Annotated in this window: 78 protein-coding genes (1 of these 78 running past the window's edge); 38 read left to right on the plus strand and 40 right to left on the minus strand. The window is 49.9% G+C overall.

The genetic code is table 11. The annotated features are described in order from the left end of the window. Window positions 1–55: 55 nt before the first annotated feature. Window positions 56–6,214, plus strand: a complete 6,159-nt coding sequence (locus F0L74_RS07525) for a T9SS type B sorting domain-containing protein (RefSeq protein ID WP_213086920.1) — start codon at window positions 56–58, stop codon at window positions 6,212–6,214. A gap of 350 nt (window positions 6,215–6,564) precedes the next feature. Then, the gene (locus F0L74_RS07530) at window positions 6,565–10,863 is read left to right on the plus strand and encodes a T9SS type B sorting domain-containing protein (RefSeq protein ID WP_149837262.1); all 4,299 of its coding nucleotides are present in this window, start codon (window positions 6,565–6,567) and stop codon (window positions 10,861–10,863) included. A 130-nt stretch (window positions 10,864–10,993) separates the two neighbouring features. Here F0L74_RS07530 and serA read toward each other — a convergent pair whose 3' ends face one another. Then, entirely contained in the window at window positions 10,994–12,229 is a 1,236-nt protein-coding gene (gene serA / locus F0L74_RS07535; protein WP_149837263.1) for a phosphoglycerate dehydrogenase, read from the minus strand. A gap of 315 nt (window positions 12,230–12,544) precedes the next feature. Here serA and F0L74_RS07540 point away from each other — a divergent pair, with 315 nt between their 5' ends. Next, complete coding sequence (locus F0L74_RS07540) at window positions 12,545–13,753, plus strand: serine hydrolase domain-containing protein (protein WP_246197650.1); 1,209 nt, start codon at window positions 12,545–12,547, stop codon at window positions 13,751–13,753. Between the two features lie 4 nt (window positions 13,754–13,757). Here the strand turns inward: F0L74_RS07540 and F0L74_RS07545 are convergent, their stop codons facing one another. Together F0L74_RS07545 and F0L74_RS07550 are read right to left on the minus strand one after the other, a co-directional pair. After that, on the minus strand, window positions 13,758–14,738 hold the full coding sequence (locus tag F0L74_RS07545; protein WP_149837264.1) for a cation diffusion facilitator family transporter: 981 nt from the start codon (window positions 14,736–14,738) through the stop codon (window positions 13,758–13,760). A 67-nt stretch (window positions 14,739–14,805) separates the two neighbouring features. Beyond that, window positions 14,806–15,090, minus strand: a complete 285-nt coding sequence (locus F0L74_RS07550) for a DUF2905 domain-containing protein (RefSeq protein WP_213086921.1) — start codon at window positions 15,088–15,090, stop codon at window positions 14,806–14,808. Between the two features lie 190 nt (window positions 15,091–15,280). Here F0L74_RS07550 and F0L74_RS07555 point away from each other — a divergent pair, with 190 nt between their 5' ends. Beyond that, window positions 15,281–16,201: a S1C family serine protease gene (locus F0L74_RS07555; protein ID WP_149837265.1), complete on the plus strand. Its 921-nt coding sequence runs from the start codon at window positions 15,281–15,283 to the stop codon at window positions 16,199–16,201. A 109-nt stretch (window positions 16,202–16,310) separates the two neighbouring features. On the opposite strand, the gene F0L74_RS07560 is transcribed toward F0L74_RS07555, so the two are convergent. Next, window positions 16,311–16,895: a hypothetical protein gene (locus tag F0L74_RS07560; protein ID WP_149837266.1), complete on the minus strand. Its 585-nt coding sequence runs from the start codon at window positions 16,893–16,895 to the stop codon at window positions 16,311–16,313. A gap of 190 nt (window positions 16,896–17,085) precedes the next feature. Here F0L74_RS07560 and F0L74_RS07565 point away from each other — a divergent pair, with 190 nt between their 5' ends. Continuing rightward, the gene (locus tag F0L74_RS07565) at window positions 17,086–17,610 is read left to right on the plus strand and encodes a HEAT-like fold family protein (protein WP_149837267.1); all 525 of its coding nucleotides are present in this window, start codon (window positions 17,086–17,088) and stop codon (window positions 17,608–17,610) included. Between the two features lie 5 nt (window positions 17,611–17,615). On the opposite strand, the gene F0L74_RS07570 is transcribed toward F0L74_RS07565, so the two are convergent. Then, a complete protein-coding gene (locus tag F0L74_RS07570) occupies window positions 17,616–18,635 on the minus strand; it encodes a fatty acid desaturase (RefSeq protein WP_149837268.1) in 1,020 nt (339 codons plus the stop codon). Between the two features lie 343 nt (window positions 18,636–18,978). On the opposite strand from F0L74_RS07570, the gene F0L74_RS33220 reads away from it, so the two are divergent. The 3 genes from F0L74_RS33220 to F0L74_RS07580 all read left to right on the plus strand — a co-directional run bounded on the left by F0L74_RS33220 (window position 18,979) and on the right by F0L74_RS07580 (window position 19,863). After that, entirely contained in the window at window positions 18,979–19,143 is a 165-nt protein-coding gene (locus F0L74_RS33220) for a hypothetical protein (RefSeq protein ID WP_188315905.1), read from the plus strand. Between the two features lie 60 nt (window positions 19,144–19,203). Further along, window positions 19,204–19,383 (plus strand): hypothetical protein, encoded by a 180-nt coding sequence (locus tag F0L74_RS07575; protein ID WP_149837269.1) that lies wholly within the window; start codon window positions 19,204–19,206, stop codon window positions 19,381–19,383. Window positions 19,384–19,458: 75 nt separating this feature from the next. Further along, window positions 19,459–19,863: a GreA/GreB family elongation factor gene (locus F0L74_RS07580; RefSeq protein WP_149837270.1), complete on the plus strand. Its 405-nt coding sequence runs from the start codon at window positions 19,459–19,461 to the stop codon at window positions 19,861–19,863. Window positions 19,864–20,157: 294 nt separating this feature from the next. Here F0L74_RS07580 and F0L74_RS07585 read toward each other — a convergent pair whose 3' ends face one another. The 4 genes from F0L74_RS07585 to F0L74_RS07600 all read right to left on the minus strand — a co-directional run bounded on the left by F0L74_RS07585 (window position 20,158) and on the right by F0L74_RS07600 (window position 26,717). Next, window positions 20,158–20,652 (minus strand): hypothetical protein, encoded by a 495-nt coding sequence (locus F0L74_RS07585; protein ID WP_149837271.1) that lies wholly within the window; start codon window positions 20,650–20,652, stop codon window positions 20,158–20,160. A gap of 505 nt (window positions 20,653–21,157) precedes the next feature. Then, window positions 21,158–22,003 (minus strand): translation initiation factor IF-3, encoded by an 846-nt coding sequence (gene infC / locus F0L74_RS33870; protein WP_262714230.1) that lies wholly within the window; start codon window positions 22,001–22,003, stop codon window positions 21,158–21,160. 128 nt (window positions 22,004–22,131) lie between these two features. Further along, window positions 22,132–24,072 (minus strand): threonine--tRNA ligase, encoded by a 1,941-nt coding sequence (gene thrS, locus F0L74_RS07595; RefSeq protein ID WP_149837272.1) that lies wholly within the window; start codon window positions 24,070–24,072, stop codon window positions 22,132–22,134. A 263-nt stretch (window positions 24,073–24,335) separates the two neighbouring features. Beyond that, a complete protein-coding gene (locus F0L74_RS07600) occupies window positions 24,336–26,717 on the minus strand; it encodes a TonB-dependent receptor (RefSeq protein WP_149837273.1) in 2,382 nt (793 codons plus the stop codon). Window positions 26,718–27,290: 573 nt separating this feature from the next. Here F0L74_RS07600 and F0L74_RS07605 point away from each other — a divergent pair. The 7 genes from F0L74_RS07605 to F0L74_RS07635 all read left to right on the plus strand — a co-directional run bounded on the left by F0L74_RS07605 (window position 27,291) and on the right by F0L74_RS07635 (window position 37,728). Then, the gene (locus tag F0L74_RS07605; protein ID WP_149837274.1) at window positions 27,291–29,279 is read left to right on the plus strand and encodes an ABC-F family ATP-binding cassette domain-containing protein; all 1,989 of its coding nucleotides are present in this window, start codon (window positions 27,291–27,293) and stop codon (window positions 29,277–29,279) included. 131 nt (window positions 29,280–29,410) lie between these two features. Beyond that, complete coding sequence (locus F0L74_RS07610; RefSeq protein WP_149837275.1) at window positions 29,411–30,097, plus strand: response regulator transcription factor; 687 nt, start codon at window positions 29,411–29,413, stop codon at window positions 30,095–30,097. Window positions 30,098–30,114: 17 nt separating this feature from the next. Then, a complete protein-coding gene (locus tag F0L74_RS07615; protein WP_149837276.1) occupies window positions 30,115–31,485 on the plus strand; it encodes a sensor histidine kinase in 1,371 nt (456 codons plus the stop codon). A 27-nt stretch (window positions 31,486–31,512) separates the two neighbouring features. Further along, window positions 31,513–31,974: a hypothetical protein gene (locus F0L74_RS07620; protein WP_149837277.1), complete on the plus strand. Its 462-nt coding sequence runs from the start codon at window positions 31,513–31,515 to the stop codon at window positions 31,972–31,974. 174 nt (window positions 31,975–32,148) lie between these two features. Next, the gene (locus tag F0L74_RS07625) at window positions 32,149–33,417 is read left to right on the plus strand and encodes a TolC family protein (protein WP_149837278.1); all 1,269 of its coding nucleotides are present in this window, start codon (window positions 32,149–32,151) and stop codon (window positions 33,415–33,417) included. 35 nt (window positions 33,418–33,452) lie between these two features. Then, complete coding sequence (locus F0L74_RS07630) at window positions 33,453–34,541, plus strand: efflux RND transporter periplasmic adaptor subunit (protein WP_149837279.1); 1,089 nt, start codon at window positions 33,453–33,455, stop codon at window positions 34,539–34,541. An 88-nt stretch (window positions 34,542–34,629) separates the two neighbouring features. Then, entirely contained in the window at window positions 34,630–37,728 is a 3,099-nt protein-coding gene (locus F0L74_RS07635; protein WP_149837280.1) for an efflux RND transporter permease subunit, read from the plus strand. A gap of 627 nt (window positions 37,729–38,355) precedes the next feature. Here F0L74_RS07635 and F0L74_RS07640 read toward each other — a convergent pair. Both F0L74_RS07640 and F0L74_RS07645 read right to left on the minus strand, forming a co-directional pair. Then, on the minus strand, window positions 38,356–39,036 hold the full coding sequence (locus F0L74_RS07640; RefSeq protein WP_149837281.1) for a hypothetical protein: 681 nt from the start codon (window positions 39,034–39,036) through the stop codon (window positions 38,356–38,358). Window positions 39,037–39,039: 3 nt separating this feature from the next. Next, window positions 39,040–41,610, minus strand: coding sequence for a T9SS type A sorting domain-containing protein (locus tag F0L74_RS07645; protein WP_188315906.1), 2,571 nt, complete (start codon window positions 41,608–41,610; stop codon window positions 39,040–39,042). A gap of 345 nt (window positions 41,611–41,955) precedes the next feature. Here F0L74_RS07645 and F0L74_RS07650 point away from each other — a divergent pair, with 345 nt between their 5' ends. The 4 genes from F0L74_RS07650 to F0L74_RS07665 all read left to right on the plus strand — a co-directional run bounded on the left by F0L74_RS07650 (window position 41,956) and on the right by F0L74_RS07665 (window position 44,895). Next, window positions 41,956–42,987, plus strand: coding sequence for a sensor histidine kinase (locus tag F0L74_RS07650; protein ID WP_188315907.1), 1,032 nt, complete (start codon window positions 41,956–41,958; stop codon window positions 42,985–42,987). Beyond that, a complete protein-coding gene (locus F0L74_RS07655) occupies window positions 42,984–43,697 on the plus strand; it encodes a LytR/AlgR family response regulator transcription factor (RefSeq protein WP_149837284.1) in 714 nt (237 codons plus the stop codon). The genes F0L74_RS07650 and F0L74_RS07655 overlap by 4 nt, the downstream gene beginning before the upstream one ends. A 108-nt stretch (window positions 43,698–43,805) precedes the next feature. Beyond that, entirely contained in the window at window positions 43,806–44,291 is a 486-nt protein-coding gene (locus F0L74_RS07660) for a hypothetical protein (RefSeq protein ID WP_149837285.1), read from the plus strand. 37 nt (window positions 44,292–44,328) lie between these two features. After that, window positions 44,329–44,895 carry a hypothetical protein gene (locus tag F0L74_RS07665; protein WP_149837286.1) on the plus strand — a complete coding sequence of 189 codons (567 nt, stop codon included), beginning with the start codon at window positions 44,329–44,331 and terminating at the stop codon, window positions 44,893–44,895. 411 nt (window positions 44,896–45,306) lie between these two features. Here the strand turns inward: F0L74_RS07665 and trhO are convergent, their stop codons facing one another. The 7 genes from trhO to F0L74_RS07700 all read right to left on the minus strand — a co-directional run bounded on the left by trhO (window position 45,307) and on the right by F0L74_RS07700 (window position 52,810). After that, the gene (gene trhO, locus F0L74_RS07670) at window positions 45,307–46,350 is read right to left on the minus strand and encodes an oxygen-dependent tRNA uridine(34) hydroxylase TrhO (RefSeq protein ID WP_149837287.1); all 1,044 of its coding nucleotides are present in this window, start codon (window positions 46,348–46,350) and stop codon (window positions 45,307–45,309) included. 122 nt (window positions 46,351–46,472) lie between these two features. Continuing rightward, window positions 46,473–46,694, minus strand: a complete 222-nt coding sequence (locus F0L74_RS07675; protein WP_149837288.1) for a hypothetical protein — start codon at window positions 46,692–46,694, stop codon at window positions 46,473–46,475. Window positions 46,695–47,330: 636 nt separating this feature from the next. Then, window positions 47,331–49,853 (minus strand): DUF5686 and carboxypeptidase regulatory-like domain-containing protein, encoded by a 2,523-nt coding sequence (locus F0L74_RS07680; RefSeq protein WP_149837289.1) that lies wholly within the window; start codon window positions 49,851–49,853, stop codon window positions 47,331–47,333. A gap of 29 nt (window positions 49,854–49,882) precedes the next feature. Beyond that, window positions 49,883–50,305 carry a hypothetical protein gene (locus tag F0L74_RS07685; RefSeq protein ID WP_149837290.1) on the minus strand — a complete coding sequence of 141 codons (423 nt, stop codon included), beginning with the start codon at window positions 50,303–50,305 and terminating at the stop codon, window positions 49,883–49,885. 51 nt (window positions 50,306–50,356) lie between these two features. Beyond that, the gene (locus F0L74_RS07690; RefSeq protein ID WP_149837291.1) at window positions 50,357–50,977 is read right to left on the minus strand and encodes a hypothetical protein; all 621 of its coding nucleotides are present in this window, start codon (window positions 50,975–50,977) and stop codon (window positions 50,357–50,359) included. A 105-nt stretch (window positions 50,978–51,082) separates the two neighbouring features. Further along, window positions 51,083–52,273, minus strand: coding sequence for a trans-sulfuration enzyme family protein (locus F0L74_RS07695; protein WP_149837292.1), 1,191 nt, complete (start codon window positions 52,271–52,273; stop codon window positions 51,083–51,085). Window positions 52,274–52,378: 105 nt separating this feature from the next. Continuing rightward, window positions 52,379–52,810, minus strand: a complete 432-nt coding sequence (locus F0L74_RS07700; protein WP_149837293.1) for an OsmC family protein — start codon at window positions 52,808–52,810, stop codon at window positions 52,379–52,381. 163 nt (window positions 52,811–52,973) lie between these two features. Here F0L74_RS07700 and metX point away from each other — a divergent pair, with 163 nt between their 5' ends. After that, the gene (gene metX / locus F0L74_RS07705) at window positions 52,974–54,002 is read left to right on the plus strand and encodes a homoserine O-acetyltransferase MetX (protein WP_149837294.1); all 1,029 of its coding nucleotides are present in this window, start codon (window positions 52,974–52,976) and stop codon (window positions 54,000–54,002) included. Between the two features lie 63 nt (window positions 54,003–54,065). Here the strand turns inward: metX and F0L74_RS07710 are convergent, their stop codons facing one another. The 5 genes from F0L74_RS07710 to F0L74_RS07730 form a co-directional block, all read right to left on the minus strand. Next, on the minus strand, window positions 54,066–55,358 hold the full coding sequence (locus tag F0L74_RS07710; protein WP_149837295.1) for a hypothetical protein: 1,293 nt from the start codon (window positions 55,356–55,358) through the stop codon (window positions 54,066–54,068). A 25-nt stretch (window positions 55,359–55,383) separates the two neighbouring features. Next, window positions 55,384–56,850: an LXG domain-containing protein gene (locus F0L74_RS07715; protein ID WP_246197652.1), complete on the minus strand. Its 1,467-nt coding sequence runs from the start codon at window positions 56,848–56,850 to the stop codon at window positions 55,384–55,386. A 181-nt stretch (window positions 56,851–57,031) separates the two neighbouring features. Further along, window positions 57,032–60,454: a hypothetical protein gene (locus F0L74_RS07720; RefSeq protein ID WP_188315908.1), complete on the minus strand. Its 3,423-nt coding sequence runs from the start codon at window positions 60,452–60,454 to the stop codon at window positions 57,032–57,034. Between the two features lie 478 nt (window positions 60,455–60,932). Further along, window positions 60,933–61,793, minus strand: coding sequence for a hypothetical protein (locus F0L74_RS07725; RefSeq protein WP_149837297.1), 861 nt, complete (start codon window positions 61,791–61,793; stop codon window positions 60,933–60,935). A 212-nt stretch (window positions 61,794–62,005) separates the two neighbouring features. Continuing rightward, the gene (locus F0L74_RS07730) at window positions 62,006–62,506 is read right to left on the minus strand and encodes a hypothetical protein (protein ID WP_149837298.1); all 501 of its coding nucleotides are present in this window, start codon (window positions 62,504–62,506) and stop codon (window positions 62,006–62,008) included. 302 nt (window positions 62,507–62,808) lie between these two features. On the opposite strand from F0L74_RS07730, the gene F0L74_RS07735 reads away from it, so the two are divergent. Next, window positions 62,809–65,694, plus strand: coding sequence for a TonB-dependent receptor (locus tag F0L74_RS07735; protein WP_149837299.1), 2,886 nt, complete (start codon window positions 62,809–62,811; stop codon window positions 65,692–65,694). 106 nt (window positions 65,695–65,800) lie between these two features. Here F0L74_RS07735 and ychF read toward each other — a convergent pair whose 3' ends face one another. Then, window positions 65,801–66,904 (minus strand): redox-regulated ATPase YchF, encoded by a 1,104-nt coding sequence (gene ychF, locus F0L74_RS07740; protein WP_149837300.1) that lies wholly within the window; start codon window positions 66,902–66,904, stop codon window positions 65,801–65,803. 213 nt (window positions 66,905–67,117) lie between these two features. On the opposite strand from ychF, the gene F0L74_RS07745 reads away from it, so the two are divergent. Both F0L74_RS07745 and F0L74_RS07750 read left to right on the plus strand, forming a co-directional pair. Continuing rightward, window positions 67,118–68,350, plus strand: a complete 1,233-nt coding sequence (locus F0L74_RS07745) for a nucleoside recognition domain-containing protein (protein ID WP_149837301.1) — start codon at window positions 67,118–67,120, stop codon at window positions 68,348–68,350. Window positions 68,351–68,442: 92 nt separating this feature from the next. Beyond that, window positions 68,443–69,696 carry a YeiH family protein gene (locus F0L74_RS07750; protein ID WP_149837302.1) on the plus strand — a complete coding sequence of 418 codons (1,254 nt, stop codon included), beginning with the start codon at window positions 68,443–68,445 and terminating at the stop codon, window positions 69,694–69,696. Between the two features lie 76 nt (window positions 69,697–69,772). On the opposite strand, the gene F0L74_RS07755 is transcribed toward F0L74_RS07750, so the two are convergent. From F0L74_RS07755 to F0L74_RS07765, 3 genes are all read right to left on the minus strand, one after another. Continuing rightward, window positions 69,773–70,354 (minus strand): YdeI/OmpD-associated family protein, encoded by a 582-nt coding sequence (locus F0L74_RS07755; protein WP_149837303.1) that lies wholly within the window; start codon window positions 70,352–70,354, stop codon window positions 69,773–69,775. A 78-nt stretch (window positions 70,355–70,432) separates the two neighbouring features. Beyond that, window positions 70,433–70,897: an SRPBCC domain-containing protein gene (locus F0L74_RS07760; RefSeq protein ID WP_149837304.1), complete on the minus strand. Its 465-nt coding sequence runs from the start codon at window positions 70,895–70,897 to the stop codon at window positions 70,433–70,435. A 6-nt stretch (window positions 70,898–70,903) separates the two neighbouring features. Then, a complete protein-coding gene (locus tag F0L74_RS07765) occupies window positions 70,904–71,227 on the minus strand; it encodes an ArsR/SmtB family transcription factor (protein WP_149837305.1) in 324 nt (107 codons plus the stop codon). A gap of 169 nt (window positions 71,228–71,396) precedes the next feature. On the opposite strand from F0L74_RS07765, the gene F0L74_RS07770 reads away from it, so the two are divergent. Beyond that, window positions 71,397–72,002, plus strand: coding sequence for a class I SAM-dependent methyltransferase (locus F0L74_RS07770; RefSeq protein WP_149837306.1), 606 nt, complete (start codon window positions 71,397–71,399; stop codon window positions 72,000–72,002). Between the two features lie 58 nt (window positions 72,003–72,060). Here the strand turns inward: F0L74_RS07770 and F0L74_RS07775 are convergent, their stop codons facing one another. The 4 genes from F0L74_RS07775 to F0L74_RS07790 form a co-directional block, all read right to left on the minus strand. Then, window positions 72,061–73,467 carry a SusD/RagB family nutrient-binding outer membrane lipoprotein gene (locus F0L74_RS07775; protein WP_149837307.1) on the minus strand — a complete coding sequence of 469 codons (1,407 nt, stop codon included), beginning with the start codon at window positions 73,465–73,467 and terminating at the stop codon, window positions 72,061–72,063. A gap of 11 nt (window positions 73,468–73,478) precedes the next feature. Continuing rightward, window positions 73,479–76,613 (minus strand): SusC/RagA family TonB-linked outer membrane protein, encoded by a 3,135-nt coding sequence (locus F0L74_RS07780; protein WP_149837308.1) that lies wholly within the window; start codon window positions 76,611–76,613, stop codon window positions 73,479–73,481. A 167-nt stretch (window positions 76,614–76,780) separates the two neighbouring features. Further along, entirely contained in the window at window positions 76,781–77,098 is a 318-nt protein-coding gene (locus F0L74_RS07785) for a thiamine-binding protein (RefSeq protein WP_246197653.1), read from the minus strand. 117 nt (window positions 77,099–77,215) lie between these two features. Then, window positions 77,216–78,733: a bifunctional GNAT family N-acetyltransferase/carbon-nitrogen hydrolase family protein gene (locus F0L74_RS07790; protein ID WP_246197654.1), complete on the minus strand. Its 1,518-nt coding sequence runs from the start codon at window positions 78,731–78,733 to the stop codon at window positions 77,216–77,218. A 123-nt stretch (window positions 78,734–78,856) separates the two neighbouring features. Between F0L74_RS07790 and F0L74_RS07795 the strand changes: the two genes are divergently transcribed. The 3 genes from F0L74_RS07795 (at window position 78,857) to F0L74_RS07805 (ending at window position 82,563) form a co-directional block, all read left to right on the plus strand. Beyond that, a complete protein-coding gene (locus F0L74_RS07795) occupies window positions 78,857–80,485 on the plus strand; it encodes an Ig-like domain-containing protein (protein ID WP_149837310.1) in 1,629 nt (542 codons plus the stop codon). 253 nt (window positions 80,486–80,738) lie between these two features. Then, a complete protein-coding gene (locus tag F0L74_RS07800; RefSeq protein ID WP_149837311.1) occupies window positions 80,739–81,317 on the plus strand; it encodes a uracil-DNA glycosylase family protein in 579 nt (192 codons plus the stop codon). A 55-nt stretch (window positions 81,318–81,372) separates the two neighbouring features. Further along, window positions 81,373–82,563 carry a glycosyltransferase gene (locus tag F0L74_RS07805; protein WP_149837312.1) on the plus strand — a complete coding sequence of 397 codons (1,191 nt, stop codon included), beginning with the start codon at window positions 81,373–81,375 and terminating at the stop codon, window positions 82,561–82,563. 78 nt (window positions 82,564–82,641) lie between these two features. Here the strand turns inward: F0L74_RS07805 and F0L74_RS07810 are convergent, their stop codons facing one another. Beyond that, window positions 82,642–88,857 (minus strand): PKD domain-containing protein, encoded by a 6,216-nt coding sequence (locus F0L74_RS07810; protein WP_149837313.1) that lies wholly within the window; start codon window positions 88,855–88,857, stop codon window positions 82,642–82,644. A 580-nt stretch (window positions 88,858–89,437) separates the two neighbouring features. Between F0L74_RS07810 and F0L74_RS07815 the strand changes: the two genes are divergently transcribed. After that, window positions 89,438–90,781, plus strand: a complete 1,344-nt coding sequence (locus tag F0L74_RS07815; protein WP_149837314.1) for a lipopolysaccharide biosynthesis protein — start codon at window positions 89,438–89,440, stop codon at window positions 90,779–90,781. A 222-nt stretch (window positions 90,782–91,003) separates the two neighbouring features. Here the strand turns inward: F0L74_RS07815 and F0L74_RS07820 are convergent, their stop codons facing one another. Genes F0L74_RS07820 through F0L74_RS07855 form a run of 8 tightly spaced genes read right to left on the minus strand, consistent with a single transcriptional unit; the run spans window position 91,004 to window position 99,497 of the window. Next, complete coding sequence (locus tag F0L74_RS07820; RefSeq protein WP_149837315.1) at window positions 91,004–91,879, minus strand: beta-1,6-N-acetylglucosaminyltransferase; 876 nt, start codon at window positions 91,877–91,879, stop codon at window positions 91,004–91,006. Next, complete coding sequence (locus F0L74_RS07825) at window positions 91,876–92,634, minus strand: class I SAM-dependent methyltransferase (RefSeq protein WP_149837316.1); 759 nt, start codon at window positions 92,632–92,634, stop codon at window positions 91,876–91,878. The genes F0L74_RS07820 and F0L74_RS07825 overlap by 4 nt, the downstream gene beginning before the upstream one ends. 21 nt (window positions 92,635–92,655) lie before the next feature. After that, complete coding sequence (locus tag F0L74_RS07830) at window positions 92,656–93,849, minus strand: glycosyltransferase (protein WP_246197655.1); 1,194 nt, start codon at window positions 93,847–93,849, stop codon at window positions 92,656–92,658. Further along, window positions 93,850–95,748, minus strand: coding sequence for an asparagine synthase (glutamine-hydrolyzing) (gene asnB, locus F0L74_RS07835; protein WP_149837317.1), 1,899 nt, complete (start codon window positions 95,746–95,748; stop codon window positions 93,850–93,852). A gap of 35 nt (window positions 95,749–95,783) precedes the next feature. Further along, the gene (locus tag F0L74_RS07840; protein ID WP_149837318.1) at window positions 95,784–96,710 is read right to left on the minus strand and encodes a glycosyltransferase family 2 protein; all 927 of its coding nucleotides are present in this window, start codon (window positions 96,708–96,710) and stop codon (window positions 95,784–95,786) included. Continuing rightward, the gene (locus F0L74_RS07845) at window positions 96,694–97,902 is read right to left on the minus strand and encodes a glycosyltransferase family 2 protein (RefSeq protein WP_149837319.1); all 1,209 of its coding nucleotides are present in this window, start codon (window positions 97,900–97,902) and stop codon (window positions 96,694–96,696) included. Before F0L74_RS07845 ends, F0L74_RS07840 begins: the two co-directional genes overlap by 17 nt. Further along, complete coding sequence (locus tag F0L74_RS33625) at window positions 97,902–99,065, minus strand: sugar transferase (protein ID WP_213086922.1); 1,164 nt, start codon at window positions 99,063–99,065, stop codon at window positions 97,902–97,904. Before F0L74_RS33625 ends, F0L74_RS07845 begins: the two co-directional genes overlap by 1 nt. 33 nt (window positions 99,066–99,098) lie before the next feature. Beyond that, the gene (locus F0L74_RS07855) at window positions 99,099–99,497 is read right to left on the minus strand and encodes a response regulator (RefSeq protein ID WP_149837320.1); all 399 of its coding nucleotides are present in this window, start codon (window positions 99,495–99,497) and stop codon (window positions 99,099–99,101) included. 436 nt (window positions 99,498–99,933) lie between these two features. On the opposite strand from F0L74_RS07855, the gene F0L74_RS07860 reads away from it, so the two are divergent. From F0L74_RS07860 to F0L74_RS07905, 10 genes are all read left to right on the plus strand, one after another. Further along, window positions 99,934–101,196, plus strand: a complete 1,263-nt coding sequence (locus F0L74_RS07860) for a phospholipid carrier-dependent glycosyltransferase (RefSeq protein WP_149837321.1) — start codon at window positions 99,934–99,936, stop codon at window positions 101,194–101,196. A 409-nt stretch (window positions 101,197–101,605) separates the two neighbouring features. Then, a complete protein-coding gene (locus tag F0L74_RS07865; protein ID WP_149837322.1) occupies window positions 101,606–103,801 on the plus strand; it encodes an exopolysaccharide transport family protein in 2,196 nt (731 codons plus the stop codon). 22 nt (window positions 103,802–103,823) lie between these two features. Then, window positions 103,824–104,900, plus strand: coding sequence for an acyltransferase family protein (locus F0L74_RS07870; RefSeq protein WP_188315909.1), 1,077 nt, complete (start codon window positions 103,824–103,826; stop codon window positions 104,898–104,900). 141 nt (window positions 104,901–105,041) lie between these two features. Next, complete coding sequence (locus tag F0L74_RS07875) at window positions 105,042–106,475, plus strand: O-antigen ligase family protein (RefSeq protein WP_149837324.1); 1,434 nt, start codon at window positions 105,042–105,044, stop codon at window positions 106,473–106,475. A gap of 118 nt (window positions 106,476–106,593) precedes the next feature. Further along, window positions 106,594–107,319: a TolC family protein gene (locus tag F0L74_RS07880; protein WP_149837325.1), complete on the plus strand. Its 726-nt coding sequence runs from the start codon at window positions 106,594–106,596 to the stop codon at window positions 107,317–107,319. A gap of 28 nt (window positions 107,320–107,347) precedes the next feature. Further along, window positions 107,348–108,127: a carboxylesterase family protein gene (locus F0L74_RS07885; protein ID WP_149837326.1), complete on the plus strand. Its 780-nt coding sequence runs from the start codon at window positions 107,348–107,350 to the stop codon at window positions 108,125–108,127. Between the two features lie 17 nt (window positions 108,128–108,144). Next, window positions 108,145–108,717, plus strand: a complete 573-nt coding sequence (locus tag F0L74_RS07890) for a gluconate 2-dehydrogenase subunit 3 family protein (RefSeq protein ID WP_149837327.1) — start codon at window positions 108,145–108,147, stop codon at window positions 108,715–108,717. 22 nt (window positions 108,718–108,739) lie between these two features. Continuing rightward, window positions 108,740–109,912: a glycosyltransferase family 2 protein gene (locus F0L74_RS07895; RefSeq protein ID WP_149837328.1), complete on the plus strand. Its 1,173-nt coding sequence runs from the start codon at window positions 108,740–108,742 to the stop codon at window positions 109,910–109,912. 6 nt (window positions 109,913–109,918) lie between these two features. Further along, a complete protein-coding gene (locus F0L74_RS07900; RefSeq protein WP_149837329.1) occupies window positions 109,919–111,013 on the plus strand; it encodes an acyltransferase family protein in 1,095 nt (364 codons plus the stop codon). A gap of 237 nt (window positions 111,014–111,250) precedes the next feature. Then, window positions 111,251–115,343, plus strand: partial view of a fibronectin type III domain-containing protein gene (locus F0L74_RS07905; RefSeq protein ID WP_149837330.1) — the 5' portion only. The gene runs 2,264 nt beyond the window's last position; 4,093 of the gene's 6,357 nt are visible here — the first part of the coding sequence; the start codon lies at window positions 111,251–111,253; its stop codon lies beyond the right edge, outside the window.

The following is a 115,343-nucleotide window of genomic DNA, read 5'->3' on the forward strand; positions in this document are numbered from 1 at the left end:
TACCACTGCAGCTGCAGGTGGAGACCAGAATCACTGTAACATCAGCAGCTTCACCATGGCCGCCAATGCTCCTGCAGTAGGCGCCGGTACAGGAAAGTGGACCATCGTATCTGGTGCAGCCACCATCGCTGACGCTACGGCTCCCAACACTACTGTAACAGTAGCGGCGGGTAATGTAGTTGTATTGCGCTGGACCATCAGCAATGGCAACTGTCCCTCCAGCACTGATGATGTAACACTTATAAATTATCAGGCGCCCAGTCAGGCTGCAGCAGGCAACGACCTGTTTGGTTGTGAACTGCCATCCTTTACCCTGGGCGCCACGGACCCTGCAGTGGGTACCGGCGTTTGGACCATCGTATCCGGTACGGCTACGATCGCCAACACTGCCCTCTATAACTCTGCGGTAACAGTACCTGCTGGTACCACCGCCGTATTACGCTGGACAGTTAGCAATGGCAGCCCAACCTGTACCTCCACTACAGATGACGTATCAATTACAAATTATCAGAAGCCCTCTCCTGCAAATGCAGGCGCTGATCAGAGCGGTTGTAATGTGACCTTCTTTGATATGGCCGCCACTGCGCCTACAGTAGGTACTGGCACGTGGACTGTGGTATCTGGTACAGCTACCATCCTTACGCCCAACAGCCCAACTACCAGGGTGAATATTGTCCCCGGCAACACAGCGGTATTACGCTGGGCGGTTTCCAATGGCAGCCCAACCTGTCCGCCCAACACCGATGGCGTACAGCTGACAAGCTATAAATTGCCTACCACTGCGGATGCAGGCGCAGACCAATCACATTGTAACATCAGCACCTTCACCATGGCCGCCAATGCTCCTGCAGCAGGCGCCGGTACAGGTAGCTGGAGCATCGTGTCCGGTACCGCCACCATCGCTGATCCTGCAGCTCCCAACACTACCGTAACAGTAGCAGCGGGCAATACAGCAGTATTACGCTGGACCATCAGCAACGGTGGTACTGTTTGTACGCCGTCTTCTGATGATGTAACATTAATAAATTATGAATTGCCTTCTGCGGCAGTTGCAGGCGCTGATCAGAGCGATTGTGATGTGACCTTCTTTAACATGACCGCTACCGCGCCCACTGTGGGTACAGGTGTGTGGACCATTGTATCCGGCACAGCCACCATCGTTGCGCCCACCAGCCCAACCACCCGGGTGAACTTAACGCCCGGCAGCGCGGTAGTATTACGCTGGACTGTCTCCAATGGCAGCCCAACCTGTACTCCCCGCACAGATGATGTAACGCTGATAAGCTATAAAGCGCCTACCACTGCAGCTGCAGGGGTAGACCAAAACCACTGTAACGTCAGCGCCTTTACCATGGCGGCCAATGCTCCTGTAGCGGGCGCCGGCACTGGAAAGTGGACCATCGTATCCGGTTCAGCCATCATTACTAACCCTGCAGTCCCCAACACTACCGTAACGGTAGCGGCGGGTAATGTAGCTGTATTGCGCTGGACTATCACCAACGGTAACTGTCCTCCCAGCTCCGATGACGTAACACTTATAAATTATCAGGCGCCCAGCCAGGCAGCAGCCGGCGCTGATCAGAAAGGTTGCGAACAGACTTCCTTTACATTGAACGCAGTTGCACCTGCAATAGGTACCGGCCGTTGGACAGTAATATCTGGCACAGCTACTATCACTGACCCGACCCTCCGTAATTCTACGGTAACAGTGCCTGTAGGTACCACCGCGGTATTACGCTGGACAGTTAGCAATGGCAGCCCAACCTGTGCTTCTACCTCCGACGACGTATCAATCACAAATTATAGAATGCCGTCTGCTTCCAACGCAGGCCCGGATAACAGCGGTTGTAACGTGACCTTCTTCAATATGACCGCGACTGCGCCTACAGTAGGTACCGGTGTATGGACCATTGTATCCGGCACAGCTACCATCGTTACGCCCACCAGCCCAACCACCAGGGTGAACTTAACTCCTGGCAGCACGGTTGTATTACGCTGGACGGTTTCCAATGGCAGCCCAACCTGTCCGCCAAGTGCCGATGACGTAACGCTGACAAGCTATAAAATGCCTACCACTGCGGTTGCAGGTCCAGACCAGTCACATTGTAACAACAGCACCTTTACCATGGCGGCCAATACTCCTGCAGCGGGCGCAGGCACTGGACGCTGGAGCATAGTATCCGGTACAGCCACCATCGCTAACCCGGCGGCTCCCAACACCACAGTAACCGTAGCTGCGGGTAATACGGTAGTATTACGCTGGACCATCACCAATGGTCTCGCCTGTACGCCAAGCGCCGATGACGTGACACTGGTGAACTACGCTATGCCAACCATAGCAAATGCAGGCCCCGATCAAAAGGCTTGTAACGTAACCACATTCACCCTCGCGGCTAACCAGCCAACAATAGGTACCGGCAGATGGACAGTTGTCCTGGGCTCCGCTACGCTCAGCATTGCCAACCCGGCCCTCTTCAATACCACAGTGACCCTGGCAGCAGGCGACTCTGTGATCCTGCGCTGGACTGTCACTAATGGTACTTGTGCGCCTAGCACAGACGATGTTACATTAGTAAGCTACCGCGCGCCGGCTACAGCCGCTGCCGGTGCAGACCAGCAGCAATGTAACAACACTGCCGGCTTTACCATGAATGCAAACGCACCTGGCGCAACCGCTACAGGCACATGGAGCATCGTAAGCGGCACGGCTACCATCACAAATATCAATGATCCTAAAACGATCGTAAAAATAGCGCCTGGCGTAACCGCCACCCTGCGCTGGACCATTTCCAACGGCGTGTGTATGGCTACTACAGATGATGTGACCATCACCAACGTAGCCCTGGTAATGGGTAACACCATCAGCGCAGATCAGACCGTATGTCTGAACGAGATACCGGCCGCTTTAACCGGCGGCACGCTCTCCGGCGGTACCGGTACGTATACCTACCAATGGCAGAGCAGCACGGTAAGCGCCAGCACCGGCTTTGTCAACATCGCCACCGCTACCAATGCTACTTACACCCCGGGTGTACTGGCTCAGGATACCTGGTTCAGAAGGATCGTAACTTCCGGCCCTTGCGCCAACAATATCAGCAACGCTGTGAAGATCACCGTTGTGAACAAACCGCCGGTAGTAGTATTTGTACCCGGCCCGCTGACGGTAGATTGTGAAATGGGTAAGGACTACACTACCCTCTTCGGTACACCGCAATTCAGCCATACACCGTATACCAACATGCCGCTGACTGTGACCTTCACCGATGCGCATACCATTAACGGTTGTACACAAACATTCACCCGCACCTGGACGGCAACTGACAAGTGTGGTATGAGCACCACCGCCTCCCAGACCATTACCGTGGTAGATACGTCAGCGCCGGTATTCACCTCCACAAAACCTGCTGATGTAACAGTAGATTGTGACAAGATACCCGCAGCCGTAACGCTCACCGCGATGGATAACTGTATGGGCGCCCTCACCGTATCACCTGTAGAAACCAGGCAGAACATCCCCGGCGAGTGTGCTAATAATTATAAACTGATCCGTACCTGGACAGCAACAGACGGCTGTAGCAACAGCCTCACCCTTACACAGGTGATCACAGTGAAAGATATGACCGCTCCGGTGTTCACCATGACGCCTCCCAGGGATACGCTCGTAAACTGTGATGCTGTACCCGCCGCCATCACCCTCACCGCTACAGATAATTGTACGCCGGGTGTGATAAATGTAACGGCTACAGACGTACGCCAGAGCATACCGGGCAGCCAGTGTGCAGATAACTACCAGATCATCCGTACCTGGATAGCGATGGATGTCTGTGGCAATAAGGCTACTGTAAAACAGACCATTACCGTACAGGACACTACCCGTCCTACCTTCTCTATACCGCAGCCGGCAAATGTGACCGTGGATTGTGATAAAGTACCTGCCTGGCCGGTAATAACAGCAAACGATAATTGCTCCGGTAACGTGAAAGTGGTAGTAGGCGAACAGAAACTGCCCACGCAGCCTGCTTGCCCCAACAACTACCGCCTGGTACGCACCTGGACAGCTACCGATAATTGCGGCAACATGGCCAGCATGCAACAGATCATCACCGTACAGGATACTACCCGCCCTGTATTCACGGTAAGGCCTCCGGCTGATACCACCGTGGATTGTGACAAGGTGCCGCCGATTGCTACCAATGTGGTAGCTACGGATGCCTGCTCCGGTAATGTGAAGCTGAGCCGTACACAGGTACGTGAAGCGATACCTGGCGCTACCTGCCAGAGCAACTACCGCCTGATCCGTACCTGGATAGCAACTGACGAATGTGGTAACCAGGCTATCTGGCGCCAGGTAGTAACCGTACAGGACACCACACGCCCTGTAATAGCGCCTGCTCCGGCAGATATCACGCTCACCTGTGGTCAGCCTATCCCTGCTGCTGCTACCTTAACTGCTACCGACAATTGCGATGGCAGCTTCCCGAAGCCGGCAGCTATGAGAGAGGATCCTTATGTGAAAGATGTATGCGCTGGTTATACTATTATCAGAAGATGGAATACCAAAGATGGTTGTGGCAACCAGGCTATCGAAGTAGTACAGCGCATCACCGTGATGCCTTGTCCGAAACCGGAACTGGACCCGTCATTACCAATGAACTGTTCCGACAACCCGAACTTCACGCTTAAGCTGAAGACGATCGTAAACAATCCTACCTACACCCTGATAAGTGTAGTGCCGGCCAACGCTGTAAGGGTGCCTTTAACACAGTCAACTCCTGTGTTTAACCTTAACAACGCTACACAGGCCAGCTTTATAGTAACAGACGGTGTAACAGGTTGCGTATCCGATACCGTAACGTATAGCCTCCAGTACAACAACAAACCAATGGTGAACCTGGGCAACGATACTACGATATGCGGCGGCAACAGCCTGATACTGGATGCAGGCGCAGCTAATTTCGCCTACACCATCCGCTGGTCTACCGGCGAAACCACCCAACGTATCAATGTATCCACAGAAGGTACTTACTGGGTATCTGTGACCAATGGCATCTGTACCACAATAGACACCATCCATGTAGTGGTAGTGCCCATGCCGCTGGTGAATATTCCGGACGCCTCCATATGCCGCGGCCAGAGCGTGAAACTGGATGCCTTTGTAGATGGCGGCAACTATCTCTGGAGCACCGGCGAAACCGCCTCTTCTATCCTCGTAAGCACACAGGAACAATTCTGGGTGAAAGTGGTGAAGAGCGGCTGTATCACCATCGATACCGTGAACGTGACCGTGAATCCTCCGCCGGATTTCAGCCTGAACCGCGATACCACGATCTGTCCTGACCAGTCTATCATGCTGACAGTGAACGTAACAAACGGCGGTTCCATCCGCTGGGCTACAGGCGCCACTACTTCCTCTATCGTAGTGAACGAACCTGGCCAGTACTGGGTAACTATCAGCAGGGATAATTGTATGGTAAGGGATACGGTGAATGTACGCCTGCAACCTTCCATCACAGTAGACCTGGGACCAGACAGGCAGATCTGCCCCGGCAGCCAGATCTCTATAGACGGTACTACCAAAGACGCACTCTCCTACCTGTGGAGCGATGGCGATCCTAACCCGGTGAAAGTGATCACCGCTGTTGGCGAATACAGGCTCGATGTAATGGACCGCTTCTGTCAGCGTATCTTCTCAGACAGTGTAAGGGTGATGCTGGCAGGTATGCCGGAAGTGAACCTGGGCAGAGACACCGTAATGTGTATCGGCGAAACACTGAGATTACGCGCAGATGGCAAAGACTTTAACCGCGTGTTATGGTCTGATGGTACAACCGGGCCATTCATAAACGTAACCAAACCCGGCACCTACTCCGTAACCGTGTTCAATGATTGCGGAAGCAGTACAGACCAGATCACGGTTGACTACACACAATGTGATCCTGAACCGCACTTCCCGAACGCCTTCACGCCTAACGGCGACGGCCGGAACGACGTCTTCAGACCAGTTGTACGTGGACCGATGTACGAGTATGAGCTCCGCATCTTCAACCGCTGGGGTGAGCTGATCTACCTGGGCCGCGATCAGAAGAAAGGCTGGGACGGCAGGTACCAGGGACAACCGGTAAGCATTGGCACGTATGTATGGTGGCTCACCTACAAGAAAATGCCAGGCGGTAACCCCAACGTGATCAAGGGCGAAATCACCGTCGTGAAATAATACAAGACACAAAAAAATAAAGAGGGATTCCTACTTCAGCGAATCCCTCTTTTTTGAGCAAATACATGAGAGTTTTTATTTATTTAAACATTTGTTAAGATGATACACATCTATACGCTATTATAGATCACAAGGGGAAACTATGCCAGCTACATGATTACAGAGGTAGTGAACCGCTCTCTGATTGGAATAAAATTGTTTAGTAATACTTCAGACCAGTGATTAGATTATCAGCCTTCCTATGCCTGATCTTGGCTTTTGTGAGTGATGAAACCGTATTGGGACAAGCTTACATTAACGCGCCTAAAAATGTATGCGTGTCTAGTGCCAGCAGCCAACTGTTTTCCACCATGAGTGCGAACGTGACCGGGGAAACCGTAACGGATATCAGTTGGACCATTACGCCCGGCTCAGTTGGGACAAATTATAAGATATTATATGGCAAGGTGAACGCCCCCCTTCCAGGTGCTCAGCCCCTGGTCGTCACGTTCCTCAAAGGCGATATAACCTACACTGTAACCGCAACGATGAATACGCCCAGCGGGCCTTACACAGCATCCACTACCCTCAGGGCCGATAGCTGCCGCCTGCCGGATTGTAAAGGGCCCGATGTAAGCGCCTCCAAAGCTGGTTTCCTCGATAACTTTGGTACCGCGTCCATTCGTGACGATCTGGATCCCGCCAAAGTAAGCACACAGTATACGGCCAATCTCACCGGACCCCTCCAGCCTGGTGAATATTGCATTTTCAGCGCTACCAACGATCCCGGTACACCGGCAGAACCTACCCGCGTATTAAATCCTGATTGGGCAGATACCAGGGACCATACCCGCCAGACAGATGGCGCTATGCTGATAGTGAATGCAGACGCCGCCCAGAATATCTTCTATAGCAGAAGGGTGAATGGCCTTTGTAAAGGCGCCCAGTATAACGTAAGCGCCAGCTTAAAGAACATCGATAGCCGGGCTTTCTTTGAATCCGGCTGCGGCGCCAGCTATACCAACCCAAGCGTAACATTTGAAATACTGGACGCTGCCACTAATGCAGTGTTATCCACTTTCAGCTCCAAAGAAATTTCACCGCAGATGTCCACCGCTTTAGATAGCGGTTGGCAAACCGTGTCTTTCAACTTCAAAACGGTACCAGGCGTATCTGATGTAATTGTGCGCCTCCGTAATGGCAGCACAGGTACCTGTGGTAATAATATAGCGATAGACGATATCTCATTCTCCTATTGTACGCCTTTTATCTACTCCTTCTTTGATGGTCAGACAGACCAGCTGGGGGGTGAATATATTATGTGTGCCGGCTCTCCTACTAACCTTACTTCTGCCTATACACCCAAAAACTATTTTGATAAGCCTAATTATTTCTGGCAGTACAGTAAAGACAGTATCAGCTGGACAACCATCAATGGTGATGGCGATGGCGTAAGCGGTACAGATACCGATGTGCTGCACTTTGCAGAAGGCTCCGTGTTACTGGAAGGTGATACCGTAAAGATCGATACCATCTATTTCCGTCTCCATATCTTCGAAGATGGCAATGACGAGAGCTGCGCCGCACCGTCCGTACCCATTACGGTAACGCTGCTGCCCAACCCGAAAGTAAAAGTGGCCGATAACCAGATCTGTTTGGGCGATACCGCCACCCTGGTAGCCACCGGTGGGTTTGACCGCTATGAATGGGATTCCCCCATCAGCCTCGAAGACTCCATTGTGCAGGTATGGCCAACCGAGACCTCTATATATACGGTAACCGGTTACAAGACCTACGGCTTCCAGGGCACAAGGACCTGTAGCCGCACAGGCCAGGCAATTGTGATCGTGGATGATAAACCAATAGTGGAGATCACTACCGCCACGCCGGATTCCATCTGTCTGGGCACCCAGGTAGATCTGAAAGTGGATGATGGCCTTGCCATGTACGATGTACTCTGGAGCCCCACCGGCGCCACTACTACAGAAATACAGGATCTTCCGGCCACACCGGGCGCTATTGACTACACCGTGACCGTGACAAGTGGCGTCTGCGTGGTAAAAGACACGGCGCATATTACCGTGCTGGATATCCCAACCGCCAACGCCGGCGTGGACACTGTCCGCCAGTGTAACGACGGGAACTTTACGATGAGCGCAACGCTGGGTGCGGATGAAACCGGGAAGTGGACCATTGCAGGCCCTGACAACGGCGCAATCATCACTAACGACGCCGATCCTATGACTCCTATAACCGGCCTGGGTGGTGGGCAGACTGTGACATTGGTATGGTCAGTGCACAAAACGCTGATCACCACTTGCGTAAGTACCGATACAGTGGTGCTTATGAATGTAACGGCGCCCATCTCCAGCGTGGCCGGACCAGACCAGCAACAGTGCGGCATTGCCGACATATTTACCATGGCCGCCAATACGCCGCCCGCCGGCGCCGTTGGTACCTGGGATGTGAAACAAGGCACTGTTACAGACATCAATGACGTTAACACGCCTACCACCACCGTTACCGTAAGTGGTATACAGGATGTGATGCTCACCTGGACGGTTTCCAACGCAGTATGCGCCGGCAAACCAGACACCGTGATCCTGCATAAGACCAACCCGCCTTCCATGACATTGGGTATTATCCCCGATGCCTGCAGCAAGGCGGCCACCTTCGCTATTCCTTATACCGCCGTTAGCGATAACCCGCTTAAATACGATGTAAGAGTGGCGGCTGCCAATGCGATGCCCGGTTTTGTTACCGTAACAGACCTGGACATCACCAAGGACACCCTGCGGGTCCCCTGCCCGCTTGGCATTCCGGAAGGAACCTACGACTTTATCCTGACCGTTAAGAATGACGGTGCGGGTTGTAGCACAGATATACCGTTCTCCGTACCGGTAGCCTCCATAACAGTATTGCCCGCCAGCATTGCCATAGATAAACCGGAAACCTGCGCCGGCAGCACCGTTATGCTAACAGTACAGGGCGGTACCCTGGGTACCGGCGCAAACTGGGTATGGTACCAGGATGCATGCGGTGGCGCCTCCATTGGCTCCGGCCCAGGCATCAGCGTTACTATTAACAAAACCACCTCTTTCTTTGTAAGGGCAGAAACCGCCGGCGCCTGTGGCAATACGGAATGCGTTTCCGCCACCGTAACACTGGTAGACAAACCGCCGGTGACCACTTTTGTACCAGGCGCCCTCACGGTGGATTGTGAGGCCGGTAAGGACTATACCACCCTTTTTGGTACGCCCATATTTGATCACACACCTTTTAATGTAATACCGGTAACGGTAACATCTGCGGATGTAAGCACCGTTGTAGGCTGCACCCAGCAAATTACCCGCACCTGGACCGCTACTGATGACTGCGGATTTACGGCTACCGCCTCCCAGACCATCACCGTGGTAGACAAAAAAGCACCCGTATTTACTACGCCTAAACCTGCAGATATTACCGTAAACTGTGACGCCTTACCCGCAGCGGCTAACATGGAAGCTATGGATAACTGCGCCGGCCTTATTACCGTAACGCCCGTAGAGACCAGGGAAGCCATCACCGGCGAGTGTAACCTGAACTACAAGTTAACGCGCACCTGGACCGCTACTGACCCCTGCGGCAACAGTACCTCCATGGTACAGGTGATCCTCGTGAAGGAGATCACACCGCCTGCCTTTACCACGCCCGTTCCCGCAGATGTTACCGTAGATTGCGGTAACCTGCCAACACCCGTGACCATGGTTGCCGCAGAAAGCTGCACCGGCAGTCTGATCGCCGCTAACTATACGGATACGCGCAAAGACCTGGGCGGTAGCGGCTGCACTTACCAGGTGCTGCGTACCTGGAGCGCTACAGACCCTTGCGGCAATACCGCTACTGTAACGCAGACCATTACCGTACAGGATACCACCCGCCCGGTATTTACCGTACTGCCGCCGGCAGACGATATCGTGAACTGCGATGCTATCCCCGCGCCCGCAAGCGATGTTGCCGCTACGGATAACTGCAGCGCCCATGTAAAGATCAGCCGTACGCAAACGCAAGCGCCCGTGAATATCCCTGGTACCTGCGGCAGCTACCGCATTACCCGCACCTGGACGGCCACCGATGATTGCGGTAATACCAATACCGCCCAGCAGGTGCTCACCGTTTATTGCGACGGCACGCCTAAGATCGATCTTGGCCCGGATACCTCGCTTTGTAACGGCGAAGCCGTACGCCTCCGCGCAGATGGTAACGGCATCACCAGCATCCGCTGGTCTGATGGCTCCACCGGACCGGTACTTACCGTAACCCAGGCCGGTACTTATGGCGTAACGGTTACCAACGAATGCGGTCAGGCTACTGATGAGATCTCTATCAAATTCACAGAATGTGATCCTAAACCCACTTTTGCCAACGCCTTCTCTCCTAACGGCGACGGTCTTAACGACTACTTCCGCCCCGTGTTACAACGTGGCCAGATGAATGGTTACCAGTTAAAGATCTATAACCGCTGGGGCCAGCTGGTATATGCAGATAGCGATCCGCGCAGAGGGTGGGACGGTTCTATGGCCGATGGCCACCAGGCTAATGTAGGTACCTACATCTGGTGGGTGACCTATAAGAACGATCACGATAAACAGCCCGTTGTAGTAAATGGTATCGTAAACGTGGTCAAGTAAAAGAAAAAGACCCTTGCCAATAAAAACAAAAAGCCGTCTCCATGTAACAGGAGACGGCTTTTTTAATATTTGCCCAATAAAAAAGGGCCAACCATTGCTGGTTAGCCCCTATGAATAAGCTATGCGCTGATCAATAAAGCATCCTTGTCTTGATCGTGTGTTTCACATCCTTTAATGCCGCAAAGGCCTCCTGCGATAACGCCGTATCTACATCCAGCACCACATAACCGATCTTATCGTTTGTTTTCAGATACTGCCCCAGGATATTGATCTTCTTTGCAGACAGCGCCGTATTGATCTCTGACAATACCCCCGGTACGTTCTGGTGGATATGCAGGATGCGGTGCGTATGCTCGATCGCAGGAACGCTGATCGCCGGCACGGTATGGGAGCCAAAGCTGGCGCCTTTTTCCAGGTAATTCAGCATTTTGCTGCTAACGTCCAGGCCGATGTTATGCTGCGCCTCTTCCGTACTGCCGCCAATATGCGGCGTTAAGATCACATTGGAAAGGTTTTGCAGCGGCGTTGAGAATGCTGCGCCATTCTTTTCCGGCTCTACCGGGAATACATCTATCGCTGCGCCGGACAGTTGTCCTTTTTCCAAAGCATCTTTCAGCGCATCCAGGTCTACCACTTCGCCGCGGGCGTAGTTAATAAAGATGGCGCCCGGTTTTACATGCTGCAGGGTTTGCTGATTGATCATATTGGTCGTAACCGGCGTAGATGGCACGTGCAGGGAAATGATATCAGACTCCGCAAAAAGGTCTTCCAGCTTTTTGATCTGTACGGCGTTACCCAGCGGCAATTTGGTCTCTACATCATAGTAGCGTACGTTCATGCCCATGGCCTCTGCCAATACGCTAACCTGGCTGCCTATGTTCCCATAGCCAACGATGCCGATGGTTTTACCCCTCAGTTCATAACTGCCGGTAGCTTCTTTTTTCCAGCTGCCTTCATGGGCTGCTTTATTCTTGTCAGGAATACGGCGGATGAGCATGATCGACAGACCGATCACCAGCTCAGCCACAGAGCGGGTATTGGAATACGGCGCATTAAATACTGCCACGCCGTTCGTGCAGGCGGTTTTCAGATCTACCTGGTTGGTGCCGATACAGAAACAACCGATGGCCTGCAGCTTTTTCGCCGCCGCCAGCACATTGGCCGTGACCTGTGTTTTGGACCGGATGCCCAGTAAATGCACGTCCTTGATCTCATTGATCAGCTGCTCCTCGCCAAGCGCCCCAGACAGACGGCGCGTATTGATATAGCCGGCCTGCTTGAACTCTTCCACCGCAGCGTCACTAATGTTCTCCAGTAAAAGGACATTGATCTTTTCTTTCGGATAACTTGTCAGCTTCTGCTCCATATATTACAAATCTTGTTATGCGTATCTAGCGTAATCACAATTGGCTTAATAATTGTGGTTTGGTTGAATCAAGGCACAAACCTAACAGAACTCAGGCAATAATCAAACACTAGGCCCGGCAAATTTGATATTGTCAAAAAATATGCAGTAGTTTGCTACGTTTTTAAAAAAAAGGTAAAAAAAGGGGTCAGTTGTTGGGCTGCGGTCACCACATTCACCGGGAATGGAGCAGATACAAGATAAAGATACAGAGATAACAGCGCTAACAACTCAATCCTGCAATAAATGACTATAGACTATTGACTACCAGTTGACATGAAGCGATTGAAAGCATTTTTCTACATTTTAACCATATCCGGCATAACGGCGTACTCCGTAACAGGTTGCCAGAGCAATTCCGCCCGCGACCGTTCTTCATCCGTACCCAAAAAAGGAGACCCGGCCTACGTGCTGCCGGAGAGCGAAAAGGAAAAGGAAGCAATACTGAATGCTCCCCGTACCAAACAACAGCAGGCCGAACTGGCCGATTTCTTTAGCCACAAGCTATTAAGGACCGGCTTTAACGGCGCGGTACTGGTAGCAAAAAAAGGCGTGGTGATCTTTGAACAGTATCATGGCGTGGAAGACTTCCGCAGCAAGATGCTCATCAACGAGAACTCCTCCTTCCAGCTGGCATCTGTATCCAAGACCTTTACCGCCATGGGCATCCTGCGCCTGATGGAACGCGGACAAATAAACCTGGAAGATACCCTGCAGAAATTTTACCCGGACTTTCCATATATGGGCATCACCGTAAAAATGCTGCTTAACCACCGCAGCGGCCTGCCCAACTATCTGTACTTCTGCGATAGCCTCTGGCGGGATCATGAGACCTTCATGACCAACGAAGAGCTCATACGCCTCATGATCCAGCACAAGCCGCCCATGCAGCACCAGCCGGATACGCATTTCCAATACTGCAATACCAACTACATGCTGCTGGGAGCCCTGATAGAAAAGATCAGCGGCGAAAAGTATGCGGACTTCATGAAACACACCTTCTTTGAGCCCCTGGGCATGACCAATACTTTTGTATTTGATCCAACGGGCACTCCCCGCCCCCATCAGACCGTCAGCCATAAATTCAATGGCAAGGCGGAACCGGATACCTATTTCGATGGCGTGATCGGCGACAAAGGCATTTACAGCACCGCCCAGGATATGTTGAAATGGGACCAGGCCCTGTATAGCGGTATCCTGAAGCCAGAAACCCTGCAGGCGGCCTACACGCCCTACAGCAATGAGAAACCCGGCATCCGCAACTATGGGCTGGGCTGGCGTTTAATGATCTACCCGGACAGCACCAAGATCGTTTATCACAACGGCTGGTGGCATGGCAATAATACCGTCTTCTACCGTTTTGTACAGGATACCAGCACGCTTATTATCTTAGGTAATAAATATGACCGCGCTATTTATCAAGCCATACAGCCTATCCGCGCTATTTTGGGGCATGGGGATGGTGAAGATGAGTACGAGGAATAACACATCATTCCCCGTGTTTCCTGTTTGGCAGTACATTCTCCCTGGTCCAGCTGATCTTTCCCGTAAACGCATCTTTTCGCACGGGGCAGTTCAATAACTGGCAATAATGGCAACAGCTGGGAATACAGGGATCCGCATGGATAAAGAACTCTACCTCGCTGCCGGGAAACCCGTTATCTACCAGCACTTCCACTGCTTTCAGCTGTTCATGCGCCTGGCTCAATTCCATATAATAGGGCAATGTTATATGGCAGTCGATATGGTAATTATTACCGTATTGCTGCACGCGCATATTGTGTACATCGATCCAGGTCTCATGACGGTGGGCGCTCAGTATACTGATCACCTTATCCACCACCTGCATATCTGTCTCGTCCATCAATCCGGAGATGGAACGGCGCAACATCTGGTAGCCTTTCCGCAAGATCAGCGCGCCCATTATCACAGATACCAATGGGTCCATCCAGGTCCAGCCGGTAAAATGGATGATCACCAGTGCAGCTATCAGCCCCAGGCTGCTATATACATCCGTCATAATATGCTGGCCATTGCCGGTGATCGTGATAGAAGAGAGGGAACGGCCTACACGCACCAGGTACACGCCCAGCGCCAGGTTCACCAGCATGGTGGCGCCTATCAGCCACACGCCCTGCATCACATCTTCCAGCGGGTGCGCGCCGGTAAAATACTGGCCTGCTTTTACCAGGATAAGACAGCCCGCAATAAAGATCATAGCGCCCTCAAACCCAATAGAGAAGAACTCCACCTTGCCATGCCCATAAGGATGGTTCTCATCACGCGGCTTTCCCGCCAGGTAAATACTGTAACAGGCAAAAGCGCCCGCTACCACGTTAATGATAGACTCCAGCGCATCTGACAGGATAGCCACAGAATGCGTTAAAAAATACGCAGTGAACTTGGCGGCCGTTAACAGAAAGCTGACCAGTAATGAAAGCAGGATAATACGGAATTCTTTTCTCAGCAATGGTTTGGTTTTGGCGTTTGTATTGATGGTGCAAGAAAAACAAAAAAGCGGAAAAACGGGAGATGGATTATTTAAAGAATTTCCCTATGATAAAGAGTAACAAGCTGATAACCAGGCTTAACAACAACATGGTGGTTATAGGCGCATAGAACCGGAAATTATCCCGCTGGATCCGGATATCGCCCGGGAGGCGTCCCAGCCATTTAAACTTATCACCGGATACCCAGAGCAACAACCCCAGGGCAATGGCGATAATGCCTATAATGATCAGTATTTTACCGGTATCTTTCATTAGCAGACTGTCCTGATACCCGTCCGCAAAACAGGTATCTGCGCTAACGAATGTATGCATATTTCACCCACCCGCCAATATTCCGCCCATCCAGCCACAACTGCACATCCTGACACCCAAACATCCGCACATCTGCAAATTTGCACATCCGCACATCAGCACATCAGCACATCCCCCCTGCCCTTTTGGCACTCCCCAACCCTGGCCTGCTTTATGCGTTGCAACTCTCAATCAAAAAAAGGAGGGTAATATGGATGCCTACTCAAACATCATCCATAATGCGGTGGAAGCCGCAGGAAGATCAGTTGTAAAAATAGAACGCCTCGATGCCGGCAGGAAAGTGACCGGCACTGGCTCAGGCTTCTTCTTCTCATCAGACGGTTACCTGTTCACCAACTCCCATGTAGTGCACAAAGGCAGCTATTTTAATGTGATGCTGCACGATGGCAGCGTATACGCTGCCGTACTGGCCGGGGAAGACCCGGACGCAGATATCGCGATCCTCAAAACATCCGCCTTCGACTTCCAGGTAGCGCAGCTGGGCAACGCCAGCGACCTGCAGATAGGCCAGCTGGTCATCGCCATTGGCAATCCGCTGGGCTTTCAGCATACCGTTACAGCTGGCGTGGTAAGCGCACTGGGGCGCTCCCTGCGCAGCGGCAACGGCGCACAAATGGACGACATGATCCAGACGGATGCCGCACTGAACCCCGGTAACTCCGGCGGGCCGCTCATCAACTACAAGGGCGAGGTAGTAGGCGTAAACACCGCCACCATACAGGGCGCACAGGGTATTTGTTTTGCCATCAGCATCAACTCCGCCAAGATCATCGCGGCAGAGCTGATGCAATACGGAAAGGTGAAAAAAGGTTACCTGGGCGTACTGTTACAACAGGTCACACTGGTGTCTAAACTGCGTACCGGCTTACAGCTCAGGAACAAAACAGCGCTGTTCGTGACCAGCGTAGAGGGGCAAAGCCCGGCCGCCAAAGCCGGCCTGCAAAGCGGAGATCTCATCGTCACCTTCAACGGTGGTATGATCGAAACGGCAGACGCCCTGTTCCGCCAGCTGGGCCGCGATAAGATCGGGCAATTCCAGCACATGGAGGTGATACGCCAGAACAGGATCGTAGAATTACGGGTAACACCCATTGAGAAGAAAGCAGCGTAATTCTAATGCTGCGTGCTGTTTGTAAACTGCGGCTGCATAGATGAAGTATTCATTTATACAGCCGCAGTTTTACATTAGCATATCAGCACATTAACCCCTGACCGCCCGCTCACCTGAAATTAAATATACAGCCTATTCCAAAGACTTGTGCCTTGCTGCCACTGATCCCTTGCATAAAGGACAATTTGTATTCAAAAATACAACCTGGCTGTGCATAACGGATACCTGCATTAACGCCCGGGCCCCAGGTGGTCTTCTTTAATTCCGTAACGCCGCCTGATGGTTCATCAGGAGGCACATGATCAAATACTCCCTGGTAGTGAAACCCCAAACCACCGCCGGCAAAGAAACCAAAGCGGCTCCGATTACTCCCGGAAGAACCGCAGCCCATATTAAAGTTTAACATCACTGGAATGTCCACCATCACGCTCGGCGCAGGATCACCTTTATAATCATCCCGGTAATAGTTGCCGCCAAAGCCCACCGTTAGTGGAATACCTACAGATAGCGACCTTTTATCGTTTTCCCTGAAACAGAAATAGGGCGCATAGGTGATGCCCCCGCCTACTGTATTATCACGAAAACCTTTGGGCTTGAAGGAAATAAAGTTGATACCAAGACCATGGTGCAAGCGCTGAGCGAAGGAGCTAATGCTGGCAAGGCATATGATAGCCAGCAACATTGTTTTTTTCATTGAGTTGTAAGTTTGTTTTAACTGCCTCATGAAACCTGGCACAATTTGGTAAAGGGGCCGCACGAGGTGGCAGTAAGGGTTTAGGGATTTTAAATGATTGCGCTCACTCAGATAAACTCAATGCACCATAAATATATCTAATTAACTCAACATACAAACATCCTGTAAAGAATTATTAAATTCAGGGCGAATGCATCTATTGAACGAAATATTACAGGAACATTCCCGCGAACAGGCCATAAAGATAACGGCCTGGATTGGCGCTGATAAAGCCCGGATGGCCCGGTTAATGGAGCTGTTCCTCCACGGCCAATACCGGGTGGTGCAGCGCGCTGCCTGGATCATGAGCATGGTGGCCCACAAACACCCGGAGCTGATAACGCCGCATTTACCCGTCATGATCCAGCGGATGGAGGCCCCCGGTATCCCCGTAGCCGTAAAACGGAATGTGACCCGGGTACTGCAGTTCCTGCCTATCCCTCCTGATCTGCATGGCGTCGTCATGCAACAATGTTTCGCCTTGCTCGAAGATCCAAAGGAAACCATCGCCGTACGTGCCTTTTCCATGACGGTACTGGCTAAAATGGCGAAGGATTATCCGGATATCAAAAATGAGATCCGGATAATCCTTGAGGACCAGTTGGCCCATAACCCCAGCCCGGGAATCCGGTCAAGGGCAAAAAAAGTATTGATCGAAATAAGCAGATCAAAATAGATCGCCTATCTGGCTTCTACAGTAAATTTCTCCTTTACCAGTTCCTGGTCAGGTTTAGACTCATCTGTAAGTTTCACCTTACCGCGGTCGTTCCTTACAATGCGGGAGAACAGGGAGATCTCCTTATCAAACAGGAAACGGAAGAACAGTTTGGTCCAGGAAGTATGGTAATGCAGCGTATTATAATAACCGGATGCATTCTTCCTGATCTGCGGCAGCTTGTTCCACGGAATGGAAGGAAAATCGTGGTGCTCATTATGGTAACCCACGTTAAAGGCCACGGTATTCAGCACGCCATAGTAGCTGTACGTTTCCTGCTCGCCATGGGTCAGATAGTGCTCCTGGATCCAGCGGGCGCCCAGTGGGTGCAGCCCTACAGAGAAGAAGAAGCTGGCCGCCAGGAAACCAATAGCTTTAGGCCCCATAAACACGGCGATAGCCGCCACAAACACGATCTGCACACCCCAGTTCAGCGCCACCCATTTGTCAAACGGCTTGATCTCCTTTAAACGGGAGATCCTGAACACCTGGAACACCGGGTAGAACAGCAACCATAAAGCCTTACCAATGAAGTAGTTATTGATGAGTTTTGCTTCCCAGCGGTTAGGCAGGTCAGCATCCAGCTCATGGATACCCTGGAAGGAATGGTGTTTGATATGATACCGCTCAAAAGACACAGAGCTAGGCATCAGCTGCGGCACATTGGCCAGGATGCCTGCCAGGCGGTTGGCGTTCGGATTCTTAAACAGCAGCTTATGCGCGCACTCGTGGATCATCACGAATAACGCATGGTCCGCAAAAGCGCCCAGCAGGTAAGCCGCGCCCAGTACAATCCACCACGACTGGTCACGCACCAGCCATGCCATCACGATCTGGAAAGAGACCAAACCGATGATAGCGAAAATAGTCAACGGGTTCTTACCGATCAGCTGCCTGATATCGGGATGCTCCTTCAAAATCTCTTTAGTCCGGATACGATGCGGCTCCGGGTTAGCCGAGTGCACAAAGTCTGTTCTTGTTCGCATAAATGGCAAGGTACTTAATAATAACCCCAAATATACAATTAAGGAATTATTATTATTTGTTAAAGTTATGGACCCCTGAAGGGCAGCTTATCAGGTCAGGATCCGTTGCTATTTGCCCCGGCCTGTCTTTCCATTTTACTGCCTGTTATCATGGCGTCCTCCAATCATCTAATCGTAGCTAATTTTCCCTTAATTTGATGTAAATAGCTATTGGTGCAAATTAACAATAATCCGCATATTTTCAACGGTTCATCTCTCAATACCAGTATTTTACCGCCGCCTCCGCCCGCCGCCACCCGAAAGATGGGACCGTTCATTGAAAATAATTTCGTATATTTAGCCCATGAGGGGACAAGACAAACATCCTGCCACTACCACATTTACGAAGCATTTCATTGCTGACGTAGAGAATGGCTGTATCTCCTCCTTTACGGAGTTCTACCCTTTCTGTCTTGAGCTCTATTACTACTCCACATTTAAGGATTTCAATACCGCCCATCTGGCCTGAGCATACACCTCAGGGATTGTTTGCATGTATTAATTGCTTCATCCGGTAAATTATTTCCTTATGTTCCGAAATCATTCCAGGGTTTCTGTAGCAAGGCCTGTTACGGTTTTGCTGGTATTCCTCAACGCTATCGTGTTAAAGTACGGCCTCATCTTAGGGGACGATTGGTACCTGCTGCTGCCGGTCACCATTCCTATGCTCATTACTTCGCTGGTGATCTCACCCGGTAAAAAGCCATAGGCCATACTGCACATATCATTTACCCACGCTGCCAATGGCAGCGTGTCTCCATCACATAAATAAAACCTAAGCCATATGAAAAGATCAAATGAGCCAAACCCGGTCATCATGACCGAGGAAGATTACAACCTGCTAAAGCCCCTGGCCCGCCAGGCGCCCATTATCCGTGAAGAAATGTCCCTGCTGCATGAGCTGGAGCGCGCCATTATTGTAAAACAGGACGCATTGCCCCCGCATACCGTCCGCCTGAATTCTAAGGTTACCGTGGTGAATATAGAAACGCAGCGGCTACTTGACTTTACCATCGTATTACCCGAGCATGCAGATATGGACCGCAATAAGGTCTCCGTGATCAGCCCTTTGGGCACTGCGCTGATTGGCTTCCGGAAAGGAGAAGAGATCACCTGGGAAGTACCCGGTGGGTTAAAACGCTTCCGGATACTGGATGTAACGGCCCCGGTGAATGTTAGCCGGGGTTAAATGGATATAGTAGAAAGCCGCTAACGCTGTAGCAGTATTGGCGGCTTTCCTATATGGACTTCATGACAATATACTGCGCTTGCAAACCTGGCCAATACAGGTAAATTCAATGGCGTTCATGCCAATGCTCATGGATATCCTGTATAAAGGCCCGTTCGCAGATAAAATAAGGCTGTCCCCATTATTCAGGTGTTTGAAGCATATACCATAAGACGGCTAAGAAATTAGTGAACAAAAAAGCCGCTCTCCACCATTCCGGAGAAGCGGCCTTTGTAATATACGATGGAAAATATCTTAATTCTTTCCCACAAACAAAGACCAGTGGTCGCTGAACGGGGTATATGAAAAATCATCACCGGTTTTGGCTTCTGTGCGGTTATCGCACAGGTCATGATAGTAGTAATAGTGATGAAAATCCTCCTTCTCTGCGCTGAGCTTATAGATATAGAGGCTGTATTTATCCGTGGCGTCGCAGGGCCCTTTCTCCAGGTTCACAGAAGCCACCTTCAGCTCACGCATCATATTGGCTACCGTAGGGTTGCATACTTTATTATTGCTGATCTTGGGATCCTTCTCACAATCTACAATAACATACCGGGTATATTCAGTATGGTCCAGCTGCGGCACGATCAGGGAATCGATCATATGATTTAACTGTTTCAGCTTTTCCTCATTCTGGTAAAAACTGGTCTTAAAATACTCTTCGTTGGTTTGACGTTTACAGGCGGAGAACAGTGTGACAATAATACAGCAAAACAAAAGTGCATGACACTTTGATAGTAAATTCATACGGGAACAGGATTTTAAGGATTAGTAAAAACTAACTGCTAAATAGGGGTCTATGTGATGGCTAGCGCGTCTCTATACCTGATTTTGGTTCTTTTAGTCGTCTCGTAACAGTCTTAGTGGGTCATTCAGGTCAAAAGACAAACCCGCATTACATGACTGTCACAAATATATAAACAAATTCTAATAGTAAACAAAATTAATTTATTTGTATTGTATATATGAAGGAGGAATGGTGATGCTTAAAGGCACTCAAAAATCAGGTTCCCCTGCCCTAATCCGTTTACGCCGCCCTTTTTTTCGCCAGGCCGGCAACTTCCCGCTCTTCATACACTCACACCACGCCCACCATGGTAAGATCTCCCGCTGCTCCCCAAATCACTCATACCAAGCCCCTTCCCACCAACTTCCCCAAATAAAAAACCGTCCTGATACACCTATCAGGACGGTCCTATAATTATTAACCATAGTTCAATTTAAAACCCCAATTATCCGGGCAGATCCAGCATTATTTATTCTCCTGCTGTTTGATCTCTACGATCGGACGGGAGGTTGATGCCGGCTGCTGCTGAGGCGCTGCCTGCGGCCCCTGCTCCCTGTTACCAGCTTCACGGGGGGCGCCAGCTTCCCTGGGTGCGCCAGCTTCACGCTGCTCACGGGGTGCACCGCCTTCACGTGGTTCACGTGGTTCCCTGGGTGCGCCGCCTTCCCGAGGCTCACGCGGCTCTCTGGGAGCTCCACCACCTTCCTTTTCCTTGCCTTCCTTAGCGCTGCCTGGTTTCTTCTTGGCAGTCTTAGGCGCAAATATGGCGATCATACGTTTGCCCTCCATCGTAGGCATGCCTTCCAGGCCTCCTACTTCTGCCAGGCGCTCTGCAAACTTCAGCAGTATCAGCTCTCCACGCTCCTTAAACATGATAGCGCGGCCCTTAAACTGCACATAAGTCTTCACTTTGTTGCCATCCCTGAGGAATTTCTCCGCATGTTTGGCCTTGAAGTCGAAGTCATGATCGTCCGTATTAGGCGTAAAGCGGATCTCTTTGACCTCGCTTTTATGCGCATTGGCCTTCATTTCCTTCTCCTTCTTCTTCTTCTCGTAAAGGAATTTATTATAGTCAATGATGCGGCATACTGGGGGGGTAGCATTTGGGGATATCTCTACCAGGTCCAGCCCTTGCTGTTCAGCCATATGCAGGGCCTCATCAGTCCTGTAAACGCCTACTTCCACATTATCTCCTACTAACCTCACTTCCGGCACACGTATCATCCTGTTGGTACGATGTTCTTGCTGTTGTTCCCTGCGAAAGTTCGGGTTTCTCCCGCGGTTAAAATTTGGTCTGGGTGAATTTTGCATTAAAAAGTAAAAAGTTAATTAATAATTGTCCATTGTTCCTGGCCCCTGGAGTTTTAAGCCGGACCATTTTACAATTCTTACAAATTTAAAGTTAAAATACGTAGCAATTATTATACCTGGAATGAAAATTATTCAAAAGGCCTCCGGTTCACCACTTCGTCGTTCACCAAACCGATGAACTGCTCCAGTGGCATCGTACCCAGATCGCCCTTTGCCTGCCGTCTTACAGCTACTACTCCATCTGTGGCTTCTTTCTCACCCAGTACGAGCATATAGGGGATTTTGGCGAGTTCCGCTTCCCGGATCTTCTTGCCTATTTTTTCGTTACGATCATCTATCTCTGCACGAATTTCAGCTTTTTTTAATAATTCTGCCACTTTTTCTGCATAGATCAGGCTTTTATCACTAATTGGCAGCACTTTTACCTGGGTAGGCGTTAACCACAGGGGGAATTTGCCGGCGCAGTGCTCTATCAGCACCGCCACAAACCGCTCCAGAGAGCCAAATGGCGCACGGTGTATCATCACCGGCCTATGCTTCTGGTTATCCGCGCCTATATACTCCAGCTCAAAACGCTCCGGCAGATTGTAGTCCACCTGGATGGTGCCCAGCTGCCATTTACGGCCCAGCGCGTCCTTCACCATAAAGTCCAGCTTGGGGCCATAGAATGCTGCCTCGCCATATTCTACTACGGTATTCAGCCCTTTTTCTGCGGCAGATTCAATGATCGCCTGCTCCGCCAGCTGCCAGTTCTCATCAGAGCCAATATACTTGCTCCGGTCTTCCTTATCACGCAGCGAGATCTGGGCGGTATAGTCCGTAAAATCTAAGCTGCGGAATACATACAGCACCAGGTCAATTACCTTAATGAACTCTTCTTTCACCTGGTCCGGACGGCAGAACAGGTGCGCATCGTCCTGGGTAAAGCCACGTACACGGGTCAGCCCGTGCAGCTCGCCATGCTGCTCATAGCGGTATACGGTGCCAAACTCCGCCAGGCGTACCGGCAGGTCTTTGTATGATTTGGGCGATGATTTATAGATCTCGCAGTGGTGCGGGCAGTTCATGGGTTTCAGCAGGAACTCCTCGCCTTCTTCCGGCGTGCTAATGGGCTGAAAGCTATCCTTGCCATATTTCTCATAGTGACCGGATGTTACATATAGCTGCTTGCTGCCGATATGGGGCGTTACCACGGGCAGATAGCCGCTTTCCAGCTGCGCCTTCTGCATAAAGCTCTGCAGGCGCTCCCGCAGCATGGCGCCTTTAGGCAGCCATAACGGCAGGCCCAGGCCTACCTTCTCAGAGAAGGTGAACAGCTCCAGTTCCTTGCCCAGCTTGCGGTGATCGCGTTTTTTGGCCTCCTCTATCAGGGTCACATATTCATCCAGCTCTTTCTGGCTGGGGAAAGTAACCCCGTAAATGCGGGTCAGCATCTTATTCTTCTCATTACCACGCCAGTAAGCGCCGGCAATGTTCGTGAGCTTGATAGCTTTAATAAAGCTGGTATTGGGAATGTGCGGGCCACGGCACAGGTCCGTAAAACCGCCCTGGGTATAAAATGTGATCGCCCCATCCTGGAGCTCGTTGATGGTCTCTACCTTGTACTCGTCTCCCTTGGTCGAAAAGTACTGCAGGGCGTCTGCCTTGCTTACTTCCTTCCGCTGATAGGCGCTGTTTTGTTTGGCCAGTTCTACCATCTTGGCTTCCAGCTTCTTCAGGTCCTCGTCAGAGATGGTCCGGTCGCCCAGGTCTATATCATAATAGAAACCAGTCTCGATAGAAGGGCCATATCCAAACTTTACGCCGGGGTACAGCGCTTCCAGGGCCTCTGCCATCAGGTGGGCAGAAGAGTGCCACATGGTTGCCTTGCCGTCCGTATCTGTCCAGGTGAGCAGTTGTAATGTGCTGTCTTCTTTAATGGGACGGGTGGCATCCACTACCTGCCCGTTCACTTTTGCAGCCAATACTTTGCGCGCCAGCCCTTCGCTGATGGACTTGGCGATGTCTAATGCAGTTACACCTGATTCATACTGACGTACTGCGCCATCCGGTAAAGTAATATTGATCATAGTTATTAAGCGCTTAGCTCCTCGCTGTTAGCCTTTAGCTTGAAATAAAAATAAATGCTTGCGAAGATAAGAAATTTTTTAGCTGGGAGGTAGTAGCTAGCTTTTAGCCGTTTGCTTTTAGCCCTGTTACCGCAGGCACAGGCTCCAAAATAATCAGCACAGGGCGGCCAGCTGGCTTTTAACCAATTACCGCAAACACAGGCTCCTAAAATAACCACAGGCAGTGCAGCCCAATAGCAGCCGCCCCGCTAATGGCTAAAAGCTTAAAACTTAAAATTCCAGGTAACAGACGGCAACACAGGGAACAGCGATACCTGCCGGGCCCTGATGGTCAGGTTATTGCCCAGTACCCCGCCGGTCTGGTCAAAATACAGGAAGTACGGGTTCATACGGCTGTACACGTTATACACAGAAAACGCCCAGCTGCTCTGGAACCGCCGGGGCCGCGGCTTTGGGGTATAAACGGCGGAAAGGTCCAGCCGGTGATAGGGCGCCATCCGGTACCCGTTAATATTGCCATATTCCTGCACCAGCGAGCCCTCCACCATATAGAACTGTTCCGGCAGCGTGGTGGTATTGCCGGAGCCATAGATAAAGACAGACGAGATTGTCCAGCGTTTTGTCAGCTGATAATTGCCCACCAGCACCAGGTCATGCCGCCGGTCATACTTGGCAGGGAACTTACGCCCCTGGTTCAGCGCCGGGAACTTACGCCAGGTCCAGGCCAGGGTATACCCTATCCAGCCGGTGAACCGGCCTTTGGTCTTATTAATAAAGAATTCCGCCCCATAGGCCCAGCCCTTGCCAAACACAAAATCATCCTCCGGATCGCTGATCGAAGGGGTATACCCCTGCCGGTACTCGATCTGGTGCTGCATATCTTTATAGTAGGTCTCTACAGAGGTTTCCCACATATTGTCCTTAAAATTGTGATAATAACCCAGCGAGTACTGCCAGGAGATCTGTGGCCTTACCTTATAGGTGCTGGGCACCCAAAGATCCGTAGGCAGCGTGGTACCCGCATTGGATACCAGGTGAATGAACTGGTAATTGCGGGTCACAGACGCCTTGATGGATTGCCGCTGGTTCCATCCATACCGCAGGATGGCCCGGGGCTCAAACCCGCCATAGGAACGTACGGGCTGTCCGCCGCTATATACGGCGCTGTCTATCTTTATCCCGTTATTACCGCGCTGGTACCGCGTATAAGGCCCGATCTGCTGAAAACCGCTGTAACGTACGCCGGCATTCAGTTTCAGTTTGGGTGATATCTCCCAGTCATCAGAGATATACAACGCCGCCTCATGGGCGTATTTCCGGAAAGCATTGTCCGGGCTAAAACCGGTGCTATCCTGCTTACCCGATACCGAGAAGGGCGTGAACCGGTGATAGATATAATTACCGCCAAACTTGATATGATGGCGCAGGCTCGCAAAATAGTCGAAGTCCAGCTTACCATTTACATCACTGATACCGGACGACAGGCGGATATCAAAATTATTCTGCACGCCCCAGAAACTGAACCGGTAGTCGTTATAGATGACAGACGTATTGGCAAACAATTTATTACTGAACACATGGTTCCAGCGCAAAGTAGCCGTAGTATTGCCCCAGGGGATGCTTGCGTCGAATGTACGGGAACCGCTTTTGAAAGTGAATACATCCCGGCCAAAATAACCGCTCAGGTATACCCGGTCCTTATCGGAAAAGGTATAGTTCATCTTCATATTCAGATCATAGAAATAATACCCGGATCCGGCATAGGTGCTGGTTTTGCTGATGAATGGCTTAGTGACTAGGTCAATATACGTACGGCGGCCGGATACAATAAAGGATGCCTTATTCTTCTTCAAAGGCCCCTGTAACGAAAGCCGCGAAGCGATCAGCCCAATCCCCCCTTCGCCCTGCAGATGCTGGTTATTGCCTTCCTTCATGCTCACATCCACCACGGATGACAAACGGCCACCGTAATTAGCCGGCATGCCCCCTTTGATAAGCGAGATATTCCGGATAGCGTCCGCGTTAAAGATCGAAAAGAACCCAAAAAGATGCCCCGTGTTATATACCGGCGCTTCGTCCAGCAGGATCAGGTTCTGATCAGGGCCGCCGCCCCGTACATAAAAGCCGGCATTGCCTTCGCCCGCCGCCTGAACGCCCGGCATTAATTGCAGGGTCTTCAGCATATCCACTTCGCCCAGGAAGGAGGGCAGTTTTTTAGCGTCCGATGCGGACATTTCCACCCGGCCCATTTCCGTGCTTTCTACATGTTTGTTCTTACGTTTGTCCGTGATCACCACTTCTTGCGCCTGGTAGGCCCTGGGGGCCAGCGCTATATTCAATGATTGATCCCTGGACAGCATCACTTCCTGCTCCTGCTCCACAAATCCCAGGTAAGAGCATACCAGCGTGTACTTACCTGCCGGCAGGCTCAGTGCATAAAAGCCATAATTATTGGCTTGTACGCCCCGTTGACTGCCCTTTACGTAGATGGTAGCGCCGGTAAGCGATTCCCCGTTGGAGCTGTCGCGCACATAACCGCTAACGGTGTATTTCTGTTGTGAAAAAGTCAATAAGCTGGCACACACGAAGAGTACTGACAGTACAAAACGCAGCAGCAGGTTGAGATATGGTGAAAACGTGCTCATAAAGGCCCACTGTTCTTGATGGATTAGGTTTTTCCTTTCCTGGTTCGTTCGTTGGTAATGCCTGCTATCGTTTACGCCTTACTGTTATAGCACTCTCCCGGAGACGGGAAAATGGTAGATCGCTGATTCCGCGCAGGTTTTCATAGGTATCCGGGTATCACATGCTCTCACACTCCGGGAGCAAAGATAGACAAAAAGTTGAGAGCTGGTAATGATGAGAATGGTGCTTAACTTAATAATAAGACAGTGAGTAAGTTAAAGGCTGCTAAATCCATAATTTATTTTAGCAGGACGATGTTTTTCCGTAAATTCCATGTTCATTATTAAAGGGATATTACCCCCTTACCCGCTCCCCCTTCTCCGCTCCTCAACACCCCATTAATCCCAAGTCCACCTTTTTTCCACGCTAAGCCCATTATTCCCAGTACTATAAGAGGCCTTTACCCCATCAATGCATCGCCCATTCTCCAGGTAACACTCCCCGCCCCCTCCCCAACCTTCTTTCCCCCGCCCACCGGACTATGAATTACAATTATTACCTTTGCATGCTTTAATTAACATTTATCTACAAACATGCTGATTGCGCTACAGGATATAACCTTCGAATTCGGAGCAAGGATCATCGTTGAAGACGCCTCCTGGCACATCGTTCCAGGCGACCGCGTTGGGCTGATAGGACTAAACGGTACCGGTAAATCCACCCTTTTAAGGATCATCAACGGAGAATACTCCATTTCCAAAGGCAGTGTGAACAAGATCAGGAACCTGAGCATCGGGTTCTTTAACCAGGACCTTCTAAGCTTTGAGACCGACGAATCCATCCTCTCCGTGGGTATGACCGCCTTTGCCGAAGCCCTCGAGCTCGAAAAAGACATCGAGCGCATCACCCAGGAACTGGAACATAACCAGACAGAAGCCCTCCTGCACGAATTCAGCGATAAACTCCACGCCTTCGAAGCCCTGGACGGCTACAATATGCGCCACCGCACCGCCCAGGTACTGGAAGGCCTTGGCTTTAGCACCGCCGACCTGGACCGCCCCTATAGCGAGTTCTCCGGTGGATGGCGGATGCGCGTGCTCCTCGCCAAACTGATCCTCCAGCAGCCGGACGTACTTATGCTGGATGAACCCACGAACCACCTGGACCTTCCCTCCATCGAATGGCTGGAAAGGTACCTCCAGAACTATAATGGCGCCGTGATCATCGTTTCCCACGACCGCTACTTCCTTGACCGGATGGTAAATAAGATCGTAGAGCTCTACCAGCAGCAACTGCATCACTATACCGGCAACTACGAAGATTACGAACGGGAAAAGGACCTGCGCCGTGATCTGCAACAACGCGCTTACGAAAACCAGCAGGAATATATCCGCCAGCAGGAGCGCTTTATCGAGCGCTTTAAAGCAAAGGCCTCCAAAGCCGCCCAGGCCCAGAGTGCCATGAAACGGCTGGACAGGCTGGATCGTGTAGAGCAGGTAGACAGCGCCCCCTCCAAGATCCGCATCAACTTTAGCGTAGATAAGATGCCCGGTAAGATCTTATGCACCCTCTCCGGTATCTCCAAGAAATTTGGCGATATCAGTATCCTGGACAATGCCAGCGCAGAGATCAACCGTGGTGACAAGATAGCCCTGATAGGCGCCAACGGTAAAGGTAAATCCACCCTGCTGCGCATTATTGCCGGTACAGAGCCTATGGAGGGCGAACGTACCCCCGGCCATAACGTAGTTACCTCTTTTTATGCCCAGCACCAGCTGGAAAGCCTGCACCTCGACAGCGCCATCCTCGATGAGCTGAAGAACACCAGCAGCGGCCGTAACGAGCTTGAGCTCCGCTCCCTCCTGGGCTGTTTCCTGTTCACCGGGGATGATGTATTCAAAAAGATCCGCATCCTTTCCGGTGGAGAGAAAGCCCGCGTGGCCCTGGCCAAATCCATCATCAGCCAGGCGAACTTTATGCTGCTGGATGAGCCCACCAACCACCTGGATATGAACTCCGTGCAGATGCTGATTGACGCGTTGGGTAAATATGAAGGCAGCCTGGTGATCGTATCCCACGACCGCTACTTCGTAAGCCAGACCGCCAACAAGATCTGGGAGATCATTGACGGCCAGATCAAGGAATTCAAAGGCACCTACGCAGAATACGAAGACTGGAAGAAACGGCAGGCCGCTGCCCTGGCGCCCCCTAAAGGCGGCAAAGGAGGCAAAAAAGGCAATGCGGGAAATAATACGGCAGACAACGCCCCCGAACCGGCGCCCGTAAACAATGTAAAGGAAGCGCCCGTGGCCGCCCCGGCAAAGAACGCCCCTATCGATAAAGACGCCCAGAAAGAGCTGCAGAAACAACAAAAGCAGTTCCAGCAGCTGGAAAAAGAGCTGGCTAAGCTGAACGAGCAAAAGCAACAGCTGGAAGCCAAACTGGGTGATCCGGAAATATACAGCGACAAAAACAAGTTCCAGCAGGCAGAAACCGCCTATAAACAGGCCGTAAAAGACCTGGAAAAGGTAACTAAACAATATGAAGAGGTATTCGAGAAGCTGATGGAAATGGATAACTAGCCTTTAGCTGTGGGCGGCTTAGCTGGCTGTAATAACAATTCAGCCAGCGCCGGAATTACCTGAAAGCCAGTCACTGACAGCTAAAAGCCACGCGCTAACAGCTAAAAGCTAACCGCTAAAGCTAAATCAACATGCAAAGGATCCTGGTAGTAGAGGATGAAGTCAAAGTAGCCAATGCCGTAAAAAAAGGCCTGGAAGAGAATGGCTTTGAAGTAGACGTTGCCTACGACGGCCGTATGGGCAAAAGCCTGGCCGCCAGCAGCAACTACGACCTGGTGATACTCGACCTGAACCTGCCCCATAGCAATGGCTACGAGGTATGCGAGGTGATACGGCACAAGAACAACCGCGTGCCCATCATCATGCTCACCGCCCTGGGCGGCATGGACGATAAAATGCAGGCCTTTGAGCTGGGCGCCGATGACTACCTGGTAAAACCCTTCGACTTCCGGGAGCTGCTGGCCCGTATCCGCGTATTCCTCAAACGCGCCGGCTCCGATGTACAGGAAAACACCCTCTACAAGATCGTGATCGCAGACCTGGAAATAGACCGGGAAAAGAAAGAGGTCACCCGCAGCGGCAAACGCATTAACCTTACCGCCAAAGAATACCAGCTGCTGGAATTCCTGGCCCTCCATAAGGGTAAGGTCATCTCCAAACTCACCATCGCGGAAAAGGTCTGGGATATCGACTTTGATACCGGCACCAACGTGATAGAGGTCTACATGAACTTCCTCCGCAAGAAGATAGACAAGGACTTTGAACAAAAGCTGCTGCACACAAAAACCGGCATGGGATATTATCTGGCAGAGGAATAACCCGCCGGCACACTACCATGAAGATCAAATATAAAATAGCGCTCTACTACACGCTTTCCGCCACCATCCTGCTGGCCTTCTTCGCTACCCTGGCTTATTACTTCTCTGCCCAGTCCAGGAAAGCAGAATACCTGGAGCGCCTGGAGTACCGCGCCCGCTCCATTGCCAATGTGATCATCGAGGACGATACCGTAAAAGTAGACCTGCTCCGCAAACTGGATAAGACCACTTTCCAGGACCTCTACCAGGAAACCATCCTCGTATACACCCCCACCCCCAGCTACGATCTTTTATACTCCAACTTAAAGGATACCACCGTTAGCACCCTCCGCAGCCATCTGGATTATATCAGCCGTAACGGCAGCTATGCCTACGAAAAGGATAGCGACGAAGTGGTAGGCGTTTATTATACAGAAGGCCATATTTCCGTGATCGTGATCGTATCCTCCCTGGATAAATACGGTTTCCAGAACCTCCAGAACCTGAAGCGCATCCTGGTCATAGAGCTCATTGTAGCCGTAGTGCTGCTGGTGGTGATCGGTTATTTTTTCTCCCGGAAGATGGTGGAGCCTATTGACAAACTGGTACAGCAGATGGATACCATCAATGCCAACAACCTCCAGGATACAAAGGTCGATATCCGCGGCCGGGACGAGATCGCAAAGCTGGGCTCCAATTTTAACACCATGCTCCAGCGCCTCAGCACCTCCTTCGACCTGCAGAAAAGTTTTGTGAGCAATGCCTCCCATGAGCTGCGCACGCCCCTGGCCTCCATCATCAGCCAGCTGCAGGTAACCCTTTCCAAGGACCGGGTAAAGGAAGATTATGCCAATGTGCTCAACTCGGTGCTGGAAGACGCCCAGAACCTCTCTGACCTTACCAATGGCCTGCTGCAGCTGGCCCAGTCTGAGCTCAACGAACAACGTTTCACCTTCTACGAAGTACGTATTGACGAGCTCCTGCTGGAGATGGGCAACCTGATCAAACTAAAGCAGAACGGTAAAGTAGACATCCAGTTTGAGAAACTGCCGGAGCTGGATACCCAGGTCACCTGCCAGGGCAACGAGACCTTGCTAAAGATCCTTTTCCTGAACCTGGTGGATAACGCCTGCAAATTTTCTAAAGACAATACCGCCCGCGTAAGCATCGATTTCCATACGCACTACATACAGATCCAGATACGGGACAACGGTATGGGCATTCCACAGGATGAGCAGGAAATGATCTTTGAGCCTTTTTACCGGGGACAGAATGCCCTGCAGACCCGTGGCCACGGCCTGGGCCTGTCCATCTGTAAAAAGATAGTACAGCTGCATAAAGGATATATAACGGTAAGCTCCGTACTAAATGAAGGCACAGTATTTACCGTTTTATTGCCGCATATGTAGTATTTTTAAGACATGCCCCCGAAAACCATGCGTACATATCAGCCCCTTTTTGTATTGCTGCTGACAGCAGTTACATTCAGCGCGTTCACCTTCCCCATGCAAAGCAGAAAGGAAAAACGCATCGCCACCGTATACCTCTTCCTCCGCAACCTTAAAAGCAAAAAAACGCACGAAGTGCGCAACATGCTTGGCTTCCCCCTCACAGACCTCCACCTGGACGAACAAACCCTGGAAGCAGATATAACCAGAGCCGCCGCCCTCCTCAAGGAATACGGCATCCCGGCCCCTGTACGCCTCACCCTGCAAAAAGACACTACCGGCCCTAGAAAATACACCTATATCTCAGCCCCCCTTCCCGTAACCCCGGACGCGGACAAACGCCTCCTGAAAGCCACGATCCGCATCGGTTTCCTCGACGAACTGGATGATAGCAAAGTAGCCCGCTATGAGATCCTCACCGATTACCGCATGTCCGTCATCGAGCCATAACCCACACCCTCCGCAATCCCCTCCTATATTTCCATCAAACACCAACCATCCCTCCATTAACACATTAGCATATTTGCACATCTGCACATCTTTTAAGTTCTTTTTAATCTCCCTTAAAGCCCCCTTTAATTCCCCTTTCAGAGCTTTGTACCCGAATTGAGATGAAACTTTTTTATGAAGCAAAGACTCCGGATGATAACCATCGTCTTATTAGTTTTTACACTAAAAAGCACGGCGCAGGTTATACAGCCAATCACTTTACGGGAAGCTGAGGATACCTTTCTCAATAAAAATTACCAGTTGCTGGCGCAACGTTACCGGATAGACGCGGACAAAGCCCTGATCCAACAGGCTCGTTTATGGAGCAATCCATCCTTTAGCGCAGTACTTGGATTTGGCACTACAGACAGGATCCAGCCTTTTTACGGCGGCAATGGCGGCGAGACCCAATATACAGTAGACCAGCTCATCACCCTGGCAGGCAAACGGAACAAAGAAGTGAAACTGGCTACCCTCAACGCCGCTACCACACAGGCAGAATTTTATGAATTGATGCGCACCCTGCGCCTCCAGTTAAGAAGCAATTACTACCAGCTATACTTCCTCCAGGAAACAGAAAAAGTGTTGCAGGACCAGCTATCAAACCTGCAGAAGATCGTAGACGCATATACGGAAGCAGATAAAAAGGGCAGCGTGGCCCATGCAGACCTGATACGGCTGCGCGCCCTGCTGGTAGGAATGACCAATGATTACAGCGACCTGAAGCAACAGGAACTAGCCTCCCAGACAGGATTTCAGCAACTATTAGGCGGCACCGCGCAATATGCGCCCGAAGTAGATACAGACGCCCTGGCCAGTTACCAGATCGCCAGCTACTCCCTGCCCGCCCTTATAGACACGGCCATGCTAAACCGCCCGGACCTGAAGATAGCGCAGCAACAGCTGCAACAGGCCCAGATGAACTACAGCCTGCAGAAAGCCCTGGCCGTGCCGGACCTGCATGTAGGCGCTACCTACGATAAGAACGGCAGCTACGCCCCCAATTTCGTAGGCCTCACCATGGGTATAGACCTTCCTTTCTGGAACCGCAACCAGGGCAATATCCGCTCTGCCGGTAATCAGATAAAAGTACAGGAGCAAACTTTGGCACAAGGGAATAATGTTATCGCTACGGAAGTCCAGCAGGCATTACGAAAGATCAGCATTATGGATAAACAGTACCAGGCGCTGGATTTCCGCAGCTTTAACCAGGAGTATAACAAGCTGATAGATGAGGTAGCCCTCAACTTCCGCAAAGGCAACATCTCCCTATTACAGTTTATTGATTACTACAACAGCTACAGTGATAATATAAAGAATACGAACAAGCTCCTGATGGACCGTATCACCGCCTATGAAGAATTGAATTTTGTGACGGGCACAGAGCTGTTCAAGGCGCAATAGAAGATATTAATACAATGAAGCTAAAGACAAATATCATGAATCGTTTTTTTGGTCTGATCCTGCTGGTAGCAGGAGCTGCCTGGTGGAGCGGATGTAAGCATACCCAGGCGGAAGACACCGAAAAGGAAACTTTTGTATTAAGCGACACCATGCTGCAAAGCATCCATATAGATACAGCTGCCATCAAACCGGTACAGAACGATCTGCGCCTCTCCGGTAAAGTAACCCCGGATGTGGGTAAGGTACTGAAAGTATACCCCCTCGTAAGCGGATACGTAAAGGATATAAAAGTACAGCTGGGTGATTATGTGCAGAAAGGACAGATCCTGGCAGAGATCCAGAGCGGCGAGATAGCCGATTACGAAAAACAGATGGCCGAAGCCCAGTCAGACCTGGCCGTAGCGGAAAAAGGCCTTAAAGTAGCCCAGGACCTCTACACCAGCCAGCTGAGCACAGAAAAAGACGTCGTGAATGCCCAGGGGGATGTAGACAAAGCCAAAGCAGAAGTGAACCGCCTCAACGATCTCTTCAAGATCTACCGCCGTGGCAAAGGCTCTACCTACCTGGTCACCTCTCCCATCTCCGGCTACATCATCGAAAAGAACATCAACAACAACATGGAGATCCGTACGGATAACAGCCAGAACATCTTTACCGTATCTGAGCTGAATGATATCTGGGTGCTGGCCAACGTGTTCGAAACAGATATTGCCCGCGTAAAAGAAGGCTACGAAGCAGATATCGTCACTATCAGCTACCCGGATACCGTGTACCATGGCCGGGTGGATAAGATCTACAATTTCCTGGATCCCGTGACCAAGACCATGCAGATCAGGATAAAGCTGGATAACAAGGACATGCACCTCAAACCGGAGATGTTTGCCACCGTTACCCTCCATTATGAAGAAGGCAATCAGATGATAGCGGTACCGGAATCGGCCCTCATCTTTGACCGCAGCAAGAATTATGTACTCGTGTTTAAGGATAAATATAATATCCAGGTAAGGGAAGTGGAACCGTATAAGACAGCGGCTGGCATGGCTTACCTGAGCAAAGGACTGAATCCGGGCGAAAAAGTGATCTCCAGGAATCAGTTACTGATCTATAACGCGCTCAATGACTAGACAATTAGCAGTTAGCTGCCAGCGCTTAGCTTTTAGCTATAGTCCGCTCAGATCAAACTAACTGCTAACAGCTAAAGGCTAAAAGCTCATGAACAAATTCATCAGGAACATAGTCGGTTTTTCACTTAAGAATAAACTGTTCGTTTTTATAGCAACGGCGACGCTGATCATATCGGGTATAGTGGCTTTTGTACATACGCCTATAGAAGCGTTTCCGGATGTCACCAATACACAGATCATCATCGTTACCAAATGGAATGGCCGCAGTGCGCAGGAAGTAGAGCGTTTTGTAACGCTACCGGTAGAAGTGGCCATGAATGCCGTACAGAAGAAGACCAGCGTACGTTCCGTGACCATGTTCGGCCTCTCTGTAGTAAAGATCATTTTTGACGATGATGTGGAGGACTTTTTTGCCCGTCAGCAGGTGAACAACATGTTGCAGAGTATTTCTCTGCCGGAAGGCGCAGACCCGGAGATCCAGCCCCCCTACGGCCCTACCGGCGAAATATTCCGCTACTACCTTAAAAGCGACCGCCGCAACTCCCGGGACCTGCTCACCTACCAGAACTGGGTGATAGACCGCCAGCTGCGCAGCGTACCCGGGGTAGCAGATATTGTGGCCTTTGGCGGCCAGGACAAGATCTACGAGATCACCGCAGACCCGGTACGCCTGGCTAAATACGATATTACGCCCCTGGAGCTGTACCAGGCCGTGACCAAAAGCAACATCAACGTAGGCGGAGATGTGATCGAGAAGAACGGACAGGCATATGTAGTACGCGGCATAGGCCTCCTGAACAGCATACCGGACATTGAGAATATAATAGTGGACAATATCAACGGTACGCCCTTGCTGGTGAAGAACGTAGCCACGGTAAGAGAGTCTTCCCTGCCCCGTGTAGGACAGGTAGGACTGGACAAGAATGACGACCTGGTGGAAGGCATTGTGGTGATGCGCAAGGGCGAAAACCCAACGGAAGTACTGGCCCGGCTGAAGGATAAGATCAGGGAGCTCAATGAGACCATCCTTCCATCCGACGTGAAAATGGAAACCTTTTACGACCGGGATACCCTCATGGAGTTCTGCACGCATACCGTCATGCACAACCTCGTTGAAGGTATCCTGTTCGTAACGGTGATCGTGTTCGTATTCATGGCAGACTGGCGCACCACCGTCACGGTATCTATCATTATCCCGCTGGCGCTGCTGTTCGCCTTCCTCTGCCTTCGTATCAAGGGTATGACGGCCAACCTGATCTCCATGGGCGCCATTGACTTTGGTATCATCATAGACGGGGCCGTAGTAATGGTGGAAGGCATCTTCGTGATGCTCGATCACAAAGCACGCCGCTACGGTATGGAGCGTTTTAACAAACTGGCCAAAATGGGCTGGATCAAACAGACCGGCGGAGAGTTGGCCAAAGCCATCTTCTTCTCCAAACTGATCATCATCATTTCCCTCATCCCCATATTCTCCTTCCAGAAAGTGGAAGGAAAGATGTTCTCACCACTTGCATGGACCCTGGGTTTTGCCCTGTTAGGCGCCCTGTTGTTCACGCTCACGTTGGTGCCCGTACTCACCTCGCTGCTGTTAAGGAAGAATGTGAGAGAAAGACACAATCCCGTAGTGATCTTCTTTAACCGCATCGTGATGAAGGGCTTCAACTGGACGTATGGCCATAAACGCCTCAGTATGGTACTGGCCTTTGGGTTCATGCTGGTGACCTTCTTCAGCGCCCGCTGGATGGGCACAGAGTTTTTACCGCAGCTCAATGAGGGCTCCCTTTGGGTGACGACTGAGCTGCCCATGAGTATGTCGCTCACAGAAAGCGTAAAGATGGCCCATGCCATCCGCCAGGACCTGGGCGGTTTCCCGGAAGTGAAACGCGTGCTCTCCCAGGTAGGCCGCTCCAACGACGGTACAGACCCTAACGGCTTCTACTTTGTACAGTACCAGGTAGACCTGGCCGACAAAAAGGATTGGAAACGCAAGATCACCCAGGATGACCTGATCAGCCAGATGGAACAACGGCTTAAGAAGTACCCGGGCATTATCCTGAACTTCTCCCAGCCCATCAGCGACAACGTGTCCGAAGCAGTGGCCGGTTTTAAGGCCGCCAACGGGGTAAAGATCTATGGGGATGACCTTACCAAGCTGGAAAGCCTGTCCCAGCAGGTAATAGACCGGCTCAAGACCGTGCGCGGCATCCGCGACCTGGGCGTGATCCGGAATATCGGTCAGCCGGAAATGAGCATTAACCTGGCAGACAACATGATGGCCCTGTACGGCGTAAACACCGCCGATGCACAGGCCGTAATAGAAATGGCCATAGGCGGCAAAACCGCTACCCAGCTCTATGAGGGCGAGAAGAAATTCGATATCCGGATCCGGTACGACGCCAATTACCGTAAAACGGAAGAAGACCTGCGCAACCTGCTGGTGCCCACCCAAAGCGGTAACAAAGTACCGCTGAAGGAGATCGCCACCATCACCACCATCACCGGGCCGGCCTTCATATACCGCGATGGCAACAAACGCTTCATTGGCGTTAAGTTCTCCGTCCGCGACCGCGACCTGGGCAGCACCATCGCGGAAGCGCAATCCAAAGTGAACGCCACCGTAAAACTGCCCAAAGGCTACAGCGTTGGCTGGACCGGCGAATTCGAGAACCAGGTACGCGCCACCGGGCGGCTGGCGCAGGTAGTACCGGTAAGTATAGTGGCCATCTTTATTGTGCTGTTCATTATGCTGGGCAACGTAAAAGACGCCGGCCTGGTATTGCTGAACGTGCCTTTTGCCCTTATAGGCGGTATACTGGCCATCCATGTCACTGGTATCAATTTCGGTATCTCTGCCGGTGTAGGCTTTATCGCACTGTTCGGCATCTGTATCCAGAACGGCGTGATCCTGATCTCCGTGTTCCATAAGAACCTGCAATCAGGCCTGAAGCTGAACGAGGCCATCCGCCATGGCGTAGAGTCCCGGGTAAGGCCCGTAGTGATGACCGCCATGATGGCCGCCATCGGCCTCATACCGGCCGCTATATCGCATGGCGTAGGCTCTGAGACGCAGAAACCACTGGCCATCATCGTGATCGGCGGGTTAATTACAGCAACGGTACTAACGCTGCTAGTATTCCCGATCATTTTTTATGGCGCGTATAAAAGCAAGAAAGAAGCAATGTAAAACATATTGACTGGTTTTAGTTCGCATATAGGTTGATAGAATGGACATGCAAATGCAGCTCTCGAAGAGATGGATCTTCCTGAACTGGTTTCATGCTCAATTACTCCGCCCCGCCACAGAGGAAAGAACGCGGGGCGGATTCTTTCCCTTTTCGGTAAAGATCGTTAAGGGCTCAGTATTAAAGTATTTACTGGTTTTAGTTCGCATATAGGTTGATAGAATGGACCATGCTAATACAGTTCTGGAAGAGATGGATCTTCTTAAACTGGTTTCATGCTCAATTACTCCGCCCCGCCGCAGAGGATACAACGCGGGGCGGATTCTTTCCTTCAACGGGATGAATGATCAGTGCAGCTGGGAAATGATATTACAGGCTCATTATAAACAGGTTTAACGTTTTTAGTTCGCATATAGGTTGATAGAATGGAACATGTTAATGCAGTGCCGGAAGAGATTAATTTTCCTAAACTGGTTTCATGCTCAATTACTCCGCCCCGCCGCAGAGGATACAACGCGGGGCGGATTCCTTTTTTTCCGTCACCATTCCATTAAACCAGGCATAAGACGGCCACTAACCGTAAGGGCCCTAGCCCGGCGGCGGTGGAAACAACGCGGGAGAGATCCCTTTTAATTTACATGGAACTGGAAAACGCCGGAATCAGCGGTATTCCCTTTTGCATCATGCGTGACGATGCGCCAGTAATAGTTCGTATTGACGTTAACGGCAACATCGTTCAGGAACATATCAGTGATATCACTTTTAAAAAGCGGCGGGGTTGCCGTGTTACCCAGGTACACATCATATCCTGCAATATCATTGTCCACATCGCTCCCTTCCCACTCCAGCTTTATTTTCCCGCCTGTCGCAGTAACGGCGGCTCCAAAGGCCGGAGCCCGAAGGGTAGCCGGAAATGGGGAATAAGCCGTACTACCAGGGCCGGCGTTATAGAATTTCCAGGTATCGCTTACCGTAACCACCGTGGAGCTTGTGGATATAGAGCGGATAAACCAGGAATACGGCGTACCGCGCAATAGGTTAACAACCGCCTGGTTAGTGGCTACAGCTTTCGTAACGCTTGCCTGGGTTAAAAGGTTCTTAATAACCAGCTCATAACTATCCGTGTTGTCTGATCCGTTCCAGCTGAACTGTATAGTGCTCAGCGAGTCAGCTACCACTGTACCGCTGGTGCATGCCGCATTCTGGGCAGGGAAAACAAGGGTGGCTTTGCCCGGCGCAACCACCTCTTCGTCCTTCCCTCCACAACCAGCTGCCATCAATACAAGTATCAGAAAAAAGTACTTATTCATGTTTTACAATTTCATTATTTTGAAAACACTCACTTCATTATCCGCAGTTAACTTTAGTATATAGGAAGCCGTATGCAGCGTTGATACATTCAGGGAAATGAGACCTGACTGATTAGCAAATTCGCGCGAATACACCAATTTCCCTTCCAGGTCATAGATCGTTATAATACCCTTCTTTATATTATCCGCACCCAGGTTAAGCCGGATCGTATTATGAAAGGGGTTAGGATAAACCATATTCCCCGCGTCTAAAGTCACGCGTTTGCTTACCGTTCCCTGGCATGCTTTATCAGTAGTCACCATTATTTCATTCACTCCGCTGTTGAGCGCCAGGGTTAGCTGGCTGTTGCTGGTGGTAATGGTGGCGTCATTCAACGTAACATTATACAGATCCGCGCCGCTCATTGATAAGGTTAGTTCCCTGGCCCTTTCATTCACCGCCATATAAACAGAAAGATCCTTGGGTTGGCCAATAACGGATGTAAAACATTGCTCGTAAGTGGGCTGGCCGGCTACCGTTAAACATACTTTGTACGTACCGGCCGCCAGGTCCTTGATCCTGATTGAGGTAGTGAAATGATAGGCGGTATCTACCCCATTGCCGGTAACCGTTGCCGTATAGTTACTGTTCTGCACTGACGTGATAAGAATGGAACCGTTGGCCGCCCCAACACAGCTGGCACTGGTATTGGATAACTTAAAATTATTTTCCGGCAGGGAATAGAGGTATGTAAACCCGGCCAGGGTATCCGCTCCCCCCGCTGCAGCAACTATTACGCTGCCGCTTGCTCCCGCGCCAACAGTGGCCATTATAACTGAATAGCCAACAACAGAGAACGAATCGGCGGGCACACCGCCCAGGGAAACTGCGCTTACATCAATGAAATTCTTTCCTTTAATAGATACAGTAGCCCCGGCTATTGCCGTATCCGGAGCAATGGAGATAATATGAGGCATTAAACTGCCCGATGGAATATTGTACTTATAAAGTGTTCCTCCCAATGCCAGGTAAAACCCATCGTTAACATAGTAGGTTTCTCCCTGTATCCCAGAAACACGGGTAAAAGAGGTTGAGCTATCTGTATAATATCTGCCGGACGCATAATGCATGAACATAGCTTTTCCGTCAGCGCCGAGCAAATCCACACTACTAACCGTCGAAAAAAAGCTCAATTGTTTTACTGTTTTATCCGGCGACCATAACCATACCTGGCTGCCCTTATTAAACAGTGCGTAGCCATCGTTCAGGGCATATGAACGCGTTGTAGTAAAATCCGGATGGCCCAAATTATAATCCACCGTTCCAACGCGGAGATGTACTGAATCATTTTTACCCCCATATTGCACCTTCGAATAAATAATATTATTCCCCTCCACTATCGCAGAACCATTGAAATAATCGTTGTCATTCGTTATTTGTGTGGTAGTTTGGGCGCTGATTGAATATTTAAACAAATTGGAAGCGTTCACAGAACTGCTTACACTATAAGCAACATCCCCTTCCGGGCTTAGATAACCTCCGTTAGTGGACAGGTTAGGCCCGATAAAGATTGTATGCAGTGTTGTCAGATCTGTTATGGCTATATTACTTCTGTCGTTTGGCCACATTAAATAATTACCGGCGCTTTTCACATCAAAGCGACTGGTGGTACCTAAAGGCTCTGAAATATTTAGCAGGGCCCCGTTTCTCCATAGGTAGGCATGGTATCTGCTACCTGGTCCTGTTGCACCTAACGCAGTTTTATATTTGATAATAAAAGCCGCTCCACCCTGGCATAACGTTCCTCTCATATCTGAAGCGCTGTCTTGCATAGGTCCCAGGTCAACAGCCTCGATGCTTGAGTCCAGCGTATTTACGATGTTATAATGCTTAAAATTATTGCGATCAATTACCATCATCAACACCCGGTGATCTTTAAAGTCCATGATCTGACCAATACTGGTAAGACAAGGCGACAGAAAGCTGCTATTATCCCGGTAAACAGGTACCCGCATGGTTGTTTCCTGGTTACTACTGTCGATAGCTGAAAAAACGATATCAAATTTGGTTGCGTTAATATTGGGAATCACGTCCACCAGGGTATCTATGCTGTTTACAAACTCAAGCTTGAACGAGCCTTGACTGCTTTCTATCTTGCCTTTGCAATGGGCGCTTCCAACATCGCTTACATTTGCCTTAATATGGAGCTTATGCTGGTAAGAGGTATAGTCTACCGGTGATACTACAGCTAAAACCGGATAGCTGTCAAAAATAAAATCTTTCGTAGCCGTCTGCGAGTTCCCGAATACATCCTTTGCAAATACTACCAGGTGCTGTACACCCTGGGGAAGCCCTGTCAGGGACAAAGCGCCCAAATACGCCCTACGGTCCTGATCATATACCAGCGGAGTACTTCTGTCTTCCACCGCGGCCCAGATAGTATCCAGTTCATAGGTTGACGAGACGCCAACCACAATGTCCAGGTGATCATCGTTTCTTGCCGCCGAGCCAACAGGAGAACCAATAGAGATGCCGATGGCGGCCTTTCCGGCAATGGGGACAATAAGGAGTAGCCCTAATAGCCATGTTTTCATTAGATATAAGTCAGGGATTTTCATACTACTGAAAGTATTTATGCCGTTAAAAATACTGATTTGTCCGGAGATGACAAAACAGCAGATCTATTTAGTAACATGATAATCACTATATTGCCCTTAACATTTTCCATTGTATTATAAAACTTTGACACTAAACCGGCGTAGTGATCAAGTCGCTGGTATTTAACTGCAATGATCAATTTTTATGGCCTGGAATGGTCATTATTCCGCTAAAATAATTTTAATTTTACCCTGCAACCTATTCCATTCGTCAGGCAAAAGATGCATCATATGTAAGAACGCCCCAACAATCAGTGCGAACCATTAAATTGCCACATGACTATGCATCACATATTCTCCCTGCCTAAACTGCTCCATGCCTTTTTCTGGATGGCTTTTTTTGCTGTGTGGGTACTGCTGCGCATAGATGATTACCCCGCCTTGGAGGCCACCCTCTGGGCCGGCCTGCTCAAGGTGGTCACACTGGCCGGCGCTGTATATTTTACCAATTATGTGCTGATCCCCCACCTGTTATACCGGCAGCGGTATGCCGCCTTTTTTATCGCCTTTGCCGCCCTCATTGGCGGTACAGGCTGGCTGGTGATACAGTTGCTGAACCTGGTGCTGGCGCCCTATGCGGCGCAGATCTCCCAAATGCCCAATACCACCTGGAACAGCCAGCTGTATGATGTATACATTCCCCTGTTCTTTATGGTAGGCGCCATTACCGGCATACAATTCTACATAGACCGCCTTAAAACGCAGCATCGCCTCCAGAGCGCGCTACGGGCAGGCGCAGAGCAGGAGCTGCAATACCTCAAGGCACAGATCAACCCGCATGCATTATTCAACTCCCTTAATGCCGTATACTTCCTCATAGATAAAGAGAACAAACAGGCCCGCGATATGCTGATGCAATTCGCCAACCTACTGCGCTACCAACTGTACGATTCCAATACCGACGCCATCCCCATAGAAAAAGAAACACAGTACGTAGCCAATTACATCGCCATTCAGCAGCTGCGGCATAATGAGCACTGCGAGGTATCTTTTTATTGCGATCCTGCCATCCATCATTTCACCATAGCGCCCCTGCTGCTCATCCCCTTTGTAGAGAATGCTTTTAAACATGTCTCCGCCCATGTGCATGCCCCTAACCAGGTATCCATCGCCCTCAAACGGATAGGGCATTACCTGCGCCTCCAAACCTATAATACCCGTGATCAGCGCCCGCCCCTTGATCCTAAACACAGCGGCATAGGACTGGCCAATGTAAGGCGACGCCTGGAATTACTGTACCCGGAACGGCATAGCCTGCAGATCCAGGAAACAGAACAGGACTTTCACGTAACTTTAGACATCCGCGTTATATGAAACTACAATGCATGATAGTAGACGATGAGCCGCTGGCCCGCAAAGGCCTGCAGGAATACTGCGCGGATATCGACTTCCTGGAAGTAACCGCCGTATGCGATAACCCCGTACAAGCCGTTACCCTGCTGCAACAGCAACCCGTACACCTCCTGCTCCTGGATATCCAGATGCCCCGCATCAATGGCCTGGACCTGCTCCGCTCCCTGCCCCAGCCGCCGCTGGTGATCTTTACCACCGCCCACCCGGAATATGCCCTCCAGGGCTTTGAGCTGGATGTGATCGACTACCTCCTTAAACCCATTGCCTTTGAGCGTTTCCTCAAAGCGGCCGTAAAAGCCCGCTCCTATTTTGAGCTACAGCAAAGACCCGCTACCACCAACGCCAACGCCTATTTCTTTATCAAATGCGATAATGGCCTGGAACGTATTTATTTTGACGATATCCTGTTTGCAGAAGCCCTCCAGAATTATGTAGTGCTGCATACCCCGCAGCGCAAATACATCACCTACCTTACCTTCAAAGCAGTGGAAGATTATCTGCCCGGCGAGCAATTCCTGCGGGTGCATAAATCCTATATTGTAGCGCTGTCTAAAATAGAGCGTATAGCCGGCAATGACCTGATCATGGGGCCGCATTTTATCCCGGTTAGCCGGCATTTAAAGGATAATGTGATGGAAAAAATATTGAAGGATAAATTTCTGAAACGTTAATACATTATATTGCGGATCAAACAGTTAACCAAACCAACCAGATTGACAAAAATGTAAATTTATTTACGTTTTTGTCAATTATTCCATATCTTTGTAAAAGTATAATGAATGTTTCTCCACGAGTATGTAACTGGCAAATGCCACCCAGCAATTATTGAGCTGATGACCAAAAAAGATTTCGATGTAGTAAAACGTGATAAGGGCCGATTTAAGTTCGATTGGCATAAATACAAACTTCAAATCTGCGAGGTTTATAAGCTGCAATTAAAAAGAACAAATATCATTTTAGGCCTTATTTGTTTAACAGAACATTGTAAAGAAACTGCAGATGCCATAGAGATCAGTTTAATAGAAGTAAGTGCAGAAAATAGAGGGAAGGGTAAGCAATATGGTAACATCGCCGGCTGCCTCATTGCATTTGCCTGTCAACAGTCCATTGAAAAGGATCATGGCGGATATGTGTTGCTGGCGCCTAAAACGCGTTTGTTAAAACATTATCAAACAGCATATGGCCCGCTATATACCTATCAAAACCGCAGAAAGGCCACAAGGTACCATGTTCCTGGATGGCGAAGGGGCCGCCCATCTGATTAACAAGTATTTAGAATAAAATCATTAAACCAGTATCTATATGAAAAAGGGGAAATCGAAATCATATGATGAGATCTTCGAAGCGTTACAACAAGAATATACACTGGAAGAAATCGCTGAATCATTTGTTTTTCCAGGCCCGCAGGGGCCTGAACGGGAGGCTATGCTTGCAGAGTTTACTGCGTTCAGAAAACATGCCAGAGCAACAGAAACCCCAGAGGAAAAACTAATAGTCCGTATGCTGGAGTTAAGGTTTCAGGTACAACACTACCTGAAAACAGATGCTGTAGATGAGCACCTGCATTTTGCCCACTTCCTCAAAGAATACATTACCCGCTTAGCAAAAACCAACAAAGATTTTGCCGCAGATATCGATATAGATCCCGCAGAGCTCAGCCTGGTCCTTAACCGCCGGCGCCAGCCTACGGATAAGCTCATCTACCGGCTGCAAATTCATTCCAACGAAAACTTCCCGGCAGTATTATGGTTCAAGTTATTAGAGAAAGAAAGGGCCTATGAGTTATCCCGCAACAAAGAGCTTATAGATAAAGAGCGTAAACACGTAAAAAAGGGGCTTACCTTTTCGTTTAAAAAGTTATCTAAATAGGTTATTGGTCCCACTCTTCATGTGTCTTTTTGCAATCCTTTTTAGATACAATGATAATTACTGAGGAGCGGGTGAACCTATATTCTGCAGCCCTAAGTATATAATACGCAGTATCATTTTCAGACACCGTTATATCATACGCCGTAGTATCCCTGGGACGATGGTGGGTATCGAAATACGCAGCAGCCTCCGCCTTTAAAGAATCTATCTGGCAAACCTTTGGCTCAAACCCCTTATATTGCGTTTTTATCAGCACACCACAGGAGCTGCTTATCAGCATTAAACATAGATACAGGAAAAATCGGCGCATATAGGAATAAATGATCGATTCCAATATAGATAAACATTCCAGTATAAACAAAATAGGCCTGCAGTAAACCTGCGGGCCTATTTCACGTTATAAAAACAATACTATTGATCCTCCTTTTCATTCAACCTGGGCCGCAACCGCTGCTTTGACTTATTAAAGATCATCTGCCCCTTGTCAATGCCCTTCCGCAGTTGCTCCTGTTCTTCTTCCGGCAGCTGTACCACCGCATAACATTCCTCACTGCAGCAACCATCATATTGGGCCGCACAGGCATCACACTGGATAAACAGCAAATGACACCCGTCATTCTTACAATTGGTATGCGTATCACAGGGCTGGCCGCATTGGTGACATTTGCTGATGATATCTTCGCTGATACGCTCCCCCAGCCGCTCATCAAACACAAAGTTCTTGCCTTTGAATTTATTAGGCAGCCCCAGTTCCTTTGCTTTATTGGTATATTCAATAATCCCCCCTTCCAGGTGGTATACATTTGTAAAACCGTTATGCAGCAGGTAGGCAGATGCCTTCTCGCAACGGATGCCTCCTGTACAATACATCACAATATTCTTATCCTTCTGGTCTTTGAGCATATCCACCGCCATAGGCAGCTGCTCCCGGAAAGTATCCGAAGGCACCTCTATCGCCGTATCAAAATGCCCTACCTCATACTCATAATGGTTACGCATATCTACAATGATGGTATCCGGGTCATTGGTCAGCGTATTGAACGAAGGCGCATCCAGGTATTTTCCCTTATTGGCCATATCAAACAACGGATCGCTGATCCCATCCGCCACGATCTTTTCCCGCACTTTAATGCGTAATACCCAGAATGATTTGCCATGATCATCCACGGCAATATTCAAACGGATGCCATTAAGGAAAGGAATGGAATAAAGATGATTCCGGAACGCCTCAAAATGATGCGCGGGCACGCTGATCTGTGCGTTCACGCCCTCATGCGCTACATAAATACGTCCAAATACATCCAGCTGGGAAAGGGCCAGGTAAAGCTCATCGCGGAAGGCCTGTGGATCATCGATCTTTGCGTACTGGTAAAAAGAGACCGTTGTACGTTTAAATGTTTCTGCTGCCAGACGTTTCTTGAGCTCGTCTGCAGATACCCTGTTGTGTAATGCCATAGTTTAATAGAAATTTTAAGGACACACCTCTGGTGAACAAAATTTCATCGGGAAAACAGCCGTCGCCAGTAACGCGGCGCCGTATTCCGGGGCAGCAAAGGTAGGAAGGATTTTTTAATTCACTATGCCTGCCAGCTCTCCTTGTCTGCAGACCATACCCGCAGCATATTCAACAGCAAACTGGCAGCCGCACTGATCATCAGGATATAGCCGGCAAAACCCAGCGTCATTATTTCCTGCGTATATGACCAGTCCTGCAGCTTAACCAAATAATCTGCGCCAGCCAGCACCACACCGCCTGCAAAAACTATCAGTGCGATGTTCCGGTTGCGTAAGTGCTTCATTTTCTGAGCGTTTGGGAGGCGTTGGACACTTTGCCGGTATCCATGTTTGGGTGTAATAATGTGTAATAAATTCATTTTCATAAGGGGCGTTTTGGGTTAATCCTAGCTTCATTCACATTGACGTGCAAAATTAACACTTAGATGTTAGCTTAACAAATCCACACCCCTCCCAAATTAGGGTATTTTTTTTCCCTGTTGACTGACAGTAAAGCAGGGGCACATGATATAATAATTTTTCATTAACTAATTGACAGTAAGCCCCTTGAAAAACCACCTCTGCTTTGGCATTCTTTTTGACTTTCTGGTATTACAAGCGAAAAAAGTTATAACCCAAAAATGTTAGTTTATGAGTACAATTATTCTTTCTCTCTTTTACTTTATTATAGCCTTTCTGGCCTACCGGATACTGGCGTATTTTTATGACGACAGTAAAGATTACAGCAAAGGGAAGAAAATAAGATAATGTAAGGATGTGCAAATGTGCAATTTGGTGCGGTAAGACAATGTGGAAATGAATTTATGCAGAGATGCAATGTGCAGATGAACGGATGCGGAAGATAATGTGCAGATGATTCATCTGCACATTTGCATTTTAAATATCCCTGCTCAACGTTTTTTAAGATCAGTATAGCGCGTTTACTGCCGCCTGAACACCGCCCCGCCCAGCAATCCGCCAAATCCTACCCGCACCCCTATCCGTGTTTCATCCTGGCTCTGGTAACCTGCTATCACATCCACCCTTAACAGTTTAAAGATGTTCTCCAGCCCCGCAAATACTTCCACATAGTTATTATCCCGGTTCACATAAAACGCATTGGTACCTGCCACCAGGTTCCACTTCAGACGGTTAAACAGGGGGATCTTATTCGTGAGCAACCCGTTAAAATGGTGCTCCAGGTTCAGCGTACTGTAAAAAGATGCAATGGTGCTGTACTTATAATACGGCGCCAGCTGGAAGCTGTTGAGGTACTGTATATTATAGAACGTCTGGTTGCCATTAAAATGCTGGTAATCCGGCAGGCCCACACTATTAGCGTTCAGGAAACCGCCGGCCCCCAGGCGGTACCGCAATTCGCCTAACAGCTTAAAATTCATATTATCGGAGACCTGCGCCCGCCATTTATCAAAATCTACATCGCTACCGGCCCAGTTGTGGATGCCTTTGCTATACCCCACCTCAAACCGTGGATATTTACCGCCAACGGCCAAACGCCGGTCCGGGAACTCTATATACCGCTGGCCGGGCTGAAAACTGAAATCCAGATCCACTACCAACGCCTGCTGCCGGGTAAAAGGCACATTCGCCAGCTCATAGGGATGATTAGGCAGGAATTGTTTATGACTATCCTTAAACATCACAAAATCAGTGGTATTTTCCAGCGGTATACGATCCTCATAGGTAGCCCCCAGGCTAAGCACCGCCGCATTCTCAAACCGCCGCGCAAAAGAGAGGCTGCCAAACCAGTTTTCGTACAGCTTCATATAATTCTCCTTGAACAGCAGGGTGTATACCTCATTGGTAAGCGGGTCTATGGGGTTATCATGGTTGAACTGGGAAACGCGCTTACCGCCGGATGCCTTGATGGTATTGGCGCCATAACGCCCGTTTAGTTTAGATTCCTGGTTCCAGATCAGGTCCGTATACGCATTCAGGTGCGTATTGCTGAAACCATAACGTACGGACGGCGCTATCGTTAGCCGCTGGTCTTGGGGCAGGTCCAGGTTCAGTCGTGGTTCCACACTGAGCACCAGTCCTTCCACGGTATTGTATTCCAATTGCCTCAACAATGGTTTTACCGACAGATTGTGATGCGGGAGCGAAGAATCCCTCCGGAAATAATAGTTATGACTTACCCCGCCCCACAGGATGTCCCAGGTTTTAACTGGTTTCTGGCTTTTACGCAGGGAGTCCAGATGGTGGGAGGACCGGGCACTATCCCGCCGTGCTTGCGCAATACTATCCTTTTCCCGGAAATCCCTTACTTCTTCTTTTTCCAATGGCACCGGGCGAATGCTGTCCCAATACGGAAGATCCTTATCATTAAACGCGGTGTCATATTTCATGAGCACCTTATCAAAATATTTAGGAGGGAAATTGGGATGCAGGTCGTAGTCCGAATATACATTCACAGAATTGCCCACCATATCAAATCCAAACTTTTTTAGGGAAATGCTGATCACCTGGTCCTTGGTACGCCATACGGCGGAATCCACCGGTACATGTATTTGCCTGATCTGCAGGGTGTCCATGAGCTCCAGCTGGTAATCCCGTGTAAGCAGCAGGTTGGTGCTGTGAATGCGCCAGTCGCCATCTGTGATAAAAATATCCCCGGAAAACAGCGGCTCAAACTTACGGCGGGGTATCACCTGTATTTTGTTCACGGCTTTACCGTCTTCATAGAACACGCCTTCCAGGTGATATTTATAATAAGCCAGCGCATTATCCGCAATGGGTGATATATAGCCGCGGGGGCTCATTTGGGTAATAACGGCGGATACGTTGTTATCATAGAAATTTATATACGCCGGAAAGCTGAAGCCAAAGCCGCCGCCGCTCTGGCGGGATGACAGCACCTGCAGCTTGATCTTATCCGGACGGCGGGCAGAGATCTTCGTGAGCGACTCCGACAGGAATACGATCCCCTTGCCGGTAGAATCCACGCCTATATCCTGCTTATCTATCTTCTTACCAAAGAACTTGTCCGGTACGTTGCGTAGCTTAAACATGCCTTTGATATAGGCGTTACAGGTAAACTCTTTTACCTGCTCCTGGTAAAAAGGGCGCTTTTTGATAGCCTGACGGATGATCGCGTAGGCCGGGTCTTCTCCCCCGCCCTTTACGATCACTTCCTGGATCTGCAGGCTCAGTGGCTGCAGCCGGAAGTTGAGCTCCTGCGCGGCCGCGCTTACCGTAACGGTCTGCTCCGCCTTGCGGTACCCCATATATTGGCATACGATGGTATAACCGCCTTCCGGCAGCTCCAGGTGATATACGCCATCCGCATTAGTGGTAGTGCCCTGTGTGGTGCCTTTAATAAGCACGGTGGCATAAGGCAGGGCTTCGCCCTTTTCATTGGTTACACGGCCCTGTATAGTGCCCGCTTGTACATGACAGACAAATAACAGCAATCCGATAAAAGTTAGCAAAGCACGGTTCATAACAAAGCAATAAGGGAAAGAGGAAGTACTCAGCTGGCAGCGCTTTTAGTCTGCGCAGAGGAGCCTTCAGCGGGTGTAGTGTTTTCAGCAGGTACAGCCGTTCTGCCACGCAGCGCGCGGCGCAGCAAACCGCCGCTTAAACCGCCCATACCGCCCACCAGCCCGCCTATAAAAGCACTCACAATACCGATCAGGATAGGGCTGCGCATTTGCAGAAAGATCTCGCTTACCCGGTTGGCGAGGATGTGATCATTGCGGACATCCTGGAAAAAAGCCAGCGCCAGCCAGAAAAGGAACACAGCGATGAAACCGTGTATAAACCCTTTGCCCGGAGACAAAGCCAGGAGTAAAGATGCCAGGAAAGCGGCCAACGCAACGGACCACCAGTCCAGGAATAAACCGCCTAAATAACTTAAGGCAACAATGAGGATGAGTGAGGCCAGGAATTTCATCTGATAATATTAAGGCATATTTTTTAATTGGCCAACCTGGGTTATCCTCTCTTACAGGTGATAAGGCATTTTTTTAAGCAGGCGCTTATACAACCGGTTATCCCCGGTTTTCTGAGACATCAGCAGCGAGGTATACACCGTATCATCAAACTGCCAGATCTCCTCCCCCGTTTCACCATCGTAAAGGTTCACGAATAATGCCGTGTGTTTATCCTGATAAGTAACCGGTAAGGAAGAATTTCCTACAGTAGACGGTGCACTCTTATAGGTCGACACCCTGTTCAGCGACCCGCTCACAACAGCATCCACTTTCAGTAGCACTGCAATCACACGCTGGTCCATAAAATTTACCTTACGTAAGTTAACGCCAGCCATACGCAGCAGCGAATCCGTTACCCGCCAGTCCTGAACCGTCACGACCAGGTTGGCCGAATCCTGCACAAAAGCATTATACATGGCCTCCTGCACCTGGAGGGCAAATTTGATGTCCCGCTCCATCGTCTGATCCACGGAAGTATCCTTGCGGGCGGCCTTTTTCCCATTCGCATTGGTTGCAAATGGCAGAATGGCAATAACCTTGTGATTGTATTGTTTATAACCTGACTGCGCTTTAAGGCTGCCAGTTATACAAAGAACAAAAACGAGCGGCAACAGGTATAATCGTCTATTCATAGCTATAGGTACTAAAGTTAGCAGGTTCGTATTATAAAACTGGCTGAAAAGCAAGGCGTCTTACGCCTGTTTTCAGCCAGTACAGTTGTTGTATTATCAAATTCCTCAGGCCTTCGAAGCTTCTAACGCCTGTTCAATATCCTGCAGGATATCCTGTACATTTTCCAATCCCACGGATATACGTATAAAACCGGGGGTAATGCCTGATTTCAGGCGTTCTTCTTCTGTCAGTTTTGCATGGGTAGTGCTGGACGGATGGGAAGCAATACTACGGCTGTCACCCAGGTTAGCTGTCAGCGTCAGCATCTTCAGCGCATCCAGGAAACGTTTGCCCTGTTCCAGGCCGCCTTTCAGCTCAAAACAAAAGATACCGCCGCCGCCAGTCATCTGCTTTTTAGCGATGGCATACTGCGGATGGCTTTCCAGGAAGGGATAGCGCACCCAGTTCAGCTGCGAATGGCTTTCCAGGGCTTTTGCCAGGGCAAATGCGCTGGCAGAGTGCCGCTCCATACGTACATACAGCGTTTCCAGGCTTTTGCTAAGCACCCAGCCATTAAACGGCGACATAGACGGTCCGGTGCTGCGGCAGAACGTATAGATCTCCTTGATCAGCTCTTTTTTGCCTACCACTATTCCGCCCAGTACACGGCCCTGCCCGTCCATCCATTTGGTGGCGGAATGGGTGACCAGGTGCGCGCCGGCCAGTATGGGCTTTTGCAGCACGGGGGTAGCAAAACAGTTATCTACGTTTACGATGATATTATGTTTGTTGGCCACTTCTACCAGCCAGGCAATATCCACCATCTCCAGCCCGGGATTGGCGGGTGTTTCCACAAAGATCATCCTGGTGTTGGGCTTAATAAGCGCCAGCAGGCTTTCCGGGTTATTTACATCAAAATAATCGTAGCTGATGCCCCATTTAGGCAGGAACTTGGAGATAACCGTATGGGTAGAGCCAAAGATGGAACGGGCAGAGATCAGGTGGTCGCCCGCTTTCATCAGGGCCATAAAGCTGGCAAAGATGGCGCTCATGCCGGATGCGGTGGCATAACCGGCTTCCGCCTGTTCCAGCGCTACCACCTTCTTCACAAACTCATCCACATTGGGATTGCTGAAACGGCTATATATATTGAAATCCGTTTCATCTGCAAATGTGGCCCGCATTTCCTCCACATTATCAAAACAAAAGCTGGAAGTCAGGAACATAGGCGTGGAATGCTCCATTTGCCAGGTCCGGTCAGTCTGGATCCTTACCGCTTCCGTATCCGGCTGGTAGGGTTGCTCATTCTCGTTCATCTTTAGGTGTTTTATGGGCTTTATTAAACGGAAACTAAAAGCTTGGCCAATAGACCTGCGGTCAGTGCCGGTATACACCGGCATGCAACCCGCCTGCCAATATCCTTAACCGGCAACCGGTGCATTCACTTTGGTTTCCCAGGTTAGCTCAGTACCTGATTTACGCAGGGTCTCCGCTACGGAACAGTATTTATTCATAGACAGTTCCACGGCGCGTGCCGCCTTGTCAACATCCACATTACCGCTCAGGTGAAACACCATATGTGCTTTTTCCCACAGGCTGGGCTCTTTACCCGCCTCGCGGCTGGCTTCTATTTCAATATGGAAATCGGTGATCTCCTGGCGTTGTTTCTTCAGGATCATTACCACATCAATAGCAGAACAACCACCCAGGCCCATGATCAGCATTTGCATGGGGCGTACACCATTATTGTTGCCGCCGTTCTCCACAGAGGAGTCCATGAGCACTTTGTGGCCGGTTTCATCCGATGCTTCCATATTAAACCCGTCGTCTATCCTTTTTAATGAGATCTTCATGATACTTTTAAATTTAGGTGCAAAATTACGCTAAAGGACAGAGAAAGTGAAACGCTTACCGGGGATGGTAAGCCTCAGCGAATTAGGCGGTTAAGACAGGCCCCTCTCCTTTATGCTTTAACCTTTCTGCTTTTTTCTGTAGCTTCGCGCAAATTTTTTGGGGTTGAGTGTTCAGCAACTACATATTACAGAACCTTTTACATTAGAATCCGGACAGGTATTACCGGAACTGCACATTGCCTACCATACCTATGGCGCCCTCAACCAGGACGCCAGCAACGTGGTATGGATCTGCCACGCCCTCACTGCCAACTCAGATGTGGCGGACTGGTGGGCCGGTTTGATAGGCGAAGGCAGGGCCATAGACCCCGCCCGGCATTTTATCGTCTGCGCCAATATCCTGGGCTCCTGTTACGGTACCTCCGGGCCGCTTACCATCAATCCCCAAACGGGGCAACCCTGGTTCCAGACCTTTCCGCACGTAACCATCCGCGACATGGTACAAGCCCATATCCTGTTACGCCGCCACCTGGGCATTGAAAAGATCCATCTGCTCATAGGCGGGTCCATGGGCGGTTACCAGGTGCTGGAATGGGCATTGGCAGAACCGGCGCTGATAGAACGGCTTTTCCTGCTATGTACCGGCGCCTCCGAAAGCGCCTGGGGCATCGCCATCCACACCGCCCAGCGCCTGGCCATTGAGGCAGACAGCTCCTGGCAGGATCCCAGCGCCCAGGCCGGCCAGCGCGGTCTCAAAGCCGCCCGCGCCATTGGTATGCTTACCTACCGTAACTACCAGACCTTTGTACACACACAATCAGACCCGGATAAAGACAAAAAAGACGATTTCCGGGCCGCCTCCTATATTAACTACCAGGGCGATAAGCTGGTAAGCCGCTTTAACGCGCAAACCTACTGGCTGCTCACCAAAGCCATGGACAGCCACAATATTGCCCGTGGCCGCAACGCAGATATGGCTACCCTGTTGGCGGAGATCTCCCATCCCACCCTGCTGATGGGCATCACCAGCGATATCCTTTGTCCGCCGGAAGAACAGCTGTTCATGGAACGGCATCTTCCCCATGCTACCTACCACGAGATCGACTCTTCGTATGGGCATGACGGTTTCCTGATCGAATATGAGCAGATCGGGAAGATCCTGGAAGGCTGGCTGGAGAAAGTGGCGTTATAAAATATTAAAAAGGCCTTAACAGATGATCGTTAAGGCCTTTTTATTGGTATAAATATGTTAGGATCAGTGTTGCTCCAGCTTTTCTATACGCTTTAACAGCTCATTGAGCTGATCTTCATTTTGCTTTTTCAGTGTTTCGTTCTCTTTTTTAAGATCGATGATATACAGTGTCAGCTCTTCCACCTTCTGCAGCAATTTTTTATCCATCTCTCCAAGATCCAGTTTGTCATCTTCTACATCTTTAGCAGAAGGTACGTCCGGCAGGTGTTTATTGGTTTTGATAAACGCCTCCAGGTCATGTAAGGCAGGCAACTGATAACCAGGCTCAAACACAAAATCAGGCCAGCCCGGACCTGCTGTTACTTTAATTTTGCGGGCGCCAATAGTACCCTCTACCGCCAGCTTATAGCTACCCGGCGTGGCGGTGCCAATACCAACGTTACCATCAGAGCGGCGGATATAGAGCGCAGAGCCAATGGCGCTACCATCATCTCCCCTGCGTAGAATATCAAGGTCATATCCACCGTTGCCAGTCCCGGTTTCCGTATTCAAACCACGGATGATCCAGCGGAGCGTTTTGGAAGTGTTGGCCAGCTGAAAACCGCCGGTTCCCATGTCTGAATTGGATACCACACCATTTTCACCGGCAATTGGACCTGCCACATAGAGTTTTGTGGTAGCGGTAGTAGTACCGATGGCCACATTACCATTGGAGAGGATCCGCATCCGTTCGCTATACCCGGCAAGCGCTGTACGCTGGCCTATCACAAAATCAGGCGAAAACCCCGAAGTCGTGGATACGCTCCCCCAGTAAGTGGTTTGGTTAACGCCACCGCTGCTAATGGTATTGCTGGACATAAACGCTCCCTTCAGATCACCGATGCCTGTGTTACTTAGCTGACTAAGAATACCAGCTGGCAATACCAACGTAGTAGAAGACGGATCGTAGCTATTTGGCGAAGTCTCCAGTACGTGCAGCTTATAGTTGGGAGCGTTAGTACCAATCCCCACATTGCCCGTTGCTGTTATACGCATTGCCTCATTAAGGCTGGCAGGGCCTCTGACAAAAAACTTCAATGCGGTCTGCCGGCCTGTAGCAATGGTTCTTTCCAGCTCTATTAAGCCCACATCTGTGCCGGACATATTGAATTTTATGCCGCCAACAGGCGTTAACAGATCAGCAGTATTAGTGATCTGCATATAGGGCGGAATGTTGTCGTATAACTCAAGCTTTTGAGCGGGATTTGTAGTGCCTACTCCAGCACTGCCTGTAGCTTCTAATTTGTTCACGTTAGTTTGTGCTTTTGCATAAACAAGAGACAATGATGACATGATCACCAGAACATACTTTTTCATGGTATCGGGTTTAAAAATGCTTCTTCTAAAAATTATACCCCAGCCGTAATTTTATAGGGTCCGTCCGCGGTACATGCTGGTTATACAAAAAATCATACAGCAGGATAATATTCCCTTTCAGCTTACTGTTGATCTTATACTTCTTACTAATACCCAGCAACGCGCTGCCCTGCCAGTTACTGATATTACCCAGCTGGCCTACGTTCTGGAAATTGGTATTATAATTCTCTTCAAAACCGCCGTTCGCAAAAAAGGTGCCTTTCAGCTTCCAGTCCAGGAAAGAGCGTAACCCCATACCCTGGCTGGAGAACCTGATATCATTAAACCCGGTACCCATACCCAGTTTGTAAGCCGCGCCCAGGCCGGCGCTGCCATTCTTATGGAACTTATAGGCCACCTGCCCGGCAATATCACTGGTAGTAGGAAAGTATTGGGAAGAGCGCTGGAACTGCATATTACCGCCAAACTCCAGGCGTTGCAGAAAGCTTTTGGTCTTCATCTCATTCGGTTTGAAATCCGGCATATCAGCCGCATTGTCCACATCCGGGAACTTGCTTTTCAGCTGGTCAAACTGTTCCCTGGCCTGCGACATCTGCTGGCTTACCGCCGCGCGGGCATCCGGTCCGCCCCCACCCAACCGCTGCTGTATAAGCTGTTCTACCTGGTTACGGGTTTGCAATCCTTCCAGGCTTTGGGCCACATCTGCACCCGCGCCGCCGGAGAGGTTAAACAGGCTGGCCAGCTGGGAATGCTTTTGCAGGAAATCGTTATAGGCCGGCAGTTTCTTTAAAGTTTCCAGGACTTTCTGTTCCGCTTTTTTCTTGTCTTTCAGCAGGTCTTTGTACTCCTTTAACTGCTGGCTATAGTAATAAGCCTCTTTGTTGATGTTCTGCAGGTCTTTGCCAAAGCCGGCATACTGGGCCAGCTGTTCTTTCAGCTGCTCCCGCCGCTCGCGGATATAGGCTTTGATCTCCTCTGCCTGTTGCAACCGGGATTGCAGGTCCTGTACGCTTTGAAGGGAACTGTTCAGCTTACCTTCCGCGCCGCCGGTAAGACCTTTGGCGCCTTTGAGAAATGATAAGGAGTTCTGCAGGGTATCCAGGTAACCGTTATAGTTAGCTCCCAGCGCAGCCGGGTTGTATTTACCAGCTTTACCTTGCAGGCGGGCTTTAAGGCTGCCTAAAGAGTCAATGGACTTACTGAAGATGTTTTTAGCCGCAGCGGAATCGATCTTCGCCATTTTGGCCTGCATCTTTTTCTCCTGGCGGGATAGTTGGTCTAAAGCTTTCTGGGAGCGTTTGTCAACCTGCTGCTCCATTTTGCGGGATTTGGCAGTTACCTGTGACAGGTATTTATCCGGCACCTGGGCTACCGCACGGGCGGTGCTGTCTGCCTGTTGGAGGGGGCATTGAGTGGTGCTGTCAGCGGTTTGGGCATTTACCGTACCCATCTTAAAGAACAATACCAGGATAAATAAACAGATGTAACGCATAGGGATCGGGTTAAACACGTTTGTGGGCGTAAGATACTGAATCTTAGCATTTTTTAGGCATAAGTTGATCAGATATCATTCGAAGTGATGCGGAGAATTAATGGCGATTAGTACTGGACCATTGATTCCCCGCAATATTAATAATTTGTTTTTTTATTAGTCTTCTCACATGCAGCACAACCTACTGTGTTATCGGTTTCTGGTATTGATAGTCATACTGTTTAAGTATACTCCCATTTTGATCCCTTTCTGTCTGCAGGCGGCCATAAGCATCATAATCATAGGAATACTTCTGATTACGGTTATCCCGCATGCTGATTACCCCTACCAGCGGATCAAATACATAGGTGGCAATAGCGGCATCCTTAAGCCGGGCATCTGACCGCAACGCGACAACAAAAGCCTCTGCTTCTGCCGGTGTGGGATTCTTTACTGCAAAATCCGTTATGGCAGTCGCCCCAAGAACGGCTTGCACAGTAGCGTAATCTGCATTCCGGATCTCCGCCACCGGGAACTGGTTGGCATAACTCCATATGTATATGGTATTGATGCTGTTTTCTACTTTGATCTGTTGCACGGTTTTACCGTTTATATTGTAAAAAACAGACTCTTTTCTTTCGTATAATGGTGGAACGGTAGCCGCCGCAGTATAAGCTACGGGCGTTACAGGCGCCGGGGTGGACAGCTGGTACCGCTCGGTTATCCCTCCAAAATCATTATATTTTAAAATACTGCCGGCAATAGATTTGCCGCTTATATGCGTTTCCTGTTGCACCGGCAGGGATAACATATTCTGGCTTATCAGTGATGTATAGTCCAGGTCCCCGGTATACTTGTAAATGGTCTCTGTAGCTTCAGACTTGCTGTTGGTGGACGATTCCTTACTCAGATCGTTATTCTCGTTGTACTGATAATCAATTTTTGTCACCAAAGAATCTGCGCCATCTGTATAGTCACCGGTTATTTCACTGGTTTTTACATACTTCCCACAAGAAACATAATAATTGTAATAAAGAAAGCGGTGAGGATTCTTATCTAAATAAAACCATATGTTGGAGGTGGTAGAAATCAGAGAACCATGGTGGATATCAGGCTCGTAGTCCCATATTTTCAAGGTCTTGATCTTTTTCACCGGTAGTTCTTTATAATCGTACCGCACGTCCTTAACAGGTTTATAAACGCCGTTTTCGTACTTATACTGGATGGTCTGTAATAGCAAAGGCTGTTGTTTCCACTCCGGATAATAGACGGTATTGTAGGGATACTTAAAACCGGATTTAGGCTCAAAATCTCCGGTGCTCCTGCTAAAGAAATAGTCAGTACGTCCGTTGGACTCCCCCGTCTGATAAGATGTCCGCTTTTCTATCACGCGGAAATAATTCACCGGGCAGCCTGCGTTAGCCCCCAATTCCACCTGACTGTCTGATGTGAACCAAAGCAGATTTTTAAGAGATTTTATCGATATTTCCCGGTACAGTAGCGGGTAATTGTAGTAATTTTTTCCGGGCTCAGTGATAAGGGTACCAATGCCTACATTATACCTGGTATCTCCGTATTCATATTTCCGCTGGGAAACAGGAGCTCCGTTCATATCAAAATTAGTGATGGTCTTCACGCGCAAACCACCTGCCGGCTCCGGGTTAATCTGCTGGATAGGCGCTGTTACCCAATAATTGTACGTGATGCCCATTTCGATATATGGGGTATTACAAGGACTTGTGTTGCAACCTGTTACACCATTTGTATTGGCCTCCAGTTTAAACCGGTCTCCTTCGCTGATGGTGATAGATTGGTTCACTGTCTTCCGCTGGTCTTTTTCACTGGGTGTTTGCGTAAAGGTGAAATCAACACCGGTGGTTGAACTGGTTATCCTTGCCGTCATAGATTGTCCCATGGGCGTTATCTTGTAATCGCTGAATGCAACATATACATTAGCGGCGGATATATTAGAAGCCCCCAGGTCTTCCGAGATCTGGACATCCAATGAGTTATTCTGCGGCACCCCGTCCAGGAACCCAATAGCATCACATTCTGAAGATGCCGTACGGGCAAATACCTTAAATGTCTGGGATTGCTGTACTTTATTACCTGCCTGGTCGGCTGTCAAATAGTAGTTAGGTTCAAACTCATAAGTAGTATACCCCCCGGTGGGATAAGTGATCTTATTCAGCACGGCCGCTTTCATATAATTAAAATCAGAGCGCCTGTTATCACCCACATATTGTGGTAACCCATTAAAGTCATCCGTAAAAAAAATCTGAGGGATCAAAGTCGAATTAGCCTTACCGTTAGGATACCCCCAGAAATCCTGTGCTGTCGTGTTTCTGGGAGGCAACGCAGCAGCATCATACTCAAATTTATAATCATTTACGAATGCATTGTTCCGGTCATAGAACGCTACTCCATTTAATTTAAGGCTTTTTTTGCGGTAATCGAGTATTGGCCGGTTATTCAGCGCCACACCCGCCGCTGTCCTGCTAAAGTAATCTCCGTTTTGAAATACCACTTTCCTTATAACGTTGCGTTTGGCATCATACACAATAAAGCCTGTGATCCGGGTCAAACTTAATGAACTACTTTCCGCCGGTTCTACATCAGTACGGTCATTGGCGCTGGTAAACTCAACAGAGCCATTCTTGAATAAGATCTTATCCGGTATCTGCATGTTTTCAATACTGGTAGTAAGACTGGTGAAACTGGAGCCATCGAAATTTTGTCCATCATCATCTATGGCGCTTGTAAATCCTGCACGTAAAAGATAGCGGGCGCAATTGATCACCTTTTGATACCCATACAAGGCCGTTTTATATTTAAAAGAGATCGTATCCGAATAATCCGCTGAGATAATTTCAGTCAGATGATAGCTGGATGCATAAGTCGGACTAGTGTATGGATTCCCGGTTCCGGAATTACTATCCGTGGTGACGGTACTGGTAGAAGTCCTTTCAAAAGCAGGTGTGCCATCAAGCGCTTTACCAAACCTGTAAAAATTACCTTTTGTATCTTTTACAACGATTGTGCTCGTTAACAGGTTAACATTGTATGAGTTAGCCTCCTGATTCATGCTTACAAATTTGCCCGTGTTATCCAGGCTAAACGCATCGCTAAAACCAGCCGCATTTACGTTAAAGATATCCGGTTCTTTATCAAAGCTATTAAACGATGTCGCCAGGTCATCACTGTTCCCAACAGTACCCGCTCCATCCAGGTGGTCTATTGAGTTATAGTCCGGCAAGATCTTCCCGTTGGACAGGAAACCCCAGGTACCATCATCCGGCTTGTCCCCCAGGATACGTGTAACCAGGCCTCCTGCATTCAGCACCCATCCCAAACCAACAAAGGAAGATTCCTGGTCCACCTTTATACCACTTGCATGGTACGATACAGAAATAGGCAGCTCTAATTTGCTCCCCTTGACCGTATACAAAGGAATATCAATCGCCGGTACACCCGTAGATAGTGATACCGGATATTCGCCATATTGTCCAAGGCCTGTAACATGTGGAGTGTGATAAGTGTAACGGGGCAATTCCAATCCTGGCTTTTGCGAAAAAACACTCTTGCATAAAAGCATACCGGCTATTATGCACCATAATAATCTCATATTCATGGTATTTCTTTAAATATTCGAGTCAATTTAATGTATGTCGCTACCTCGCCCAAAGAATAGCCATTTTGTAGGTATCAGGAATAATTTTTTAAGTGTATTTTTATTTCAAGTATTGTAAAATGATAACACGGGCGCCGGTTAGTCATCTTGTGTTTGAAGAAACCGCTAACACCTCTCCATAAAAATCGTGAGAAGTATCAATCCTATATTTCACACCAGATCTACCTTTATTATCATAATAATAAGTAGTAGACAACCACTGATCTGTACCTAATACCCTGACTTTTACACCAGTTGCAAGGCCTCTTGTCATATTAGTGAAAGAGGTTCCCCTTTCCGCATAAGGCATGCTCCCATTTTGAGCATCATTGATTGCTTGCACCTTGCTGGTATCTGCTGTCCGGGTAGCCAATGCACCACAGGATTTTTCATTATTGATTAAACTGTTCCAGATACTGACCGCTAAACTGTTTCAAAATCCGTCATCCGTTTTCTCCAGCATTTTTACCCGGGCATCCAACTCCCCAATCGTTTTCTGCTGCTGGATAATATACAACGTCAACTCCTCCACCTTCTTTAACAGCTGCTTATTCATCTCCCCCAGGTCTACCCCATCCTTCTCCAGCTCTGCCGCCGTAGGCACCTCCGGCAAATGCCGGTTCGCCTTAACATAATTCTCCAGCTCTCCCAACGCTGGCAATCTATACTCCGGCGCAAACACAAAATCAGGCCAGCCCGGACCAGCTGTTACTTTCACTCTACGGGCGCCAATAGACCCTTCTACCGTCAGCTTATGAGCACCGGTAGTAGTCCCGCCTATGGCCACGCTTCCCTGTATAGTAACAGGATCCAAACTGGTAAAGGTCTGCACATCCGTTACATTCTCATCATGCACCAGCTGCAAGGTTTCTCCCTGCGCATATCCTGTAAACGAAAAATAAAACAGCATAGCGTTATTATTGATAGTAACCGCCAGGTATCTTACCCCGTTGTACGTTAGTGTAACCAGGTAAGCAGGCTCATTATAGCTGATAATACTACCCCGGGTGGTCAGATAGGCACTGGAGGTATTCACTTCTACCGTCCACTTACGATTGGAGCGAGTATCATTGCCCCTTATAGCGCTAATCTTACCCATCACATGATGGTCGTCCAGTGCGGTGGTGGTATAAGCTTCATGCAGTAACAGGTAATTGACGCCCTGGGCGTCCTCCGACTGGCCGGCAATGGCCCTGTTGGTGTAATACGGGTGGGCAATTTGAGCTTTCGTTACAATTATGGCAACAAACTGTAAGCTCAATGTTAACAAAAAGGAAAAATAGACACTCTTCATGTTTATAGGGATTTAAATTCTTTCTCCAATAAGAAAGCAGTCGCTGTCCTTAAATTTATATTCGCATTATATGCCGGAAATTGCGGTATTGTACTCCTCCAGGCACAAACAATAACAAGTATGACAACCAGGGTGCGCTATACTAATTATACATATAGGGAACGGGTCCAAACTTTCGGGCACAAAATAAATTGCATTTCTGAGGTTTAAAACTACATTTTTGTGTTACGCGGAAAATCAGGAATAACCTCCTTCTCATACCAGATCTTATATCGCTTATCCCCTATTACGTTATTGATCACATTAAAAAGCCCCTTCATCTCTTCCAGGTAAACATTAGAGAGCAGGATCGTCTTATCCTTTGTCCCTATCTGCAACCTCACCCCTTTCTGATTACCATCTTCAACAGCGTGATTAATATATTCAGCCCTTAACGTGTCAATATTCATTGAAGAAAGATAATCCTCCATTTCCGCCCGCTCTACAGCCGTCAGGTTACGCCGCAGTAACACGGAATCATGCCCGCCTACCAATCCATCAATAAAACTAACCGATAGGCTGTCATTGCTGATGTGATAATCCATACTATAAGCGCGGGATGAATGGGCATCCCATATATCAACGGTATATGCAACAGGCGGCCGCCTGTCCTTGCAGGCGCCGCATAATACCGCACAAATTATAATGATCCATCCAGCTTTGATACTATTCATATGCTTTTTGCTGCTACCTATATCTCCAAATGGCCTTCCAATATTGGCAATAAAATAAAATAATCACCACCCCACATAACAAGTTCCTTCAAAATTTAACGGCCGAAAATAGCCCTCTTTTGCCTATGCTACCAAAAAAATCCTTAACTTCCTTACTGACAGGTTTTTACCCTTAAGAGCAGCTTTGTAATTGGTCATTTCCTTTATAATAAAAAATTGTTAATTCACAATAGTTCGTTATTTTAGTTCAAACAAAATAAACCACGAATCCCCGGCTCAACCAAAACCAAATTCTACATTGTATGAAGAACTGTTTCACCAGAACATGTTTGTGTTCCATCCTTATTTTACTAAACCTATGGTCCGTAGCACAGGCACAGCAAACTACCATCACCGGCGCTGTTACCAACAGCACCACCAGCCAGAAGATGCCTGGTGTAACCGTGAGCGTTAAGGGCGCCCTCACCGGCGCCATCACAGACGCCAGTGGTAATTTCCGGTTTAACACTACCCGCAGCCTGCCGCTTACACTGGTATTCTCTTACGTAGGGTTTAAAAGCGAGGAAGTAACAGTAAGCAATGCGGGCGAGCCCGTGAATGTGATGCTTTCTTCTACAGAGATCCTGGGCCAGGAAGTAGTAGTGGCCGCCAGCCGTGTAGCCCAAAGCATACTGCAATCCCCCGTATCCATTGAGAAGTTGGATTCCAGGGCCATTAAAGCTTCCCCCGCTCCCACCTTTTATGATGCCCTCGCAAATATGAAAGGCGTGGAGATGAGCACGCAAAGCCTCACCTTTAAATCCGTAAACACCCGCGGGTTTAATGGCAATGGCAACACCCGTGTGCTGCAGCTTATTGATGGTATGGATAACCAGGCCCCCGGCCTTAACTTCTCCGTAGGTAATATCGTGGGCATCACCGAGCTGGATATGGATAATGTGGAATTACTGCCGGGCGCGGCATCCGCCCTCTACGGCCCCAACGCCCTGAACGGCATTGTGCTCATGAACAGTAAAAATCCTTTCGACTACCAGGGCCTCAGCGCCAACGTAAAATCCGGCATCCTGTCAGAAGATGGCCGCAGTAAAGCCACCACCGGTTATTATGATGTAACCGTACGTTATGCGCACGCCTTTAATAATAAATGGGCCTTTAAACTAAACTTCGGTTATATTAAGGCAGATGACTGGCAAGCCTATGATCCCCGCGATCAAAGCACGCTCAACGGTCATGGCCTTGCGGATGGCACCCGCGCCAATAACCCCGCTTATAATGGTATAAATACCTATGGCGACGAGACCAATGTAAACATGAGAACGTCCCTGCAGCCGGCCGCATTAAACCCGGGTAATCCGCTGGGTGATGGGATAGCTGCTCTATCCGCTGCTACCGGCGGCGCCATTACACCGGCCATGATCTTCAACTCCATTATGCCGGCCACCGCCAATTCCTTTGTATCCCGTACCGGGTATGATGAGCGCAACCTGGCAGACTATGATACCAAGAACATGAAGATCAACGGCGCCCTCCACTACCGCATTAAAGATAACCTGGAAGCTTTTGTACAAGGCAGTTACGGTACCGGTACCACCGTATATACCGGCGCAGACCGTTACTCTATCAAGAACTTCCGGATGGGACAGTATAAAGCAGAATTAAAAGGCAGCAATTTCTACGTACGCCTGTACACCACCCAGGAAAGGGCCGGTGACAGCTACGCCATAGGTACCCTGGCGCAGGGTATTAACGAAGCCTGGAAACCAAGCACCACCTGGTTCCCGCAATACTTTGGCGCTTATGCTACTCAAGCTCTCACTACGTTCCGTGACGCATTCGTAGGAGCACTAGGCGGCGGGCAAACACCCGCACAAGCATATGCCGCTGCCACCGCAGCTGCACAAAACGGCAGCACCAATTTCCACAACGGTGCAAGGGCTACCGCTGACCAAGGCCGCCTATTACCAGGCACCTCAGAATTTGACGCCGCCGCTACAAAAGTGAAAGAGAAACCTATCCCCGGCAACGATCAGGGTGTAGGCGCCCGCTTTGCAGATAAGACCAACCTGTACCAGGGAGAGTTCATGTATAACTTCAGCAATCTGATACCCTTTGTAGAAGTATTGGTTGGCGGCAACTACCGCGTATATTCCCTTAACTCCGGGGGCTCCCTGTTTGCCCTGGATGATAATGGTGATGAGTTCAACATCAAAGAATTTGGCGGCTATGTACAGGCAGCTAAAGGCCTGATCGATGAGCATTTGCACCTTACCGGTTCTATCCGTTATGATAAGAACGAGAACTTTAAAGGACAATTTAGCCCACGCCTGTCTGCGGTATATACTTTCCTGAAAACACACAATATCCGCGCATCCTATCAAACAGGTTTCCGCATTCCTACTTGCCAGGATCAGTACATCAACCTTCAAACGCCTCAATATCGCCTGATAGGTGGTATCCCTTATATGATCGACCGCTTTGGTCTGAAGAACGGACCGGTATACACCCTGGAATCCGTACAGGCCGGCACGCCACAGCAATATGTATTCCGCGATTTTGAACCGGAAAGGATCGTGGCATTTGAGGTAGGCTATAAAGGCCTGTTTGCCAATAAGGTGTTGGTGGATGCTTATGTATACAGCAACAACTTTAAAAATTATAACGGCGTACAGGCATTGGTTAAACCAAACGCCACCACCGGCGGCAACGATATCTTCTCCATTCCCGTAAACCTGGACAGGGATATTAAATCCTGGGGCTGGGCATTAGGCCTGGACTACTCCATGCCGCTTAACTTTGCAATAGGCGGTAATATCTCCTATAACGATCTGCGGGATGATGAAGGCCTCACCAGCGCGGGCGTAATGTGGAACACGCCTAAAGTACGTTATAACCTGTACCTTGGTAATCGTAACATTGCCAGCTCTAATTTTGGCTTTAATGTTACCTGGCGCTGGCAGGATAAATTCATCTGGAACTCCACCTTCGTATCCCCTGCAGTAAATACGCTGGGCATCAGCGAGATCCCCGCTTACGGCACGCTGGATGCGCAGGTGAGCAAACTGTTCCCGAAAGCTAAGACCACCGTTAAGATCGGCGGCGCTAACATCCTCCAGAAAAATTACATTCAATCATGGGGCAACCCAACCGTAGGGGCACAGTATTATGTATCCCTGGGGTACAACTTATAATTACTTACCCACCCACTTAAATTGGCGAAGGTCCGGGCGCAAACCCGGACCTTCTGTTTTGTTGTAACCCCCAACCTAAATTGGGTTATTCTTCAGTCATTACTGACTATACGTTAAATCTAAAGTGCATTACGTCGCCATCGCTCACTACATACTCCTTGCCTTCTATCCTTAAGCGGCCATTATCCCTGGCAGCAGTTTCAGAACCATACTTCACATAATCATCATAAGCGATCACTTCCGCCTTGATAAAACCTTTCTCAAAATCTGTATGGATCACGCTGGCAGCCTGCGGCGCTTTCCAGCCCGCATGAATGGTCCAGGCGCGTACTTCCTGCACGCCGGCAGTGAAATAGGTGATCAGGTCCAGCAGTTTGTAGGCAGAACGGATCAGGCGGTTCAGGCCTGGCTCTGTGAGGTTATATTCAGACAGGAATAATTCTTTATCAGCGGGGTCCTCCATTTCAGAGATCTGCGCTTCAATGGAGTTATTCATTATGATCACCTGCGCGTTTTCTGCCTTTACGGCCTCTGTCAGGGCCTGGGAGAATTTGTTGCCGGTATGCAGGGACCCTTCGTCTACGTTGGCCACATATAATACCGGCTTTTCCGTCAGCAGGAAAAGGTCCGCAATGGCGGAACGGTCTTCTTTGCTAAGCCCCAGTTCACGGATATTTTTGCCTTTTTCCAGGTGTTCCTGGCAAAGCTTTAGTGTTTCGAACTCTTTTTTAGCTTTGGGATCGCCACCGGTTTTTACCATTTTCTCTGACCGGGCCACCTTCTTTTCAACGGTTTCCAGGTCCTTCAGCTGTAATTCGGTATCAATGATCTCTTTATCAGCTACAGGATTGATGGGCCCTTCTTCCCTCAGTATATTATCGTCTTCAAAGCAACGGATCACGTGCACGATGGCGTCTACCTCGCGGATATTGGCCAGGAACTTATTGCCCAGGCCTTCGCCCTTGCTGGCGCCTTTTACCAGGCCGGCAATGTCCACAAACTCGATAGTGGTTGGCACCACCCGGTTGGGTTTTACCAGCTCCTCCAGTTTAAACAGGCGGGCATCCGGCACATCTACCAGCCCTACGTTCGGTTCAATAGTGCAGAACCGGTAGTTACTGGCCTGTGCTTTGGCGCTGTTACTTACTGCGTTAAATAAAGTTGATTTTCCTACGTTGGGTAATCCTACTATTCCTGCTTGCAACGCCATTTTTTTAAAAAATTTGCCCGCAAAGATAGGGAAAATTGTGGAATAGTGCATTTTATTGCCCCCCATCACCCCCAGCCAAGTTTACCCCCAATGATTATTTTTAATTTATAACTTTAGCATTTACATTTGACAGATAGCCATGGTGATACCCACCCTGGCCTATAGGTAAGCAAATTATCAGTACGGGCCCTCCCGGTGTACTAATCAGAATCTATGGCATTAAACTACGTTTGGATCGCATTTTTCCTCATTGCTTTCGTGGTAGCCCTTATCCGGCTCATCTTTTTCCATGACACCGCTGTGTTTGCCAACATCATGACAGACATGTTCAGCAGCGCCAAAACCGGGGCAGAGATCTCCCTGGGCCTGGCCGGTATCATGACCTTCTGGATGGGTATCATGCGGGTAGGCGAAAATGCCGGCATGATCAACGTATTTGCCCGGGCGGTAAGCCCTTTCTTTTCCCGCCTGTTTCCCGGCGTGCCTAAACAGCACCCGGCCATGGGCTCTATCGTGACCAATTTCTCCGCCAATATGCTGGGTCTGGATAACGCGGCCACGCCGGTAGGCCTCAAGGCCATGAAGAACCTGCAGGAGCTTAATCCGCAACCAGAGCGGGCCACCAATGCCCAGATCATGTTCCTGGTGCTCAATACTGCCGGTATGACCATCATCCCTACCAGTGTGATTGCCATGCGCCTGGCCATGCATGCCGCTAACCCGGCAGATATCTTCATTCCTACCGTAATAGGCACCTTTATCTCCTTTATGAGCGGGGTGATAGCCGTAGCGCTGTACCAACGCCTTAACCTGTTTAACCTGCCTTCCCTGGTATTCTTTGGCGGATTTGGCCTGGTGATGTGGGGGCTATATGCCTGGATGCATAATATGCCGCCGGCAGATGTGGCCACTTATACCGCGTTGCTGGGCGGGATCGTGATCTTCTCCGTTATTGTGTCTTTTATCGCCCTGGGAATGGTGAAACGCATCAACGTATATGAATCCTTTATAGATGGCGCCAAGGACGGTTTCCAGACCGTGGTAATGATCATCCCCTACCTGGTGGCCATCCTGGTAGGCATCAGCGCATTCCGCGTTACCGGCTGTATGGATTATATCGTAAACGGCATAGGCGCCGTATTTGCCTGGATGGGGCTTAATACTGATTTTGTGCCGGCATTACCCGTAGGCCTCATGAAGACCCTGAGTGGCGGTGCAGCCCGTGGCCTGATGGTAGATGTGATGAAAACCCATGGGCCTGATTCTTTTGTTGGCCGCCTCGCCTGCGTAATGCAAGGCTCTACAGAAACCACGTTTTACATCCTGGCCGTTTACTTTGGCTCCGTAAATATTAAGGATACCCGTTATGCGCTGGTCTGTGGCCTTATTGCAGATTTTATAGGCGTGGTAGCGGCTATTATCCTGGGGTATATTTTCTTTCATTAAAAACCGGTAACAATTGATATTTCGCAATTGATTTGTATCTTACCCGCCCGCACCCACCATGCGCTATCTTGTTCAAAAACGATTGACCAAATATGAAAAAGTCCTCCCTCCACGAAGACTGGATAGCCGTTATTGTTGCCTTTTTAACTATTGTACTGGTATGCAGCGGCTTAAAACCTTCTTTACCTAAATTTTCTGCCTGGGCCGATGGCTCCAGCTTCTGGCAACAGATCAGCAGTCCCTCGTTGTTAAGCCAGATCGCAGTCCTGTTCCTATGGGCATTTGTGAGCCTGTTACTGGCCCGCTACCTGGCCAGGGATGCGCAGCCTGGCAAACTGGCCCTCAGCCTGCTGGGCATTGTGCTTATCTCGCTGGTCGCACAGCTGATCACCAGCAACAAGACCGTAAAAGACCTCGGTATTGAAGTGGTATTATTCAGCCTGTTACTGGGGCTGTTGATCAATAATGTGATGGGCGTGCCGGCCTGGCTTAAACCCGCCATACAAACGGAGCTGTTCATCAAAATAGGCCTGGTGCTCCTGGGCGCCAATGTTATCTTCCAGGATGTGATAAGTGCAGGCGGCCTTGGGATCCTCCAGTCTGTGGTAGTAGTATTTACGGTATGGTATTTCTCTTTCTGGGTCTGTAAACTGCTTAAGCTGGACGATGAGTTCCGGATGATGATCTCCAGCGCAGTATCTATATGCGGGGTATCTGCTGCCATCGCTACCTCCGGCGCTATTGAGGGCGATAACCGCAAGCTATCACATGTGATCTCCCTGGTGCTGATCATCGCCATCCCCATGATGCTCTTTATGCCCTACATCGCCATCTGGGCGCATATGACGCCCGCGGTGGCAGGCGCCTGGCTGGGCGGCACCATCGATACCTCCGGCGCGGTAGTAGCAGCAGGTACTTTATTGGGGGATGAAGCGCTGAAATACGCTACCCTTGTTAAATTCTCGCAGAATGTATTATTAGGCATTGCTGCCTTCCTGATCTCCGTATACTGGACCGTCACAAAAAAAGAAGTAAGCGCGGATAAGAAACCGGGATTAAAAACTATCTGGGAACGCTTTCCCAAGTTTGTACTGGGTTTTGTACTGGCCTCCCTGTTGTTCTCCTTTGTGTTGCCCGCAGGAACCGTAGCTGCCTCCAAAGGCGCGCTGAAGGAATTGCAGACCTACTGGTTTGCCCTGGCTTTTACTTGTATAGGATTAGAAACTAAGTTCACAGATATTTTCAAGATGGAGAATGGCCGGCCGGCCATGGCATTCATTATTGCGCAGGTATTCAATATCTTCTTCACGCTGGCGGTAGCCTATATCGTATTCGGAAGAAGCTGAGGATAACATTTAGCGGTTAGCTATTAGCGCTTAGCTTTATACCGGCTAATAGCTAAAGGCTAGCCGCTAATTTATATCATTCGTCATTCAACCCCTTCCCTTCCAGGATCTGCGGCATACATTTTTCAATTCTCGACTCCCGGGTCTTTGCTTGTTTGGCAGAAGAAAAATGGAGCAGGTAGCCCCGTTGCCGTCCGGGACTTAGCGCGTTAAACGCTTTTTTCAACGCAGGGAGTTTGTCTAATTTCTGCTTAAACTCGTCCACCATGGTGAATGCCTCCGTCTTTTTCATTTTCACCTGTAACCCGGCTTTTTCCACCTCAATGGCTTCGTAAATATTGGCTTTCAGGACAGGCGCTTTTGCCACTACTTCTTTAAGGCTGGTAAAACGCATCTGCCTGGCTGCCTGTACATTCTCTGTTTGCTGGATCAAAAGCCCGTCCGCATCACCTAACAAGGCCCCTTTAAAAAACAGCACTGCACAATATTCCTTGAACGTATGGATCAAAACAATGTTATGCTGCTGATGCGTGTAACAGGGCGTACCCCATTTCAGCTCTTCCATCAGCCCACAGTCAAGAATGATCGTTCTCAATTGTTCAATTTCTTTTTGCCACTTTTCGGCTTTATCGAAATAGAAATCAACTTTAGGATTCATTGTATTCATTTGCTATTAAAATTAAGGGAAAAATGAATTATCTACCGGCTTTGGCAACCATCAGGGAGAAAAGACCTGTTATAAATTGCGGACCACTTCCTGCAGCCGGTCATGCGCCATATTGATACCATACTCAAAAGGCATTTTCAACACCTGGTCCCTGTCTTCACCGGATCTGTACACAACATGCATGGTCAGTTTGCTGGTATCGTCCGTGAGCTTTTCAAACTTCAGGAACTCCAGCTGCGGGCCAAACGGCGCATTCTCCATTTCAAATGTCCGGATGATCTGCTGGTTCGGAATAAATTCATGAAAAACGCCATTGGCTTTGAATACCACATTACCCTGCCCGTCTTTTGTTTCAAATTGCCAGCCACCGTGTTTTTTACCTTCCAGTTTCAATACCTGGGTGCCCATCCATTGCGCTATAATCTCTGGCGTGGCGTGCGCTTTAAAAAGCAGTTCCAATGGCAGGTCAAATTCCCTTGTAATTACCAGGTCTTGTTTGCCGGCTTCTGCATTCACCTTTGTTTTACGTTCCATATGATGCTATTTTTTTGGTTTGTATTGTTTCATGATGTCTTCTAATTTGTTGAACCTGTCATCCCACAGCTGGCGGAAGGGCTCAATAAAGTCTGCTATTTCTTTCATCTTCTGCGGATTTAAGTGATACAATATTTCCCTGCCGTTTTGCTCCTGTTTAAGCAATTCACACTCCGTGAGGATTTGCAGGTGTTTGGATACAGTTGGTCTGGCGGTGTCGAAGTTGGCGGCAATAGCGCCCGCTGTCATGGAATGTGTGGCCACTAATACGAGAATGGCCCTCCTGGTCGGGTCTGCTATTGCCTGAAACACATCACGTCTTAGATTCATCGTGTAGCTATTTGACTACAAATATATGTGTAGTTATTCAACTACGCAAATATTTGAGGACTTTTTTATAATGATCAGGTCTGGCAATTATCCACCGGCGCAAAAACGCGGGCGCTATGCATACCGGGAGTATCAACAACCCTTACATTTGCGCTATACATCCCCCATCATGGAAAACGAAAAAAAGAACGTCTTCGAAGCATATAATATCATCGCTGACTGGTTCTCAGCAGCCCGGCCTCAAATGCTTATGGAGAAAGCCTATCTCGATAGTGTGATGGATCTCATAGGCAAAGGCGCCCATATACTGGACCTTGGATGCGGAACAGGCAAACCCATGATGGAATATCTCTTAAACCAGGGCATGCAGGTAATGGGGGTGGATGCCAGCTACCGCATGCTGGAGATCGCAAGAACCAATTTCCCATCTGTAAATTTTGTACAGGCAGATATGCGTCAGCTCTCCCTTAACCGGAAATTCGACGCCATTATTGCCTGGAATAGCTTTTTCCATCTTCCTCCCGAAGATCAGCCGGCCATGTTCCCTATCTTTAAAGATCACCTGAATAACGGCGGCGTATTATTATTTACTTCGGGAACCGAATACGGGGAAGCCTGGGGATTGAACGGAGGCGTGAACCTCTGCCACGGTTCCCTGGATACGCAGCAATACCGCTCACTGCTGGAAGCCAACAATTTCAAAGTGCTGCAATACAAGGAAAGCGATCCCGAATGCTGGCATGCCACCATCTGGATGGCGCAATTATCTGCATAAAAAAAGGGGAAGGCCAACGCCTCCCCCCTTCAGTATATCATCATCAACAAATACGCTGTTATTGATCCCACCACAACCGCTGCGCCAGCGATGTTACCGCGGGCGTATTAGACCCGTTCCTGGAAGTTTCAGACACAGGGTAAGCTACCCGGCGGATAAACTCCGGCAGTAACGCATTCTCCGGCAGGTTAAAATCCTTGTACTGGTAATTCATACGCCTTACATCTGTCCATGACTCCGGATGCAGGAACATGGCTACATACTTTTCTTTCATGATCAGCGCCAGCGTGATATTAGCCGCGCCTACAGCCACCACCGGGTTGGTCACATAAGCATCACGCGCACCGGCAGCTACGCCTACCTTATCCATATTGGCTTTTATACCATCTATATAGGCGGTGTACGCTGTAGTCTTGTCGCCTGCGCGGAAAGCGGCTTCTGCCTGTATAAACTTACATTCCGCATAAGTGAGGATCAGCAATGGCGCGCCTCCGCGGGAGTAGAACCCGTTTATAGAAAGATAACATTCGTCATCATCAGTACCGGTACCTATCCTTCCGGCGCCATTGATGGTACCCCGGTAGTCGCCGTAACGGGTAGGGCTGGTGATCAGCGGCAGCCGCGGATCAAAAACACCAAAGCTGCTGTCGTTCAGCGCGGCTACAAAATGGGTGCTCAGCCATCCATCCAGCAGGTTCTGCGTGTTGTCATAAGCTGCCTGGTTCCAGGGACTGCGGGACTGGAACTGGGTCAGCTGCGCATCATCCCCGTTATTCTCATAGGCGTGCGATAATGCTTCCAGCACCTGGGCGGGATCATAGTCCGGCATTTTTGTAATACGGTTCAGTAACCGTGCTTTCAGGGCATATCCTGTCTTTTTCCAGGCAGCTGCATCACCATGGTGGATGAGATCCCGTTCTGCCGTCAGCAGGATCTTAGGGTCTGCTTTGTCCAGATCCGCCAGGCCATCATTCACCAGCGCCAGGGTGGAGTTGTAAATATCCTTGTCTGCATCAAAATGCGGCTGTATAACGGCCCCGTTCAGGGCTTCCTTATAAGGCAATGCGCCCCAGAAGGCATTGGCCATGCTAAGGTTCATGGCCATCATGATCTTAGCAGCGCCGGCGTGCTGGTATGCCCCTACGGAGTCTGCCTGGTGTATCAGGTCATACAGGTCAGACATGGTATTATACATGTTCTCCCAGCTGGTGCTGTAGTCCACTATATCATAGGTATCAGAGGAGCTGGCCGTGTTGGGAGAAGCCAGGTACTGTACAAAGTACGAGGTGTTGTCTCCCAGCCGGTATACATTGTAGCCCGTGTTATAAGTGGTGCTGCTCAGCAAGCCGTTCAGGGGCGCCGTTTCCGTTATGTTCGGATTCTTGTTTACATCCAGGTATTTCTTACACCCCGCCAATACCAGCAGGCTGCAGCATAGAGTAGTAATGATCAGATTCTTCTTCATGGTTCAACGCTTTAAAAGGTAACATTGATACTGGCTAAGAAACTCCGCACGGCAGGGTACGTAAACCCGGCAAAACCATCTGTGTTACTGCTGGAGTTATTGGAGCTGGACTCCGGATCAAAGCCGGTATATTTGGTATGCAGCCACAGGTTGTTACCTGTAAGGGTAATATTCACCCCGCTGATAAAATGCGTGCGGGAGAGTAAGCTGCCAGGCAGGCGGTAAGAAAGGCTTACATTACGTAAACGTACCCAGGAAGCATCCTCCACAAAAGCCTCCGTTACGCCGCGGTAGATCCGGCGGTAATAACCATCCCCATAGTTCCGGCCATCGGGGCCTACACCCTGGCCTAAATATACCGGCATGTCATTAGCCTTGCCATCCGCATATACCCCGTTAAAAGTAGTGGTCTGGTCCCTGTTCTCTGTCATCTTAGACGCGCCAAAAGCGGCCATAAAGTTGGCGAACTGGTTGTATTTCATCACGCCCTGCCTTACATCTATCAGGAAAGAGAAGGTAAGTGCCTTATAGCTGAAGGCATTGGTGATAGCGCCTATCCATTTGGGTTGCGTATTGCCCAGATACCTTTGCGTGGTATTGATGGTTGGGAAACCCGCCAGCGAACCGCTGCTTTGGATCAACATAGGTTTGTTCTTATCTATCAGGGTTGAATTAGGATCATCCCCATACCGTGCAAAGCTGGTCCCGAAGATGGCTCCTACCGGGTAACCTACAATATCTTTCTGGGTGGCGGTTGAATTGGCATATCCAAACTGGGTGCCCAGCAGTACTTCCGTTACGTCTGACCTAAGCGCCAGTACCTTATTGCGGTTGGCGGAGAAATTCACCCGTACATCCCAGTTAAAATTCTTGCTTTTCACCGGCGTGCCATTCAGCGAGATCTCTATACCACGGTTACGCATAGAGCCTGCGTTGGTATAGTATACGTCATACCCGGCACTGGGCGCCGTTGGTACGCTCATCAGCAGATCAGTGGTCTTGGAATTATACCAGGTAAAGTCCAGGCCCAGGCGGTTGGAAAAGAACCGCAGCTCAGCACCGGCTTCAAAGGTATTCGTGAACTCCGGCTTCAGCTCAGGGTCCGTTTTAATATCGGCACGGGTCCATCCGATCACGGTATTGTCAATAGGCCCGCCCAGCAGGGGCTCATACCCGGAGAGTATTTTATAGGGCAGCGGGTCTTTGCCCTGTCTGGCCCAGGATGCGCGCACCTTGCCATAACTGAGCACATTACTCTGCATTTTCAGGTGATCCGTGAACACGTACCCCATGCTCACAGAAGGATAAAAGAACGAGTTGCGGCCATGCGGCAAGGTGGAGGTAAGGTCTTCCCGGCCGGTCAGCGTCAGGTACAGGTAGTTATCCCAGTTCAGCGTCCAGTCCCCAAAGAAACCGATAATGCGGTAGTTGGTCGCTTCCTGTGTGCTGACCACCCGCTTGGCATTCTGCATGATCAGCAGATCCGGTATATCCAGGGTATCCCCCTCTGTAGCCAGCCGTTTGAATTTGGTCTCATACAGATCATGTCCCAGTTTCAGGTCTGATGATAAGCGGTCTGTGATCTTGTTCTTGAAATTAGCGATGAAGGTGCTGTTAAGCGTGCGTTTGCTCAGCTGGTACTCATGTACAAAACCTGCGCCGGCATCGCCGCTGGGCAGCTCATCCGCCAGGCCTTTGGGGCCGGGGGCCGTAAACAACCTGTTATCTGTATAATAGTCTGTGCCTGCCCGGTAGATCAGGTCCAGCCATTTAAAGGGAGAATACATAAAATTCGCATTCCCTATCAGGCGGTTCACGTTATCTACAAACCGGTTGTTGTACAAAGTGAACATGGGATTGTCGTTCTCCGGCCCATAGGTCTTTTGCGTACCGTCTGGTTTAATATAGTCCTTCACATCCCATCGTGGCGACCAATAGATCAGCTGCTCGCCGTAACGGTCTGCATTGATACGTCTGCCGCCGGAATTAATATAGTTCAGCGAAGCGCCCATCTTGAACTTTTCGCTGAAATGCAGCTCTCCATTCAAACGGGCGGAGTAGTTCTTATAATCGCTGAAAGGCACTACCCCATCCTGGTTCAGGGAAGAGAATGAGGAGGAGAACACCGCTTTATCCGTGCCGCCGCTCATATTCACCGTATTACGGAACTGGGTGCCAGTGCGGTAAGCGCGCTTATAATTGTTGAACAGCTCCGTGGGATGGGTAGGGTCTAGCTTGCGGCCTTCTTCTACCGTAGGGCCCCAGGAGGGCCAGAAACTGGCAGGGTCATACTCGCCCATATAACCTTGTGTAAAGCGGGTCTGTACATCCGGGATCTTGTTAACGTTATCAATCCCAAAGGTAGAGGTAACGCCTACTACCAGGCGGCCCGCCCTGCCGGATTTAGTGGTGATCACCACTGCGCCATTGGCGGCGCGGAGGCCATACAGGGCCGTAGCAGCGCCACCCCGCAGGATGGAGATATTCTCAATGTCATCAGGGTTAATGTCCGCCGCACGGTTGCTCATCCCACGGGTATCATCCACGCCGGTGGCCGCATAGGTGTCATTGTCAATAGGTACGCCATCCACCACAAACAGGGGCTGGTTAGATTTATTGGGATCCAGGGAGTTGATACCGCGGATAATGATCCGCGCGCCCTGGCCCGGGGCGCCGCCCGTGCTGGAGATCTGTACGCCGGCTACCTTGCCCTGTAAGGCGTTCACCAGGTTGGTCTGTTTAGAGGTAATGAGCTCAGCGCTGCCCACATCCTGTACGGCATATCCCAGCGCACGTTTTTCTTTTTTAATGCCCAGTGCCGTTACCACTACCTGCTCCAGGTTGCGGGTGTCTGGCTGCAGGGTCACCTGCAGGGTTGTACGCCCGCCTGCCGGCACTTCCTGCCGCAGGTAGCCTACAAAGCTGAATACCAGCGTTACATTGGTATTGGGCACCGTAAGGCTGAAATTGCCGTCTGGATTAGTGGTAGCGCCGCCGGCGCCGCCTTTTACCTGGATGGTCACTCCGGGAAGGGGGTTGCCCCCGTCAGAAGCTGTTACGGTACCACGTATCACCGGGTTTTGTGCCCTTAGCAAAACAGGTAGCATGAAACAGCTCAGCATGAAAATCGCGTAGATCCTTTTCATGGAGATGCGGTTTAGTATTTTGGTTGAATAAAAACTTTCCGGCGCTGGCTATAATGGTCTTACCATCGCTCTAATAATGCTATCAGCGCTCCGCGTTAATAATATTACGTCTGAAAGGGGTGTTTGCCCCCATTCCTGTGTTCGATTTTGGTTATTTTAAGCGCTTTTTAATGATCGCCGGATGCAGCGGCGTCGTATTTGCCTACTTTCTCTTCCATGGTCACATCCTCATTCCTGCGTATCTGCATCTTTATATATACCAGCAGCTGGGAAGCGCCTGCTTTAAAGCATACTTCCTGCGCGCGGCGGGCAATATCCATCAGCTGATCATAAGGCCCTTCCATCACCGTTTCAAAGGGGCATACACGGTAAGGCACACCGGAGCCCTGTATAACTGCAATGGCTTCGTCCACTACGGCATATACCTGTTCGCTGGCTACCTGCGGAATGATCTGTAAGGCTAAGTTTATTTTGTGATCCATCATGGCGGTTTATCAATAGTTGAGGCTGTTTCCGTTATATTATATGTTCCGGTTGACTCCCGTACTTCCTTAAGTTACATCACAATGTACAAATGGAAATGTTTAATTCATAGTATCTTTTTATTTCTTCCATTTTACTTCGTATAGGTCCCGCCGCTGGTCCTTCCGGGTCTGCACGCTGCCAAAGGCATTCAGTTCCTTTAGCAGCACCAGGTCTACATCTGCGATCACGATCATCTCCGTATTGGGCGTGGCGTCTGCCTTAATACCGGTAACGGGAAACGCAAAATCAGAGGGCGTTAGCACGGCGCTCTGCGCATACTGCAGGTCCATATTATTTACTTTAGGCAGGTTGCCTACACAGCCGGCAATGGCTACATAACATTCCATTTCTATAGCGCGGGCCTGCGCGCAAAAACGTACCCGGTTATAGGCATGCTGCGTATCCGTGAGGAAAGGTACAAACAGGATCTGCATGCCCTGTTCTGACAATAAACGGCTAGGCTCCGGGAACTCTACATCGTAGCAGATCTGTATGCCTATTTTGCCGCAATCCGTGTCAAACACTTTTAGCTCATGCCCGCCTTTTACGCCCCAGGCAAATACCTCGCTGGGTGTGGGGTGCATCTTGATATAATGATCATAGGTGCCATCCCGCCGGCACAGGTAACAGATATTATACAGCTGCTCATCTATCACAATGGGCATGCTGCCGCCAATGACATTTACATTATAGGCTACCGCATATCTCACAAACTCATCGCGGATCTGCTCCGTATACCGTGCCACCCCGCGTATGGCGCCGGCAGGGTCCAGCTGGTTAAATTCCGCCATCAGCGGCGCATTGAACAGTTCCGGGAACACTACAAAATCAGAACCGTAATCGCTCACTGCGTCAATAAAGTATTCCACCTGCTCCAGGAAACCATCCAGGTTACGGTAATCGCGCATTTGCCACTGTACCAGGCCAATACGTACGGTGGATTTATTATAGCGCACGGTATCCGCATCCTTTTCATAGTAGATATTATACCACTGCAGCAGCGTGGCAAAACCTTTGGATGCCTCATCATGCGGCAGGTAATTCTTCAGGATCTTTTTTACCAGGAAATCGTTGGAGAACTGGAAGGTCAGCGTGGGATCATAGATCTCCTTATCCTGCACCTTCTCTATATACTCACGGGGAGATAGATTATCCGCATACTTCTCATAATTGGGTATACGCCCGCCGGCTACAATACCGCGGAGGTTCAGCCGCTCGCAGAGGGTTTTGCGGGCGTCATACAGGCGGCGCGCCAGGCGTTTGCCCCGGTAATCCGGGTGTACAAACACTTCTATACCGTATAACATGTCCCCTTTGGGATCGTGGGTATTAAAGGTATAATAACCGGTGATCTGCTCATAGGTATGGTCATCGCCAAATTTGCCATAATCCACTATAATGCCCAGCGCACAGCCCACCACTTTACCATTTACGGTAACGGCTATCTGCCCTTCGGGAAACAGGCTTACCAGGCGGCGCAGGGTGGGCTCCCGCCAGTAACTGCCCGCCATATCGGGGTATGCGGATACCATGGATTCCTTGAGGTCAAAATAATCTTCTGCGGTCAATTGCCGGATATCTATTGTTTCTGTCATGGACATATATTTGGGTTCCCGGAATAATTTGTTATTTTTAGCACTCAATAAATATACCCAAAAGCCCTCAATACACCTACGCCAGAAAATTAAGCCCTATATGCTTTAAACCCTCATAACTATATGCGTAAACATTACCCCTTTTTGAGCATCTCCTGGCTGGCAATTATTGTATGCAGCCTCCTGACCCAACAATCCCATGCCCAGCAAACGTATGCCAACAGTCAGAGTAATGGCACTTCGGGCCTGTGTTTTCTTTGCAGCGTGTCTAACGCCGGCAATTCGGTCAATACCAATCTCACTGACTATGCCCAGTTTAATATCTCGGGCAGCCTGGGTACGGTAACGATCTATCAGAACCTTGTGTTTCCCGCCGCGGCCACCCGCGACTGTGATTCCCTGGTCATTGGCATTGGTGTGTCCAACAATCCCGGCACAAACCCTTACGGGCCGGTAACGGTACAAACGTACCTGGGCAATACCTCCAACAACGACGCGCAACCGGTAAGCGATGCTATCCTGCGCCCCCTGCAGGGTTACGGCAAGGCGGAGATAGTGCTTAAGCCGCAGCAGCGGTTTGACCGGGTACGCGTCACCCTTAACAGCGGCGGCGGGCTTACTTCCCTGCGCGTATACTATGCCTACCGCAAAGGCGGCGTAGCCATGCCGGATATTACCACGCCACAGTCGCCGGTATGCGGCAGCACCGCGCTGCAGGTGAACAACTACACACCTGGCCTGCAATACCATGTAAGGATGTTATACAGCAATGCCAATGGTGTTTTGCTGGATACCTCCTACCAGGTAACCTCCGGCGATTCCCTGCCCGTGCCGGCCAACCGCACTACAGACAGCGTACAGGTCATCGCGCATGTACAGGCCATTGACCCTACAGGCGGTTGCGGCTCAGATTCCACGGAAATCAGCTTTACCCTGGGCGCGCCCAGCCAGCCCGCCCTGGTAGACATAAGCCAGCCAAACGCCTGTGCCGGCAGCCCCGTTACCCTGCACGCCTATACGGCCAGCGCCAGTGCAGCCAACATGGTATGGTATGATACCCCCTCCGGCGGCCAGCCCCTCTATACCGGCGATTACCTGACGGTAAATCCCGAAGTTACCACCACCTATTATGTAAGCGCCCAAACACAGTGTGAATCCCTGCTGCGCACCGCGGCACAGGTACTGGTATCTCCGCGCCCACCAGCGCCCACATTATTGGTGGCAGATACCATCACCATGGTCCGCTTCACTAATTTAACGCTTAGCGCTGCGGCCCCAGATAGTGGCATTATTCAATGGTACCGTTCAGATACCGCCACTACCCCGCAAGCTACGGGCAACAGCTATACCTTTACAGCCCTCACCGCAGGTACCCTGTACTTTTATGCCGGCGTGGAAGCTAATGGCTGTATCAGCCTGCGTAAGCAGATAGTGGTGATCGTAACACCTGTTGCAGCGCCGGTAGCCAAAAGCAGCCCGGTTACCGCGCCCGCGGCACATACACTGCAACAGGCGCCTGTTCAGATGGCTTTGTCTATTTATCCTAATCCAGCACACGGAACTATCCGATTTAATGGCGCTAAGGACTTTTCCGGCAGCCGTGTAAGGGTGATAGATGGCAATGGACGGGAAGTACAAGCGGCAGTTTTACAAAAGAATGGATTTGAGCTGAAGCCTGGTCTGAAAGGGATGTATATTATCCAGGTGATGGATAAGGAACGGCAATATACAGGGAAGGTATTGGTGCAATAAGAATTTGACCGTTATTCATTTAGTAGCCGGCAGGAATAGTTTCCCTGCCGGCTACTCTTTAGTGAGTCAAACAAACCGGATCTATCTCATATATAAGTGTTTTGACCAAATTGTGGTAATACCGGGCGTAATATCCTGCACATTGTCTCAATAATCCATCTCTTTTATCGCGAAAATGATCCAACTTTGAAGATCCGCTGCCGCTTGCAGAATTAACAACCCAGCGCATGGAACGCGGGAAAATTTAGCATTAATGGATCAGCTTTTACGTGAAATAAGAAAATGTATCGTATGCAAAGATGATTTGCCAAACTATCCCCGGCCAATTGTACAAGCCAGTTCCCGGTCAAAGATCGTGATCATTGGCCAGGCGCCAGGCCAACGCGTACAAAACAGCGGCATCCCCTGGGATGATCCAAGCGGGGATGAGCTAAGAAAATGGCTGGGCGTTACCAAAGACGTATTTTATGACGCTGACCAACTGGCCCTGATCCCCATGGGCTTCTGCTACCCCGGCAAAGGCACATCGGGTGACCTCCCTCCCAGGCCCGCCTGTGCTCCATTGTGGCATGACAAATTACTACAGGCAATGCCCGGCGTGCGGCTGATCCTGTTAATTGGCACCTATGCCCAGGCCCGCTATCTGAAAGATCTGAGGAAAGAGTCCCTGACAGCAACCGTTAGGGATTTTGATAAACATTTGCCATACCTGCCTTTGGTCCACCCTTCGCCACGTAATAATATCTGGCATAAGAAGAACCCCTGGTTTAAAGCAGCAGTAGTGCCGTTCCTGCAAAGCCAGGTGCAAAAAGTCATAGGTGAGCCCCGGTAAAACCTCCGCCCTTTTGCCTACCTTTGAGCCTCAATTTGCAATCATTCAACTCCTTATGCCCCTTATTCAAAACCGGGATATTGTCATTGTAGGCCTGCAGCAATGGTTCACCGCCATCGGCAGTAATTGTAAAAATATCGCCCTGCAGTTTGCTAAGCACAACCGGGTGCTGTATGTGAACTCCCCCCTGGACCGCCGCACCATCCTGCAGCAAAAACAGGACCCAGAGGTGGCTTTTCACCTGAAAGTGGTCAAGGGCCAGGCCAATGGCATTGTACCTATTGCGGATAATTTCTGGAACCTGTATCCTAACCGGGTACTGGAATCTGCCAATTTTATCCCTTTTACCCCGGTATTCTCCGTATTCAACCGCATCAACAACCGGCGCTTTGCCAAAAGCATACAGGATGCTATACAGGAGCTGGGTTTTAAGGATGTGCTGCTGTTCAATGATAACGATATCTTCCGTGGCTTTTACCTGAAAGAGTTCCTGCAACCAGACCGCTACATCTACTACAGCCGCGATTATCTTATTGCTATGGACTACTGGAAACGCCACGGCGTAACACTGGAGCCCCGGCATATAGCCAAAGCAGATGTGGCCGTGGCCAACTCCCTGTACTTAACGGATATGCTGCTGCAGTATAACCCCAACAGCTACTATGTGGGCCAGGGTTGCGACCTTACCCTTTTTGACCCGGAAAAGACCTATGAGCGGCCCGCAGACCTGCCGCCCGCCAATGCGCCTGTTATAGGTTATGTAGGCGCGCTTACCGCTATGCGCCTGGATCCGCAGATACTCCTGTATATTAGCCGTACCCGTCCGGACTGGCAGATCGTGCTGGTAGGGCCAGAAGATGAGGTATTCCAGCAATCCGCCCTGCACCAGCAGCCCAATATCCATTTCCTGGGCCGCAAGCCTCTCTCCGATCTCCCCGGTTACCTGCAGCATTTTGATGTATGCATCAACCCGCAGCTCGTGAACGAGATCACCATCGGCAACTACCCGCTTAAGATAGATGAATACCTGGCCATGGGTAAACCCACAGTGGCTACAGATACCAAGACCATGCAGCTGTTTAAGGATCATGTGTACCTGGCGCAGTCTGTGGAGGACTATGTGCCGCTGATAGAAAAGGCGCTGCTGGATAAGGACCCCGCGCGCAGGGCTGCGCAGATTGCCTTTGCGCGGTCGCATACCTGGGAGAATTCTGTGGAGGAGATCTATAGGGCTATTTTGAAGTAAAATGAAACGATAATAAAAAGAAAGAGGCGGCATCTTCAGATACCGCCTCTTTCTTTTTATTGATGGTTATTTCTACTCCTAATTCGCCGCCTTCACAAACTTGCCGGTCCATCTAAACGCTCCTGTCTCATCCTTGATCTCCATGATATAATACCCGGCAGACAACCCGCTCACATCCAGATCCTTCTGCAGGTTCTGCAAGGTTAACGGCTGACTGAACGCCGTTTGCGGTTTACCATTCAGATCATACACCGTAAAGTACAGCCGCTCCCCTTTACCCAGGTACCGTACTGCAATCCGCATCCAGGTAGTGGCGGGGTTGGGGTACATGGCTACAGAGTCCATGATCTCGTGGCTCTTGTCTGTGAGCACATTGATGGTAAAGCGGATGCTGTTAGTGGCGCCGTTATTATCAGTTACCGTCAGCTCAAATACATACTGTCCCTGCCGCAGGCCGCTGATGCGGGTCTCTACCTGGTCTGTATTCGAGATAACGGTGGATGACGGGCCGCTGATCTGTTTCCAGGTAAAGCCGGCGATGGAACCGTCGTTATCATGTGATTCGCGTGCGTTCACCACCAGGTTATCCGTAGGCAGCTGCACCACCTGGTCGCCCTGTGTAATGGCTACCGGCTCCTGGTTACCTGCTGCCAGTACCGTAGTGGTTACACGGTCTACGGAAGTGGCGTTATCATCATCTGTTACTTTCAGTTCAAATACATAAGTACCTAGCTTCATGCCGCTGATCTCCGTTTCTACCCAGTCTGCATGGGCAATGGTGGCTGCGGTAGGACCGGATACCTGTCTCCAGGCATAAGCTTTAATGCTGCCATCAGCATCCGTAGAGGAGCGGCCATTTACGTACAGGTAATCTATTGGCAGGCGTATGTTCTGGTCACCGCTGGTAATGGCTACAGGCGCTTTATTGGTTGCAACTGCAGGCCTTACGGTCACGGTCACCTCGTCGGAGGAAGTGCCGCCATAATTATCCGTTACGGTCAGCTCAAACACATAGGTTCCTGTGGCTACCAGGCCGGTCACATTGGTCTCTTTGCCAGTGGGATCTATGATAGTGGCAGCGGGGCCGCTTACTTTGGTCCAGTGGTAGGCGGTAATACTGCCGTCTGCATCGCTGGAGGCGGCGCCTACCAGGTGGGCGGTGGTCAATGGCAGCGTAATGCTGATATCATCGCCTGCATCTGCTACCGGCCGCTGGTTAGGCGCGTGGTTCACGGTCACCAGTACGCGGTCTGTAGCAGTAGCATTATCGTCGTCGGTTACTTTCAGCTCAAATATGTAAAAGCCCTGTACCAAACCGCTGATGTTGGTAATGGCGGCGTTACGGCTGCCAAGGGTAGCGGTATTGGGGCCGCTGATCTGGGACCAGGCGTAGGCCTTAATACTGCCATCTGCATCGCTGGAGGCGTCGCCGTCCAGGAGCAGGTTATTCTGCGGCAGGGTAATGCTAACATCACTGCCGGCGTTGGCCAGTGGCGGTGTATTCGTGGGCGCTGCTGCTTTTACGGTTACCCGCAGCTGGTCAGTGGCGGTGGCGCCTTCGTTATCAGTTACCGTCAGCTGGAAGGTATATACGCCTGCGGCCAACCCGGTTACGGCGGTAATGCCGGCTTTGGCATTGCCGATCGTACCGGCGGCAGGTCCGCTTACTTTTTTCCAGGCATATGCGCTAATGCTGCCATCCGGGTCGTTAGAGCCGGCGCCGTTCAGCTGTATGCTGCTCACCGGCAGGGTAATGGTAATGTCTGTGCCGGCAGCTGCTACCGGTAACTTATTAGCTGCCGGGTTAACGGTTACGCGTACCAGGTCAGTAGCGGTGGCGTTGTCGTTGTCCGTTACGGTCAGCTCAAATACATAGCTACCTGCGGCCAGGCCGGTTACATTGGTCTCTTTACCATCTGGTGAGATAATGGTGGCGGCAGGGCCGGTAACACGGGTCCAGTGGTATTTGGCCACTGTGCCATCTGCATCTGATGAGGCGGCGCCTACCAGGTGGGCAGTAGCCAGCGGCAGGGTGATGGTGATATCACTGCCGGCATTGGCTACCGGCGGCTGGTTGGATGCCGTTGCCGGTATTACGGTAACAGTAACGCGGTCTTTGGCGCTGGCCTTATCATCGTCGGTTACGGTCAGCTCAAATACATAGGTACCGGCTATCAAGTTGGTGACGGTGGTCCGGCTGTTACCCGGCGCACTGAAACCGGCGGTGGATGGCCCGCTTATCTGCGCCCATGCATAGGTGCTGATAATGCCGTCCGGATCGCTGGAGCCAGTGCCGTTTAATTGTGCACTGTTCTGAGGAAGGGAAATATTTACATTGCTGCCGGCATTAGCCAGCGGCGCTTTGTTGGCAGGGTTTACTGTTACCGTTACACGGGCGCTGGCGGTAGCCTTATCATTATCCGTCACCGTCAGCTCAAACACATAGGTACCTGCGGCCAGGCCGGTCACATTGGTCGCTCTGCCGGTGGGGTCTATGATGGTACCACCTGCGGGACCGCTGATCTTTACCCAGTTATAACCGCTAATGGAACCGTCTTTGTCAGTAGAAGCGCTGCCGTCCAGATGGGCGGTAGCCAGCGGCAGGGTAATGGTAAGATTATCACCGGCGTCTGCTACCGGCGCCTGGTTGGCGGCGGACACCACTACGGTTACCCGGTCAGTGATGCTGGAATTATCGTTATCGGTTACTTTCAGTTCAAATACATAAGTGCCCTGGGTAAGACCGGTTACATTGGTCTTTGCCGCGGCAGGACTGGTTACCGTACCACCGGCGGGACCGCTGATCTTTACCCAGCTATAATCAGTGATATTGCCATCCGCGTCGCTGGAGGCGCTGCCGTCCAGCTGTACGCTGCTCTGCGGCAAGCTAATGGTGATATCATTGCCCGCTTTGGCTACCGGCGGTTGGTTAGCGCCAGTCACCGTTACGGTTACCCGGTCAGAGGCAGTGGCGTCGTCATCGTCTGTTACCGTCAGCTCAAACACATAGGCGCCGGCTACCAGGTTGGTGACAGTGGTTTTACCAGCGTTCGGGGTGCTGATGTTGCCACCTGCGGGGCCGCTTATCTTCTTCCAGGTATATTGGTCAATCTTGCCATCTTTATCGTTAGACGCGCCGCCATCTAATGTTACTGTGCTGGTGGGCAGGGAAACAGTTACGTCGTTGCCCGCATTGGCGCTAGGTGCGTCATTTTTTGTGCCGTTCACCGTCACGGTCACCTGGTCAGAGGCGGTAGTGCCTTTATCATCGGTCACCGTCAGCTGGAAAACGTAGGTACCTGCGGTTAAGCCGGTCACGTTTGTTTTGCTGTCAGTGGCAGTGGTGATGATAGGCCCGGCCGAACCGCTGGTTTGTTTCCAAACATAGCTTTTAATGCTGCCATCCGGGTCTTTGGAGCTGCTGCCGTTCAGTGATACCGTGCTGGTGGGCAGGGTGATGCTCACATCGCTGCCTGCATTGGCTACCGGAGGCTGGTTGCCGCCCAGGGTGATCACCGTGATGATCTGCTGGTCAGTGCTGGTAGCGCCGGCATTATCTGTTACGGTCAGCTCAAATACATATATGCCGGTTACCAGCCCGGTCACGTCCGTGTTGCTGGCATCCGCTTCTGCGATAGTAGCTTTATTGGGGCCGCTCACCTGTTTCCACAGGTAATCTGTGATCACGCCGTCAGGGTCCAGGGAGTTGCTGCCATACAGCTGGGTGGTATTGGAAGGCAGGGTAAGCGTAATATCATTACCTGCTTCTGCATCCGGCTTCCTGTTGGCCGGCTGTACGGTTACCAGTACATTGTCCGTGGTCTTAACACCGCTATCGTCTGTAACAGTAAGTTCAAATACATAGTTGCCCTGTACCAGGCCGCTTAGCGTGGTTTGGGCGGTATTGGTGCTGCCCAGGGTACCCTGTACGGGACCGCTTAATTTCTTCCAGGCATAGGTGGTGATCTTACCATCCGGGTCCCTGGAGGCGCTGCCATCCAGTTTAGCGGTGCTGGCAGGCAGCGTAACAATAATATCCTTGCCGGCATCTGCGGTAGGTACAATATTGCCTACGCCATTATATTCATATGCGCCGGCGTCGAACTTGCCGCCCTGCGGACGCGCATTGCCGTCCATATCAGCGGTCAGGCCCAGGTCTTTCATGTCCCGGCCGGCATTGATCACAGGCGATTTGGAGGTAGGCCGGAGTATACCGCTGGTGGGTGATTCCAGCAGGGCCTTGTCCACCGTCGTAAAGTTCAGGTTATTGGCCGTATCAAATTTGATGGGCTGTGCGCCGCGGATATAATATCCTCTCTGCGGAAAATCACCGTTGGTGCCCGGCGCTATCACTACGTTGTTATAGACCTTATGGCCAACAGTGGTAAGATCCGCATAGATCTTTAAACCGTTCACCCCGGTATTATACACCGTGTTATTATAGATATAACCTGTAGCCGGCTCAAACAACAGTTTATCCGTTACGTTGATCCCCTCAAAAGCAATGTTGGAGACCACGTTATTATATACATAGTTAATGCCGGTGCCAAAGATCTCGATACCGCAGTTATACCCTTTATCTACGCGGTTATCATAGATACGAAGGGTACTGCCGCCGCCGCACAGGATACCGTAGCCGTGCGCGCTGTTCTTGGCCATGGCGTAGTTCACCAGGCGGTTATGGTGCACCAGGTTCGTGCCCATGTCTGCCATGGAGATCTGGATACCGTCGCTGCCCACATTCTCCAGGTCGTTATCATATACTTCCAGGTTCTCAATATGGTGCGATTTCATATCCTTACAAGTGCCATCATCCCACAGGTAATGGGTGTTACCAATGTAAAAGCCTTCCCAGGCAGAGTTGCGGCACAGCAGGTGGTGGATCTTCACATTGCGCATTACAAAAGCGCCATCCAGCCACTCCGGGTGGCCGCACTGCTGTAACGTTTTAGCTTGTACGAACATGCCGGCGTCATGTACATAGGCATGGTGCAGGTCAAAATCACTGGTACCGTTACCCAGGAAAAAGCCAAACAGTTTAAGGCCATCCTTATTGGTGCCGTTCACGTCAAAACCGTATTCTATATTGGGATCGCCAATACCTTCTATCTTAAAATATTTACAGTTGCTCAGCACAAAGGAAGCCGCAGTAGTGGTGCTGTTCACCCCTACGCGTACCAGGCCGCCGCAGTTCATAATAATGATCGGTTTATCGGCCGTGCCCAGCAGGTTGCCAAAATTGATATAATCATAGTCTCCCGCGGCCAGACATAACGTGTCTCCCGGGTTTACTTTCAGGCTCTTCATCGCATCCGGGTAGTAGACCTGCCTGCCGCTGGTAGTAGGCACGGTAATGCGTTTATTGCCGCTACCGCCATTGCCATTATTGCCGTTGCCATTGCCGGGTGGCGGCGGAGGTGGCGCAGAAACAGCGCCCTTGGTATATTGGAGCATCCACTCATACACGTTCATCCCGTTCTCCTGGAAGGCGGGATCGTAGGATTTTGTCCAGGCATCGTGTATGGCAGCGTTAAAGATCGTGAGCTTGGCAGCAGGATTAGGGGCCGGCGTTTCTGCATTAATATTCTTCACCCATGTCTGGGAATAAGAGACCGGTACAGTAGGGTCATTGCTGTTATGCAGCGCCCATACGGGCGTATTGTCATCCGCAATTGTTTTCTGCAGCTGTGGGAAAGGTACCGGGTCATAAGCGCCACAAACAATCACCGAAGCGGCGTATTGTTTGGCTTTGGATTGCACTTCGGAGATAGCTCCCCAGACTACGCCCCCACCCATACTAATACCAGTAACGTACAGGCGGCTGGCGTCTATACGTAGCTGTTTCTGCAGATAGGCCACCAGCCGGTGAATATCACCGGCGCCGGGCCATGTTTTAAATTGTGGTGTGATAACAATAAAAGAGTAATCTTGTCCTTTAACCTTAAAAGAGGCAGGGAATTTTCCCTGCTCTATCAGTTTGGGTACGCCGTTCCTTAATACAAGTGACTGCAGGTTTTTGGTGTTGGCGCCCGCCAGCTCTCCTACCCCATGCACAAAGATCAGCAAGGGATAAGCTTTGTTCGGGTTCGCATCATAATCAACCGGAAGCGCCTGGTAGTAACCCGTTAGATTGTTAAAGGTGTCGGGTAAACTTTTCGGGACATTTTTGTATTGTCCCATGGTCTGCAGGCAGAGGGATAGAAAGGACAACAGCAATAGCAAATGTGTACACTTCGGCACACGACGTTGTGTGTAACGTTGGTTCACTACATAGAGGTTTTTCATATTAAACATATGGCTTCAAGTTATCAATGAGATTTAGTTAATGTTTCATCGCATGAGGCCCTGGTACATGCGTTTGAGAAATTAAGTGAAATGACATCGATAGTAATATTGCTGTTCCGGCGGGATATATATTATGTACTCTTCTAATGTCTCCGCAATATTACCGTAGCAAAGAAAGTATTTTTTATTTATCAAATAATAAAAAAATTGAATGTGTATAATAAAATAAAATAAAGTATGTTTTTTTATTATCTGTATTTAATTGTAATTCTATCGCTCAGAGGGCTTAAAAGTTGCAACATATTTTTTTGTTATTAAAAAAATGTATCTTGCAGCCATGTTTTTCTTTTTTAGCTAATGGGCTTTCAAAAAAGGGTAAATCGCACTGCTGAAGCGGCTTTTTCCCGGATCAGCCAGGAAGAAAGGCACATAGTAGCTATTTATTCAATATCGGTTTAGCATAACGCAAAGATCAATGCCGGTCAACAATTGTCTGCATTGATAATGCCGGGCCCCTTTAATACCGCACCAGATTAACGATATCCTGTTAAAAGACCACAACATCCTTATTTAGCATTAACGTATATACATGGCTTTTGGATTCATGGCTGCCATCCGTAACAGGCATTTTAATTCATTACTGGGCAATGTAGTGATGGCTTTCTTCAACGTATTGTCTTTTTCCCTGCTGGTACGCCTGCTGTCCCTTACCGCTTTTGGGGAATGGGTGCTGTTCATTGGTACCTATAATCTACTGGATCAGGTCCGTACCGCCCTGTTGCAATCAGGGCTTATTAAGTTCTATGCCGGTGTGGAGGAAGAAACCGGCCGCCGTGTTACCGGCGCGGCCTGGTACATTTCCCTGGTGCTCACCCTTAGTTATGTAGCGCTTTCCTTTGTTGTATACTTTGTGGCTTATAACCGCTTCAATGATACCTGGCACCTGTTCATTCAGTGGCTGGGATTGCTCTCCCTTTTTTCCCTGCCCATGAACTTTGCCACCTGGGTATTACAGGCGGAGCACCGTTTTGAGAAGATCGTGCTGGTAAGGCTCATGCAGAACGGTTCCTTCCTGCTGTTGCTGGGGGGCTTATACCTGGCGGGAATGGTTACCCTGCCCAATGTACTGTATGCCTATTGCGGCTCTATGTCGCTGGCCAGCCTGTACTGCCTGCTGCGTAAATGGACGCGCATCCGCACCATTTTCTTCCGCACCAAAGCGCAGGCGCAGGAACTGTTCCGTTTTGGGAAACATATCGTGGGCAGTATGGTCTCATCTTCCCTGCTCAATTATTCTGATACCCTGGTCATCCGCACTTTGCTGAACCCGGCGGCGGTTGCTATTTACAGTATACCGCAAAAGTTCATGGAGGTGATAGAGATCATCCTGCGCAGTTTTGTGGCCACCGCGCAGCCTACCCTCTCCAGCGCGGCCAACCGGCACGACTATGCTGCCGTAGCCAAAGCTTTTGCAAAATATACCGGTACCGTTACCCTGCTCATCCTTCCCTTTATTATAGGTTTGCTGCTGTTTACGCAACCCCTCATCATTATACTGGCAGACCGTGCCTACCTGGGCGCTACAGATATTGTACGCATTATACTGCTTTCTGCTATATTCTGGCCCATGGACCGTTTCATAGGCGTTACGCTGGATATGATCAACCTGCCCCAGATCAATTTCTATAAGAACTTCCTGAAACTGGTGTTAAATGTTGCCTGCGATATCCTGTTTGTATGGATCTATACAGATATCCGTTCCGTAGCGCTGGCCTCTTTCCTGAACGTGATCTTTGCCGTGGTGTTTGGATACTATTTTATGAAACAACGCCTGGATGTAAAACTGCGGGATATCTGGGACCTGGGTATACAGGAATGTAAAAGACTGTTGGCGAAAGTGATGCGTAAAGCCGCGGTGGCGGATGAGGTATAGGGCAAACGACAGCGCAAATACAGCGCACATACGGTGCAACCTCAAGTTAGCAGTGGACTAAACGTGGACAAAAGGTGGACTTAACCTGGACTTGATGTGGGGTTGAGATGGTTAATATACGATCAAAAAGTAAAGGGAGGCCTTTCCAAAACCTCATCTACTGAGTGGCCCCCCTTTGGTTATCTAAAGTTGACCTTGGTTATGCCAGGTCTTTAGTTGGCCTTAGTTATATTCTTTCTCTTTATCAGCCAGCAGCACTTCTGTATCCAGCCGGTTCATAATGGCTGCTCCCTGCTGCATATCAAATTTACGGGCAAATAGCTTGCCGGACGCTATCAATGCCGCCATATCTTCCGGGCCAAAAGTTTTGGGATGTTCCAACCCTGCCGCCCAGTCAATATAATGCAGGTTATCCCCCGTTACATGCGAACGATAGCTGGCATCGTTCATCAGGATGGTCTGTAGCAGAAATTCGTCAGAGCCCCAGGAGAGCCGGAAGTACCGCCGCATAGCGGCATGTTTCCTTTCAAAGGCCAGGCAGTAAGCTACACAATCCATTGTCAGCGTCCACCAGGCAGAGCCGCAATACAGCTTATACCCCAGCGGGAATTTACGCTTAGGCAATAAGGCAGTGAGCAGGCTGCCAAATTTATACTTACCTGGGAAATTATATTCTACAAAATGGTAGTTGTTCATTTTGCTCATCATAGGCGCCAGCGCCTGGTCAGAGATCACATTTATGAACTGCCGGCCGCTGCCAGCCTGGCTGCACAGGAGATCATAGATCTCCCCGGCTGGTTTCAGCAGGTAATCCTGCGCGCTTAACAGTGTTACGTAGGCATAGGGCGTGCCGCTGTCTACCACGGCCTGCATGCCGTTCAGCGTGGCCTGTAATATGCTCCAGCCGGCCCAGGTTACTTTTACCCGCTGCTGTACGGTGTACACCTGCGGCAGGGAAAGCGCTTCTTCCCAGTCCTGCAATGCGCACTTACCATCTATATGCACATAACAGTCAATACCCGGGTGCGCAAGCCTTTGCAGGAGGCGCTGCAGCTGGGCAGGCTGTTTATGGGCCAGTATAATGAATGCTATCTTCATAGACCTGCCTTCTTCCACACTGTATTAAACCCACCGGTGCAACCAATAGGCAGCCATTCCGCTACCTGGCAGTCTACTACCTGCAGGAATTTGATGCGTTTGGTGAACAGGGAAAAAGGAAATACATCCTCCACAAAATTCGTCTTGGCAAACTGTATGATCTCAAAATCGTGGGCGGTGGCCAGCTGCTGCAGGTCTTTACGGGTAAAGAACTGCACATGGTCCAGGTTATCTGCCTGTGACTGTACAGTGGTGCCTTTAAAGCCCAATCCCTTTTTAATATTATTGATGAACGCCCACAGTTTGGGGTTATTGCGTGCTTTTAACATGGGTTTGGTCACACACACTTCCCGGGGCCCGTTACCATTAGGTACGGTTACGATCAATACGCCTTCCGGTTTCAGGGTGGCGGCGATGGTACGCAACAATACGCCTGGCTGGTGCAGGTGCTCCAGCACTTCGCTGCATATCACAGCGTCATACTGCTGCCCTTGCGCCGTGAGCTCCTCTGCGCTCACCGCTTCAAACCGTACATTGGGCAGGCGATTCCTGGAGCGGGCCACCGCAATGGTCTTATCGCTGATGTCCACGCCCAGTACGTTGTACCCAAACTGGCCCAGGTGACGGCTTATTACGCCGTTGCCACAGCCCACGTCCAGTACGCGGCCACCGGCAGGGATACTTTTCTCCAGGCAGGCGGCAATGAAATTAAGTCGTTTAATGTCGGCTATACGTTCGTATTCGTAGGTGATCATATGAAAAAAAGCTTTTAGCGGTTAGCTTTTAGCGTTGGCTTTATTGGCGCCATCGGCTAACAGCTTACTATATATTGTTTCTATTTTCCGGGTCATCCCGGTCACATTATAAGTCGTTTGTACAGTGGCAATCGCCTGGCAGCGGAGCCGGTCCCGCAGGGCCTTATCTGCTGCCAGTCTTAATATCGCGGCCGTTAAAGCCTGCGTATCTGTAGCTGGTACCAGCAAACCGTTCCTTTCATGGGCTACGGCCTCACGGGTGCCATCCACATCAGTGGCTATTACGGCCTTGCCCATCGCCATGGCTTCCAGCACGCCAATGGGAAAACCTTCCCATAGTGAGGGCAGGCAGTAGACATCCATGGCGTTCAATACCGCCGGCACATCCTGCCTGAAATCCTGGAACACCACATTAGCATTTATACCCAGCGCCTGCGCAGCATCCCGGGCGGCTTGCTGCAGCTCTCCCCCGCCTACCATCAGCAGGGTCATATCCGGTTGCTGTTGTACGGCGGCGGCAAAAGCCTTTACCATGGTCACCGGGTCCTTTTGTAAGGTCATGCGGGCAATATACCCTACCACCAGGTGATGAGCGGGTATACCGCAGGCCATCTTTACATCCGGGTAGCTGGCATCGGGATCAAACTTTAGCAGGTTCACCCCGTTCTTCACCACCTCTGCCTGGAAACGGCCAAAAGCCGCTAAACCGGTCTGGCGATTGGATTCCGATACGCAGATGTTCACCTGCGCCTTACGGGTAATAAAACGCTCCGCAGCTATGCGCATACGCTTCATTACGGGGTGTAATCCCTCGTGGAAAGACCAGCCATGTATGGTATAGATCAGCGGCAGTGCCAGTGAGCGGGCCGCCCACAGCACATTGGTATTGGCGCGGGTGCCATGCACATGCACCAGGTCTATCTGCTGCTGTTGCATAAAACGCTTTACCTGCTTCCATACGCTGATGTCAAATGCTTTTTCACTCTCTATCACGTAAGCCGGTACCTGCATCTGCTCGAGCGCCTGGATCATAGGCCCGCCGGTAAAGGCCAGCACTACCGGCTCAAAGCGGCTGCGGTCCAAGGTAGACACCAGGTCCAGCACATGGCTCTCGCCTCCGCCGATCTTTCCCTGGCGGATGGTTTGCAGCACACGTATTTTCTTTTCCGGGTACATGTTCTTAATAGGCTTATAATTTTTTTGTACAACTATCATTTACAATTTCTCCATCCAACGGTCATACCATAACTGGAACACCAGTATGTTCCACAGTTTCTGATGGCTTACATTGCCGCCGGTCAGGTACCGGTCCATCAATGCCTGTACATGCGGCACGTTGAATAAACCGGATTTGTTCAGCCGTTCCGGCGCCAGGTAATATTGCATCTGTTCCCGCAGCTCATCCTTGAACCATTCTTGCAAGGGGGCGATGAAAGGCCGTTTGGGGCGATCCATGAGTGATTGCGGGATGTATTTATGTACGATCGTTTTCAGGATGTATTTATTGGTCTTGTCCTTCACTTTCAGGGAGGCCGGCACCTGCGACAGGAACTCCACCAAACGGTGGTCCAGCATGGGCTCACGGCCCTCTATGCTCACGCTCATGGTGGCCCGGTCTACCTTTACCAGGTTATTATCTACCAGGAAGGTCTTATAATCAATGGCCAGCAGTTTGTTCAGCGGATCGTTCACCTCGTTCAGCTCCCCGTTCAGGTCAAAGCTGGTACGGTATTTCTCAGGCGCTACCTGCATATAGTGTTTCACCTCGCTTTCCGTGAGGTACTGGCTAATGTATTTGAGTGCGTACTGGGGCTGTCCTGCTTTCCAGATCAGCTTCATCTTCTCATAACGCGAAGCGAAGTTGTATTGTTTATTAAAATACGGGATCATTTCCGGGTTCAGCATGGACATGGTGTTGCTCAGCAACCCCTGTAGCCGTTTAGAGAACCGGGTATAGCGTAATGACTGGTTAAACTTGTTATATCCGGCAAACAGCTCGTCGCCGCCGTCTGCGGAGAGGGCCACTTTTACCTGGCGGGCGGCCAGTTTGCTCACCAGCGTGGTGGGCACGGTAGAATTATCGGCAAATGGCTCGTCATAGATCTCCGGCAGCTGGTGTAAAATATCCAGCGCATCGGAAGCGCCTACGATCCATTCTGTATGGTCAGTACCCAGGTGACGGGCAATTTTCTTAGCCTCTGCAGACTCGTCAAACGCCCGCTCCTTATACCCAATAGTAAAGGTCTTGATACGGCTGCCGGAGCCCGCCTGTATAATAGCGGCCACGCTGGCGCTGTCATACCCGCCGCTCAGGAATACGCCCACCGGCACATCTGCCACCATACGGTAGTTGTATGCGCTTTTCATCAGGGCTTCCGTATGCTGTATCACCTCGTGCTGGGAAAGACCGGTGAGGGGCTGCCTGTATGAGTCCAGCACATTCCAGTAGGAGCGTTCTTCCGGCTCCTGGCCGTTCAGGCGCAGCGTTAGCAAATGCCCGGGCTTTAACTTACGCGTTTGCTTGTAAATGGTATAAGGCGTGGGGATATAGCTGTATTGCAGGAACAGTGATACGCTGTTCACGTCTATTTCCTTTTCAAACAGCGGGTGTTCGCACAGGCCTTTCAGCTCAGAGGCAAACAGCAGGGTGCGGCCGTTCCAGAAATAGTAAAAAGGTTTCACACCCGCACGGTCGCGCACCATCACCACTTCTTCCCGCTGCTGGTCGTAAATCACAAAGGCAAACATGCCTATGCAATGGTCCAGTACCTGCTCTTTCCAGGCGTCGTAGCCTTTGATGAGCACTTCCGTATCAGAGCCGGAGTGGAAGGTGTACCCCATCTTTTCCAGCTCTTTCTTTATATCCTTAAAATTGTAGATCTCACCGTTAAAGATGATGGAATAGTGCTTAAAGTGCATGGGTTGGTGCCCGCCGCTGGAAAGATCCAGGATAGACAGGCGCCGTTGCCCTAAGCCCACGGTAGCGGCGGGGTGCTCAAACACCTCGTACCCCGCGTCATTGGGGCCGCGGTGTTGCATCACATCCGTCATGCGCTGCAATATGTCTTTATCGGATTTTTTGGAAAAATCAATAAACCCTGCTATACCACACATATCTTTGACTTTAAAAGTGTTTTGTTGATGGATGCCTAAGCTTCATACCGCATACGTCCGGACTCATTGCGCATATTGGAGAGTATGGCCCTCCAGAATGCCTTCAGGTGTACAGACTCCCGCTGGAGCAGGAATTGCAGCGTGTTTTTAGGCACGGTTAAGAAAATAAAATACAGCAGGAACACCAGCCGCGCCGGCAGCTGTACATTCCGGCGCATAAACAGGATCCTGTTCCTGGTGATATAATAGGTCTTCAACGGGCTGTTTTTACCCGTAGACATAGACTCCTTATGATAGATAAGGGATTTGGGCTGATAATAGATCTTATACCCTTTCCGGCGGAACTGCTCGCACCAGTCAAACTCCTCGTAGTACAGGAAATACAGTTCCGGCATGGGGCCTACCTGCTCCAATGCCTCCCGGCTTATCATCATGGCGCCGCCATGCGCATAGGGGGTGGCGCTGATGGTATCGTACTGGCCCTGGTCTTTTTCGCGGCAGCCTATCATGCTGTTACGGCCGGTAAATACGTCTACCGAATGATAACCGGCATATTCGATCGTGCCTTTGTCAAAGAAGTAGTGGAACTTGGGGCTTACCACGCCGGCGTCCGGGTATTCCCGGAATACTTCCAGCAGGCCTTCTATCAGCCCTGGCGTAAACTCCGTATCGTTGTTCACCAGGAACAGGTAGCTGCCGACGGCGGCTTTGATCCCTAAGTTATTCCCTCCGGCAAAGCCCAGGTTCTCCTCACTGCGCATCACCTTTACGCTGGGGTATTTGCCAATGATCTCCCGGGTGGGGTCCTCTACGGAGGCATTGTCCACCACGATCACCTCTACCCTGGGATAGCTGATGCGCTTTAGAGAAGCCAACAGCTCGCAGGTTACCGCCGTATTATTATAGTTTACGGTAACGATGGATACCAGGGGTTGATATTTACTGTTATTTGTTGGCGACATCTAATAAAGGATTATCGATATCTGTTTTAGTATGTTTCGTATGGATGAACCGGTTGTTGGCGCCTTTAAGGCGGAACAGCAGCCCTATCATGATAAAGGCGGCGCGGGGTAAACCCAGCAGCGCGATTAACAGGTAATGGCGGTAAAATCTGGCCGGTATAGGCAACATCAGGCTAATACAGTTGCAGATCCACAGCGCCACCCACCAGGCGGCAGGCAACAGCAGGTAGCGTTGCAGTAACAGGTACAGTACCGTTACCATCGTAACCGCTACTAACAACAACAGGCGGGGCATTAACAGGTTCTGCACTACTGCCAGGTTAAAATAATCCACGCTGCCGCGGAACAGCTCCTGCCAGCCTCTTTTCCAGTACTGGCGCAGGTATACCAGCTGGCTGGATAACCAGCGCCGGCGCTGGTGCTCAAACACCTCTGCCCGTTCCACCTTTTCATCAAACACATGTGCGTCTTCCAGGTAATAAATGGCATGGCCGCGGGCAATTACCAGCAGCTGTAATACTTTATCAAAACCGCCGGTGGCGTCTATCTCCTGCATAATACCTTTAATGAGCGGGTAATGGAAAGCCATACCGCTACCTATCACGGAGGATGAGAGCCCCATGGCATTGGCGCCTTTGCGGTACAGATGGTTGGCAATGATCTCATTGGCCGCATCGAGTACTGCGAAAGGCGTGTCCATGTTCTTTGCTACACGTTGTGTCTGAATGGCGTATTCCCCATCCTGGAAAGCGGCGTTCACCAGCTGCAGGAAATCGGGCGCCAGCATATTATCGGCATCGCAGATCAGCGCCAGGTCATAATCATCCGGCAGCTGCGCAAAAGCGGCGTTCAGTGATCTTGCCTTGGTACTTTTCTCAAACGCTACGGGTATTACCGTGGCGCCGGCGCTCCGCAGCTGCACCAGGGTGTCCGGCTGCAGGGAGTCCGCGATAACTATCACTTCGTACGACCCGGCGGGATAATCCAGCCGGGAATAACTTTGCACGGTTGAAAGAATGATGCTGTCCTCTTTGTAGGCGGGTATGAGGATGGCAATGTTTGCATAGGTTATACCTTCCTGGCGGCGCTTCTCTGTTTTGCGCTGCAACCGTCCTGCTATGGACAGTACCAGGTTATATAGTATGCATCCGGCTAAGTAGGTAAGTAAAATAACTTCAATAACAACGGTCATTATACGTTATCTTTTTGTACAAGTGCAAACGGGGTATTCACCATCAACCACATGTCGTAGGCAAAATTGTGCCGGTGCGCATAATTTATATCCAGGCTGATCCGCTCTTCTACGGACATATCCTTTTTTCCACGCTTGCTGATCTGCCACAGCCCCGTAATACCTGCCGGCGCCAGAAAACGCTCTGCCCAGGCATCTGTTGTAAGGGTGGCAGCTTCATACAGGGGCAGCGGGCGGTTGCCTACCAGCGACATATCGCCTTTCAGCACATTTACCAGCTGGGGCAGCTCATCCAGGCTGCTGTTACGCAAAAAGCTACCCAGGCGGGTGATCCGCGGATCATTTGATACTTTAATGAATACCGGGCCCTGTCCATTATTATTATACTGGTTCATGTGCTTCACCTTATGCAGCTGTTTGTCCGCATCCGCGATCATGGTACGGAACTTATAGAACCGGAACATGCGGTAGTTCTTACCGGCGCGGGGAGAGCTATAAAAGATGGGGCCTGGGGAATCCAGCTTGATAAGCAGCGCTACAATACCCAGTACCGGCAATAAAAGCAGCAGTAAAGCGCCGGATACCATTATATCAAACACGCGTTTGGCAATTCTGTTCAAACGGGTGCTATGATAAGTGGGCGCTACTGCCCTTTCCTGCGGTTTGCCGGCAAAAAGATGCATACGCTTAAACTTGCTCACAAAATTCACTTTCTCCTCCAAACGGTTCAGCAGGCAATCCCGGGTGATGATCTCATCGATAAAGGTGTATTTCTTCACCAACGATTTCAGCAGGTCAGACAGCTGATCCGTATACAGGAAAAATGGAATGGCCTTCAGCACGTGGTGTGCTTCAAAATAAGCCTCCCAACTGGCCAGCTCGGTCTCATAACCGCTGTTAAAACGGTAAATGATCACTGCTGGTATCTTACGGTACACATTCAGCAACTGGTCTATGGCCTGTTGCGCATCCTCGACATGATCTGCTACGAGGTACTTGAAATGCGGGGTTTCCTGGGGTACATCCACATAAGAGTGACCAATCAACAACACTATCTTTTCATCGGCGATCTGCCGGTAGATGGGGTTGTTCTGTTTACCTGTAGCATTACTCCTGACAATCGTGGCAGCAGTCGGAAAACTAGGTGTAATCGTCGTCTCCATATATTATTACAATTATTGCCTTGGTATTAGGGATTACGATATAGATGCAGTTAACTGCCCGTTCAAAATATGCGCTACCTTCTCTAACAACACCACGGGATCAAAGGGTTTTTGCATCACTACCTGTACATTGCTGTACCGGGCTGTAATCGCTGAGGGATCTGCATTCACAACTTCACCGGAAAGCACCAGCACGGGGATCTCTTTATATAAATAACTGTTGGAAAGGTGCTCAAGCAATTCCCATCCATCTATATTGGGCATATGTAAATCCGTTACGATCGCGTCTGCATTATTGCCTTTGGATAACCAGGCCATCGCGGCAAGACCATCGGGTACGGCGGTTACTGTATAATGCCTGCTGAGTATTGCCTCCAATAAGAGCCTTATTGGATTGCTATCATCTATTACTAAAACTTTCTTTTTCATCATTACTACCTTCTTTTTCGTAAACTTTTAAAATCAACACCATAGCAAACACACGTTGGCCATAGGTATAAGAAGGCTTTTGATGGGATAAGGTCAAAGAAGAACTGAAACGTCTGGTAGCTTTTCAGGGGATATGATGGCAGAAAGGATTAACTTAAAACTCTAAAATATGGTTAGGTATTCTCAATAAATATAAATAAAAAACTTCAAAATTCCCGGCATTTGTTCCGATCACAGAAAATCGTTGCAAAGCGTCGAACGGATGTAAAATTATAGTACTTTGTGGATTAAGAACTCAATATTTCGTAAACGGCACATTTTTACGGGTGAATGACCAGAAAATGATGGTAAACGAATCTAACGTTAAAAATAAGCCAAAAAATTTGCAATTATCACTTCAGATGCTGTAGTTTTGAGCCCTTACTTACGAGTCTTCCCCATGAAAAAATTTCCAGTCCCTGCTACCTTACTGCTTTTGATAGGAATAGCAGCCTACATATTCCTGGTCCTGGTAACGATTTGGCATAAACAACCGCCGCTATATGATGAGCCCCTGTTCATACCCAATGTATACCTCTTTGGACAGTATGGTCTTTCACGGGAGTTCCTTATTAATATTAATCAACAGGCCCCGGGCCCCTTATATCAGTTCATCCATTATCCGCTAAGAAACATTACGCACCTGCAAACGCCGGGCATCCGGCTGGTAAATACCACGCTCCTGGGGTTACTGATCTTAGTATTGACCATCATCATCACTAAGATCAACAAATCAGATAAAAAGATGTCGCTGCTGCTGGCCTTTAATATAATGGCAGCGCCGATGGTATGGACCGTATCCGGCATGGCCCTTACGGAAATACCACCCATGTTCTTTGCCGCCCTGTCTATATTATTGCTCTGGTATGCCCTGCAGCAACAGGATACCAAACTGGGCGTAAGCATGCTCTTATCCCTGCTGGCTGGTTTCGCGTTAGGACTGGCCATCCTGGGCCGCTCCCCCTTCCTGATCATGGTGCCAGCCGCCGCTGCGCTGCTGGTGCAGCATATGCACCAGCCAGGCCGCTGGATGATACTGGCCCTGTATGGAGGCGTGGCCCTGCTCATGTGCCTGCCGGTGTTCTTTATCTGGAAAGGATTAACGCCACCGCAACAAGCCTTTACAGGCGCCGGCGGCATTAGCATGGAACATGGCATGCTGGGGTTTGCCTATGGCGCATTGATTACGTTAATACTCGCGCCGGGATGGTTCCTGTTTAATAAGAAAGTGATCCTGTACCTGCTGGCCGGTTATATAGTACTGCTGATCGCTAATCTTAGTTTTATCCGCTTTGAGTACGGCCCCCTTAGCGTAACCATGGAAAAGATCCTGCCTGCGGCACTGATGCAGTTGTACCCCTATGTGATCTCCCCGGCTTTGTGGGTGTTTGCCTGCTACTTCGGCATATGCTCCCTGATACGCGCCTGGGAGCGCAGAACAGAGCCCTTTTTCCTGTTCCTGTTCTGCTGCGCTATGCTTATGCTGGCCACCAATTTTAAGGTTACCCATCTCTTCAGTTCCAGGTACATAGCACAGGCGGCGCCCTTTTTCGTACTGCTGCTACTACCCTACGATAAGCTTACTTATAATAAATGTATAAGGGCGGTTGCTGGTATGGTTATCGGGTTCCTCTCCCTGGAAACGTATTTTCTTTTTCACTAACACCCTCCAAAAACCACCATTCACTAATAAAAATCCTGTCTTCACCTAAAAAAATTAGGTAGTTTATGATCTGCGGATTAATTTAGCGCTCGAAACCGGGTACGCCATGAGGTGTTATTTCTATAACAGCGAGACAATAGTACGTTTTCCCAAAATGGCGCTGGTGTTATAAATCTTTTCTTCTACTACCACATCCTAGATAAAAACCACCGTGTAGTAGGTCGGCTGTAAAACCGCATCCTGCATTCTGATTTTACCATTCCTTTGAATTTCTGGTGGCATGACTACATGCGTCATGTTTCGTTTTTGACAATTTGACAACAAGTATCCATAATGATTTGCCGTATTGGGTCCGGTTCGTAGCCGGATTTTTTTAAGGCAGCATAATTGATAAAAAATAATAATTGATATGGATGTCATATATTTTGTGAAAGCGCTCCTGAAAAAGAAATGGTGGATCATTATCAGCACGGTAGTGGCCCTTGCGCTTTCGTTTGTTTTTACCATGGACCGCGCTAAGCTTTACAGGTCCAGCGCGCAGATGTCTACCGGTTTCACGACCAATGACGCGGTGAAGCTGCGTGATGAGAACGTGGATCTTTACGCGGCAGACGTGAAGTTCAATAACGTGGTGGAAGCCTTCTACTCCCCTGCCGTTATCGGCCTGCTTTGTTATGACCTCATGCTGCATGACCTTACCTCTCCCAAGCCCTTTACCGTGCTTACGGAGAAACAACGTCATACGCCCATTTACGCTACCTTTAACAGGCCCCAGGCGGTAACCATCCTGCAGCATAAACTAGACTCCCTGCAAACCCTTACCTCCTATCAGCCGGAAGAACGTAAGCTGCTGGAGTATATGGCGCTGTACAAATATGACTATGAGTCTATCACCAAACAGCTGAATGTAGGGCGCAAACAACGCACTGACTATATCGATATTTCATTCGGATCAGAGAACCCGGAACTGTCTGCCTACGTGGTAAACACCGTTTACCGCCAGTTCCTCCGCTACTATCGCAGCTTGCGCTCAGAACGATCTGTAGAGAACATTGGCACCTTCGAAGAACTGGTGAACCAAAAGAAAACAGAGCTGGACCAGAAGATAGACGCCCTGCGCAACTACAAATCATCTGAAGGCTTGTTAAACGTGGAAGCCGCCAGCGGCGGTGAGCTGGGCCTTATTAACCAGCTGGAAAAAGCTGTGCTGGACGAAAGAGGTAATAACAACATCCTGGCCTCTTCCCTGCAAAGCGTAAACAGCCAGCTGGCGCTAGCCAGCCAGGGCCAGACCGTATATGACAACAATAATAATGAGATCGTTGCGCTGCGCAAGTCCATTAACCAAACGAACGACGAATATGTACGCGGCGGCAGTGCAGATCCTGTCCTGGCAGATAGGATAAAGGCGCAGCGCCAGCAGCTGCAAAAGCTTATGTCATCTGCTCCCACTGCGGCCACATCCGGTAAAACGGTGACCCGCGAAGAGCTGTTACAGAAAAAAGCCGGACTGGAAGCAGACTGGAAAGCCTCTCAGCTTAACATTGCCAACCTCGAAGCTAAGATCCGCTCCTTGCGCGGCTCCGTAGGCTCCTATGCTAATAAAGAGGCTACGGTAAGCACCCTGCAAAAAGAGGTGGACCTGGCCCAGGAAGAATATGACCGCCTTAAAGAAAAGCTGAATACCGCCCTGGATACCCGCACCGCGCCGCCAGACGATTTCCGCCAAACCCTTAAGGGACAGCCGGCCTTTAAACCGGAATCTACCAAACGTCTTAAGATCATGGGCCTGGCTGGTATGTCCGTATTCCTGCTTAGTACCCTGGGCGTGCTGTTCATGGAGTTCTTTGATAAATCCATCAAGTCCCCTTCCCTGTTCGAAAAGAATGTGGACCTGAAACTGATCAGCACCATCAACCATGCAGATCTGCACCGCTACAGCATTCCGCAGGTACTGCAGCAAAAAGTGGATGATGATGACGCCACCCGCAGGCGGCAGAACATTTTCCGCGAGCTGCTGCGCAAACTGCGCTACGAGGTAGAAGCCAGCAATAAATCAATATTCCTCTTCACCAGCACGGAGTCCCAGCAAGGGAAAACCACCCTGGTGCAGGCGCTGGCCTACAGCCTTAGCCTGAGCAATAAGCGGGTACTGATCATAGATACTAATTTCTGTAACAACGACCTTACCGTACAACTGGAAGCCAAGCCTACCCTGGAAACTTTTTCCATGGAACCGCATGAAGTGAGCATCGACAAGATACGGGAGATCGTTACCACCTATTCTGTAGAGGGCATTGAAGTAATTGGCTGTAAGGGTGGCGATTATACACCGTCTGAAATATTACCGCGTAACCATTTATTGAATTACCTGCCACAGCTCAAATCCTATTATGATTTTGTGCTGCTGGAAGGGGCGCCCTTAAATGATTATACGGACAGTAAGGAACTGGTGAATTATGTGGAGGGCGTGATAGCCATCTTCTCTTCCAAACTGGCCGTAAAAACGAATGATAAGGATTCTATACAATTCCTGGAGAGCATGAATGGGAAATTATTGGGGGCAGTATTGAACAACGTGAACGATGATTACCTGGAACTTTAGGTATCACCAAACTGTAACCCATATGCAAATACCCCCAAAACTGAAATTTATTTTTTCATTCCAGCCGGCTGTATCCAGGCGTTACGCCTGGGTGGATTATGCCAAAGGAATTGCGATCATCTTTGTTGTGTACAGGCATGTATTATATGGTCTATTATATAGTGGGGTAACAGCTAATCCGGTGATGATGGACGCTAACGAGATATTGTACGGATTCCGGATGCCGTTATTCTTTTTCCTGTCAGGATTGTTCTTTGCCTCCAGCCTGCAAAAGCGCGGCCCGGCAGATTTCCTGGTCACTAAAATAAATACATTATTATATCCTTACCTGCTATGGTGCTTTATACAGCTCACTTTGCAGATACTTTTTTCTGACTATACAAATTTCAAAAGAGGCGTGAACAACTATATAGATATACTGATACACCCGCGCGGCATGCTGCAGCAGTGGTATCTGTTTGCGCTGTTCAATGTAACGGCATTATATCTGTTCACACACGTAGTACTTAAATTAAAGGCGCCCGTGCAGATACTGCTGGGGCTCGCTTTCCTGGGGCTGATCCGTTTTGCGGGCGATATCAGCACCATTTCCGATGTAATGATGTTCTACATCTTCTTTTGCCTGGGCCATATCACGGCGCCCCTGTTCTTCCAGGAAAAAATACAACGGCAGCTTACCTCCGGCTGGAAAGCCCTGGCCCTGCTACCTGTGTTCATAGTCGCCCAGTACTATACGCTTAAACACCCGGAAGAGAACTTGTACCTGTTCTCCGCCCTGGCCATGTTTGGCGCCCTGCTGGTGATCATGGTCTCCTTTCTGCTGGCCAAATACCAACGGATGGTATTTCTGCAAACACTCGGACATTATTCGCTTTACATATACCTGTTGCACCTGGGCATCATCTTCCTGCTGCGCACGTTATTCCTGCGTACGGGCCTCGTCATCAGCATGCCGGTAATGACCGTACTGCTCATGTCGCTGGGCATCCTGTTCTCGATCATCCTGTACAGGATCTGCCTGCTGCTGCACCTGGAATTCCTGTTTGTAGGGCCGTTTAAGACACGCGCGGAAGCATTACGTCCCGCGCAGGGAAAATAAAAAGGGACAATAGCTATCATATGCGTAAAAAGAAAGAAGAAAAATTGATCGGCGAGCCATTGCATAAAGCATTGATCTTACTCTTTGCGGGTATGACCATTGCCATGCTGCTGGTAAAAACATTCTTCCTCTGACACTACTATGCAACTGACCAGGAAAAATATCAATCTGAAACAGGTGCTCATCGCCATACTGTTTATACTGCTGGTACCGGCGGTAACCTATCTTGCCTCTACGGACATGAAGGTAGGCGCAGGGCTAAGCGTAATGATCATTGGTCTTGCACTGGGATTGGTATGTATCGTAAATTACCGGCTGGGGTATTATCTCTATATCACCATCACTTTTATACTGCCCATGCTGGAGCGTATGTCCGGCGCGGAGGTGCCCAAAGGGGTGGCCATGGATGCGCTGCTCCTGTTCACCCTGCTGGGCTGTATCTTTAAACGGGGCGATAAAACCATTGCCAGGGTCAAATTCAGCGATCCTATCCTGGTATGTATGCTGGTATATTTTCTTATACTGCTGTCTTCCATCGTGAACCCCAATGCCGGCTCCCTGCTGGGCTGGTATGTGTTCCTGCGGGTATCGCTGCGCAGTTATATATTCTTATACGTAGGGCTGAATGTGTTTAACAACATGCAGCATGTATATAGCTTCTTTAAGTATTGGCTGGCGCTGGGCACTGCAGCCGCCTTTTACTGTTGTATCCAGCAGTGGACCGGCCTGTTGCCCTATGAGCAGGCATATATAGCCAAGTTCCCGGAAAAGTTTGGCACCACGGTGATCCTTACCGGGCTGCGGCTGTTCTCCTTTATGTCGGACGCCGCTGTGCTGGGCATTATCATGGCCTGTAATATCATCATCATGCTTATATTGATGACTGCCCGCCTGCACACCATCAACCTGAGCAAAAAGATCCTCCTTGGCTTCTCCATTGTGCTGCACACCATGGCGCTGGGTTATTCCGGCACCCGTACCGGTTATGTGATGCTGCCCCTGGGGCTGATGATCTTCTTTATTGCCAACATGCATAAGCGTAATACGATACTGGCCGCCATGGTCTTTGTGTTTATTGGCCTGGCTATCCTGTACGGCCCTTTTTACGGCAGCCCTACCATCATCCGCGTTAGAACGGCTTTTATTGGTAAACAGGATGAGTCTGTGAATGTGCGCGACAGGAACCGCCACCGCATTCAACCCTATATGCATGAGCACCCGCTCGGCGGCGGCGTAAACACAACAGGCGGTAATGGCGTTACTTATACGCCGGGTCACCCGCTGGCAGACTTCCAGACAGATAACGGCTACCTGCGCGCTGTGCTGGAAACGGGCTGGCTGGGCATGGTGGTAGTGGCGGGCATCTTTTATTTTACGATACAGACCGCCGTTGTCAATTTCTTCCGGTGCAAATCGGAATTGGACAAGCTGCTGATGATAGGGGCCGCGGCTGCCATCTTTGCGGCAGCCATATCGGAATACGCGCAGGATACATTCACCCTGGTGGAAACATCCATTATGTTGTTCTCCTTTATGGCAGTATTGCTTAAAGTACGATACCTGGAAACAAATTAACACTTGAATAAAAACTATACTGATGGAACAGGGCATACAGGTCTTTTCCTGTAGAGAGCGGGAAAGATACATGCCGGAATACATCAGGCCTTTGGAAAAAGAACATAAATATTAACTGATGACACGTACCTACATCACCCTTTTTGCAGTATTGTGTATGAGCCTGAGCGCTTTTGCACAGCTGCAGCAACCGGATACCTCCGTACTACTGAGAATGCCTAAAGACCCGGCCAACGTGGCCCGGTTTAAACAAAAACTGGTGGAACTGGCCCTGCAGAACCCGGACGTAAAACAATATGATGTGCGGAAAGAGGTAGCCAAATATGATACACGTATTGCCAAAGCGCAGTGGCTGAACCATTTTATGGCTTCAGGCAACCTGAATGAGTTCACCTTGAAGAACAGCAGCCAAAGCGCCAACCAAAACTTCTACCCCCGCTATAACTTTGGGGTGGTAGTACCCTTTGGCCACTTCCTGTCTATACCAAACGAAGTAAAAAAGGCAAAGGCAGAAGGCAAAATGGCGCAGAAGCAGCAGGAATCTGCAGCCCTCATCATTAAGGACAAAGTGCTGGAGGCGTATGAAGAGTATGCCGCCAACAAACAGCTGGTAGAACTGCACGGCCCCATACTGGAAGATGCGCTGCTGCACTATAACCAGGCAGAAGAAAAATTCCGTGCCGGCGATAATACCGTGCCCCTGGATATCTATAAAGAGGCTTATCGCCAGTACAATTCAGAAATGGTGCAGAAAGTACAATTGGAGAAAGCCTTCCGCCAGTCAAAACTGGCCCTTGAAGGTATAGTTGGTATGACCCTCGAAGAAGTCATGCAACTACTGTAACTATCCGCTATTGTAAACTTTATTTGACATGTTTTTAAAGAACCTTATACTGCTGGGCAGCATGTGGGTTTGGGGTAGTGCGGATGGTCAATATGCGCCCATGCAGCCGATACAGGTAAAGATCAGCCCCTGGCAAACCAGGCCGGCGCTGATACTGACCCCTGAAAAGGCAGTGCCTGGAAAAAAATATCCCCTGCTGATCTGCTTTCATGGCAGAAGCATTGCGGGACACGACCTGGGAAAGATATTCAGGGAAGGCGTAACACGACAGATACATGAAGGCAGACGCATTGAAGCCGTGAACCCGAAGGACAAACAACTGTACGAGTTCATTGTACTGGCGCCGCTGGCGGAAAGCTGGTCCTTTACCCCGCAGGATATAGAGCCTATGCTGGACGATGTGATCAAGCGCTACCCGGTAGACGTAAACCGTATTTACCTTACCGGCTACAGCGCCGGCGGCTGGGCGGTAGAATCTGCCAAAACGCATAATGCGCACCTGGCTTCCCGTATTGCGGCCTGCGTTACCATGTCGCCGCCCATACTGGACAGCCCTTACCTGAAAAGGTACAAGGTGCCAGCAGACGCCGGCATCCATACCTGGTACTTTGCCGGGTCAGACGATGGCTACTTTCTGGGGAATGTGAGAACGTATATAGACAGTACCAATAAATACAAACAGGGCCTTACCAGGCTTACGGTCTACAAAGGAGGGCATTGCTGCTGGCATGATCTCTATAACCCTTTATACCGGGAAAATGGCATGAACGTCTACGAATGGCTGTTGCAATATAAAAACACGGATTAGTAGCATTGAGTTGATGTATGAACAGAAGAAAAGCATTAAAAGGACTGTTGCTGCTGGGTGGAAGCGGCGCCGCTATCTTAGGCGGCATTAAAGGATACCGGCTGTTCAGATCGCCGGACCTGCAGCAGCTGTCCCATTACAGGCCGCTGATCGCTGAGCTGGCGGAAACTATCATTCCGCGTACGGATACTCCCGGCGCTAAAGACGCCGGCGTGCCGGATTTTATCATCACCATGATAAAGGATTGCACCCCGCTCAGGATCCAGAACCGGTTTATGGACGGGTTGGAAGATGTGGTGCACTACGCTCACGCGCAATACGGCCATTCCTTCTTTGCCTGCAGCCAGGAACAACGGCATAACATACTGGCGCATTTTGAAAAGCGGGACCGCCCGTATAGCGGCCTGCCCGGCAAAGTATCCCGTAAGCTTTTTGGCGATACTTTTTTTATAACGCTCAAACACTATACCGTACAGGGTTACTGCACCTCTATGCAGGGCGCTACACAGGCGCTGGCATATGATTATGTACCTGGCCGGTACCAGGGCTGCGCCACGCTGGAACCCGGACAAAAATGCTGGGCCACCTGAACAGATCATTTAACAATAAAAGATGCGTATCACTTACATACTTTTCCTTATCAGTCTCTTCATCCTGTTCTATAATTATGTAGGATACGGCATGCTGTTGTTGCTATTGGTAAAGGTGAAACGTTTACTGGCGCACCCGCAGCCGGCAGCCGCTCCCTATGAGCCGGATGTGACGCTGGTGATAGCCGCCTATAACGAGGAAACAGTGATCGCAGAAAAGATCAGCAACACACTGGCATTGGATTACCCGGCAGAAAAACTGCGCCTGCTGTTCATTACAGACGGCTCTACAGATAATACCCCGGCTATCATTCGCCAGCACCCCAGCATACAGCTGCTGCACAGTACCGCGCGCAGTGGTAAAACAGCCGCGCTTAACCGCGCTATGGAGCATGTGCAAACACCGTATGTGATCTTTTGCGACGCCAATACCCTGCTTAATAAAGAGGCCGTGCGCAATATTGTACAACATTATGCAGACGATACTACCGGCGGCGTAGCAGGCGAAAAGAAAGTGATCAGTGACGAAGCCGGCGGCGCAGCCGCTACGGAAGGTATTTACTGGAAATATGAATCTATGCTCAAAAGGCTGGATGCGGAGCTGTACTCCGTAGTAGGCGCGGCCGGGGAACTATTCTCCATCCGCACCGCCTTATTCCAGCCGGTAGAGGAAAATGTGATCCTGGACGATTTTGTGATCTCCCTGCGCATTAACCTCAAAGGCTACCGCATCGCCTACGCGCCGGATGCCTACGCCATGGAAACGCCATCGGATTCTATAGCGGAAGAGCATAAACGTAAAATACGCATCAGCGCAGGCGGCTTCCAGTCTATTGTACTGCTGCGGGACCTGCTGAATATAGTGCGTTTCCCGGTAGTGTCCTTCCAGTACATCTCCCATCGGGTGCTACGGTGGACATTAAGCCCGCTTAGCCTGCTGCTGCTGCTCATCACCAATATTGTGCTGGTGGTATATGCGGGCGGCTGGCCTTTTTACGCCTTCCTGGCCATACAGCTGCTGGGATATGCTGCAGCCTGTATTGGTTACAGCCTGGCAGAACGGAATATTAAGATCAGCATCTTTTATATCCCTTTCTATTTTCTATTTATGAATATAGCGGTATACCAGGGATTTTACCGCTACCTGACTAACACCCAGTCTGCCGCCTGGGAAAAAGCCAAACGTAAAATTTAAACTGGTATGGAAAATCAACTACCATTAGCTACTGCCAACGCTAACATCAATGCCGCCGCCGCTGCACCCCTTCAGCCCGTGGCCGGCAAAGTCCCCAAAAAGTTCATCGGCTACATCCACAATTTCCGTGGGGTGGCCATTATTTATGTAGTAGGCGCGCACATTTTGCTGAACTGGCCGGACGGATCTGTTACCCATAAGATCCTGGACATCATCCTCCAGAACTCCACCATCCTGTTCCTGTTCATTGCCGGTTACCTGTTCCAGCATTTGTCCGCCAAATTTGAGTACAAAGATTACCTTATCAAGAAGTTCCAGAATGTGATCTGCCCTTACCTGCTGCTGTCCCTGCCGGTGATCGTGTACCGCGTGGTTAGCCAGGATATAAACGGCTTTACCCTGGAAGAGCACCCTGATTTTGGCGCCTGGCCACGCTGGGAGCAGGTAGGTTATTACCTCCTGCACGGCGCACACCTGCAACAGCTCTGGTTTATACCCATGATCGCTTTATACTACCTGATTGCGCCGCTACTGTTATATGTAGACCGTAAACCGGTATTATACCGTTATGTGTTGCCAGGGTTGATTATTTTGTCATTGATCGTACACCGTAGCACCCTAAGCGATACCCTGGTAATGGCCGTACACTTCCTCTCCGTATACGTGTTTGGGATGTTTATGAGCCGGTATAAGGATGAGTTCCTCGTATTTGCGCAGAAGTATGCCATACTGGTAACCGTATTGCCCCTGGCTTTTATTACGCTGAATTACTTTGTGGAGAAACCGTACTACGATCCCATAGACTATATTCACAAGATGCTGTTTTGCCCCTTCTACCTGTATTGGCTCTGGCGGCTGGAGAAATACGTGCCCAAATTTGTGGATGTATTGGCCGTACTTAGCTTCGGGATCTATTTCGTACATTATTTCTTTGTACTGGCCTTCAGGGCGATCTACCAGAAGGTATTTCATACACCCATGCCTGGTAACTTCTTTATATGGCTGGGATGCCTGATAGTAGTAATGTTATTATCTATATGGACATTACAGCTGGCCCGGAAAGTTTTAGGTAACAAAAGTAAGTTCCTGGTAGGGTGTTAATGCGTTTATCTTGCAATTCCCGCAATTTACCCGCTATTTTATGCTATTTACCAACTTTTCACAGACCAGATTTATTTAATTCTATAAATTGCACAGAGTTTATCGTATTAGATAATTTTCCACCTTTCTTTTCTTGACCATCTCCTGGGGAATACCTCCAACTTTAATACTTTTTAACCATCATGTCCCATGAAAGAGCCTGGTAAACAATAATTACCGGATACTCAATCATAATATATGATCAAATTTTACCTCCGACTACTGCTGCTGGTGCTGGTATGCACGCAGCCTGCATGGGCACAAAGCGTACTGAATCCTGCGGATCCAGTCGTGACCTACAACTCCTCCAATCCCCCTTCCCAGCCAACCTGGGGGCAGATTGGTAAATGGGTAAGGACCAAGCGCGTTAGCTGGAACAGCGACCTGTACAAATGCTACATTTACAAGGGTATGCAGTTCCGCTTGAAGTATCCCAAAAACTTCAACGCCGCGGACACCTCCAAAAAGTATCCCCTGATCATCTTCTTCCACGGTATTGGCGAGAAGGGATCTATCTATGACAATGAGTACCAGCTGTATCATGGAGGTCAGGTACATATGAACCGGGTAGAATCCGGCGCATTTGACGGCTTTCTCCTGTATGCGCAGAATAATGGCGGATACTGGGGAAATACCCAATATGATTACATGAATGAGCTCATCAACAACTTCTTTATCCAGCAGATCAATGTGGATCCTTTCCGCGTAATGATTGAGGGTCTTTCCGGGGGCGGTATGGCTACCTGGGATTTCCTGTTCCGTTACCCCAAGCTGGTAGCTGCGGCTACGCCTATCAGCGCGGCAAATGATACCTATGATGATTATGTACAAAGCTGGAAATGGACGCCCCTCTGGCAATTTCAGGGTGGCGTGGACAAGAACCCCGCGCCCCAGGTGGCTCAACTGATTGAGACGGCCGCCAAGAATGCAGGCGCCAACTACAAATTAAAGATCTATGACGGTCAGGGCCACGGCGTATGGAACCTGGCCTGGGGAGAAACCGATTATTTCCCCTTTATGTCACGCGCCAATAAGGCCAATCCCTGGGCCCTGTATGGCAGAACGGAGTTTTGCCCGGGCGACCCGGTAAATGCGACCCTGGGGCTTACCGCAGGGTTTGACGCCTATGAATGGCGTAAAGACGGTAACCTGATCTCTGGCGCTAACAGCAATACGCTGCAAGTGACCAGTTTTGGCACATATACTGCCAGGGTAAGAAGCGGCAGCAGGTGGTCCCAGTGGTCGCCTATACCTGTTGTGATAAAAACCAAGGCAGCTACCGTAACGCCTAATATCCAGATGGCAGGCCTGCAGAGTAATGTACTGCCCACACCGGAAGGTAAGGACAGTGTAGTGCTGTCACTGCCGGATGGCTATGCATCCTACAGATGGATGAGGTCCGGCAGCACGGATACCCTGGGCAGGGATATGACCTATGCCGCCCGCACGCCGGGTAACTATATAGCCAGGGTAACCGAACAATTCGGTTGCTCCAGCAGCTTCTCCGCTCCATTCGCAGTGATCAACGCGGCTGGCGCCAATGCGCCCGATCCCGCCGGTGGATTACTGGTAACGCCAGTATCCAAAACACAGCTCAAACTGAACTGGACGGATAAGCCATCGCCGCTTTATAACGAAACAGCATTTGAAATATACCGCGCAGCCACTGCCGGCGGCCCCTACACCCTGGTAGGCAAGGTGAATGCAGATGTGCTCACCTTGACAGACGGCAGCCTGCAGGCTAACACCACCTACTACTATATTGTACGTGCGGTAAATAACAATGGCGCCGCGCCGGTAAGCGCGGAAGCCAATGGTACTACCCTGGCGGATGCACAAAAGCCTTCCGCTCCGGGCAACCTTACGCAGTCTAACGCTACCCGCAGCTCTGTAACCCTTAGCTGGTCTCCTTCTACGGATGATGTAGGTATCGATAAATACGATATCTATTTCAACGGTAAGAAAACCTTCACCGTACCCAAACCCAGCGGAACAGGCACTATCACCTTTAACGCTTACGGCCTGGCTGCCAAGAAGGTATACACCGTGGTAGTGAAGGCAAGGGACGTTGCCGGCAACGAATCTCCGTCCAGTAACCAGGTGATAGTAGCGACCTATCAAAGTGGTCTGAACTACAAGTACTACACCACCACCGCCAGCTGGACAGCTTTGCCTGACTTTAATACCTTAACGCCTGCGAAAACAGGGGTGGTATCTACCGTAAGCACCAGCCCAAGGACACAGTCAGACAGGTACGCATTCGTTTGGCAGGGTTGGATCAATATACCCACCAGCGGTAACTATACATTTGAGACCAATTCTGATGCGGGCAGTAAAGTATACATCGGCAGCGAAGTATATGATCCCGCGGCTACCGCATTAGTGAATAACGACGGCGTACACTCCGCACAATACAGGGAAGGTACCGTTAATCTTACCAAGGGCACCTACCCGATCATTGTTACCTATTTTGAAGTAACAGGTTCAGAATCTATGACCCTGTACTGGAAGAACACCGCCAACGGTGTGGGTACCCGTCAGTCCATCCCGTCACAGTATTTTGTTGATACGCTCAATATGGGCTCTGCCCCGCCCACTCCTACCAGCCCGTCTGTTACCGTGATATCACATAACAAACTGCGGGTGAACTGGAGCTACAGCAGCACTGCGGAAACCGGCTTTGAAATATACAGAAGCGCCACATCAACCGGCACGTATACTATTGTTGCTACTGTACCGGCTAATTCCGTTAATTATACAGATAGCCTGCTCACCGCCAACACTACCTACTTCTATAGGGTAAGGGCTATCAACACCTGGGGTACCTCCGGGCAAACTTCTGCCGTAAGCGGCAAAACACAGGTATTGCCAACAGTGCCAGCAGCGCCTAACACGCTTACAGCCACCGCAGCTTCCGGTACACAGATCAACCTGGCCTGGAAAGACAATTCCAGCAATGAAACAGGATTTGAAATATACCGTTCTGCCAACACCAACGCAGCCTACGTATTAATAGCTACCGTGCCGGCAAATGCAACAGCCAATGCATCTTACTCAGATGAGGACCTGTTCCCCAACGCACGCTACTACTACCGTGTAAGGGCTAAAAATGACGGCGGCACCAGCGGCTACAGCAACGAGGTTAATACGCTTACGCAGAACAGCCTGCCGGTAATTACCGACATTCCTGACAGGACCATGCGTTATGGCACCACCCTCTCCTTTAATGTAGGCGCCAGCGATCCGGACGAAGAAGATGTGAACCTCACCGCAACCAACGCACCGGCCTTTGTATCTTATGGCGACGACGGCAGCGGCGGTATCATTCTCACCTTTAACCCGGGCGCAGGCGATCAGGGTACCTATAATATCCAGATCACCGCTACAGACCAGCATGGCGGCGTAAGTAACAAGACATTTGCCCTTACGGTAAATGATAACTACCTGCCATCACTGAGCGCTATTAATAATGTAACAGTTGCCGAAAAGGCCACCGCTACCGTAAACCTCAGCTCCAGCGATCAGAACGCCAGCGATCCTACCAACTGGACCGCCACCGGCTTACCGCCGTTCGCTACCCTCACGCCTAACGGCAATACCGCCACTATACAGCTGGCGCCCGGTTATGCGGATGGTGGATCTTACCCGGTAACGATCAAGGTAGATGATGGTAAAGGCGGTTTCGATACCAAGGACTTTACGATCAACGTAACGAATGTGAACCCGAACTATGCGGTATATGTGAACTTCACAGATGGCGCATACCAGGGCGCAGCGCCTTGGAACAATACCAATAAACGTCCGGCACAGGGCGATGTATTCCCCAACCTGCTCAATAACAACGGCCAGAACTCCGGAATCTCCATGAGCGTGCTTACCCCATGGCAGACCATCAACGGTGGTAGTAATACCAATAACCAGGGCGCTAACACTGCGGGCGTATACCCGGCCAATGTAATGACCAGTAACTGGTGGACACAGACCGTGGCGCAGACCATCCGCCTCACGGGCCTGAATGCCAACTACAAATACAGCTTTACGTTCTTTGGCAGCCGCGCCGGTATCAGCGATGCACGCGTAGCCGCTTACACCATCAACGGTGTAACGGTAACGCTGAACGCTACCAACAACGCTACCCAGACCGTAAACATCAATACCGTAAGCCCGGATGTAGATGGCGGCATCACCATCAATATTGCACCGGCTCCTGGCAATACTTATGCATACATCAACGCTATGGTGGTGAACGCTGCCTTTGATGATGCATCTGCACCGGCCAAACCGGGTAATT

Source organism: Chitinophaga agrisoli (assembly GCF_008386695.1).
Taxonomy (GTDB): domain Bacteria; phylum Bacteroidota; class Bacteroidia; order Chitinophagales; family Chitinophagaceae; genus Chitinophaga; species Chitinophaga agrisoli.

Excerpts from the sequence above, each read along its gene's own strand:
- F0L74_RS07525 (WP_213086920.1), top strand. The coding sequence starts at position 56 with ATGGCCGCCAATGCTCCTGCAGTAGGCGCCGGTACAGGAAAGTGGACC.
- F0L74_RS07530 (WP_149837262.1), top strand. The coding sequence starts at position 6,565 with ATGAGTGCGAACGTGACCGGGGAAACCGTAACGGATATCAGTTGGACC.
- serA (WP_149837263.1), bottom strand. The coding sequence starts at position 12,229 with ATGGAGCAGAAGCTGACAAGTTATCCGAAAGAAAAGATCAATGTCCTT.
- F0L74_RS07540 (WP_246197650.1), top strand. The coding sequence starts at position 12,545 with ATGAAGCGATTGAAAGCATTTTTCTACATTTTAACCATATCCGGCATA.
- F0L74_RS07550 (WP_213086921.1), bottom strand. The coding sequence starts at position 15,090 with ATGCATACATTCGTTAGCGCAGATACCTGTTTTGCGGACGGGTATCAG.
- F0L74_RS07555 (WP_149837265.1), top strand. The coding sequence starts at position 15,281 with ATGGATGCCTACTCAAACATCATCCATAATGCGGTGGAAGCCGCAGGA.
- F0L74_RS07560 (WP_149837266.1), bottom strand. The coding sequence starts at position 16,895 with ATGAAAAAAACAATGTTGCTGGCTATCATATGCCTTGCCAGCATTAGC.
- F0L74_RS07565 (WP_149837267.1), top strand. The coding sequence starts at position 17,086 with ATGCATCTATTGAACGAAATATTACAGGAACATTCCCGCGAACAGGCC.
- F0L74_RS07570 (WP_149837268.1), bottom strand. The coding sequence starts at position 18,635 with ATGCGAACAAGAACAGACTTTGTGCACTCGGCTAACCCGGAGCCGCAT.
- F0L74_RS33220 (WP_188315905.1), top strand. The coding sequence starts at position 18,979 with ATGAGGGGACAAGACAAACATCCTGCCACTACCACATTTACGAAGCAT.
- F0L74_RS07575 (WP_149837269.1), top strand. The coding sequence starts at position 19,204 with ATGTTCCGAAATCATTCCAGGGTTTCTGTAGCAAGGCCTGTTACGGTT.
- F0L74_RS07580 (WP_149837270.1), top strand. The coding sequence starts at position 19,459 with ATGAAAAGATCAAATGAGCCAAACCCGGTCATCATGACCGAGGAAGAT.
- F0L74_RS07585 (WP_149837271.1), bottom strand. The coding sequence starts at position 20,652 with ATGAATTTACTATCAAAGTGTCATGCACTTTTGTTTTGCTGTATTATT.
- infC (WP_262714230.1), bottom strand. The coding sequence starts at position 22,003 with ATGCAAAATTCACCCAGACCAAATTTTAACCGCGGGAGAAACCCGAAC.
- thrS (WP_149837272.1), bottom strand. The coding sequence starts at position 24,072 with ATGATCAATATTACTTTACCGGATGGCGCAGTACGTCAGTATGAATCA.
- F0L74_RS07600 (WP_149837273.1), bottom strand. The coding sequence starts at position 26,717 with ATGAGCACGTTTTCACCATATCTCAACCTGCTGCTGCGTTTTGTACTG.
- F0L74_RS07605 (WP_149837274.1), top strand. The coding sequence starts at position 27,291 with ATGCTGATTGCGCTACAGGATATAACCTTCGAATTCGGAGCAAGGATC.
- F0L74_RS07610 (WP_149837275.1), top strand. The coding sequence starts at position 29,411 with ATGCAAAGGATCCTGGTAGTAGAGGATGAAGTCAAAGTAGCCAATGCC.
- F0L74_RS07615 (WP_149837276.1), top strand. The coding sequence starts at position 30,115 with ATGAAGATCAAATATAAAATAGCGCTCTACTACACGCTTTCCGCCACC.
- F0L74_RS07620 (WP_149837277.1), top strand. The coding sequence starts at position 31,513 with ATGCGTACATATCAGCCCCTTTTTGTATTGCTGCTGACAGCAGTTACA.
- F0L74_RS07625 (WP_149837278.1), top strand. The coding sequence starts at position 32,149 with ATGAAGCAAAGACTCCGGATGATAACCATCGTCTTATTAGTTTTTACA.
- F0L74_RS07630 (WP_149837279.1), top strand. The coding sequence starts at position 33,453 with ATGAATCGTTTTTTTGGTCTGATCCTGCTGGTAGCAGGAGCTGCCTGG.
- F0L74_RS07635 (WP_149837280.1), top strand. The coding sequence starts at position 34,630 with ATGAACAAATTCATCAGGAACATAGTCGGTTTTTCACTTAAGAATAAA.
- F0L74_RS07640 (WP_149837281.1), bottom strand. The coding sequence starts at position 39,036 with ATGAATAAGTACTTTTTTCTGATACTTGTATTGATGGCAGCTGGTTGT.
- F0L74_RS07645 (WP_188315906.1), bottom strand. The coding sequence starts at position 41,610 with ATGAAAACATGGCTATTAGGGCTACTCCTTATTGTCCCCATTGCCGGA.
- F0L74_RS07650 (WP_188315907.1), top strand. The coding sequence starts at position 41,956 with ATGCATCACATATTCTCCCTGCCTAAACTGCTCCATGCCTTTTTCTGG.
- F0L74_RS07655 (WP_149837284.1), top strand. The coding sequence starts at position 42,984 with ATGAAACTACAATGCATGATAGTAGACGATGAGCCGCTGGCCCGCAAA.
- F0L74_RS07660 (WP_149837285.1), top strand. The coding sequence starts at position 43,806 with ATGTTTCTCCACGAGTATGTAACTGGCAAATGCCACCCAGCAATTATT.
- F0L74_RS07665 (WP_149837286.1), top strand. The coding sequence starts at position 44,329 with ATGAAAAAGGGGAAATCGAAATCATATGATGAGATCTTCGAAGCGTTA.
- trhO (WP_149837287.1), bottom strand. The coding sequence starts at position 46,350 with ATGGCATTACACAACAGGGTATCTGCAGACGAGCTCAAGAAACGTCTG.
- F0L74_RS07675 (WP_149837288.1), bottom strand. The coding sequence starts at position 46,694 with ATGAAGCACTTACGCAACCGGAACATCGCACTGATAGTTTTTGCAGGC.
- F0L74_RS07680 (WP_149837289.1), bottom strand. The coding sequence starts at position 49,853 with ATGAACCGTGCTTTGCTAACTTTTATCGGATTGCTGTTATTTGTCTGT.
- F0L74_RS07685 (WP_149837290.1), bottom strand. The coding sequence starts at position 50,305 with ATGAAATTCCTGGCCTCACTCATCCTCATTGTTGCCTTAAGTTATTTA.
- F0L74_RS07690 (WP_149837291.1), bottom strand. The coding sequence starts at position 50,977 with ATGAATAGACGATTATACCTGTTGCCGCTCGTTTTTGTTCTTTGTATA.
- F0L74_RS07695 (WP_149837292.1), bottom strand. The coding sequence starts at position 52,273 with ATGAACGAGAATGAGCAACCCTACCAGCCGGATACGGAAGCGGTAAGG.
- F0L74_RS07700 (WP_149837293.1), bottom strand. The coding sequence starts at position 52,810 with ATGAAGATCTCATTAAAAAGGATAGACGACGGGTTTAATATGGAAGCA.
- F0L74_RS07710 (WP_149837295.1), bottom strand. The coding sequence starts at position 55,358 with ATGAAAAAGTATGTTCTGGTGATCATGTCATCATTGTCTCTTGTTTAT.
- F0L74_RS07715 (WP_246197652.1), bottom strand. The coding sequence starts at position 56,850 with ATGCGTTACATCTGTTTATTTATCCTGGTATTGTTCTTTAAGATGGGT.
- F0L74_RS07720 (WP_188315908.1), bottom strand. The coding sequence starts at position 60,454 with ATGAGATTATTATGGTGCATAATAGCCGGTATGCTTTTATGCAAGAGT.
- F0L74_RS07725 (WP_149837297.1), bottom strand. The coding sequence starts at position 61,793 with ATGAAGAGTGTCTATTTTTCCTTTTTGTTAACATTGAGCTTACAGTTT.
- F0L74_RS07730 (WP_149837298.1), bottom strand. The coding sequence starts at position 62,506 with ATGAATAGTATCAAAGCTGGATGGATCATTATAATTTGTGCGGTATTA.
- F0L74_RS07735 (WP_149837299.1), top strand. The coding sequence starts at position 62,809 with ATGAAGAACTGTTTCACCAGAACATGTTTGTGTTCCATCCTTATTTTA.
- ychF (WP_149837300.1), bottom strand. The coding sequence starts at position 66,904 with ATGGCGTTGCAAGCAGGAATAGTAGGATTACCCAACGTAGGAAAATCA.
- F0L74_RS07745 (WP_149837301.1), top strand. The coding sequence starts at position 67,118 with ATGGCATTAAACTACGTTTGGATCGCATTTTTCCTCATTGCTTTCGTG.
- F0L74_RS07750 (WP_149837302.1), top strand. The coding sequence starts at position 68,443 with ATGAAAAAGTCCTCCCTCCACGAAGACTGGATAGCCGTTATTGTTGCC.
- F0L74_RS07755 (WP_149837303.1), bottom strand. The coding sequence starts at position 70,354 with ATGAATCCTAAAGTTGATTTCTATTTCGATAAAGCCGAAAAGTGGCAA.
- F0L74_RS07760 (WP_149837304.1), bottom strand. The coding sequence starts at position 70,897 with ATGGAACGTAAAACAAAGGTGAATGCAGAAGCCGGCAAACAAGACCTG.
- F0L74_RS07765 (WP_149837305.1), bottom strand. The coding sequence starts at position 71,227 with ATGAATCTAAGACGTGATGTGTTTCAGGCAATAGCAGACCCGACCAGG.
- F0L74_RS07770 (WP_149837306.1), top strand. The coding sequence starts at position 71,397 with ATGGAAAACGAAAAAAAGAACGTCTTCGAAGCATATAATATCATCGCT.
- F0L74_RS07775 (WP_149837307.1), bottom strand. The coding sequence starts at position 73,467 with ATGAAGAAGAATCTGATCATTACTACTCTATGCTGCAGCCTGCTGGTA.
- F0L74_RS07780 (WP_149837308.1), bottom strand. The coding sequence starts at position 76,613 with ATGAAAAGGATCTACGCGATTTTCATGCTGAGCTGTTTCATGCTACCT.
- F0L74_RS07785 (WP_246197653.1), bottom strand. The coding sequence starts at position 77,098 with ATGATGGATCACAAAATAAACTTAGCCTTACAGATCATTCCGCAGGTA.
- F0L74_RS07790 (WP_246197654.1), bottom strand. The coding sequence starts at position 78,733 with ATGACAGAAACAATAGATATCCGGCAATTGACCGCAGAAGATTATTTT.
- F0L74_RS07795 (WP_149837310.1), top strand. The coding sequence starts at position 78,857 with ATGCGTAAACATTACCCCTTTTTGAGCATCTCCTGGCTGGCAATTATT.
- F0L74_RS07800 (WP_149837311.1), top strand. The coding sequence starts at position 80,739 with ATGGATCAGCTTTTACGTGAAATAAGAAAATGTATCGTATGCAAAGAT.
- F0L74_RS07805 (WP_149837312.1), top strand. The coding sequence starts at position 81,373 with ATGCCCCTTATTCAAAACCGGGATATTGTCATTGTAGGCCTGCAGCAA.
- F0L74_RS07810 (WP_149837313.1), bottom strand. The coding sequence starts at position 88,857 with ATGTTTAATATGAAAAACCTCTATGTAGTGAACCAACGTTACACACAA.
- F0L74_RS07815 (WP_149837314.1), top strand. The coding sequence starts at position 89,438 with ATGGCTTTTGGATTCATGGCTGCCATCCGTAACAGGCATTTTAATTCA.
- F0L74_RS07820 (WP_149837315.1), bottom strand. The coding sequence starts at position 91,879 with ATGAAGATAGCATTCATTATACTGGCCCATAAACAGCCTGCCCAGCTG.
- F0L74_RS07825 (WP_149837316.1), bottom strand. The coding sequence starts at position 92,634 with ATGATCACCTACGAATACGAACGTATAGCCGACATTAAACGACTTAAT.
- F0L74_RS07830 (WP_246197655.1), bottom strand. The coding sequence starts at position 93,849 with ATGATAGTTGTACAAAAAAATTATAAGCCTATTAAGAACATGTACCCG.
- asnB (WP_149837317.1), bottom strand. The coding sequence starts at position 95,748 with ATGTGTGGTATAGCAGGGTTTATTGATTTTTCCAAAAAATCCGATAAA.
- F0L74_RS07840 (WP_149837318.1), bottom strand. The coding sequence starts at position 96,710 with ATGTCGCCAACAAATAACAGTAAATATCAACCCCTGGTATCCATCGTT.
- F0L74_RS07845 (WP_149837319.1), bottom strand. The coding sequence starts at position 97,902 with ATGACCGTTGTTATTGAAGTTATTTTACTTACCTACTTAGCCGGATGC.
- F0L74_RS33625 (WP_213086922.1), bottom strand. The coding sequence starts at position 99,065 with ATGGAGACGACGATTACACCTAGTTTTCCGACTGCTGCCACGATTGTC.
- F0L74_RS07855 (WP_149837320.1), bottom strand. The coding sequence starts at position 99,497 with ATGATGAAAAAGAAAGTTTTAGTAATAGATGATAGCAATCCAATAAGG.
- F0L74_RS07860 (WP_149837321.1), top strand. The coding sequence starts at position 99,934 with ATGAAAAAATTTCCAGTCCCTGCTACCTTACTGCTTTTGATAGGAATA.
- F0L74_RS07865 (WP_149837322.1), top strand. The coding sequence starts at position 101,606 with ATGGATGTCATATATTTTGTGAAAGCGCTCCTGAAAAAGAAATGGTGG.
- F0L74_RS07870 (WP_188315909.1), top strand. The coding sequence starts at position 103,824 with ATGCAAATACCCCCAAAACTGAAATTTATTTTTTCATTCCAGCCGGCT.
- F0L74_RS07875 (WP_149837324.1), top strand. The coding sequence starts at position 105,042 with ATGCAACTGACCAGGAAAAATATCAATCTGAAACAGGTGCTCATCGCC.
- F0L74_RS07880 (WP_149837325.1), top strand. The coding sequence starts at position 106,594 with ATGACACGTACCTACATCACCCTTTTTGCAGTATTGTGTATGAGCCTG.
- F0L74_RS07885 (WP_149837326.1), top strand. The coding sequence starts at position 107,348 with ATGTTTTTAAAGAACCTTATACTGCTGGGCAGCATGTGGGTTTGGGGT.
- F0L74_RS07890 (WP_149837327.1), top strand. The coding sequence starts at position 108,145 with ATGAACAGAAGAAAAGCATTAAAAGGACTGTTGCTGCTGGGTGGAAGC.
- F0L74_RS07895 (WP_149837328.1), top strand. The coding sequence starts at position 108,740 with ATGCGTATCACTTACATACTTTTCCTTATCAGTCTCTTCATCCTGTTC.
- F0L74_RS07900 (WP_149837329.1), top strand. The coding sequence starts at position 109,919 with ATGGAAAATCAACTACCATTAGCTACTGCCAACGCTAACATCAATGCC.